Origin of the sequence: Embleya sp. NPDC050493 (assembly GCF_044458105.1) — a bacterium.
In the GTDB taxonomy this organism is placed as follows: domain Bacteria; phylum Actinomycetota; class Actinomycetes; order Streptomycetales; family Streptomycetaceae; genus Embleya.
Map to the genome: position 1 here is coordinate 133,587 of NZ_JBITHP010000009.1, position 113,732 is coordinate 247,318.

Sequence of the window (113,732 nt, forward strand, 5' to 3'; positions counted from 1 at the left end):
CGGGCGGACGGGCGCGGGGGGGGGGGGGGTGGGGCCGCCCTGCGTTACCGGTGTCTAAACCCCCCCCGCCGGGGCCCGGCCCCCCCGGGGGTGGGGGGGGGGGCCGGCGCGACGGTTTGCGGAAACGGATCCGGGGATCCGATCAGGCGGGCAGGACGACGACGCAGCGATTGGGCTCCTCGCCCTCCGACTCGCTGCGCAGTCCGGCCTCCGCGACGGTGTCGTGCACGACCTTGCGCTCGAACGGGGTCATCGGCTTCAGCTTGAGGGACGTACCCGCCGCCTTGACCTCTTCCACCGCCTCGGTGGCGATCTCCGCCAGGTTCGCCCGCTTGGCGGCACGGAAGCCGTCCACGTCGAGCATCAACCGGCTGCGCTCGCCGGTCTCGCGGTGCACGGCCAGCCGGGTCAGTTCCTGGAGGGCTTCCAGGACCTCGCCGTCGCGACCGACGAGCCGCTTGAGGTCGGCGCCGGAGGATTCGCTTTCGTCGCCGGCGATCACCGAGACCGACGCGCGTCCGCCTTCGACGTCCATGTCGATGTCGCCGTCGAGGTCGGCGATGTCGAGCAGGGCCTCCAGGTAGTCCGCGGCGATCTCGCCCTCCTGCTCCAGACGGCTGATCTCCTCCGCGGTGAGCGTGATCCGACGCGAGGCGGCGGGTGAGTCGACGGCGGGGGTCGTGCCTTCCGTCACAGGGGAACTCCTTTGTGGACGAGTGAGCGAGTCGGTGGAGAGGGCGGCCGCCCCGTCGAGGGCGGTCACTTCTTCCTCGGGTGGTGCTTCCGGCTCTGGGTCTGCTTGCGCGGGCCGGCGTTACGCGCACCGGAATGCGGTGTCCGCGCGGTCGAGCCCTTCACCGAGCCGTTCGAGCGGGCGGTGCCGGACGTGCCGTTGCTCGCCGCGGCACCGGCCTCCGAGCCCTCCTCGGCGTCCCTGGCGGCCGCGTCCGCGTCGTCCCGGGCACGGGCCTTGCGCTGCGACTTGGTGAGCCTGGTGGGCTGCTGGCGCCGGGCGGCCTGGGCCTTCAGCTCGGCCTGCTGGGCCTCGTACTCGGCGGTGTCCATCAGCTTGCCGTCGGGAAGCAGCACCTTGCCCTGCTTGCGCGCCTTCTCCGCGAGCTTCTCCTGCCGCACCTTGAACGCCGGGCTGCCGGGCGTGGGGTTGCGGTTGATCACGAACAGCTGCTGACCCATCGTCCACACGTTGGTGGTGAGCCAGTAGATGAGCACACCGACGGGGAAGTTGATGCCGAAGACCGCGAACATGATCGGGAACGCGTACATCATCAGCTTCTGCTGCTTCGCGAACGGGTTGCCCACGAGCGAAGCGGGGTCGGTGTTCTTCGTCATCAGCTGGCGCTGGGTGAAGAACTGCGACCCGGACATCAGCACGATCATCACGATGGTGACGATGCGCACGGTGGTCAGGTCGGCCCCGAGGCTGGCGATCTTGGCCGCCGAGTCGGTGAACTTGGCGGCGATCGGGGCGCCGAAGATGTGCGCCTGCTGGGCGCTGTTCACCAGGTCGCGGTCGATCACGCCGACCGTGCGGTTCTGCGAGACGCGCTGCAGCACGTGGAACAGGGCGAAGAAGAACGGCGACTGGACCAGGATCGGAAGGCAGCTCGAGAGCGGGTTGGTACCCGTCTCCTTGTAGAGCTTCATCATTTCCTGGGACTGACGCTCACGGTCGTCCTTGTACCGCTTCTGGACCTCCTTGATCCGCGGCTGCAGCGCCTGGAGACCACGGGTCGCCTTGATCTGCTTCACGAAGAGCGGGATCAGGCAGATCCGGATGACGACCACGAGGCAGACGATGGACAGGCCCCAGGACCAACCGCTGCTCTTGCCGAAGATCGGGCTGAACAACGAGTGGAACTGAACGATGATCCACGAGACGGCGGTATATAGGGGGTTAAGAATCCCCACGGTCAAGCTCCTCGGGCGGTGGTGTTCGCACCGGGCGCGGGCTCGGTACGGCCGGTGCTGGACGTCTGCTGCCGCTCGTGCGGCTCCGACTCCGAGCGCGACTTCCGCTCGGGGAGTCGCCACGGTCGGCGTGTGCGCGGCGGCACAGGATCGACACCGCCAGAGTTCCAGGGGTTGCAGCGCAGGATGCGCCACACGGTGAGGTAGGTGCCCTTGAAGGCGCCGTGCACGGACATCGCCTCGTACCCATAATGCGAGCACGACGGGTAGAAGCGACACACCGGCCCCAGCATCGGGCTGATCGTCCACTGATAGACCCGAATGAACCCCATGAACAGGTACTTCACGCCGTCGCTCCCGGCTTGGCCGCGGGCCCATCCGCTCGAACCGCGACAGGGCGCCCGGCCCGGCCCAGGAGCCGGTCGAACGCTGCGTCCAGATCCCGTGCCAGGGCGGAATGGTCCGCCTGGGCTGCGGGTGGCAATGCCCGTACCACGACCAGGCTACCTGCCGGGAGCAGGGCCATCCGATCGCGTATGAGGTGGCGTAGCCGACGCTTGACGACGTTACGGACTACCGCGGGGCCGACAGCCTTGCTCACGACGAAACCCGCACGCGGTGGTGGAGCGTGCTCCACATCCGCGTGCGGGTCCTCTGCCACAGATTGGCGCAGGGTGTCCGGCTCGGACGGCGGTGCGGTCGCCGGGGTGCGTTCGGACGTCACTGGTCCGCTCGTCTCCTGACGATGCAGGTGGACGACCAGATGGGGACGGCCGGCTCGACGCCCGCGGCGAACCGCGATCGCGAAGTCCTCGCGCCGCCTCAGCCGGTTATCGGCAGGCAGCACGGAGAGATCCGCGAACTCAGGCGGAAAGCTCCGCGCGGCCCTTGCGGCGGCGGGCAGCAAGGATGGCGCGACCGGCACGGGTGCGCATGCGCAGCCGGAACCCGTGGGTCTTCGCCCGGCGACGGTTGTTCGGCTGGAAGGTGCGCTTGCTCACTCGGGGGCTCCAGGATTTGAATCGTGGGCCGGCAGAAAAGACCGCCGGCCACCACCGTACGTCCGCATCGACATGATCTCGGACATGCGGCAGCGGTCGTCAGACAACTAGACCGGCCCACGGTACGTACCAACAGGCGACGGGGTCAAATGGGGGATCCGGGGCACGTCGCCCACCTGCGGAAACGTCGTACGGGGCAGGCTGTACACAGCCTGTGGACAACGGGTTGAGCAGGCTACCGGGCGCCACTACCGTGAACAGGTGGGTCGGACCGGAGCGCTCGCTCCCGGGGTCCGGGACACTGGGAGCCCTCCCGAGACCTGCGTCGATGCAATGAAAGAGCGTGCACTGTGGCTGACATCACCAGCGACCTCGCCGCAGTCTGGGCACGGTTCCTGGAACGACTGGCCACCGACGACTCGGTCACGGCCAAGGACAAAGGATGGCTCCAGCGGACACAGCCGCTGACCCTCTTCTCCGACACCGCGCTGCTCGCGGTGCCGAACGAGTTCGCCAAGGAAGTCCTGGAGACCCGGCTCCGCCAGGTGGTCACGGACGCGTTGAGCCACGGTTTCGGGCGGCCGATCCGGTTCGCGGTCAGCGTCGAGCCGGGTGCGGGCGAGCCGGAGCCGGTGCCCGAGCGGCACGACCGTTCGCCCCGGCACGACGACTACAACCCCGGCCCCTACGGTCGCTCCTCCTATGGCGGCGACCGCTACGGCCGCGACGGCTACCCGCAGGAGCCGTACGGACAGCAGCCGTACCGCCAGGACCGCGATCCCTACGCCGAGCCGCAGTATCAGCAGGACTACCCGCACGAGCGCTACGCGCCCGGACCGTACCGGGATCAGCGCGACCCGCGCGAGCAGCGCGACCCCAGGGACCCCCGGGATGCGCGCGACGCCCGGGAGCAGCGCGACCTGCGCGATCCGCGGGAGCCGCGCGAGTCCCGGGACGCTCGCGATCCCCGGGATCCACGGGATTCTCGCGATCAATACGGATACGGGGGCAATCCGAACGTTTCATCCGATCACCCGGGAATTCCGCCATCGGATGGAACCCTGTTTGCGGACCGCGAAGACCTGTTCGGGCCGCCCGGCTTTTCCACACCGTCCGTCCACAGCTTTGTGGATAATTCGACACATCAATCCGGCGACAGAGATCAGTCGCCGGGTGTCGCGCAACCGCCACAGCAGTCCCCTCCTCCCCACCAGTCCCCGCCCGTACCGCCGGCCGATGCGCCCGGCGGGCGACCGCTGCGGTTGGCTCGGCCGGGCACCGGGCGTGAACACGGCGTGGTCGAGCACGAGCCGGCCGCCAGGCTGAACCCGAAATACCTGTTCGAGACGTTCGTCATCGGCTCCAGCAACCGGTTCGCGCACGCGGCCGCGGTGGCGGTCGCCGAGGCGCCCGCGAAGGCGTACAACCCGCTGTTCATCTACGGCGAGTCGGGGCTGGGCAAGACGCACCTGCTGCACGCGATCGGGCACTACGCGAAGAGCCTGTATCCGGGTACCCGGGTGCGCTACGTGAGCTCGGAGGAGTTCACCAACGAATTCATCAACTCGATCCGCGACGGCAAGGCCGACGGCTTCCGTCGACGTTATCGAGACGTCGATGTCCTGCTCGTGGACGACATCCAGTTCCTGGAGACCAAGGAGCAGACCCAGGAGGAGTTCTTCCACACCTTCAATACGCTGCACAACGCGAACAAGCAGATCGTCATCTCCTCCGACCGGCCGCCCAAGCAGCTGGTGACGCTGGAGGACCGGCTGCGCAACCGATTCGAGTGGGGACTGTTGACCGACGTCCAGCCGCCCGAGTTGGAGACCCGGATCGCGATCCTGCGGAAGAAGGCGATCCAGGAGGGCCTCAACGCGCCGCCGGACGTGCTGGAGTACATCGCCAGCAAGATCTCCCGGAACATCCGCGAGCTGGAGGGCGCGCTGATCCGGGTGACCGCGTTCGCCAGCCTGAACCGCCAGCCGGTGGACCTGCAGCTCACCGAGATCGTGCTCAAGGACCTGATCCCGGACAGCGCGGGGCCCGAGATCACGGCGACCACGATCATGGCGCACACCGCCGCGTACTTCGGCCTGTCCGTCGAGGACCTGTGCGGCACCTCGCGCAGCCGGGTGCTGGTCACCGCGCGCCAGATCGCGATGTATCTGTGCCGTGAGCTGACCGATCTTTCGCTGCCCAAGATCGGCGCCCAGTTCGGCGGGCGCGACCACACGACGGTGATGCACGCGGACCGCAAGATCCGCTCGTTGATGGCCGAACGGCGCTCGATCTACAACCAGGTGACCGAGTTGACGAACCGCATCAAGAGCTGAAACGGCACCCGATCACCACCGAGAAGCGGCCGGCGTTCCCCTTTGGGGCCGCCGGCCTTCGCATGTGCGATGTGACCTTCGTCACATCGCCCGAAATGGGGCCGAGTTATCCACCGATCGGCGCCGACTCGGGCTTCCACACCATGGGGATGACGCATCCACCCCGGAGTTCCCCACAATGGCTGCGGGAACCTGGGGAAAAAGCCGGCGAGCCGGCAGGTCAGGTTCCTGTGGTGATGTGGAATGGATTCCTCCACAGACTGTGGATAACTTTTCCGCCGCAGACCGTCCACCGCCGTGTTGTCCGGTTGTCCACGTCCCGTCCACCGAAATTCCGCGCTTGTCCCCAGGTTGTCCACGGATCTGTCCACAGTCGGGTCGGTTTCACCCCTTACGGTGAATCCGAAGCCAACGGGCATCCGCAGAGGGTGGGGACAAGTGGCCCTCGACCTGGGGATTGTTTGGGGACAAGTACGGGTACGGCTGGGGACGGCCTGTGGAGCCAATTCGGGCATCCACAGACACAGGGGGTTTATCCACGGGTTCACCCACACCTCGAAGTGGACAAAAAACCGGCCCTGACCTGCGCGTATACCGGTTATCCACGGTATCCACACCCCCTACTACTACGACCACACGTAGTTCAAGAGAGATCCACGGAAAACGGTCGGGTCGGCCCGAATCTGTGGACTGCCGGTTTGCCGGGGGCTGCGCGGGCTGTCGGCGCGGTGCGTCAGACTGTGTGCCGGTGGTAGGCCCCGACGGCCTGCCACCGATGCCGAACGAACGAACGGCAGACACACGACAGACAGACGGCCGGTAACGGCAGGAGGCGGTGAACCGGTGAAGTTCCGGGTCGAGCGTGACGTTCTCGCTGATGCGGTGGCGTGGACCGCGCGGAGTCTCCCGGCGCGGCCGGCGGTTCCCGTCCTCGCCGGACTGCTCCTGGAAGCCGCGGACCAGCGACTGACGCTGTCCAGCTTCGACTACGAGGTCTCCGCCCGTGGCGGCGTCGAGGCCGAGATCGACGAGCCGGGCCGGGTGCTGGTGTCCGGGCGACTGCTCGCGGACATCTCCAAGAGCCTGCCGAACCGCCCCGTCGAGGTGTCCACCGACGGCGCCAAGGTGACCGTGGTCTGCGGCAGCGCACGGTTCACCCTGCCCACCCTCCCGGTGGAGGACTACCCGGCGCTGCCGGACATGCCCACCGCCGCGGGATCCGTCGAGGGCGATGTCTTCGCCGCCGCCGTGGCCCAGGTGGCCATCGCGGCCGGCCGCGACGACACGCTGCCGATGCTGACCGGCGTCCGGGTCGAGATCGAGGGCGACCTGGTCACCCTCGCCGCCACCGACCGATACCGGCTCGCGGTCCGCCAGTTCCACTGGAAGCCCGAGGCCGACGGCCTCTCCTCGGCGGTGGCCCTGGTGCCCGCCAAGACCCTCAACGACACCGCCAAGTCGCTGACCCAGGGCGACAGCGTGCAGATCGCGCTGTCCGGGGACAAGATCGGCGAGGGCATGATCGGCTTCGAGGGCGCCGGCCGGCGCACCACCACCCGCCTGCTCGAAGGCGAATTCCCCAAGTACCGCGCGCTGTTCCCGGAGCAGTCGGAGACCGTCGCGACGGTGGAGACCGCGCCGTTCGTGGACGCCGTCAAGCGCGTGTCCCTGGTCGCCGAGCGCAACACCCCGGTGCGGCTGTCCTTCTCCGACGGCCGACTGGTGCTCGAAGCCGGTTCCGGCGACGAGGCGCAGGCCTCCGAGGCGATCGACGCGACGCTGGAGGGCGAGGAGATCTCGATCGCCTTCAACCCGACGTTCCTGCTCGAAGGACTCAGCGCGATCGGTTCGCCGGTCGCCCAGATCTCCTTCACCACGTCCACGAAGCCGGCCGTGATGACCGGCAAGCCCGACGTCGAGGCCGAGGCCACCGACGAGTACCGCTACCTGATCATGCCGGTGCGCCTGTCCGGCTGACCGAGGGCCGCGGCTCAACCGGGCCGAACGGGCTCCGGGTTCGTACGGGTCCGCCGTGCATGACCCCGCAGCAGCACGGGCAACCGCTACCCGCGTACCGTCGACGCGGTGAAAAGCCCCCACAAGGGGTGCGGAAGCGGCCTCGGCGGTGCCCCACCCGGCATCGCAGCAGCGAACGAAGGATTTCAGGATGCAGCTCGGACTCGTCGGCCTCGGCAAGATGGGTGGCAACATGCGCGAGCGTCTGCGCCGCGCGGGCCACACGGTGGTGGGCTACGACCGCAACGCGGACATCGCGGATGTGCACAGCCTCAAGGAACTTGTGGACGCACTCCCGACGCCGCGCGTGGTGTGGGTGATGGTGCCCGCGGGAGCACCCACCCAGGCCACGGTCGACGAGCTCGGCGAACTGCTGTCCCCCGGTGACGTGCTCGTCGACGGCGGCAACTCGCGCTGGACGGACGACATCAAGCACGCCGAGGCGCTGGCCGCGAAGAACATCGGCTTCGTCGACTGCGGTGTCTCCGGCGGCGTTTGGGGCCGGGACAACGGCTATGCGCTGATGTGCGGCGGCGACGCCGCGAACATCGAGAAGGTCCAGCCGATCTTCGACGCACTCAAGCCCGAGGGCCCCGCGGGCTTCGTGCACGCGGGCAAGGTCGGCGCCGGGCACTTCGCGAAGATGGTGCACAACGGCATCGAGTACGCGCTGATGCAGGCCTACGCCGAGGGCTGGGAACTGCTGGAGGCCGCCGATGTGGTCACCGACGTGCGCGAGGTGTTCCGCAGCTGGCAGGAGGGCACCGTCATTCGCTCGTGGCTGCTCGACCTGGCCGTGCGGGCGATGGACGACGACGAGCACCTGGAGGGCCTGCGCGGCTACGCGGAGGACTCCGGCGAGGGCCGCTGGACCGTGGAGGCGGCGATCGACCACGCCGTCCCGCTGCCCGCGATCACCGCGTCGCTGTTCGCCCGATTCGCGTCCCGGCAGGACGACTCGCCGCAGATGAAGATGATCGCCGCGCTGCGCAATCAGTTCGGTGGGCACGCGGTCACCGCCGCGTCGACGCACAAGGGGGCCGACGCCCCGGGCGCCGACACCACGCCGCCGAAGGAGGCCGACGCAGGCTGAGCAATCGGCCCGCCCGCCCATGCATGTAGCGCACCTGTCACTCGTCGACTATCGGTCGTACGCCCGGATCGAGCTCCCCCTCGAACCGGGCGTGACCGCGTTCGTGGGACCCAACGGCCAGGGCAAGACCAACCTCGTCGAGGCGATCGGCTACCTGGCCACGCTCGGCAGCCACCGGGTCGCCTCGGACGCACCCCTGGTCCGGCTCGGCGCCGAGCGGGCGTACGTACGGGCGAGCATCGTCCGCGAGGACGGCCGCAGTGCGCTGGCCGAGTTGGAGATCAACCCCGGCAAGGCCAACCGGGCCCGGATCAACCGCTCGTCCGCGACCCGCCCGCGCGACCTGCTCGGCCTGCTGCGCACCGTGCTGTTCGCCCCGGAGGACCTGGCCCTGGTCAAGGGCGATCCGGGCGAACGCCGCAGGTTCCTCGACGAGTTGCTGACCGCGCGCACCCCGCGCCTGCTGGGGGTGCGGCAGGACTACGACCGGGTGCTCAAGCAGCGCAACACGCTGCTGCGCACCGCGGCCCTGGCCCGGCGGGCGGGCGGCGGGCGCAGCGGTGCGCTGAGCACGCTGGACGTGTGGGACGAGCACCTGGCCGCCACGGGCGCCGAACTCACCTTCGCCCGGCTCGATCTGGTCGCCGCGCTGCAACCGCTGGTGGACAAGGCCTACGACGCGTTGTCCACAGGCGGTGGACCGATCGTGCTGGACTACCGCAGTTCGATGTCGGAGGACCCGCTGCCCACCGACCGGGCCGGCATCCACGCGGTGCTCACGGCGGCGATCGCGGCCGGCCGGGCGGCCGAGGTCGAGCGCGGTCAGACGCTGATCGGCCCGCACCGCGACGATCTCGTGCTGCGGCTGGGCCCGCTGCCCGCCAAGGGCTACGCCAGCCACGGCGAGTCCTGGTCGTACGCGCTGGCCCTGCGGCTGGGCTCCTACGAGCTGCTGCGCGCGGACGGCGGCGAGCCGGTCCTGGTGCTCGACGACGTGTTCGCCGAACTGGACGTCACACGTCGGGCGCGGCTCGCCGAGATGGTCGCGCACGGTGAACAGGTGCTGGTCACGGCCGCGGTGGCCGAGGATGTGCCGCCCGCGCTCGCGGGTGCGCGCTACGACGTCGCCGCGGGTGAGGTGCGAAGGGTCGAGGTTGATGAGTGACGAGGCCCACATCCCGTCTCCCGGCGGCCCCGGGCGGGCCGAGCAGCCGGCCGCCGAGCCGATCCGCGGGATCGACCTGGCCCGCGCGGCGCTGACCCAGGCCCGCGCCCAGGCACGGACCCGACACGATCTTCGGCAGGACCGGAACCAGGCACGGCGTGGCTTGAAACGCAGTGGTTCGGGACCCGACGACCGCGACCCCCAGCCGCTGCGTCAGATCATGGGGCGCCTGGTCACCGAGCGCGGCTGGCAGACCCCGGCGGCGGTGCACGGCGTACTCCAGCGGTGGCCGGAAATCGTCGGTCCGGCGATGGCGGCCAACTGTCGCCCGGAGCGCTTCGAGGACGGCGAACTGGTGGTCCGCGCCGAATCCGACAACTACGCGACGCACGTGCGCTGGCTCGCGCCGAAACTGCTCGCCCGCCTCAATCAGGAGCTGGGCGACGGCACCGTCACCTTCATTCGGGTCCTCGGCCCGGCGCAGGAGCGCCGCCGGGGACAGTGGCGCGCACAGCCGTAGACGGTTTTCGGCCATGGGATGTACCGCCGGCGTGCACTCCCCGGTACGCATCCGCTCCGATCGGCCGGGTCGGCGGGGACGATGTGTCCGGTGTCATACCGGTCTGACACGCTGTTACCGTCCGAGTCGCTCGCGCCGCGTGGACAGCCATGAGAGCGATTCGGGACCCCGGGGCAAGTAGGGGGACATGCGACAGGGCACATCAGGGCGCCACACGCGGACACAGGGCCCTTGGGAACCCATCTTTGTGTCGCCCCGACCGGTAGACTGAACCAGCAATACCGCTCATGCGGATCCTGTTTCGACTTCCGCGGCTCCGTGCCCGGGGGCGTGTCGGGCCGGCTGCCTGCCGTCCGACCCTCCCTGCCGATCCTGCTCCCGGGCAGGGAGCCGTGCTGTGCCAGAAAGGGCGCTTCGTGGCCGATTCCGGCAACCCCAAGGAGAATGACGTGGCCGGCTCGCCGGAAACCTCTGCCGCGATCAACTCGCAGTCGTACGGCGCGAGTGACATCCAGGTCCTGGAGGGCCTCGACGCGGTCCGGAAGCGCCCGGGCATGTACATCGGTTCCACCGGTGAGCGCGGCCTGCACCACCTGGTCTACGAGGTGGTGGACAACTCGGTCGACGAGGCGCTCGCGGGCCACGCGACGCACATCGAGGCGACCATCCTCGCCGACGGCGGCGTGCGCGTGGTCGACAACGGGCGTGGCATCCCGGTCGACATGCACCCGGTGGAGAAGAAGCCCGCCGTCGAGGTCGTGCTGACCATCCTGCACGCGGGCGGCAAGTTCGGCGGCGGCGGCTACTCGGTCTCCGGTGGTCTGCACGGCGTCGGCGTCTCCGTGGTCAACGCGCTGTCCTCGCGCCTGGCGGTGGACATCCGCCGCGACGGCTACCGCTGGACGCAGGACTACAAGCTCGGCACGCCCACCGCGCCGCTGGAGCGGCACGAGGCGACCACCGAGACGGGCACCCAGGTCACCTTCTGGGCCGACGCGGACATCTTCGAGACCACGGTCTACTCGTTCGAGACGCTCTCCCGGCGCTTCCAGGAGATGGCCTTCCTCAACAAGGGCCTGACCATCTCGCTCACCGACGAGCGTCCGGACCACGTGGACGACAAGGGCGAGCAGCTCACGGTCACGTACCACTACGAGGGCGGCATCGCCGACTTCGTGCGCTACCTCAACTCGCGCAAGGGCGAGCTGGTCCACCCGTCGGTGATCGACATCGAGGCCGAGGACAAGGCCCGGACCATCTCGGTGGAAGTCGCGATGCAGTGGAACTCGCAGTACACCGAGGGTGTGCACAGCTTCGCCAACACGATCCACACGCACGGCGGCGGTACCCACGAAGAGGGCTTCCGGTCCGCGCTGACCGCGCTGATCAACCGCTACGCGCGCGAGAAGAAGCTGCTCAAGGAGAAGGACGAGAACCTCGCCGGCGAGGACATCCGCGAGGGTCTGACCGCGATCATCTCGGTCAAGCTCGGCGACCCGCAGTTCGAGGGCCAGACCAAGGACAAGCTGGGCAACACCGAGGCCAAGACCTTCGTGCAGCGGGTCGTGCACGAGCACCTCACCGACTGGCTCGACCGCAACCCCAGCGAGGCCGCGGACATCATCCGCAAGTCGATCCAGGCCGCGACCGCGCGGATGGCCGCCCGCAAGGCGCGCGACCTGACCCGGCGCAAGGGCCTCCTGGAGACCGCCTCGCTGCCGGGCAAGCTGAGCGACTGCCAGAGCAACGACCCGTCCAAGTGCGAGATCTTCATCGTCGAGGGCGACTCGGCCGGTGGTTCGGCCAAGTCCGGCCGTGACCCGATGTACCAGGCGATCCTGCCGATCCGCGGCAAGATCCTGAACGTCGAGAAGGCCAGGATCGACAAGATCCTGCAGAACACCGAGGTCCAGGCGCTCATCTCGGCCTTCGGCACCGGTGTGCACGAGGACTTCGACATCGAGAAGCTCCGCTATCACAAGATCATCCTGATGGCGGACGCCGACGTCGACGGCCAGCACATCAACACCCTGCTGCTGACCTTCCTGTTCCGCTTCATGCGTCCGCTGGTCGAGGCCGGTCACGTCTACTTGTCGCGGCCGCCGCTCTACAAGATCAAGTGGAGCCGGGACGACTTCGAGTACGCCTACTCCGACCGCGAGCGCGACGCGCTGCTCGAACTCGGCCGGCAGGCCGGCAAGCGCGCGAAGGACGACTCGATCCAGCGCTTCAAGGGTCTCGGCGAGATGAACGCCGAGGAGCTTCGGGTGACCACGATGGACATCGACCACCGGGTCCTGGGCCAGGTCACGCTCGACGACGCGGCCCAGGCCGACGAACTGTTCTCGGTGCTCATGGGCGAGGACGTCGAAGCCCGCCGCTCCTTCATCCAGCGCAACGCCAAGGACGTCAGGTTCCTGGACATCTGACCAGCCGGGGGGATCCGCGGCAGCGCGGATGTCCACCTCCGAGTCGGCCCCACGCCACACCTCGAAAGGACTTTGACCAGCAATGGCCGAAGAGAACACCCCGGCGCCCGAAGGCGACCCGGCGGACGCGGTGAACAGCACCGGCGGTCTGCGGATCGAGCCCGTCGGGCTCGAAACCGAGATGCAGCGCAGCTACCTCGACTACGCGATGAGCGTGATCGTCTCGCGCGCCCTGCCCGACGTGCGCGACGGTCTCAAGCCGGTGCACCGCCGCGTGCTCTACGCGATGTACGACGGCGGCTACCGGCCCGAGAAGGGCTTCTACAAGTGCGCCCGCGTCGTCGGCGACGTGATGGGCACCTACCACCCGCACGGCGACACCTCGATCTACGACGCGCTGGTCCGGCTGGCCCAGCCGTGGTCGATGCGGATGCCGCTGGTGGACAGCAACGGCAACTTCGGCTCGCCGGGCAACGACCCGGCCGCGGCCATGCGGTACACCGAGTGCAAGCTCAAGTGGCTGTCCATGGAGATGCTCCGGGACATCGACGAGGACACCGTCGATCTCCAGGACAACTACGACGGCCGCAACCAGGAGCCGACGGTCCTGCCGGCGCGCTTCCCGAACCTGCTCGTCAACGGCTCCGCGGGCATCGCGGTCGGCATGGCGACCAACATCCCGCCGCACAACCTGCGTGAGGTCGCGTCCGGCGCGCAGTGGTTCCTGCAGAACCCGGACGTCTCCGCGGAAGAGCTCCAGGACGCCCTGATCGAGCGGATCAAGGGTCCGGACTTCCCCAGCGGCGCGCTGGTCGTCGGCCGTCGCGGGATCGAGGACGCGTACCGCACCGGCCGCGGCTCGATCACCATGCGCGCGGTGGTCGAGGTCGAGGAGATCCAGAACCGGCAGTGCCTGGTGGTCACCGAGCTGCCCTACCAGGTCAACCCGGACAATCTCGCGCAGAAGATCGCCGACCTGGTCAAGGACGGCAAGATCGGCGGCATCGCCGACGTCCGCGACGAGACCTCCTCGCGTACCGGCCAGCGCCTGGTGATCGTGCTCAAGCGCGACGCGGTGGCCAAGGTCGTGCTGAACAACCTGTACAAGCACACCCAGCTGCAGGACACCTTCGGCGCGAACATGCTCGCGCTCGTGGACGGTGTCCCGCGCACGCTCTCGATCGACCTCTTCATCCGCAACTGGGTGGAGCACCAGATCGAGGTGATCGTCCGGCGGACCCGCTTCCGGCTGCGCAAGGCCGAGGAGCGCGCGCACATCCTGCGTGGTCTGCTCAAGGCCCTGGACGCGATCGAGGAGGTCATCGCGCTGATCCGGGCCTCGAACACGGTCGACGAGGCGCGTACGGGCCTGATCGGGCTCCTGGAGATCGACGAGATCCAGGCCAACGCGATCCTGGAGATGCAGCTTCGCCGGCTGGCCGCCCTGGAGCACCAGAAGATCACCGCCGAGCACGACGAGCTGATGGCGAAGATCACCGACTACCAGGCGATCCTGGCCTCGCCGGACCGGCAGCGGCAGATCATCAGCGAGGAACTGGCCGCGATCGTCGACAAGTTCGGCGACGACCGGCGCAGCGCGCTGGTGCCCTTCGACGGTGACATGTCCATCGAGGACCTGATCGCCGAAGAGGACATCGTCATCACGATCACGCGCGGCGGTTACGTCAAGCGCACCCGGACCGACCTGTACCGCTCGCAGAAGCGTGGCGGCAAGGGGGTGCGCGGCGCGCAGCTGAAGCAGGACGACATCGTCGACCACTTCTTCGTGACCACCACGCACCACTGGATCCTGTTCTTCACCAACAAGGGCCGGGTCTATCGGGCGAAGGCGTACGAGCTGCCGGACACCGGTCGCGACGCGCGTGGACAGCACGTGGCGAACCTGCTCGCGTTCCAGCCGGACGAGAAGATCGCCCAGGTGCTCGACCTGCGCGACTACGAGGTCGCGCCGTACCTGGTGCTGGCGACCAAGGCCGGTCTGGTGAAGAAGACCGCGCTCAAGGAGTACGACACCAACCGCGCGGCCGGTGTGATCGCGATCAACCTGCGCTCGGACGAGGCCGGTGACGACGACGAGGTGATCGGCGCCGAACTGGTCTCCGCGGACGACGACCTGCTGCTCGTGAGCAAGAAGGCACAGTCGATCCGGTTCACCGCCACGGACGAGACGCTGCGACCGATGGGTCGGGCGACATCCGGGGTGAAGGGGATGAGTTTCCGCGAAGGCGACGAACTGCTGTCGATGAATGTGGTGCGCGAGGGTACTTTCGTGTTCACCGCCACCGATGGCGGCTTCGCAAAGCGAACCAGTGTGGACGAGTATCGCGTCCAGGGACGTGGGGGCCTGGGTATCAAGGCCGCCAAGATCGTCGAGGACCGAGGTTCACTCGTCGGGGCGCTCGTCGTGGACGACACGGATGAAATCCTCGCCATCACGCTCGGCGGTGGAGTGATCCGCACCCGCGCCGCGGGTGTCCGGCACACCGGACGTGACACGATGGGTGTGCAGCTGATCAACCTGGGTAAGGGCGACGCCGTTGTCGGCATCGCACGTAACGCCGAACCTGAGCCCGAGGCCGAGATCGACCCTGAGGTCGACGGGGCCGAAGCCGGTGCGGCCGATGGCACGCACGAGCCGACCTCCACCGTCGAAGGGGAGGTCGCGCCCGGCGGGCAGGAAGGGTGACGCGTGAGCACAGACCGGAAGTCGGCCGGCGGGAGAGGCGAGCGCGCCGACCGGGGTCGGGCCGGCGGGCGCGCTGACAGCACGAGCCGCAACGAGGCGGCACCGCCTCCCACGGGACCGGTGCCGCCGAAGCCGGCAGCCCCACCCCCCGGGCACGGGGCCGGGCCCACCGGGGACGCGGCGGCTCGCCCGCCGCGTCCTTCGGCGCCCACCCCGTTCACGTCGCCGTTCCCGCCCGCGGCAGCGGCGGGCGAGGGCACGGAGCGGCCGCCGGCCGCGGTCAACGGCAGCAAGGCCGCCACCCGCCCGACGGGTGGCGGCACGATGACCTCGCCGCGCCCGACCCGGGGCACCCCGGCCGGCGGTGCCCCGTCGACCGCTCACCGAGTGGGGCAGCCCGTGGCGCAGCAAGGGCGGACCGGGCCGGAGGCGCAGGCCCGACCGATCGCGCGCACCCGGCGGGCCCGGCTGCGGGCGGCGCGGGTGGACCCGTGGTCGGTGATGAAGGTCGGTTTCCTGCTGTCCCTGGCACTGGGCGTGGTGCTGATGGTCGCGGTGACCGTGTTGTGGCTGGTCCTGGACGGCCTGGGGGTGTTCACCTCGGTCGGTGACACGGTCAAGGAAGCCACCCAGTCGGAGAACAACGCCGGCTTCGATCTCCAGCACTTCCTGTCCCTGAAGAACACCCTCTTCTTCAGCGGCGTCGTGGCCATCGTCGACGTCATCCTGGTGACGGCGCTGGCCACACTCGGAGCATTCCTCTACAACCTCACCGCGTCGTTCACGGGTGGCATCGAGGTCACGCTGGCCGAGGAGGACTAAGGATTTTGGAGGCGGGCAAGCGGTGCGGTACGCTCTCTGAGCACGCACGCGGGCCTATAGCTCAGACGGTTAGAGCGCTTCCCTGATAAGGAAGAGGCCACAGGTTCAAGTCCTGTTAGGCCCACTTTCGCGCAAGCAGTTCGAGGGCCCTTCCCCGTGATTCGGGGAAGGGCCCTCGATCGTTTCCGGGGTCGAGCGGGGATCTCCCGTGGTCGGCGGCCGTCGACCCGCGGTTCTCGTGGGGGGCTCGACTGGCGCCTGACCGGGTCTTTCGGTATTGGTCGGTGCCTTGATGCACCTGTTATTGTCGAGCCCAACCCGACCGCGGCGCCCCAGGCGTGCGGACAGGTGCACGAACGTCACTCGCAGGACGGAGAGGCCACGCTGATGAAGAAGCTGATCCTGGTGGCTTTGGCTGCTGTAGGTGGCCTGTTGGTCTACCGCCAGATCCAGGCGGATCGGGCCGAGCAGGATCTGTGGACCGAGGCGACGGACGCGGTTCCGGCGGGTACTGCCACCCGCTGAGTAGATCCTGTGGGAGACCCCGCAGAAGCTTGACCCACCCGGGGAAACGCACGTTTCACGTGAAACGCCCGTTTCCCCGGGTGAGGTATTGTCCAACGCCGACCGGGATTACCGGTAACCTGGTTCGGCACCGAGGGGCCTTAGCTCAGCTGGTAGAGCGCTGCCTTTGCAAGGCAGATGTCAGGGGTTCGACTCCCCTAGGCTCCACAGGGATCGGACCCCGCCGACCGCGACCACGCGGTCGGCGGGGTCTTTTTGATCGCATCGGGCGCGATCGAATCAGACGGGATTCAGCGTGAAGGCGCCGGCCCGGGTGGCCGACTGGACGATGTGGGATCGCTCGACGGTGTACTTGCCCGCCTCCGTCGTCAGCCACATGTCGGAGTGCTCGGCCTGTAGGGCGACCTTGCCGGTGGCGGCATCGCGGGAGAGCCAGAAAATCTGGTTCCCGTAGATCCAGCCGTTACAGTCGCCCTCGGTGACCCACGAGCCTTCGTCCAGGGACCACAGCGTGAGGCACTTGCCGTTGTGTCGGGACTTGAAGATGTACTGGGCCGTGTCGCCGGGCCAGTGGCAGACCCGCCACTGCTGGTTGTATCCACCCCAGTAGCGGTACTGCAGGACCGATCCTGCGTTGTCGGGGCCCAACGAGATGTCGAACACCATGCCGTTGGAGGTGCCGATCGTGTAGTAGCCGTCGCAGATCCAGCCGTCGTCGGTGGGATTGGGTGAGGCCGACGCGGGCAGGGCGGTCGACAGCATTGCGATGACGGCGATGAGAGCGGCGCCCAGAGCCCGCAGCGGGCGCCGTGCTCGGCGTCGGTTGCGGTGGGGAATCGTGGTCACGCTGTTTTCCTCTCGGATCGATTGCCGGGTCAGCAGGGACCCAGGCGGTCCTGGGCGGCGCGACGCACTGTGTTCACCGGTTCGGGGATGCAGTTCTTGACGACGGTGCCGATCTCGGGGGTCTCGAACGTGGTGTAGGTGCCGATACCGCCCCTGATCGCGTTGATCCAGATGCCGGTGGTCGGGCCGGTCTGGGCGCAGATGTACTTCACGAACCGGCCGTCGACCCGGCGGGTGCCGCGATAGAGGCCGTAGTAGCCCGTCTTGTTGAAGTTCCAGGTGTTGGTGATCGCATTCGTCCTGGTGGACGACTTGGTGTTCGAGACGGAGAAGCCGACCTTGAACGCGACCTTGGCGAAGACGGGGCCCACGGACGCGCTGAACTCCTCGCTGTTGTCGACCGTGGTCGCCACCGAGTCGACCTGGGTCAGGGTTTCGGTGCGCTGACCGGTGGTGCCCTCTGCGATGTAGACGGGGAGGAAGTCGGTGATCACCGGAGTGACGCGGGTGGTCACGTCGTAATAGACGGAGTCGACGGTCGGATTGCAACTGCTGGTGGCCGGGGGACGCGGAGGCGTGTCGGCGTGCGCTGTCCCGACGGTCGGCCCACCGAAGCCGGTGGCGACGACAACGGCGAGGACGGCGGGCACGGCACCGCGTCTGGCGGATATGGACATGCCGATTCCCTTTCGGGGATTGGGTGGTGCGGTGTCCCGGCCCCGGGAGCGGGGGCGGGCGGAGTGGTCTCTTCCCGCCCCGGGAGCGGGGGCAGGCGAAGACGTCTCCTGTGTGCTCTTTGTGCTGGGAGCGATTCAAGGGTCACGTGGTGTTACTCGGCATTCCAGTGCAAGGCTTGCCCTGGAACCGGGCCACCATCGATGCCCCGAGTGGCTGGTTGGTGACTTTCGGCAGTGATCGATGAGCGCCGAGAATGCGGCATGGACACCGAGATCGCGATCCGGGACTTCCTCATCTCCCGCCGGACGCAGCTGCGCCCCGAGGATCTGGGGCTGCCACGGCAGGGAATGCGCCGGGTGCGGGGGCTACGCCGGGAAGAGGTCGCCGCCCTCGCGAACGTCAGCGTCGACCAGTACATCCGCCTGGAGCGGGGACAGGCGTCCCGAGTGTCGGACGCGGTCGTCGACGCCGTCGCGCACGCATTGCGCCTGACCCCGGGCGAGTGCCGCTATCTGCGCAGCCTGGCCCGCCCGGCCGTCGCGTCCGCGGAGGCGGGCGCCGGCAGGCCGGTGCGGGAGAGTGTGCAGCGCTTCCTCGACTCGATGTGCGACACGCCCGCCTACCTCGTCGGCCGCGGCGGGGCGATCCTCGCCTGGAACCGCATGGCCGTGCTCGTCTTCGTCGACTTCGCGCGCGTGCCGACGGCTCGGCGCACCGTCGGTCGGCTCGTCTTCACTGACCCCCGGGCCCGCCTCCTCTACGTGGACTGGGAAGTAAAGGCACGGGAGGCGGTGGCCTACCTGCGGACCGAGTCGGGGAAACGGCCGCACGACGCGGCGCTGTCCCGGCAGATCGAGGAACTGGCCGAGGCCAGCGCGGATTTCCGGCGGCTGTGGGCGGCGCAGCTCGTGCTCGACCACACGCACGACATCACCCACCTCAACCGTCCACCCGTCGGAACGTTGGACCTGACCTGGGAGGCGTTCCAACCGAAGGGCGACCCGGACGAGTTGGTCATCGTCTACACCGCCGCGAACGCGCGAACCGCGGCGGCGCTGGGCCGGCTGACCTGACCGCCGGCCCGGCCCACGCGCACGACGCCGGCCGGGCCCACGCACCATTCCGCACCTAGGCCCCCGCCCGCGCACGCCGCAGGGCCCGCCGTACCGGATGGTGCGGCGGGCCCTGCAAAGCGGGTGTCGTGGCGTCAATCGTTCTTCGGGGTGGTCGAGCGGAACTCGTCCTCCGCGGGCTTGGCCTCGTTGTCGAGATTGTCGAGCGACTCGGCCGTCTTGGGCGTGGTCGCGGCGCCCTGGAGCGTGGGGTCGGGCTCGTCGGTCAGCCACTCGGGCTGCGCGTTGCGCCGACGCCACCACGTGAAGGCCAGGTAGCCGCCGCCCGCGACCGCGGTGATCAGCAGGAAGCGCCGGCCGCGTCCGCGACGCTGCTTCTTGCGGGCGACCTTCTCGATCTCCGCCGCGGTCACCTCGCCCTTGATCACCGAAAGCGCCGCGCCGGCCCTGGAGCGGGCCTCGTCGCGGACCGGCTCGGCGGCCACCCGGGCCTGGTCGACCGCCTGGTACACGCGCGGCACCACGTCGTGGCGGACCCGGTGCCGGGCCACCTCCACGGCGTGCTCCACACGGGGGGCGGCGCTGTCCTTGGCGTGCACCAGGGCGGGGACCACACGTTCGCGGGTGGTCTCGACCGCTCGGTCACGCGCCGCGCCCGCGTAGTGTGCCGCCGCGTCCTTCGCGTTGGCGGCGTGTGGGGCGAGCCGCTCCCTGGTCCTGCCGGTCGCCTCACGTACCGGATCCATGCGGGTCACGACATCCTCCTACTCGCCGGGTTCATCCGCTATCTGTTCCCGACGATCCCGGGATCATGCGCCACGCATCGGCCGGGGATCCGTACGGTGGAAAGGTGCCCGCGGTGGTCTCGTGGCAGGAGCCGACCGCGGCGTGCGAGGATTTCGAGGATTCAAGAAGACCGTCCGTGTAACCGTAGGGAAGGCGCACCAGTGGCCGAGGACCTTTTCGCCACCATCAAGACCAACCACGGGGACATCCGTATCCGGCTGTTCCCGAACCACGCGCCCAAGACGGTCGCGAACTTCGTGGAGCTCTCCCAGGGCCGGCGCGAGTGGGTCCACCCCGGCAAGGGGCAGAAGACCACCGACCGGTTGTACGACGGCACCGTCTTCCACCGCGTCATCGCCGACTTCATGATCCAGGGCGGCGACCCGCTGGGCACCGGCACCGGTGGACCGGGCTACCGCTTCGCCGACGAGTTCCACCCGGATCTGCAGTTCTCCAAGCCGTACCTGCTGGCGATGGCGAACGCGGGACCGGGCACCAACGGCTCCCAGTTCTTCATCACCGTGGGTGTCACGCCGCACCTGAACCACAAGCACACCATCTTCGGCGAGGTCGCCGACGTGGACAGCCGCAAGGTCGTCGACGCGATCGCCGGCACCGAGACCGACATGCGGGACCGTCCGACCTCCGACGTCGTGATCAACACCGTCGAGGTCGAGACCGTCACGTCCTGAACCCCGAGTACGCGGGCCGGGGCCTTCGGGTCCCGGCCCGCGTCACGTGCCCGAAGGTGAGCATGAGCTCCGACGAACAAAGACCGGGTACGGCCGGACCGGCCGGTCCGCCCGTGTGTTACCGGCACCCCGACCGCGAGACGAACATCCGCTGTACCCGCTGTGAGCGCCCGGTCTGCGGCGATTGCATGGTGAGCGCGTCGGTCGGTTTCCAGTGCCCGGACTGTGTACGGCAGGGCACCCGTCAGGTTCGCGAGGCGCGCACCGTGGCGGGCGGCCGGGTGGCGACCGCGACCGCGAACGCGATCGTGACCAAGACCCTGATCGGGCTCAACCTCGCGGTCTTCCTGCTGGTCCTGGTGGTCGGCGACAAGTTCGTCGACAGGATGATCCTGGTCGGCCGGTTCTTCGACGGCGGCGAGTGGCAGGGGGTCGCCGAGGGTCAGTGGTACCGCCTGCTCACCGCGGCGTTCCTGCATCAGCAGGTGTGGCACATCGGGTTGAACATGGTGGGCCTGTGGATGCTGGGGCCCCCGTTGGAGGCCGCGCTCGGCCGTACCCGGTTCGTCGCCCTCTATCTGGTCTCCGCGTTCGGCGGCACCGCGCTGTCGTACCTGATCGCCGATCCGCGGCAGGGCTCGCTGGGTGCTTCCGGGGCGCTGTTCGGGCTGTTCGGCGCGATGATCGTGCTCGGGCGCCGACTCCGGTACGACCTGCGACCGCTGGGCATCCTGCTCGCGCTCAACCTGATGATCACGTTTCTCAACATGGGCACGATCGACTGGCGTGCGCACATCGGCGGACTCGTCGCGGGCACGCTCGCGGCGATCGGCCTGGTCTACGCGCCGCAGCGCAATCGCACCCTGATCCAGGTGGGGACACTGCTCGCGGTGTCCGCGGTCATCGTGGTGATCGTGCTGGTCCGGACCGCGCAGATCGTCTGATCGAACGACGGGTCCCGGTTGCGCAGTGAATCATCTCAATGACCCGAAGTGATGAATCCGGGATGCGAGCCGTTGCCCGCATCCCGGTCGCTCGTTGGACCATGAAGGGTTATCCACAGGCTTTGCCGGGTTATCCCCACTGTGGATAACTCTGTGGAGTCTTCCGGGGAAAGCTCGCTGAGCTGCGCCGATGCGCTACTTCCACTGGGTGGACACACCGAAGCCGGCGGCGATGAAGCCGAAGCCGACGACGATGTTCCAGTTCTTCAGGGACTCGACCGGGAAGCGCATGTCGGTCACGTAGAAGACCACGATCCACAGCAGGCCGATCGCGAAGAGAGCCAGCATGAACGGCGCCACCCAGCGGCGCGAGTCCAGCTTTATGGTCGTCTTCTTGGGCGGCGGCGGGGTGAAGTCGTCCTTCTTACGGATCCGGGACTTCGGCACGAGAGTCTCTCCTGTCGATGTAGCCGGACGAGTGGGTGCGCAGCACACGCGACACGATCCGGTGATGTGTCGGTTAGCGTAGTCGCTGTCAGGTCCGGAAGGAGGGTACGGCGACGTGCGTATCTTCGCCATGCGGCCGTTCGGAACGACTTGGCGTGCGATCGTACCCCGGTTGTCCGCTCTTGTGGTGTTCGCCCTGGCCGGGCTGCTGTTCTGGATCAGTGCGGACACCTCGCACGGCACCAATCTGCGCAGCGACGCGCAGATGCTTCGGCTGTCCGATGTGATCCGGGACCAGGGCCGGCGCAACGAGAGCGCCCAGCAGGATCTGTCCGAGTTGCAGAAGGACGTGGACTCGCTGGTGCAGGAGCAGGCCAACGACCCGCAGGCACGCGGACGGATCGACGCGGTCGCGGACCCGGCCGGGGTCACCCCGGTGTCCGGCGAGGGGCTGACGGTGACCCTGACGGATGCCCCGCCGGACGCGAAGTCGCGCGTGCCCGGGGTGCGCGAGCCCACCGCGGACGACCTGGTGGTGCACCAGCAGGACATCCAGGGCGTGGTGAACGCGCTGTGGAGCGGCGGCGCCCGGGCGATCCAGATCATGGACCAGCGGATCGTGGCCACCTCCGCCGTGCGGTGTGTCGGCAACACGCTGATCCTGCACGGTCGGGTGTACTCGCCGCCGTACGTGATTTCGGCGGTGGGCGATACCGGAGCCCTGCGGCGCGCGTTGGACCAGAGCAAGAGCGTGTCCAACTACACCGACTACGTCGAGGCGTTCGGACTCGGCTGGAAGGTCGAGGACAGGAAGCGCCTGGACGCGCCGGGGTATACGGGCCCCCTCGGCCTGGAGTATGCGAAAGTCTCCGGGACGTGATCGGCAGCGGTGAACCGAGGGGAGTCTGACGACAGTGTTGCGGACCACGATGCGGGGCCTCGGGGAGGTCTTCATCACGCTGGGCGTCGTCATCCTGTTGTTCGTCGTCTATCAGCTCTACTGGACCGGCGTGCTGGCCGATCGGGCGCGGGCCGACGAGATGCACAGGCTCGACGAGGCGCGCAAGCGGATCGTGGCGGCGATGCCCAAGGACACACCGGTCGCGCAGACGCCCAAGCAGGCTCCGTACCAGGACGGCGAGCCGTTCGGCACCATGTACGTGCCGCGCTTCGGGAGCGACTGGTACAAGACGATCCGACCCGGCGTGACGCCCAAGGAACTGCAGAAGGGCCTGGGCTGGTACAAGGGCAGCGCGCAGGCGGGCGAGGACGGCAACTTCGCGATCGCCGGGCACCGCAAGACCTACGGCGACCCGTTCCTGAACGTGCCCAAGCTGCAGGTGGGCGACAAGATCGTGATCGAGGGCATCACCGAGTGGTTCGTCTACTCGATCGACAAGCCGGTCAGCCTCAGCGGTGACAAGGCGGTCCTGAAGACCATCCCCGAGGACGTGCACGTGCTCGACGCGGTCCCGGAGAAGGCCTATACGACTCCCGGGAAATACATCACCCTGACCACCTGCGAACCTGAGTTCGGCAGCACGCACCGGTTGATCGTCTGGGGCCACCTGGAGTCGCGTACTCCGTTGGCGGCGGGCAAGCCGGCGGCGTTGCAGGGATGAGCGAGTCGAGCCGCGCGGGCGGCGAGCGAGAGAGGGCCTGGGCCTGATGTACGGCTGGATCTGGCGCACTCTGCCGGGAAACGCGTGGGTGAAGCTGTTGATCTCCCTGCTCCTGGTGTTGGCGATCGTGTACGCGCTGTTCACGTGGGTCTTCCCGTGGGCGGAACCCCTGCTCCCGTTCAGCGATGTGACGGTCGATCAGGAGAACGTCACGAACACCACCGGCCCCGGCGGCGCACCGCGCCCGGCCGGTGCGACCGGTGGGACCTCCCCCACGGCGCTGCCGGGAGGGCTGCCCGGATGAGCGCGCGCATTCTCGTCGTGGACAACTACGACAGCTTCGTCTTCAACCTCGTGCAGTACCTGTACCAACTCGGCGCGACCTGTGAGGTCCGACGCAACGACGCGGTGACCGTCGAAGAGGCCGAGGAGTTCGACGGCGTACTGCTCTCGCCCGGCCCCGGGACGCCCGAGGGTGCCGGGATCTGCATGGAGATGGTCCGTCGCGAGGGCGGCCGGGTGCCGGTTTTCGGGGTGTGCCTGGGCATGCAGTCCATCGCGGCGGCGCACGGCGCTACCGTTGGCCGAGCCCCCGAGCTCCTGCACGGCAAGACCAGCCCTGTGGTGCATGAGGGGGCGGGCGTGTTCGCCGGCCTGCCGTCGCCGTTCACCGCGACGCGCTATCACTCGCTCGCGGTGGATCCGGACACGATTCCGGCCGAACTGGAGGTGACCGCATGGACCGGGACCGGCGTGATCATGGGCCTGCGGCACCGCGACCGACCGGTCGAAGGCGTGCAGTTCCACCCGGAGTCGGTGCTGACGGAGTACGGCCACCGGATGCTGGCGAACTGGCTGGTGACGTGCGGGGACCCGACGGCGCCGGCCCGGTCGGCGGGACTGGCTCCCGTCGTAGGGCGCACGCCGCTCCCGACCTGACCGAGGCCGCCCCGATACCCGAGAGCGGGTACGGATCCGGCGAGATCGCCCCGTACCCGGCCGGAGCGTACTCGGGCGACCTGGTCCAGCCAGGCTTCGCGGAACCGCCCACAACGGCCCTTCCCGCCGTTTCCGAGCCGATGCCCGGTGGTCGTGCGGCGCGGCGGCGGGCCGCGCAGAGCCGGGCGGCCGCGGCCGGGGCGCAGGCTCCGATCGGGACACCGCCGCACGCGCCGACGCAGTCGTTCCCCGCGACGCCGGGGGCGGCCGGGTTGCCGGCCGTTCGACCGGTGCCGGGAGTGCCCGCGGCTCGGCCGGCTCCGACCGAGCCGACGGACGGCCCCGATGCGTGGTTTCGGGTCGACGGGCAGGTACCGATCGGCGGGCCGGTGCTCGACCCGGTCGTCGAACCGGCGCTCGACCCGTCCCTCGCACCGGCCGTGCGGTCGAGTCCGACGACCGCGGCGTCGAGCACCCCCGGCGGGCGGGCGGCCCGGCGCAAGGCGCAACGGAGGAAGCCCGGTCGAACCGGTGGCCGGCCGCCCGCGGGCCCGGCGGTCGCCGAGGGGGCCGGTCGGGCCGCCCGACGCCGGGCCGCCAAACCGTCGATGGGTTCGCGGGTGTTGACCGCGGGTGCCCGATTCGTCGGCGAACTCGCCATGACGGTGGGCCTGCTGCTCGTGCTCTACGTGGTCTACCTGAAGTGGTGGACGAACATCGTGGCGGAGGAGAAGGCCCGGGACACGGCGCACAACATACAGCAGAGCTGGGGCGACCCGGCCGCGGTGGATCCCCGCAACCCCGGCCAATTCGTCGCGCCGAACAAGGGGTTCGCGCTGTTGTACATCCCCCGGATCGGGATGGAGAAGCAGGCGATAGCCGAGGGCACCGATCGGGCCAAGGTGCTCAACAACGGCCTGGTGGGCCACTACACGGACCCGCAGACGGCGATGCCGTGGGATGCCCAGGGCAACTTCGCGGTGGCCGCACACCGCAACGGGCACGGTGAGCCGTTCCGCTACATCAACAAGCTCAAGCCCGGCGACAAGCTGGTCGTGGAGACGGCCACCACGTACTTCACGTACACCGTCGACGCCGACCTGCCGCAGACCTCGCCGCAGCACATCGAGGTGATCGACCCGATCCCGGACCGGGGGCCGTACAAGAAGGCCGGCCGGTACATCACGCTCACCACGTGCACCCCCGACGGGGCGTCGACCTACCGGCTGATCGTCTGGGGACATCTGGAGGAGGAGCGTCCCCGGTCGCAGGGGAAACCGGACGCGCTGCTCGCCGCGGCCAAGTGAGGACGCATCACATTCCGGTCTCCGGGACCTGACCTAACTGCTTGTCTATGCCAAGCTGTCGGCTCATGGGCGTTGTACGCAAAACGATTCGCGTCGGGGCGGAACTCCTCCTGACACTCGGCCTGGTCGGTCTGCTGCTGTGTGTCCACCAGCTCTACTGGACCAACTTCGAGGCCCGGGCCGAGGCCCGCAGCGAAGTGGAGCACCTGCGCAAGAACTGGGCCAAGGCGCCCGCGCCGGCCCTCGCGCCGGACTCCGCGTCGAACTCCGCGCCGCCCGAGGCGCTGCCGCCGAGCGACATCGTGGACGGACCCACGGACGTCAGTGTCGACGGCGGCAAGGACGGCCAGCGGGTGCCCGGTTCGTACAGTATTCGCGGTGAGACGCTGGCCATCCTGTGGATTCCCAGACTCGGCTCGGACTGGGCCCAGCCGATCATCGAGGGCTCCAGCCTGGCATCGTTGTCGAAGGGCGTCGGCCACTACACCTATCCGCCCTACATCGGTCCCGGCGGCCCGGGCAACTTCGGGCTCGCGGGGCACCGCAACGGACACGGTGAGCCGTTCCGGTACCTCAACAAGCTCAGGGCGGGCGACAAGGTGGTCGTCGAGACCAAGAACCAGTGGTTCACCTACACGATCGTCAAGGGCCCGTTCATCACCAAGCCCTCCAACGGCTCGGTGCTCACCGCGCGACCGCCGGACCTGGGCGGCCCGGCCGGTCGTCGGCTGATCACCCTGACCACGTGCGATCCGGAGTTCACCTCCCGGAACCGGATGATCTACTGGGGCGAACTCACCGCCACCGACGCCAAACAGGGCAAATCCAAGCCGGCGGCGCTGCGCCACTGAGCGAGTCGCGCCGCCGAGCGGGACGGCTGCTCCTGCGCGGCCCCGCCGATCGCGCCGCCGAGGGACGTGCACGAAATCTTCCGCAACGAACAGGCCCGAGGCCCCGGAAGCAACGCTTCCGGGGCCTCGGGCCTTGATGCGCGGTGACCGCCCGGCTCAGTTGGGCCAGTTGCCGTGGCCGCCGCGGAGGTCGCCGCCCATGATCGGGTTGCCACCGCCGCGGTTGTCACCGGAGGGGGGCGGGGACGTGGTGCCGCCGGTGTTGCCGCCGGGGTTGCCCGTCGAGTTGGACGGCGGCGGCGATGTGGTGGCCGGCTGCGGGCCCTTGGACACCGTCAGGTTGACCGTGCTGCCCTCGTTGATCTTCGAGTTCGCGGTCTCGCTCTGCTTGATGACCTGGCCCACCGGCTTGTCCGCCGAGTACTGGTCGGGCGACTTGGTGACCTTGAACCCGAGGTTCTCGAGCTTGGCCTTGGCTTCCTCGTAGGAGAGCCCGACCACGCTCGGCACCTGTACCTGCTGCTTGCCGCTGAAGATCGTCAGGGTGACCTTGTCGCCCTCGTTCAGCTCGGTGCCGGAGTCGGGGTTGGTCGAGCACACCGTGTCACGCTGGCAGTTGGTCAGCGTCTGGCTGCGCGTCACCTCGGCCACCAGGTTCGCGGCCTTGAGCTTGGCCGTGGCCTCTTCCTCGGACAGACCCTTGAGGCCGGTGGGCACGGTGGTCTTCTTCGGGCCGCCGAAGGCCCACACCTGGATCGTGTCGCCCTTCTTGGCGCTCGTGCCGGCCTCGGGGGTCTGCTTGCAGATGTTCCCCTTCGTGCCGGTGGCGCCCGGTGGACACTTCGACGGATCGTCGTTCATGTTGATCTTGAACCCGGCGTTCTCCACCGCCGTCGTGGCCTCGACCAGGGTCTTCCCGACCAGCGTCGGCGTGCTCGCCGACTTGTCCTCGCCGTCGCCCATCAGGGTCTTGCCCACGAAGAACGCGGCGACCAGGACGGCGACGCAGGCCAGGGCGAGCAGGATCCACGCACCGCCGCGGGACTTCCGGGGCTCGTCCCGGTGGCGATCGTTGTCGTCGAGCTCGTACTGCCCGGTGTTCGGCCCGCGACCGTGCGCCGGGATGACCTGGGTCGCCCCGCCCGCGGTCGGCGGCAGGTACTGCGTCGCCGGGTCGGCCCCCATCGGCGCGGCCATCACGCTCGGCGCGCCCACCGGGAGCCCGTGCAGGGCCCGCTCGATGTCGGCTCGCATCTCGTCGGCGCTCTGGTACCGGTTGTCCGGGTTCTTCGCCAGCGACTTGAGCACGATCGAGTCGATCGTCGGCGAGACCTCCGGGTCGAAGGTGCTCGGCGGCAGCGGGTCCTCGCGGACGTGCTGATACGCCACCGCGACCGGCGAGTCGCCGATGAACGGCGGGCGTTCGGTGAGCAGCTCGTAGAGCAGGCAGCCGGTGGAGTACAGGTCGGTACGGGCGTCCACGGTCTCGCCGCGGGCCTGCTCCGGGGAGAGATACTGGGCGGTGCCGATCACGGCCGCGGTCTGGGTCATCGTCATGCCGTTGTCGGCCATGGACCGGGCGATGCCGAAGTCCATCACCTTGACCGTGCCCTGCCGCGTCAGCATGACGTTGGCGGGCTTGATGTCGCGGTGGATGATCCCGTTGCGGTGGCTGTACTCCAGGGCCTGGAGCACGCCGGCCGTCATCTCCAGCGCCCGTTCGGGCAGCAGCCGGCGACCGGAGTGCAACAGCTCGCGCAGCGTCGAGCCGTCCACGTACTCCATCACGATGTACGGGATCGAGATCCCGTCGATGTAGTCCTCGCCGGTGTCGTAGACCGCGACGATCGCCGGGTGGTTCAGCGAGGCGGCGGATTGCGCCTCGCGGCGGAACCGGGCCTGGAACGTAGGGTCACGGGCGAGATCGGCGCGCAGTGTCTTGACCGCCACACTGCGTCCCAGACGAATGTCACGGCCCATGTACACCTCGGCCATGCCACCACGGCCGAGGACCGCGCCGATCTCGTACCGGTCGCCGAGGCGACGCGGCTCTTCCATAACTTCCAGCCCTTCCCTTACCGGTCCACGGCCTTCGGTCTTCGGCCGGCCGGGACCGGGGCGGATGCCCGACCGGTCCGGCACGTTCTCCGACACGGTACCGGTGTGACGGCCCGGGTCGTCGTCACACCCGAGTCACGAGGACACGTCGGTATCTGATTGCAGTAGTGGTCGGAGTTGCTATCGGTGTGATCGCAGGCCATGGCTCACTTCTTGACCACGGCTTCCATCATTGCCTTGGCGATCGGAGCGGCGAGGCTGCTGCCGCTGACCTCGTTGCGCTCGGCGTCGCTGTCCTCCACCACGACCGCGACGGCGACCTTCTTGCCGTCGGCGCCCTTGGCGTAGGAGACGAACCACGCGTAGGGCGGCTCGCTGTTCTTGACCCCGCGCTGCGCCGTGCCGGTCTTGCCGCCGACGGTGACCCCGGGAATCCGGGCCGACTTGCCGGTGCCGTTCTCGACGACGCCCTTCATCATGTCCTGGAGCATCTGCGCGACCTCCGGCGTGATGGCCTGGTTCGCCACCTGCGGCTGGGTCTTCTCCAGCACCGAGAGGTTCTGCGCGCGCAACTCGTCGACGAGGTAGGGCTTCATCACCTTGCCGTTGTTGACGATCCCGGCGACGACCATGGCCATCTGCATCGGGGTCGAGGCCACGCTGTCCTGGCCGATCGACGAGCGCATCAGCTGGCCCTGGTCCAGCCCGGCGGGGAACACGCTGGGGGCGACCCGGCTCGGGATGTCCAGCGGGTTCTGGTTGGTGCCCTTGCCGAAGTTGTTGAAGCCGAAGGCGTCGGCCTGGGCCTTCACCTTCTCCTGCGACAACTGCTGACCGACGCTGGCGAACACGGTGTTGCAGGACAGTTCGAGCGCCTTCTGCAAGGTTGCGCCGGCGCACTCGGTGGGGTGCGAGTCCGGGAGGAACTGGGTCGAGTTCGGGTAGAACAGCTTGCCCCCCACGAGCGGGACGTTCGGCACGGTGTCCGGCTTGAAATCCCCCGAGGACAGCGCCGCCGCGGCGGTGACCAGCTTGAAGGTCGAGCCGGGTGCGTAGGTGTATCGGATCGCCCGGTTGTCCATCGGCTTCTTCGGGTCGAAGTTGGTATCCGGGGTCTTGCGCGTCTTGGACGTGTCCAGGGTGAGCCCGTCGTACGCCTTGGCGACCGCGTTGCGGTCGTTCTGGGCGAGCACGTTCGGGTCGTAGGACGGCGTGCTGGCCATGGCGAGCACCTTGCCGGTGTCGGGGTCGATCGCTACCGCGGCGCCGGTCTTGCCGTCGAGGCCGTTGAACGCGGCCTCCTGGGCCTTGGCGTTGATCGTCAGCGCGACGTTGCCGCCCCGGGTGCCCTTGTTCGTCACGGTGTCGAGCACCTTGCGGACGAACAGCCGGCTGTCCTTGCCGCTGAGGATGTCGTCCTCGATGCTCTCGAGGAGGTTGCTGCCGATGTAGGGCGAGATGTAGCCGGTGATCGGCGCGTACATCGGGCCGAACTCGTACTTGCGCAGGTACTCGTACTGCCGGTCGTCGGTCTTGACCGAGCTGGTGATCGGCTTGCCCTCGACCAGGAAGTCGCCGCGCGGGTGCGAGTACTTCTCGTACGCCGCGCGTCTGTTGTTCTTGTTGTCCGCGTAGTCGTCGGCTTTGACGACCTGGACCCAGTTGGCCCGCAGCATCAGCGCCGCGATCAGGATCAGGCAGAAGACGGAGACCCGCCTCAAAGGCTTGTTCACGGTATGTCCCTCCCCTGGGCGTGCGTTGCGGCGGCGGTCACGGGTTCTGCCCGCCGGTGCCGCTCTGGCCCGGTGGGCCGTATGGTGTTCCGCCGCCGGGGCTCGGCGGCGGAACGAATGGTCTGGCCGGCGTCGGGGATCCGCCCGAGGGTGCCGGTCCGCCGGGTGCGCTCGGCACCCCGCCCGCGACCGTCAGCGCCTCGGGGGAGGCGGAGCCTTCGGCCGGCGTCGAACTCGGCGGCGGCGGGGTGGAGCCGGCGGCGGGTGTGTCGCCCCGGCCCGAGGCATGCGAGCCGCGCCTGGGTGCGACGCCCTCGCTCGGGTCGAACGCGCCGGGCGGTGGCGCCGGTCGGCGGGCCGTATCGCTGATCCGGATCAGGACCGCCACCAGGGCCCAGTTGGTGATCACGGACGAACCACCCTGCGCCAGGAAGGGCATCGTCATACCGGTGAGCGGGATCAGTCCGGTGACACCGCCGGCCACGATGAAGACCTGGAGCGCGAGCGCGATCGACAGGCCCGCCGCGAGCAGTTTGCCGAACGGATCGCGAGCGGCCAACGCGGTACGCAGGCCGCGTTCGATCAGCAGGGCGTACACCATGAAGATGGCCATCATTCCGGCGAGACCCAGCTCTTCACCGACCGTGGTGAGGATGAAGTCGCTGCGCGCCGCGAAACCGATCTCGGTGGGGTGACCCTGGTTGAGACCGGTGCCGAGCAGGCCGCCGGTGCCGTAGCCGAACAGGGCTTGGGCCAGCTGCTGCGACTTGCCCGGGGCAGGGTTCGCGTACGCGTCCATCGGGTCCATCCAGGCCGCGACCCGGTCGTGCACGTGCGGTTCGAGCGTGCCGACCACCACCGCGCCGGCAACGGCCATCACGACACCGAACAGCAGCCAACTGGTGCGCTCCGTGGCGACGTAGAGCATCACCACGAAGACGCCGAAGAACAGCAGCGAGGTACCGAGGTCGCGTTCGAAGACCAGGATCAGGATGCTGAGCAACCAGACCACGATGATCGGGCCCATGTCCCGGCCACGCGGGAAGTACAGGCCCATCACCTTGCGGCTGGCCAGCGCCAGCGCGTCGCGCTTGGCCATCAGGTAGCCCGCGAAGAAGATGGTGATCACGATCTTGGTGAACTCGCCGGGCTGGATCGAGAACGGTCCGAGTCGGATCCAGATCTTGGCGCCGTACGTGTCACCCGGGAACGGGATGGGGGACACCAGCAGTACCAGGGCCAACGCCATGAACGTGTAGGTGTAGCGCTGCAGCAGACGGTGGTCGCGCAAGGCGACCACCACGACGGCGAACAGTGCGACGCCGATCGCCGAGTACATCAGCTGGGATCCGGCCGCCGCGGTGCCCTTGAGGTTGCCGGGGAGGCCGACCCCCTTGACGATGTCCAGGTCGAGCCGATTGATGAACATCAGGCCCATGCCGTTGAGGAAGGTGGCCAACGGCAGCAGCAGCGGGTCGGCGTACGGCGCGAACTTGCGCACCAACAGGTGCGCGAGGCCCGCGAAGACGCCGAGGCCGAGCCCGTACTTGACCAGGCTCCCCACCGGCAGTGACCCGTCCCCCGCCAGTCCCACGTTGGCATAAGCCAGCATCGGCACCAGAACCGCGAAGCCGAGCATCATCAACTCGGTGTTGCGGCGATTCGGTGCGGCTTGGGGGGTGATCGTCGTGTTGCTCACGGCGCTCCCCTCAGTTCGTTCCGGTGGTTCCGGGCAGTCGCGGATAGCACTGCTTGGCCAGGTCGGTCTCTTCGGCGGAGAGTCCCGATCCGGGCGCCTCCGGCACCGCGGCCGGCGGCGCCGAACTCGGTGGCGCCGAACTCGCCGGTGTGGTCGGGCTGGTCGCCGTGGCACCGCGGCCCTTGGATCCCGGGTCGGCCGTGGAGGAGCTTCGAGTGCTTCGCGATGCGGTGGTCGGGGTGTGCTTGGAGACCGGCGCGTTGGTCTGCAGCGCGGCCGGCAAGCCCGGGTTCTGCTGCGGGAACGTGTCCACGCTGCCCGCGGGTTGGGCGCCCGGGTTGCCCTCGACCGCCTTCTTCGCGTCGTCCGCCGCATACGCCCTGCGACACACGTCGGCCTGCCGCTTGAGCCGGTCGATGGTGTGCCGGGCCTCGGTCAGGCTGGCCGCGTCGAGCGTGCTGTTGACCGCGTCCCGGTTGGTCTGGCCGATCATCGTGAGCTTCAGCTCGTCGTAGCTCTGGTAGGTGCTCGCGAGGTTGAGGCCCAGGATCTTGGAGTCGATCCCCCGGTAGATCGCGACGTGGTCTCCTTTGTCGGCCACGAAGTACTGGGTCTGCGTCCAGTAGTACGCGCCGCCGAGTGCGGCCACGAGCACCGCGACCCCGCCCCAGATGGGCAGCGTCCGACGCAGTGTGGACTTCGGCTTGGGCTTGCGCCGACTGCCCGGCTCGGAGACCAGGGCCTCGGTCTCGTACTCGCCGGCGGTCAACTCGCGGGCCCGGGACGCGGGTGTGGTCGGCAGTGTCGTGGTGTCGTCCACGACGCTGGCCACCGCGCCGACCACGATCGGGCTGTCGGAGGGCTGATCGGCCGGGTCCACCACATCCGCGACGATGCAGGTGATGTTGTCGGGGCCGCCGCCGCGCAGCGCGAGCTGGATCAGCTCCTGCACCGCGTCGCCGGGGTTGGCGTAGGTCAGGAGGGTGGCCTCCATGGTCTCCCGGCTGACCACCCCCGACAGGCCGTCGCTGCAGATCAGATAACGATCGCCGGGGCGGGCCTCGCGCACCGACAGGTCCGGCTCGACGTGGCCGCGCCCGTCCAGGGCTCGCATCAACAGCGAGCGCTGCGGATGGTGGTCGGCTTCCTCCTCGGTGATGCGGCCCTCGTCGACCAGGCGCTGCACCCAGGTGTGGTCCTGGGTGATCTGTTCCAGGGCGCCGTCACGCAGGAGGTAGGCACGGGAGTCGCCGATGTGGGCGAGGCCGAGTCGGCTACCCGTCCACAGCAGCGCGGTCAACGTGGTCCCCATGCCTTCGAGCTGGGGGTCGTCGTCGACCATCACACGCAGTCGGTCGTTGGCGCGATCGACCGCCGAACGCAGCGCGTCCAGCAGATCGGCTCCGGGCACGTCCTCGTCGAGTTCGACGATGGTGGACAGGACTTCGGAGCTGGCGACTTCGCCCGCTGCCTGCCCGCCCATGCCGTCGGCGACCGCGAGCAGGCGAGGGCCGGCGTAGCCGGAGTCCTCGTTGCCTTCTCGGATCATGCCCTTGTGGGATCCGGCGGCGAAGCGGAGAGAGAGGCTCATTCAGGCTACCTGCGCAGCTCGATAACGGTCTTGCCGATACGGATCGGCGCTCCGAGCGGCACGGGGGTCGGACCGGTCAGGCGCGTACGGTCCAAGTAGGTACCGTTCGTCGACCCGAGGTCTTCGACCACCCAGCTGCCGTCGGGCGCAGGGTAGATGCGGGCGTGCCGACTCGACGCGTAGTCGTCGTCGAGCACGATGGTCGAGTCGTGCGCCCGGCCGATGGTGATCTGCTGATCCGTCAGATTTATCGTCGTGCCGGTCAGCGAGCCCTCGGTGATCACCAACTTGCTGGGATTGTTGCGCTGGCCGCGGCGGGGCCGGGCCTGCTGCCGCTGCGGGGGCGGGGCCTGCTGCGCCTGCTGAGGCGGAGCGGCACCTCCTCCACCGGCGGCGGGCGCGGCGGTTCTGCGCCGCGCGGGTCGTTGGGTCACGCGTGTGCCGAAGAGGTCGCTACGGATCACCTGTACGGCGACGATCACGAACAACCACAGCACAGCGAGGAAACCCAACCGCATAACGGTGAGGGTCAGCTCAGACATGCGCCCGTTGTCACCCCTCGGCTTGGCGGAACACGACAGTGGTGCTGCCGAGCACGATGCGCGATCCGTCCCGCAGACCGGCACGCTGACAGTGCTGGCCGTCGACGACGATCCCGTTGGTCGAACCGAGGTCCGTGATCGACGCCGGAGCGCCGATGCGGATCTCGGCGTGGTGCCGCGAGACGCTCGGATCGTCCACGCGAACTTCCACATCGGTGCTGCGGCCCAACTTCACGACCGGGGCAGTGAGCTCGTGACGTACCCCGTTGACCTCCAGCCAGGTACGCAGCCGTGGTGCAGGCTGCGCATTCTGGCCGTAGGCGGCCTGCTCCCCCGGCTGCGGCCGGGGAGGCGTCGGCGTTCCCGGGGTCCCGGGCGGACCGAAGGGCGGTGGTGCGGGCACCCCGGGCGGGGGTGGCCCGCCGGGTCGACCGTATCCGTAACCCTGTGGTGGCTGCTCCGGTTGCGGCCCCCCGCCCGGGAAGGGCGGTTGTTGTGGGGGCTGCTGTAGTTCGTGCGACTGACTGCCCGCGAGTGCCTGACTGCGCACACGGTACAGACCCGTGTCCAAGTCGTCGGCATGCTCGAAGTGGACCTCGACCGGACCGATGAAGGAATAGCGCTGTTGTTGCGCGTAGTCCCGCACCACGGTCGCCAGCTCGCCGCCGAGTTGCTGCACGTACGGGCTCAGGCGCTCATAGTCGTGTTGGCCGAGCTCGACGACGAAGTCGTTCGGGACCATGGTTCGGTCGCGGTTCCAGATCGTCGCGTTGTTGTCGCACTCGCGCTTGAGCGCGCTGGCGATCTCGACGGGCTGGACATCGGACTTGAACGCCTTGGCGAAGGCGCCGTTGACCAGGCCCTCAAGCCGTTGCTCGAACTTCTTCAGGGGACCCACGGGCACCTCCTTCCGTACGCGATCGGCCGGTCCGGTCCTACAGTCTGCTCACTGATCGTATCCACGCGTGGGAAACGGGCGCGGTTCCCTACCGTGGCCACTGTAAGGAGTGTTGGCTTTCACAGGGATTCCTACACCCTGTTGCCCCCTCCGTGGCTCGCTTGCAGTAGTTGTGCCGCGACCGTGTGCGTGGCCGGGGTCGAAGCCCGTTCACCGTACGGTGCAGGGCAAGCATGCCGGAGAGGCGGGGGTCGTGGGGATCCCGGTCCACAAAGATGAACCGTTGGTTGCTCTGGGTGTCCATACGGATGCTCATGGTGTGAGCGGTGGGGCCTGCGGGTATGGATTCGTATCGGGCCTGGAGCCCGTGCTAATCTTTGATTGCTCGCGCGGGTGGCGGAATAGGCAGACGCGCTGGATTCAGGTTCCAGTGCCCGAAAGGGCGTGGGGGTTCAACTCCCCCCTCGCGCACCGAGCAAAGGCCCCAGGTCATCGACCTGGGGCCTTTCTGTATCTCCGGCCGGGTGAGCCCGGCTGTGTGTCGGCGGTGGGCCGTGCGCTTGATCCGGGGAGGATCGGTAGATGTCGGGGACTTCGGTGGGGCGGGAATTCATCGTTCCGGGTTTTCGGGACAGGTCGGATGTGGCGTCGAAGGCGCTGGGCAAGGGGCTGCGCGAGCGGGTGTCGCGGGCCGCGCACGCGAGCTTCGAACCCGCGGTGGATCGGCCCGACGTGGTGGAGAGCGTCGAGCGGGCCAACCTCGGGCGGCTCGAACACCTGGTGCCGCTGCGGATCGGCCGCATGGCGGCCTCGCCGTTCGCATTCCTGCGCGGCTCGGCCGGGTTGATGGCGGCCGATCTCGCGGCGCAGCCGGTCACCGGGTTGACCGGGCAGATCTGCGGTGACGCGCACGCCGGGAACTTCGGGGTGTTCGGCACCGCCGAGGGCCGGTTGGTGATGGACCTCAACGACTTCGACGAGACCGTGCAGGGCCCGTGGGAGTGGGACCTGAAACGACTGACCGCCTCGCTCGTGGTGGCCGGGCGGGTGGGCGGTCTGGATGCGGACGCGTGTCACCGGGCGGCCTACGACGCCGCGGCCTCCTATCGCAAGACGATGAAGGTGCTGGCGAAGATGCCGGTGTTGCAGGCGTGGCACGCGATCGCGGACGAGTCGCTGGTGGCGCATGCGGACGCGGCCGAACTGTCCGGTCTGTTGGCCCAGGTCACCGCGAAGGCCCGGCGCAACACCAGCGCGCGGTTCGCGGCCAAGGCGACCCGGCGACGCTCCGACGGCACCTGGCACTTCGTGCCGGAGCCGCCGGTGCTCACCTCGGTGGACGACGCGCTCGCCCACGCGGTGGCGGCCGGCCTGGAGAGCTATGTGGACACGCTCTCCACCGAACGCCGGCCGCTGTTGGCCCGGTTCGCGATCGAGGACGTGGCGTTTCGGGTGGTGGGCACGGGCAGTGTCGGTACCCGGGCCTACGTGGTGCTGCTGCTGGGCAACGGCGACGAGCCGCTGGTGCTCCAGGTCAAGGAGGCCCGGCCCTCGGCGCTCGCGCCGTATCTGCCGCCCGCGCACGTCGAGCACGAGGGGCGCCGGGTCGTGGTGGGCCAGAAATGGATGCAGGCGGGTACCGACTCGCTGCTCGGGTGGACCTCGATCGACGGGCGCGCGTACATGGTGCGCCGGTTCCGCAACATGAAGGGGAGCATCGACCCGAGCGCGTTGGCCGCGCACGAGATAGACGACTACGCCCGGATGACCGGCGCGCTGCTGGCCCGCGCGCACAGCCACTCGGTGGACCCCAAGGTGCTCGCGGGCTACTGCGGCAAGAGCGATCGGCTGGACGACGCGTTCGCGCGGTTCGCGGTGCGCTACGCGGATCGCACCGAGGCCGACCACGAACAACTGCTCGCGGCCGTGCGATCGGGGCGGCTGCCGGCCGAGACCGGGGTCTGACCCCGGGTCACCGGCGGCCGGCGAACAGCCGTGCCGCCGGTGCGGGATCCCGCACCGGGTGCGGAGGCGGGTCGCGAAGGCACGGATACCGGCCGGGAAGTTCGGGGGCCGCCCGCCGGAGCTCCGGCGAGCCGGCCGGGCTCGTGCCACGGGCCGGCGGGGCCGCGTCCGGGGCGGGGTAGTGCGCCGTCGGGGATCGGCCGGCCGCGATGGTGCGGCGGTCCCCGATCGTGGGGCGCGGTGCACCGCCTCGTGCGCGTCGCCGCGCACGAGGGCTTCGTGGTCCACCCGCGCCACCGGGATCCCCGACGCGAGCGCGGCCGTTGCCTCGGGGACGAAGTGCGGGTCGATGCGACGGGGGTTCAGGGGATCCGCGGGGACGGGCAGGACCTCGGGTGCGCCTTCCCCGGGGGATGCGGTGCTGGGAAGGACGGTATTGCGTGGGCATGCCGGATGAAGGGTGGACCCTTCATCCGGCCGTGCGCCCTATGACTGCTTCATCGACGCGATGGACGCTCGCGTGAACTCGATGAGGTGCTTGCGCCGGTTCGCCCGGGCCTCCTCGGATTCCGAGTCGGCCCCCAGCAGTACCCGCGACATCTGCGGCATCGTCTGTTGCCAGGCGGCGACGCCGATGAGCGAGAAGAGCAGCTGGGCGACCTCCGGCGAGGGCTTCACGCCGAGATGATCGGCGAACTCCTGAAGTTTCGCGGCGTAGCTCGTGACTCGCCGCTCCTCGTCCGGAACCGGGTCGTGGCCGTAGTACAACGCCTCCCACACCAGCAACCGGAGCAGCTCCGGGCGGGCGCAGTAGAAGTCGTAGACCTGGGCGATGTACTCGGCCGGGTCGTCGTTGGGCATCGTGACGACCGTGTTGAGCTCCTGGAGCGACTCCGTCAGCACGTGCTGGAAGAGCTGCTCCTTGTTGCCGAAGTACGCGTAGATGCGCTCCTTGTTCACCCCGGCGCGCAGGGCGATGCGGTCGACGCGGGCGCCGGCGATGCCGTGCTCGGCGAACTCCGCGCGGGCGGCGTCGAGAAGTTTGGCTCGGGTGCGTGCGGTGTCGGGCGGCATGGCTGGATCTTATCCCCTCTAGCCAACTGCTTTGTTGGATCGACTGGCCAGGGACGGCCTGACCATGCTGCCCTACCACATAGGCTGCTGGGGGGTGTTGCGAGTGATTTGATCTTCAAAGTCCGGCAGACGCGCCCGCCGGCCGGTGTCGCGCGGGAACAGAACAGCACACAAGGGACGTGATGGACGAGGTCAGCGCGCCGACCCCCTGGTCGGACCCCGAAATCGCCGAGTTGGAACGACAGGTCGCCGCCGCGGAGACCGCGCTGCTCGACGACGAAGTGGATGTGACGACCCTTCAGGTCGAGCTGGACAACCTGGCGATCGTGCACCACCGCCGACTGGGGCCGCTGTACGAGCGACTCGACGAGCTGGACGCGCTGATCGCGGAGGCGATCGCGGCGCACACCGGCGATCCCACGGACATCCGGCGCGCGGTCGAATTGCGTGGTGTGGTCACGGATATGCCGGATCTGGACTCGCTGCTGGGCGCCCTCGACGGCGCGGGCGGGGGGTCGGGCGGGGCATCGGGCGGCGCGGGCGAGGCGGCCGACGAGCCGATGCCGGTGCCGGAGGTGCACCGGGTCAGCCCCGGTGCCGAGGCGCGCAAGCTCTTTCGCGAGCTGGCCCGGCGGGCCCACCCGGACCTGGTCCAGGATCCCGAGGAGAAGCAGCGCCGAGGCACCTTCATCGCCCGGGTGAACGCCGCCTACGCGCGCGGCGACGTGACCGAGCTGCTGGCTCTCGGTACGGAATGGGCCACCTCCCCGGAGGGTGCGATCGGTCCGGACGCGGAGAGTCGGGGGCAGTGGCTGCGCAGCCGGCTGGCCTGGCTCACCCACCGGCGGGCCGAGCTGGCGGGCCTGCGCGATCAGCTGATGGAGGGCGCGATGGGTCAGCTGCTCCAGCTCGCGCCGAACGACCCCGACGGGCTGCTGGAGCACCTGGCCGATCAGCTCCTGCACGACATCGCGGAGAAGGAGAAGGTGCTCGGCACACTGGTCGATCCCTGACCGCGGGCCCGGGCCCGTCCGGCGGCTCCCGGCGGGGCCGCGCCGAGTGGATCGCGGCGCGCCGGCGACCCTCCCGGGCCGGCCGGATGGGCGTCGGCCGGCCCGGGAGGATTGCGGCCATCGCCGCTCGCCCATCCTGCTCGCCCGGTGGCACACAGCCGTCATTTCGGCCGCGTGTCGTGCGCGTGGGCGGGGTGGTTCGCTCTTTCGAGGCACGTGTGCACGGCGCCGATGGCCGACAATGTGCGATGAGCGCGGCCGGACGGGTTCCGGACGCCTGACCTCCCGGAGATTCGATGCACCTGTCGCCCCCGCCGGCCGTGCCCGCCGCCGCGGTCCCTGACGACGCCTTCGTCCTGGACGTACGGGAGGTGCACGAATGGGACGCCGGTCATGTCGCCGGTGCCCGGCACCTCCCGATGAGCACGCTCCTGGAGCGGATCGACGAGGTGCCGCACGACACGCGTGTGTACGTGATGTGCCGCGTCGGCGGCCGGTCCGCCCAGGTCACCCACTATCTGGGACAGCAGGGCTGGGACGCGGTCAACGTCGACGGCGGCATGCTGGCGTGGGAGGCCGCCGGACGGCCCATGGTGAGCGAGACGCAGGCCGCCCCCGTGGTGGTGTGACTCCCGGACCGGCCGCAGGACCGGTCAGGACCGGCGTTCCGCGATGAACACCGCGGTCGCCTCGGCGGTCGGCTCGCCGTCGGCGCGGATCTCACCGGTCGCGAAGCTCTTGCGCCCTTCGCGACCGGTCCAGCGACCGGTCAGCTCCAGCGGCACGTCGTAGGGCGTGGCCCGGCGGTAGCGGATGTCCAGCCCGGCGGTCAGCCCGGGCGCCCCCGCCGCGGACGCGGCGACGCCCAGCAACTGGTCGAGCAGGACCGCCACGATCCCGCCGTGCGCCCGGGCGGGCGGCCCGCCGTGCGCCGCGGTCAGCGTGCAGTGCGCGCGGATCTCCACCGATTCCGGGTCGGCCGTGGGGTCCGGCCTCGGCTCGACCTCCTCGAAGATCAGCCTGGGCGCCTGCGGGTTGAGCCGACCCGAGCCCATCTGGGTCAGGTGCTCCAGCCGGCCGTTCGGATGTTGGATCAGCGACACCGCCTGCGAGCGCCGGGCGGCGTTCAGCAGCGCGGTCAGTTCGGCGACCCGACGGGCCGCGTCCGCGCGCACCGCCGCGTCCACGTCCGTCCACACCACCGCCTCGACCAGGTCGCGTACCCGGTCGGCGAGGTCCAGCGCCTCCGCGGTCACGTCGTCGGGGCCGGGCAGCGTGCCGGCCATCAGCTCGGCGAGCGCGGTGGCCGAGGCCGGCGGCAGCGGCCTGGTGTTCGAGTTCATACCCGTACCTCCGTGACACTTTTCTTGATCTTGCCAAGAATGCGGAAAGAATATGACGGTGCATCAGATCTAACGGTCTATCAGATCCGGCTCGACCGGATCTCGGTGAGGGAGTGCGGCATGGTGACGATCGCGGAACTCGTCCATCACCAGTGGGGCGACCAACGGACCGGGCTGTACTTCGAGGATCGGACCTGGACGCACCACGAACTCGCCCGAGCCGCCGCCGCCCGGGCGGCGCTGCTCACCGACCTGCTCCCGAGCGGGGCCGAGCCGCACGTGGGCGTCCTGCTCGACAACGTGCCCGAGTTCCCGCACTGGCTCTCCGGCGCGGCGGTGGCGGGCGCCACCCTCGTGGGGGTGAACTCCACGCGGCGCGGCGCGGAACTGGCGCGCGACATCACGCACGCCGAGTGCGGGGTGATCGTCACCGAGCGCGCCCACCTGCCCCTGCTCGAAGGGCTCGACCTGGGGATCCCGGCGGAGCGGATCCTGGTGGTCGACGATCCCGCGTACGACGACCTGCTGCGCCCGTACGAGGACGCCGCGCTGCCCGCCCTGGTCGCGGATCCCGCGGATCGCCTGCTGATCGTGTTCACCTCCGGGTCCACCGGCGCGCCCAAGGGCGTGGTCTGCTCGCAGGGCCGGTTGGCCGGCGCCGGGACCGTGTTGTCCGAGCAGTTCGGCTTCGGGCCGGACGACGTCAACTACATCTGCATGCCGATGTTCCACGGCAACGCGTTGATGGCCAACTGGTCGCCGGCGCTGCGGGCGGGCGGTGCGGTCGCTTTGCGCCGGCGGTTCTCGGCGTCCGCGTTCCTGCCCGATATCCGCCGCTACAACGCGTCCTACTTCACCTACGTGGGCCGGGCGATCTCCTATCTGCTGGCCACCCCGGAGCGGCCGGACGATCGGGACAATCCGCTGCGCGCCGGGTTCGGCACCGAGGCGGGTGCGGTGGACATGGCGCGCTTCGAGGCCCGGTTCGGGTGCGCGCTGACCGAGGGGTACGGCTCCTCGGAGGGCGGCATGAGCGTCAACTGGCGGCCTGGTACGCCCGCGGGTGCCGTCGGGCCGTGTCCCGAGCACGGCGCGGTGCTCGATCCGGCGACCGGCCTGGAGTGCGCCCGGGCCGAGTTCGACGCGGCGGGTCGACTCGTCAACGGGGACGCGGCGATCGGGGAACTGGTCAACACCGGGCGCAACGGGTTCGAGGGGTACTGGCGCAACGAGGAGGCCTCGGCGGCCCGGGCGCGCGACGGGCAGTACTGGACGGGCGACCACTTCTACCGGGACGCGGCCGGGTACCTCTACTTCGCCGCCCGCGCCGACGACAAGTTGCGGGTGGACGGCGAGAACCTGGCGGTGGCCGGTATCGAGGGCATCCTCGCCCGCTTCGCGCCGTTCGAGGTCGTGGTCGTGTACGGGGTTCCGGACCCGGTGACCGGGGACCAGGTGATGGCGTGCGTGCAGGTGCGCGAGGGCGCCGAGTTCGACCCGGGGGAGTTCGCCGCCTTCATGGCCGAGCAGCCGGACCTGGGCACCAAGATGACGCCGACGTTCGTGCGGGTGGTGGACGAGGTGCCGACCACCGCGACCAACAAGGTGCACAAGGTCGGCCTGCGGCGGGCGGGCTTCCGGGCGGCGGGGCAGGTGTGGTGGCGGCCCGAGCGGGGCGCGGCGTACCGGCTGCTCGACGACGCGGGGCGGGAGGAACTGCTCGGCCGCTACCGGGCGCACGACCGTGAGGGCGTGCTGGACCTGTGAGCCGGTGAGCCGATGAGTCGGCCGTGAGGGGTGCGACCCCGGCCCGGTATGCCCGCACCCCCGTGCCGGACATCGTGGTCGGGCCGGGGTCGCACCGGCGCCCAGAGTAGAACACGTTCTATGGTCACGGAAACCGTCTCTACCGAGTGGTTGGCAACGGTTTCGGTACGACCGGCGGATCGGACCCGGTAGCGTGCCGGCAGCACGGGTCCGGACCGGTGGGCCCATCGACCACGGGAGAGGCATGCAGTCGCCTGACGACGCGACGTCCGGGCAACCGGCGGATCGGTCGAAGCCCGGACTCGAGGCGGGTGCGGCGGCGGTGGGCACCTCGACCGCCGACACGACGGCGGACCGGGGCCCGGCGCCGGATCCGGACCGGCCGCCGGCTCGGATCCCGGCACAGGCGGGGGAACGCGCCCCCGTGGACACACCGATCGAGACGGCGGTGCCCTCGGACGAACAGCGCTCGACCGCGGTGCGTTCGATCTCCGCGCTGTTCGCCGTGCTCGCGATCCTGGTGACCCTGGTTCACGTGTTCTTCGTCTTCCTGCACGTCGCGCCGAGCAACACGCTGAGCCAGGAGTACCGCAAGCCGACCGGCACCTGGATCTACCCGTACTTCGAGCAGAACTGGGCGCTGTTCGCGCCCAATCCGATGTCGGAGAACTTCCGCCTCCAGGCCCAGTCGCGGATACGGGGCGCGGACGGCAGCGTCGTCGAGTCCGAGTGGTCCGACCTGACCGGGAACGACCTGGAGCACATCCGGGGCAACCCCTATCCCAGCAAGGCCGACCAGAACATGATCCGACGCGCGTGGTCGAGCTATGCCGACGCGCACGAGGCCAAGGACGAGTCGGCGATCGGCACGCGCGGCCCGCTGACCCAGCGCTACCTGCGCCGGATCGTGGTGCACCGCTTCCAGGACGCGGGAGCCGACCGCAGACTCGAATCCGTCCGGATCCGGGTCGCGACCACGCCGATCGGCAAGCCGGACGCGAAGGTCGGGCCGGAAACCTCGTACCGCACGCTCGGCTGGTGGGAGACGAAGCCCGATGACTTCCGCTGAGCCGCAGCCGCGCGGCGCGGCAAGTGCGTACCGCCGGGTCGAGGACGCCGTCGGCGGGTGGCTGGTGCACGCCCTCGACACCGTCAGCACCCGGACCTTCGCCGTGCACCAGGCGGCCCTGCTGCGGATCGGCTACGGCCTGGTCTTCCTGGTCGGCCTGATCCGCGAGTACTTCAACCGCCGGGAGATCTGGGGCGACCAGTCGGCCTGGTCGCCGGACATGGCCCGGGAGTTGCTGGGCGGCATCGGCGGGGTGAGCCTGCTCCTGGAGAGCGACTCGCGGATGTGGTTCGAAGGCGTCTACATCGCGGCGATCGTGATCAGCGCTCTGTTCGTGCTCGGATGGCACACCCGGGCGATGAGCATCCTGTTCGCGATCATGGTCGTGTCCTTCAACAGCCGGTCCATCCTGATGACCGACGGTGGCGACACCGTCCTGCTGCTGATGTCGATCTACCTCGCCTTCACCGCCTGCGGACGGGTCTGGTCGCTGGACGCGCGCCGGGCCAGGCGCACCGGGATCCGCCCCGGCACCGGACCCGGACACGAGATCGGCGTGCTGGTCGCGCTGATCGCGATGGTCGCGCTCGGCACCACCTGCCGAGGCGACTCGTGGGCCTTGGACCCGGAGTTCTCCTTCGCGTTCGTCTGTCGCTGGATCTGGATCCCCGGGATCGCGATCGCCTTCGGCGCGCTGTGGCGGCTGCCCCGCCAGGCCGAGCAGGTACGGGCCGGCCTGGTGACCGCCGTGCACAACTGCGCGCTGTTCGTGATCGCCGCCGAGGTCTGCTTCATCTACGGCGCGGCCGGGCTGTACAAGGTGCAGGGCTCGTACTGGCAGGACGGCACGGCGATGCACTACGTGCTCAACCTGGAGTACTTCGCGCCGTGGCCCGGGTTCAGCCACATGCTCGGCGAGAACGCCGAGATGGGCGTGCTGATCAGCTACCTCACGGTGTTCATCCAGGTCGGCTTCGTGTTCATGCTGTTCGCCAAGCGGGTCAAGTACGTCGCGATCGTGATCCTGCTCGGCATGCACTTCGGCATCGCGATCATGCTGGGCCTGCCCGCGTTCTCCGCGTCCATGTCCGTGGGCGACGCGCTGTTCCTGCCCACCGCGTTCCTGATCTGGACCCGATCGCGAGTGCTCACCCGGCTGACGGCTCGGCTGCGCCGCGGACCGGCCGCGGCGAAACCGGCGCCGGTGGTCGGCACGGAGCCGGCCGCGCCGGATACGTCCGACGGACTCGAAGGAGTGGCCTCGGCGTCGAGCCGGGCCTGATCCGAGCGTGCCCGGAGGGTCCCGGTGCCGAGTGGCGCACGCCGCCGCCGCGCGTCCGGGACCCGGTTCGACAGGTCCTACGCTGCTGTTATGAACCCCCAGGAGACGCAGACCCTCGCACTGTGGCGGGCCGCCTCGCCCGGGGCGGTGCTGCTCGACGGCTTCCACGCGGTCAAGCACGCGTTGCGGTTCGGCGCCGAGATCGAACTCGTGGTGACCACCGACCGGGCGGCCGTCGTCGCCCTGGCCGACGAACTCGCGGCCGACGTGGGCGACTACCTGGAGGAGACGGCGCACGAGGTGTCCGAGCCGTTCCTGCGCGATCTGGTCCCGCGCGGCAGCCCGACCGGGGTGGTGGCACTGGCCGGTCGCCCCGAGCCCGAGCCGGGACGGGTCCGCAGCGCGCCGATCGTGCTCCTGGAGAACCCGCGCAACCTGGGCAACGTCGGGGCGGTGGTGCGGCTGGCCGCCGGATTCGGCGTCGCCGCCGTGCTGACCACCGGCGACCTGGACCCGTGGCACCCCAACGTGGTCCGCGGCAGTGCGGGGCTGCACTTCGCGACCACGGTCGCCCGGGTGGCTTCCCCGCACGCGCTGCCGGCCGGACCGGTCTTCGTGCTCGATCCCGAGGGCGCGGACCTGCGCGACATCGAGATCCCGGACGACGCGATCCTGGCGTTCGGTACCGAGCGACACGGCGTCTCGGCGGCGCTGCGCGAGCGCGCCGACCGGCTCGTGGCCATCCCCATGCGGCCGAAGGTGTCCAGCTACAACCTCGCGACCAGCGTCGCCATGACGCTCTTCCGCTGGTCCGCGACCTCCGCGAACGCACCGACGTGAGCGGCTACGACGCGGTCGTCCTGGCCGGCGGCGCGGCCCGCCGGCTGGCCGGTGCCGACAAGCCGGGCCTGCTCGTGGCGGGCGTCTCGCTGCTCGACCGGGTGCTCACCGCGCTGGCCGGGGCGGAGCGGATCGTGGTCGCCGGGCCGCGCCGGGCCACCGCGCGCGAGGTGGTGTGGGTGCGCGAGGATCCGCCCGGCGGCGGCCCGGTGGCCGCGCTGGCCGCCGCACTGCCGCTGGTCCGGGCCGAGGTGGTCGTGCTGCTCGCCGCGGATCTGCCGTTCGTGCCCGCCGAGTTGATCGAGCGCCTGGTGGCCGCGCTGGACCGGGAGCCCGGTCGAGCCGGCGCGGTCGCGGTCGATGCCGACGGGCGCGATCAGATCCTGCTCGGCGCCTATCGCACCGCCGCGCTCCGGGCCGGCGTCGCGGCCCTGGCCGAACCGGCCGGGGCGGCGCTGCGCCGGGTGGTCGAGCCGCTCGCGCCGCGCCGGATCCGGGCCGACCCCGAAGCCGTGTTCGACTGCGACACCTGGACCGATGTGCGCGACGCGCGAGCACGGTCGGGGAGGATGGACACAGCCCCGAAGAGGAGAGACATGACTGGCTTGGAAGAGTGGACCGAAGCGGTCAAGCAGGAACTGGGCATCGAGCTGGACGTGGACATCGCGGCGCTGCTGGACATGACCCGGGTGGCGGCGCACAACGTACAGCGACCGGCCGCGCCGCTCACCTCCTTCCTGGTCGGTTACGCGGCGGCGAGTCGGGGCGGCGGCGCGGCGGCGGTGGCCGAGGCACTGCGCCAGGCACAGGACCTCGCCGAGCGTCGCGGCACGGGCTCCGAGCCGGGCGCCTGATGATCTCTCGGGAGAGTCGGACCATGGCGCGTTCCGAGCCGCACCCGCAGCAGGCACCGGGCTGGCCCGAGGCCCGGGCCACCGCCCGCGCGGCCGGACGACCGCTGCCTGCCGTCTCGCGCACGCTGCACCACGCGCGCGATCACGTACTGGCCCGGCCCATCGTCGCGCTCACCGATCTGCCCTCCTTCGACACCTCGGCGATGGACGGGTGGGCGGTCGCCGGCCCCGGGCCGTGGCGGGTGCGCGGGCGGTTGCTCGCGGGCGACGCGGGCGCGGAGATCGGCGTGATGCGCGACGGGGACGCGGTCGAGATCGCCACCGGCGCGCGGGTCCCGCACGGGGCCACCGCCGTGCTGCGCAGCGAACAGAGCCGGGTCGAGGGCCGCACGCTGTTCGCCGACGTGCACATCCAGCAGGGCACCGACATCCGCGCGTGCGGTCAGGAGTGCCGGCGCGGCGACGAATTGTTGCCGGCCGGCACCACGGTCACCCCCGGGGTCACCGGGCTGGCCGCCGCCTCCGGCTACGACGAACTCGTGGTGGTCGACCGGCCGCGGGTGGAACTCCTGGTGTTGGGCGACGAGTTGCTCGATGCCGGGCTGCCGAGGGACGGCCGGATCCGGGACGCGCTCGGCCCGCTGATCACGCCGTGGCTGCGCACCCTCGGCGCCGACCTGCTGCGGGTTCGCCGGGTCGGGGACAACCTGGACACGCTGCGCGGACACGTGAGCGCATCCCGCGCCGACGTGGTGATCACCACCGGCGGCACCGCCGACGGCCCGCGCGATCACGTGCACCGGCTGCTCGCCGATCTGGAGGCGGACATCCTGGTGGACGGCGTCGCGGTTCGGCCCGGGCATCCGATGTTGCTCGCCCACCTGCCCGGCGAGCGCCCCGGCGCGGGCCGCTATCTGGTCGGCCTGCCCGGCAACCCGCTGGCCGCGGTGGCCGGCATGCTCACCCTCGCGGTGCCGCTGCTGCGCCGGCTCTCCGGGCGCCCGGAACCGCGCCCGCGCCGGATCAGGCTCGGCGTCGACATCGCCGGCCACCCGTGCGACACCCGCCTGGTGCCGATGCGCGGGGATCGCCCGCTGGCCTTCTCCGGCCCGGCGATGTTGCGCGGACTCGCGCTCGCCGACGGCATCGCGGTGGTGCCGCCCGGCGGCGCGCGTGCGGGCGAGCGGGTCGAGGTGCTCGGGGCACCGCGATGAAGACCGTGCGCTTTCCCGACGACCGGCCGGCCGATCGCCGCGGGCCGCGCGGCGCGCTCGCCCGGCCGCTGCCGGCGCTGAAGAAGCGCACCGACGAACCGGCGGGCCTGGCCGGGCAGGCGGGCGCGACCGTACACATCCCCAAGGACCGTCCCGGTCCGCTGATGCAGGTGTTGCGCCGGTTCGGGATGGCGCTGCTGGTCCTGGCGGTCACCATCCTGGTGGTCTACCTCGATCGGGACGGCTACCGCGACGCCGTGGACGAGCGGGTCTCGCTGCTCGACGCGGTCTACTACGCGACGGTCACCCTGTCCACGACCGGCTACGGCGACGTCACCCCCGCCAGTGACGGCGCCCGTCTGGTGAACGTCGTCCTGATCACCCCGCTGCGGGTGATCTTCCTGATCATCCTGGTCGGCACGACCCTCGAGGTGCTCACCGAGCGCACGCGGGAGCAGTTGCGGCTCAACCGTTGGAGGTCCACGTTGCGCGACCACACGATCCTGGTCGGCTACGGCACGACCGGATACAGCGCGGTGCACACGCTGATGGCACAGGGGATCTCGCGGGAGAACATCGTCATCGTCGACTCCGACCCCGAGGCGGTCACCGAGGCGAGCGACGACGACAAGCTCGTGGTGGTCTCCGGCGACGCGACCCGGGCGGAGGTGCTGCGCCGGGCCGAGGTGGAACGGGCGCGGAACATCATCGTCTCGGTCAACCGGGACGACACCGCGGCCCTGGTCACGCTGACCGCGCGGCAGTTGAACCGGCGGGCCTGGATCGTGGTGGCGGTGCGCGAGGACGAGAACGCGCCGCTGATCCGGCAGAGCGGAGCCGACTCGGTGGTCACCACCGCGAGCGCGGCGGGCCGACTGCTCGGGGTCTCCCTGCTCAGCCCGAACGTCGGCGAGGTGATGGAGGACCTCATGCACTACGGCGAGGGCATGGACCTGGTCGAGCGGCCGATCGACAAGCGCGAGGCGGGCAAGTCGCCGGGCGAGTGCGGCGATCTGGTGGTGGCCGTGGTGCGCGGACACCGTACGTTGCGGCACGATGACCCCGAGGCGGCGGTGCTCGGGGCGGGCGACCGACTCGTGGTGATCAAAACACACAAACCGCAGCCGAAGACGGGCGACTCATAGGCTGGATGCCATGTACGCGATCACGATTGCCGAGCCGGGCGGACCCGAGGTACTGACCTGGACCGAGGTCCCGGACGAGAAACCCGAACCCGGCGAGGTGCTGGTGGAGGTGGCCGCGTCGGCGGTCAATCGGGCCGACCTGTTGCAGCGCCAGGGGTTCTACCATCCACCCGCGGGCGCGTCCGCCCATCCCGGTCTGGAGGCGTCCGGCCGGATCGTCGAGGTCGGCGCGGGGGTGTCCGGCTGGGCGGTCGGCGACGAGGTGTGTGCGCTGCTCGCGGGCGGCGGGTACGCCGAGCGGGTCCGGGTGCCCACCGGCCAACTGCTGCCCGTGCCCGAGGGGGTCGACCTGGTCTCGGCCGCGGCACTGCCCGAGGTGGTGTGCACGGTCTGGTCGAACGTGTTCATGGTCGCCCATCTGCGCAAGGGCGAGACCTTCCTGGTGCACGGCGGCTCCAGCGGCATCGGCACGATGGCGATCCAGTTGGCCTCGGCCGCGGGTGCCCGGGTGTTCGCCACCGCGGGATCGGCGGCCAAGTTGGCCCGCTGCCGCGAACTGGGCGCCGACGTCACGATCAACTACCGGGACGAGGACTTCGTCGCCCGGGTCCGCGAGGCCACCGACGGGGCCGGGGTGGACGTGATCCTGGACAACATGGGCGCCAAGTACCTCGATCGCAACGTGGACGCGCTCGCGGTCAACGGCCGGCTCGTGGTGATCGGTCTCCAGGGTGGTGCCCGCGGCGAACTGGACCTCAACAAGCTGCTGACGAAGCGGGCCGCGATCGCCGCGACCTCGCTGCGCGGCCGCCCGACGACGGAGAAGTCCGCGATCGTGGCGGCCGTACGCGAGCACGTGTGGCCGCTCCTGGACGCGGGCCGGATCCGGCCGATCATCGATCGGGTGCTGCCGGTGGCCGACGCGGCCGAGGCGCACCGCGTGGTCGAGGCGAGCGGGCACATCGGCAAGGTGCTGCTGAAGGTGCGCTGACCCGGCGGGCGCGGGCCCTCGGGGTGTCGCGGGCCGGGCGAGACGTTGCCGCCGGGTGGGTGCACGGTGCGGCGGTCGGGCCGGCCTGCCGCCGGACGAATGAAAATCGGATGACCATCCCGGTGCGGCGAATGTCGTTGAATGGGTCTTTTGTCGATTTTCCTTAGTCTGGCGGCATGCCTACCCCCGGCGGCTTCGCACGTCGATTGGCTGCCGGGTGCGTGCTCGCGGCGGCCCTCGCCCTTTCCGGTGCCCCGGCCCTGACCGATGCGCTCGCCGGCGCGCCGGCGCTTCCCGGTGCCGCGGCGCCGGCTGCCGTCCCGGTCCGCGCGAGCGCGGCGTCCGCTCCCCCGCCCGCCCCGATCGGCGGGTCGCCGCCGGCGAGCACCCCGACCGGCGACGCGGACTCGGCCGCCTCCCCACGCGGTCGGGCGCCGGCCGCGGCCGAACTGCACCCCGATCCACCGGTACACGGGCACGCGCCGGCCGAGCCCACCGGACCGCCGAAGCCGGCCCCGGTCACGGACCCGCCGACGCAACAGGAGTGGGATCGATTCCTGGACCGGCTGGCCGCACACGGCGCCCGTCCGCTGACCGACGAGTCGGGCCGGGCGGTGCTCGACGTCGAGCACGAACTCCTGCTCACCGGGGGCACCGACGGCCTGAACGAACTTCGCTCCTGGGGGGCGGAGATCACCGGGGACGATCGGCCCGGGGTGTACGCCGTGCGCTCCGGCGGGCGAGTCGTCGCGCGGTATCTGATCGAGTCCGACCCGAACGCCTCGACCGACGCCTCCGCTCCTGTCACCCCTCCGGCCTTCGATGCGCCGCCCACGCTGGCCAGAACCGGTCCATCCGTTGTGAATTTGACTCCGATCGCCCTCGGAGGAGCCGGTATCGTCTGCGCCGGTGGACTGCTTGTCCGGTGTTTTCCGGCATCGCGACAACGCTGAGAGTCGCGACGGGCGTCGGTCCCGCCGGGCAGACTGTGTGTCTGGCGCATCGCGGATGAAGGGTGCAGGCTCGTCGAGGATGCGGATCGTGATACGGCGGTACCTTCCGGAAACGTCCGACCGGTGGTGGGGGAAGGAGGCGTGATGTGGTCGATCGGCGGGTTTCACAGGCGGATACCGCTGGGCCCGACGATCATCGCGCTGACCCTCATCACGCTGCTCGTGCTCACGAACGTCTGCGGCTCCGGCCCCGGAATGCAGGCTCGCCACAACGGAGCCGGCCCCTCACCCGCGGACATCCCGCCGCAACTGCCCGCCCAGGACCAGAGCGTCGAGGCGACCCCCGTGCCCTCCGGCGCCGCGCCCACGTCCGGCGGATCGCCGACCGCGAACGGGCAGTCCGTCCCGGTGCCGACGGTCACCGTGACCGAGACGGTGACCGCACCGCCGGGGAACGCTCCGGCCTCGGGCGATCGGCCGGCAGACCCGCCCGCCACGCGGGCTCCCGGCGGGCAGCCCGGCGGCTCGGGTGGCACCACCACGACGGCCGGCCCCGGCGGCGCCTCGCCGACCACGCCGCCACCGCTGGGCCAGCGGTTCCGGGTGAGCGACCTGCGGCTCGGCGCCGACCGGGCGAACGGCTCCTGGGTGCGCTGCAACGGGATCGACCAGGTGGAGTTCCTCGGCACCGTGGTCGTGGACGGGCCGGGCCCCGGTGACGTGATCTTCCAGTGGGTGTCCGATGTGCCCTTCACGTTTCCGCCGGACATCCTGCACTTCACCGGTAGCGGCCCGCGTCAGCAGACCATTCCGCTCCCCTGGCCGATCCCGCCGCAACTCTTCGGCGAGGTGGGAGGGGTCGTGCAGCTGCTGATCCTCCAACCGGTCGCCAACGCACAGACCGAGCGGTACACGTTCAATTTCAACTGCCGCAACGGGATTTCCAACGACCATTGACGACTGGCCCGTTCGCCGGCTGATCCGGCTTCTTCCGTAGGTCCTTCCAACGCGTGCCGATCTGCCGAACCCGGCCCGGGCGCGTGTTGCCGGGTAGCCGGCCGCATGCCCCCGAACCGGTGATTCCGTGGTCGCGACCGGGCCTCGCGCCGATCGGGCCGCCGATCCTCGCGGCCCTGCTCGCGGCGCTTTTGACACGATCTCGCGCAGTGGTGCGCGGCAGGACGGCATAACCTCTCGGCGCTCCTAGGATGAGATGTATGGATACGCCGAACAACGAAGCGAATGGTGAGAACCCGCAGGTGGTGATCGTCGGGCCGGATGGCATGGCGCTCGGTGGCGGCCTCGGTGAAGAGGGCGGTGAACTCGCGGTGACCGACATGGTCGAACAGCCCGCGAAGGTCATGCGCATCGGCAGCATGATCAAGCAGCTGCTGGAGGAGGTGCGCGCGGCTCCTCTCGACGAGGCGAGCCGGGTGCGACTCAAGGAGATCCACGCCAGCTCGATCAAGGAACTGGAGAAGGGGCTCGCCCCGGAACTGGTCGAGGAACTGGAGCGGCTCTCGCTCCCGTTCACACACGACTCGGTGCCCAGCGAATCCGAACTGCGGATCGCGCAGGCGCAGCTGGTGGGCTGGCTGGAGGGCCTGTTCCACGGCATCCAGACCGCGTTGTTCGCGCAGCAGATGGCGGCGCGCGCACAGCTGGAGACGATGCGTCGGGCCCTTCCGCCCGGCGTGGTCCCCGGCGGGCAGGGCGAGCCGCCGCACACCCAGTCGGGTCCCTACCTCTAGCGTTCCGGTAGGGACGGTGCCGGTTGGCGCCGACCCGCTGCGCTCTCGTCGTGTCTCTGACAGGCTGTCGGCGATGCGACGGGAGCGCTTTCCGGTAGGTCGACGCGCACCGAGGTCGTGCGCGAGTGGTGCAGCGTGGAGGGCGGCCTGAGGGTGACCGTTTCGGGGGACCCGGCTCGGGCGAACGGGCGTGTCTTCGGCGGCGGGCGGTATCGCACCGGGCGCCGGATCGGCGGCGGTGGCATGGCCGTGGTGCACGAGGCGCACGACCTGATGCTCGACCGCATCGTCGCGGTCAAGCGGCTGCGCAGCGACCTGGCCGAGGACACCATCGCGCGTTCGCGGTTCGCCCGCGAGGCCGAGCACGCCGCCGCGCTGAACCACCCCACGATCGTCTCCGTGTTCGACACCGGTGCCGACCCCGGCGAGGACGGCGTGCTGGTGCCGTGGATCGTGATGGAGCTGATCCGGGGGCTGACCCTGCGCGACCTGCTGGAGGCACACGGCCCGGTGCCGTGGCCGCGTGCCCTGGCGATCACCGCGAAGGTGTTGGACGCGCTGGAGTACAGCCACGACCGCGGCCTGGTGCACCGCGACATCAAGCCGGTCAACGTGATGATCACGCCGAGCGGCGCGGTCAAGGTGATGGACTTCGGCATCGCCCGCGCGCTGTTCATCACCGACGGTGCGCTCACCGACCCCGGTCGGATCATGGGCACCCCGCAGTACTTCTCGCCGGAGCAGGCGTTCGGACACCCCGCGTCCACCCGCAGCGACCTGTACTCGGTGGGCTGCCTGCTGCACGAACTGCTGGTCGGCGTGCCGCCGTTCGACGGCGGTACGGCCGTGCACATCGCCTACCGGCACATGCGCGAGGAGCCGACCCCGCCGTCCGCGTACCGGCCCGACGTGCCCGCCGCGGTGGACGATCTGGTGCTGCACGCGTTGCGCAAGGATCCGCATCTGCGCTTCGACACCGCCGGGCGGATGCGCGAGTCGGTGCGCCGGATCCTGCCCGAGGACGTGTGGGACTCGGTCCTGTACGGCGCCGGCGTCCCGGCATCGCCGGCCGGACCGCCGGACCCGGCGATGGCGGTGGGGCCGATGGGACAGCCGGGACCGGTGGGCCGGCGTCCGCAGCGCCCGCCCGGTGGTGGTCCGCCGTGGGCGCGGGTGATGTCCGGGTTCGGGCCCAGGGCCCGCTCGGCGGGCGCACACAGCGCGCCGGGCGCGTACGGCCGCAGGAGCGGCGCGGGTGCGGCGTTCGCGGCGACGGTCCTGGGCGTCCTGGCCGTGCTCGCATCGATCCTGATGTTGCGCTGAACCGGATCCGCCGCGGACGGGCCGGCCGGATCTCGCGGTGTGTGCCGGTACGCCCGGGGAAGGCATCGGCCGGGGATCCGGAATCCCGTTACGATGGGCTCTTCACCCGGGAGTACCGCTGATCCCGGTATCGTTTCGGGACTTGAAGCGAGGATGCACCACATTTCATCTGCACTTCGGCGCGGGCTCACGCCCGGACGCCACGTGAGGGGACTGTCGAGGATGATCGCCGAGTCCCCGGCCACAACCCTGACGCCCGAATCGGCGTGCCTTTGTGGCCGGCTGATCGTTGGAACCGTCGTGCTCCCCCGCTCCCGTGGTGTTTTCCGCTCCGACCTGCTCGCGGCGGACTCCACCGCCCCAGTTCGGCGGCCCCGGGCGGGCCGCCCCGACGTGCAGGGCGAGGAGCGATGACCCCGCCGCAGGGACCGGACGACCGTGAGGCGTCCGGCACACAGGTGAAGACGGTCGGATCCGGCCGCTACGAGCTCGGTCGCCAGCTCGGTCGTGGCGGCATGGCCGAGGTGTTGATGGCCCACGACGTACGGCTGGGCCGTACCGTCGCGGTCAAGACGCTGCGCCCGGACCTCGCGCAGGACCCGGTGGCCCGCTCCCGGTTCGGCCGCGAGGCGCAGAACGCGGCATCGCTCAACCACCCCGCGATCGTGTCGGTCTACGACACGGGCGAGGACCGGGTCGGCGACGAGCTGGTGCCGTTCATCGTGATGGAGTGCGTCGAGGGTCGGACGGTGCGGGAACTGCTCGGCGAGGGCAACCCCATACCGCTGGAGCAGGCGCTTCGGGTCACCGAGGGGATCCTGGAGGCGCTGGAGTACAGCCACCGGCACGGCATCATCCACCGCGACATCAAGCCCGCGAACGTGATCATCACCAACTCGGGCGCGGTCAAGGTGATGGACTTCGGCATCGCCCGCGCGATGCACAGCGCGGCGACCACGATGACCCAGACCGGCATGGTCATGGGCACGCCGCAGTACCTGTCGCCGGAGCAGGCCCTGGGCCGGACCGTGGACGCGCGCAGCGACCTGTACTCCAGCGGTTGTCTGCTCTACGAACTGCTCGCGCTGCGTCCGCCGTTCAACGGTGACACGCCGCTGTCGGTGGTGTACCAGCACGTCCAGGACGACCCGCGGCCGCCGTCGATGATGGATCCGCGGGTGCCCCCGCACCTGGACGCGATCGCGTTGAAGGCGCTGGCGAAGAACCCCGACGACCGGTACCAGACCGCCGACGAGATGCGGATGGACATCCGCCGTGCGCTGGCCGGTCAGCCGGTCTCGGTCGCGGTTCCGCCGCGGGTGCCGACCCAGCAGGGGCAGCGGCCCGAGTTCGGTTCGTGGAGCCAGGTCGCCGCCGGTACGGCCGCGGCCTCGGCGCACACCGGCTCGGCCGAGGCCACCGCGGCGATGCCGCCGCTCGCGGGTGGCACCGGCACCGGGGCGGCGGTGCCCGGGCAGGGCGCCAACGACGGCGGCACCGGCCCGCTGCCGATCCTGCCGCAGGAGCAGCCGCACAAGCGCAGGGTGCCGCTCTACCTGATGGCCGCGATCGCGGTGATCCTGGTCGCGGTCGGGGCGGTGTTCCTGGTCAAGGGGATGCAGAAGGACGACGACAGTCCGACGACCACGGACAAGAAGAACACTGTCGTGACGCCGAGCAACGACGAGGTCGCACAGCCGGGGACGAGCAACCAGCCCAATCCGAGCGGCAAGGCGACGACGAGCACGATCCCGTCCAACCCGACGTCGACGTGGCGTGGGGCATCGGCGACCGCCAACACGCGGGACCCGGGCGGGACGAGTTCGGGCCAGTCGCACGCGCCCACCTCGCCCCCGCCGACCAAGCCGTCCGAGACGTCGCGAGCGACCAACCCGGCGACCACGCAGCCGGGTACGACCAAGGGCGGCGGCGAGACGAAGCCGCCGGACCCGGTCGGCGGCGGCGCGGGCAATCCGGGCGGCGGCAGCGGCACGACGCCCTGATCCGAGGACGCGGGAAACCCGCGTGCGCCACGATCCGTGGCGCACGCGGGTTTTCGCGTACGGGGGCCGGGTTCAGCCCAGGAACGCCTTCAGGACCTCGTCGTAGGCCATCGTCCACCACACGATCAGCGCGGCGGAGGCGGGGAACAGCGGGGCACACCGCGGGTCGTGTTCGAGGTAGTGCCGGGTGAGCATCCAGAAGTCGTTCAGCCGTTCCCACCACAGTCGGTGCACGGCGGCGGCGAGTTGGGTGGGTCCCGGGTCGACCACACCGCGGTACCCGGCCACGAAGCCGCGCACCCGATCGAGGTCGAGGGTGCCCGAGATCGGGTCGGTGAAGAAGATCAGGGCGGCCCGGACCAGTTCCTCGGTGTCGGGCAGTGCGGCGAGCCGGTCCCAGTCGATGATCGCCACCGGCTCGTTGCCCCGGTACAGCAGGTTCAGCGGGTGGAAGTCGCCGTGCACGTAGCCGGTCCGCGGCGCCTCGTGGTCGCGTGGTCGCCGGTGCGCGTGCCGCAGGAGCATCGCGCGTCGTTCGATCAGGCGCAGTTCGGCGAGCCGGTCGAACGCGTCGGTCTCGGGTCGGGCCCGGATCCGGGTGAGCAGGCGTTCGACGGTGGCCAACGATTCGTGCGGGTCGGCCGTGGGCACCAGCAGCGGCTGCTGCACGGGCGGGAGCAGCTTCGGCAACATCACGTGCACGCCGCCGAGCAGCGCGCCCACCCGGGCACAACCGCGCGGGTCGAGATCGGTGCCGCGTCGGTGGATGCCGTCCACCCAGGGGTACAGCGCGAACCAGCGGCCGCGCGAGGTGAACACGGTGCGCCCGCGCCGGTCCGCCACCGGCGGGATCGCGGGTATCCCGCAGCCGGCGAGCCGTTGGGTGATGTGGTGCTGGAAGCGGATGGTGTCGGGTCGTTGGTCCAGATAGTGCTTGAGAAACCAGCGTCCCCTGGTGGTGACGACCTCGTAACCTCGGTTGAGGAGGCCCTCGGCGATGGGCCGGAATGAGAGAGCCTTGCCGACCCGGTAGCGGTCGATCGTCACAGCCAGTGGGGACCCTGGCCGAGAGGGGGAGTACACGGCGTCAATCTATGTCACGTAAAGCAATAGAGTGACTACTCTGTGCAACCTTCACGCGTACGCGTGTCTTTGATGTCACGCGTTCGGGGAGGCGGCTGGTGCGTACACCGATACCGGCCGGTGCAGGCCCGGCTCAACCGAACAACTTTTCCAGCACTTGGGCGACGCCGTCCTCCTGATTGCTCCCGGTATGCCGGGCCACCGCGGCCAGCACATCGGGGTGCGCGTTGGCCACCGCGTACGCCTGTCCGGCCCAGGCCAACAGTGGCAGATCGTTGGGCATGTCGCCGAACGCCACCACGTCCTCGGTGCGGATGCCGCGCTGCGCGCAGAACCAGGCCAGGGTGCTGGCCTTGCTGATCCCCAGCGCGCTGATCTCCACCAGGGCGATCGCGGACGAGTGGGTGAACTCCGCGTACGCACCGGCCCGGTCGCGGGCCAGCGCGAGGAAGACGTCCGGGTCCAGGCTGTGGTGCCGGGCGAGCAGCTTGAGCACCGGACCAGTGAGCAGTTCCTCGACCGGACCGACCGCGTGCACGATCGACACGTCGCGCTCCAGCGCGGGGTAGTCCGGCTCGTGCATGAAGCCGGTCTCGGTCTCCACCGCGAAGGACACGTCCGGCACCGCCTCGCGGAGCAGCCGGGTGACCTTGCGGGCCGCGGTCACATCCATCGTGTGGGTGCCCACCACACGCTCGGCCCGCAGGTCGTACACGACCGCGCCGTTGCCGCAGATGGCCAGGCCGTGGTGGCCGGTGACCTCGGCGACGCGGCTCATCCAGCGCGGCGGCCGGCCGGTCACGAAGACCACCTCCGCGCCCGCCGCCTCGACGAGTTCCAGTGCGGCGAGGGTGCGTGCGGAGATGGACCCGTCGTCGCGCACGATGGTGCCGTCGAGGTCGGTGGCCACTAGGCGTGGGCGATTCGTGATCGTCACGGGTACATCCTCGCTCAGAAACGATCCGCCGAGTCCGCGGGGCCGGGCCGGGCGCTCGGACGGCCGGCGGGCCGGGCCGGATCGCTCAGTCGAGTTGGCGCAGCCCCTCGGTCGCGATGCGCTCGAAGACCGCCTGGTCGGCGGCGAAGACCGAATCGGGCACCGGCCAGTGCAGCACCAGTTCGGTGATGCCCAACTCGCGGTAGCGGCCCGCGTAGTCGACGAACGCGTCCAGCGAATCCAGCGGTCGCTCCGGGGTCGAGCCCTGGAGCAGGACCTTCGCCAACTCCTCGGGCTTGCGGCCCTCGGCCGCGCAGATGTCGGAGAGCCGTTCGAGCTGTTCGGCGATCACGGCCGGGCAGTCCCGGGCCGCGGTGGTCTTGGCATCGCGGGGGTCGCCGTAGGTGATCCAGCCCTCGCCGTGCCGTGCGGTCAGCCGCATGCCGCGGGGACCGGTGGCCGCGATGTACATCGGCACCCGGGGCCGCTGCCGGCCGCTCGGGATCATCCGCACGTCGTTCGCGGTGTAGTAGGTGCCCTCCTGGGTCACCGCCGGTTCGCTGAGCAACCGGTCCAGCAGCGGGACGAACTCGGCGAGCCGGTCGGCCCGCTCGCGCGGGGACCACGGCTGCCCGCCCAGGGCGGTGGCGTCGAAACCGGTGCCGCCGGCGCCGATGCCCGCGATCAACCGACCGCAGGAGATGTCGTCGATGGCGGCGAGGTCCTTGGCGAGGGTGACCGGGTGCCGGAAGTTGGGCGAGGTGACCATCGTGCCCAGGCGCAGCCGCTCGGTGGCCGTGGCGGCCGCGGTGAGGGTGGGCACCGCGCCGAACCACGGATGTTCGCGAAAGCTGCGCCAGGACAGGTGGTCGTAGGTGTACGCGGCGTGAAAGCCGAGGTCTTCGGCGCGACGCCACACCTTCCGGCCCTCGGTCCAGCGGTGGATCGGGAGGATCACAGTGCTCAAACGCATCAGTCGACCATACGTGCCCGGCACGGCGCTCCCGCGGACGGTCCGGCACGGCTCGGTCAGCGCACGTACGCCCCGGCCCGGGCCGCCGCGGCGGCGGCCGTCGCGGCGCGCTCCGCGCTCGCCTCGTCCAGCGGATCGCCGCTCGCCAGCAGTCGGTAGTACAGCGGCGCCGACACCGCCCGGATCACCTCGTGCGGGTCCGTTCCCGCGGGCACCTCGCCGCGGGCGATCGCGGCCTCCACGCACGGTGCCCACTCCTTGATCCGGGTCGCGTAGAACGTGTGCAGCGCGGCGGAGGTACGGGGGTCGCAGGTCGCGGCCGCGATCACCGCCTTGAACAGCGCGCCCTGCCGCTCGTCGGTGAGCGTGCGGCGCACCAGGTGTGCGTTGGCCCGCAGATCGCCGAGCAGCGATCCGGTCTCGGTGCGCGACACCGAACTCTCGGCCATGTCCGCCAGCAGGTCGGCGACGAGTGCGGTGGTGCTGCCCCAGCGCCGGTAGACGGTGGTCTTGCCGACCTCGGCGCGCTGCGCGACCTCGGCCAGGTCCAGGCCGGCGAAGCCGTGCCGGGCGAGCGCGTCCCCGGCCGCGCGCAGCACCGCGTCGCGGACCCGGGCGGTGCGCCCGCCGGGGCGGACCGTGCCGGGGTCGGCCGGGCCGTCGACCGGCTCCGGGGCGTGCGCGGGGGTGTGCTTCGCGATGTGCTCGGCGGGGCCGGGAGCGGGATCGCCGGCGGGACCGTCCGAAATCATAACGGGACTCCTGTTCCATTAAGTCGATCCAGCGTGTTACCTTCGAGCATCTTAACGGGAAAGCAGACCCGTTAGAGCATCTCGGGAGATTCAGATGTCCACGCTCGAGCACGGCACCCGCCCCCTCGCGTCCCCACCCGCCGCTCCGCCCGCCGCCCCGTCCCTGCCGACCGGGCATCGCATGACCGGTCGGCAGAAGCTGATCCTCACCCTCCTCCTGGGCGCCCAGTTCATGATCGCGGTGGACTTCTCGATTCTGAACGTCGCACTGCCCGTGGTCGGCGAGGGCCTCGGCTTCTCGCTGAACAACCTGCAGTGGGTGGCCACCGCCTTCGCGCTCACCGCCGCCGGCTTCACCCTGCTCTTCGGCCGGATCGCGGACCTGTTCGGCCGCAAGCGGCTGTTCCTGGGCGGCATGGCCCTGCTCGGCGCCTCCTCCGCGCTCGGCGGCTTCGCCACGTCGCCCGAGATGTTGCTGACCGCCCGGGTGCTCCAGGGGCTGGCCACCGCGGCGGTGACCCCGGCCGGCCTGTCGCTGCTGACCACCGCGTTCAAGGAGGGCCCGCTGCGGGACAGGGCGCTGGGCCTGAACGGCGCGCTGATGTCGGCCGGCTTCACCGCGGGCGCGGTGCTGGGCGGCCTGCTCACCGACATGTTGTCCTGGCGCTGGGCCTTCTTCGTCAACGTGCCCGTGGCCGCACTGGTGCTGATCCTGGCGCCGTCCGTGATCACCGACGCCCGGCCGGCCCAGCGGCCCCGGCTCGACGTGCCCGGTGCGGTCGCGGTCACCGGCGGCCTGCTGGCCCTGGTCTTCGGCCTGACCCGGGCCGGCGCCGAGGGCTGGGGCGAACCCGCCACCCTCGGCGCGCTGGTCGCCGGCGCCGTGCTCCTGGTCGCCTTCTGGTTCATCGAGCAGCGCTCCGCGTCGCCGCTGGTCCCGGTCGGCATCATGAAGCGCCGCTCGGTGCTCTGGGGCAACGTGTCCGGCCTGATCGCGTTCGTCACCGAGACCTCGCTGGTCTTCCTGCTCACGCTCTACCTCCAGGAGGTCCTGGACTACTCGCCGCTGGCCACGGGGCTCGCGTTCGGCGTGCTGGGCATCGGCACGGTCCTCGGCGGCACCCTCGGCGGCCGGGCGGTGAGCCGGTTCGGCACCCGCACCACGATCGTCGCGGGCGGTGTCGTCCAGGCCCTGGCCACCCTGTCGCTGGTCGCCCTCGGCAGCTCCGGCGGCTGGATTTGGCTGTTGCTCGCGGCGACCTTCGTCGGCGGTGTGGGCAACATGCTGATGATCGTGGGCTTCATGGTCACCGCGACCTCCGGCCTGCCGGACGCCGAGCAGGGGCTGGCCACCGGTCTGGCCACGATGACCCAGCAGGTGGGCATCACGATGGGCATCCCGATCATGAGCGCGATCGCCACCGCGCGGATGAGCTCGCTCGGCAGCACCGGGCCCGACGCGGTCCTGTCCGGAGTCGCCGTGGCGATCCTGGTCGACTCGGCCCTGGTCCTGCTCGGCGCGCTGCTGGCGGGTCTGTTCCTGGCCCCGCGGCGGACCGGGCGGACGACGACCTGAGCGCCGCCCGACGGCGGCTGCCGGCGGGCCGCCGACAGCCCGGCGGGCGACGGCCCGGCCGCCTCGATCCCCGGCCTCGCCATGCTCGCGCCGGAGTTGCCCGAGCCGGCCGGGCCGCGCCGAGCCGCCGCCACCCGTGCCGTGCCGAGCCACCGCGCCGCCCAGGCCGTGCCGAGCCACCACGAGCAGCCCGAGCCGCCCGCAATCGACCGACGACGAGCAGAACGAGGAGATCCGTCATGACCACGACCGACACCACCTTCGACACCCTGCCGCCTTCGATCACCATTCCCGGTGCCGACTACGACGTCCCGGTCCGGATCTTCGCGGGCGGCCCCGGCTCGGCCGGCCTCCTGGTCTGGGCGCACGGCGGGAGTTGGCACTCGGGGGCCACCGCGGGCTGGGCGCCGGCGCTGACCCACCTGGCCCGGATCGGCTCGACCACCGTGGTCGGCGTCGACTACCGGTTGGCCCCTGAACACCCGCACCCCGCGGCCCTGCTCGACGTGCTCACCGTGCTGGACTGGGCCCGGGACCGGGCCGGCGCCGAGCCGATCTCGGTCGGCGGGGACAGCGCGGGCGCCACGATCGCCGCGTCCGCCGCCCTGGCCCGGCGCGACCCGGACCGCCCGCTCACCGCGCAGGTGCTCGCCTATCCGCCGATCGACCCCGACCGCCGGGCCGAGTCCTACCACGGCCGACCGGGGGCCTTCCCGTCCCGGGCCGCGCTGGGCTCGGCCTGGCGGGCGTACCGGGGGCAGGCGCCGATCCACCCGGCCGCCGTCGGTGCCCGCCCCCTGTACAGCACCCCGCACGAGGCCGCCGACCTCACCGGAGCCGCCCCCGCGATCGTCGCGGTCGGCTCGCTCGACCCGGTCGTGGACGACGTCCGCGCCTACGCCGGGCGGCTGCGCGCCGCCGGTGTCCCGGTCGACTGGCACGAACCCGCCGGCACCGGGCACGGCGCCTTCCTGACCGACCCGACCTTCCGGTACCGGCTGGGCACCGCGTACGCGGCGGCCCGGCGCGGTGCCCGACCCACCCGGAGGATGCGATGAGCACCAACGCCCTGCTTCGACACTTCGCCGACCTGCGCGACGGCACCCACGGCGACGCGGTCTCCCGACCGGACCGGGAAGAGCTGTTCCGCACGGCCGTCGTGCTGCTCGACCCGTACGCCCACCGGGCGCTCGCGGACCTGGACACCGATCTGCTGCTGGGCACCGGCGAATACACCGCCACCGGCGTGCGACGCACCCGGGACGGCGGTCTGGAGGCGGTCTGGACGCTGTCCTGGCCGCAGCAGCGGGCGGCCGGGCTCGCGCCGATCATCCTGCGGGCGACCTACGGCGCCGGCTTCCACCACCCGCACCTGCGCGGCGGAACGGTCGGCGAATGGCCGCTGAACGTGTTCACCCCCGAGCAGGCCGCCGAGGAATTGCCCACGCTGCGCGCGATCGCCGCCGCCGACCTGCACAACCTGGTCTTCCTGCGGGACTTCCGGATCGTTCCGGCGACGACGGCGCCGCGGCCGAGAGCGGGGTGAACAGCCCGGCGAGGGGCTGCGGGTGCCGGGGTGTCCGCAGCCCATCGCGTGCATTGTGCAGCTACTTGTAGGATGACTGGGCAACCCCACGAATTCGGGAGAGTCCATGTCGCTCCAGGCAGCCGGTAGACGTTCCCTCGTCGACGATGCGATCGATCAGCTTCGCACCCAACTGACCGCCGGCACCTGGCCGATCGGTGCCCGCATTCCCAGTGAGAGCGTGATCGCCGAACGGCTCCGGGTCGGCCGGAACACCGTGCGCGAGGCCATCCGCGTGCTCGTGCACGCCGGGATGCTGGAGTCGCGCCAGGGCGACGGGACCTACGTACGCTCCATCACCGACCCCGGCGACCTGGTGCGCCGGATCGAGCACGCCGACCTGCGGGACATCTTCGAGATGCGCCGCGCACTGGACGTGGAGGCCGCCCGGCTCGCCGCCCAGCGCCGCGACGCCGAGGACCTGGACCGGATCCGCCGCGCGCTGATCCGCCGCGGCGCGGCCGACGGCAGCGCGGACAGCCCCGAGCCGCACCACTTCGACCGGGGCGAGCCGGCCGAGGGCGAGCTGGACGACCTGGTCGAACAGGACGTGGCCTTCCACACCGCGATCGCCATCGCGTCGCACAACTCGGCGATGGTCTCCACCTACCGCTGGTTCAGCGACTCGTTGTGGCGCAGCATCCGCACGGTGGTCGGCGACGGCACCCTCCCGGACGCGTCACACGCCCTGCACGTGGCGCTGGCCGACGCGATCGAGGCGGGCGATCCGGACGCGGCCGAGCGGGCCGTGCGACGAATCCTCGAACCGGCCGTGATCGCCCTCGACGCGCTGCTGCACGACCCGACGGAGCACGGCCCCTCGAAGCACCGGCCGACGGAGCACCACCCGACGGAGCACGAACCGATGGAGCACGACGCATGAGCACGACCGAGCTGCGCATATCCCCGACCGGCGGGACGGCCCGCAGCACCGCGCGGGCGACCGGCGGCGCGCTGCTGCTCGCCGGCATCGTGCTGATCGCGCTCAACATGCGGGCCGGACTCTCCAGCGTGTCCCCGCTCGTGGGCGAACTGCGCGGCGTGTTCCACCTGTCCGCGACCACCGGCAGCCTGATCACCGCGATACCGGTGCTGTTCCTGGGGCTGATCTCGCCGCTCGCGCCGATCGCGGCACGCCGGCACGGCACCGAACTCGTGCTGCTCGGCGCGCTGATCGTGATCGGCGTCGGGATCCTGCTGCGGACGATTGCGGACCTGACCGCGTTGTTCGCGGGCGGCGCGCTGGTCGGTGCCGGGATCGCGGTGCTGAACGTGCTGATGCCGGGCGTGGTCAAGCGCGAGTTCCCGCACCGGGCGGCGGCGATGATCGGCGTGTACAGCGCCGCCATGGTGTTCGGCGCCGCGGTCTCGGCGGGCGCGACGGTGCCGCTGGAGAACGCGATGGGGCACGGCTGGCAGCCGGCGCTCGGCATCTGGGCGCTGCTCGCGTTCGCGGCGGTGGCGGTCTGGCTGCCGCACGTGCGCCGTCGCCGGGGGACCGTCGCGGCGGCGATGCCGCACGTGCCCGGCCTGTGGAAGTCGCCGTTGGCCTGGCTGGTCACCGGGTTCATGGGCCTGCAGTCGCTGCTGTTCTACGTACTGCTCGCCTGGATGCCGACCATCCTCACCGACAACGGGATGAGCAAGGGCACCGCGGCGACGATCTTCGCGTTCAACACGTTCGTCCAGATCCCGGCCTCGCTCGCGGGGTCGATCATCGCCGGCCGGATGCGGAACCAGAGCCCGCTGGTGTTCGGCTCGGTCGGCCTGGTCGCGGCCGGCTACGTGGGGCTGATGGTGGCGCCCACGGGCGGGGCGTGGGTGTGGGCGGTGCTCCTGGGGCTCGGACAGGGCGGCGCGGTGTCGCTCGCGCTGACCCTGATCGTGCTGCGCTCGCCGGATCCGAACACGGCCGCGCAGTTGTCCGGGATGGCGCAGGCGGTCGGTTACGTGTTCGCCGCGTTCGGGCCATTGGCCGCCGGCGCGCTCCACCAGGCCACGGACGGGTGGACGGTGCCGATCGTGCTGATGCTGGTGTTGTCCGCCTGTGCGCTCGCCTGCGGGGTGGGTGCGTCGCGGCCGGTGCACGTACGCGTGGCGCGGGAGGTTGTTGCGCCCGCCCGCCCACCCGTTACGTGAGGTGGGGTTGCTGCGGATTCGGGCATCGGGGTGGGTGATCGGGGCCTCGCGGCCAGGCGACGGGCACGGGTTGTGCGGCCGGCGCCGACGTCCGGTTCGGATCTCCGGTTCGGTTTTCGGTCCGGATCTCCGGTTCAGATGTCGGGGAACAGGCGTTCCAGGACCACCGCGACGCCGTCGTCCATGTTGGACAGGGTCACCTCGTCAGCGACGGCGAGCAGTTCGGCGTGCGCGTTGGCCATGGCCACGCCGTGGGCGGCCCACTTGAACATGGTGACGTCGTTGGGCATGTCGCCGAACGCGATGGTGTCGGCGGCCTTGACGCCCAACTTGCGCGCGGCCAGGGACAGGCCGATCGCCTTGCTCAGGCCCGGCGGCAGCAACTCGACGATGCCCGTCCCGGCATGCGTGACGTCCACCAGACCGGTGCAGATCTTGCGCGCGCACGCGGTCAGCCGGTCGTCGTCGTAGTCGGCGTGGTACAGGTAGAGCTTGAGGATCGGCTCCGACCACAGCTCGTCGCGGTCCTGGACCACGTGTACCGGCAACACCGACTCGTACCGGTAGCCGCGCTCCACGACGACCTCGCCGGCCAGCCCGTCCCGGCTGACCGCGAACCGTACGTCGCCCAGTTCCTCGGTCAGCCGCTCGGTGGCCAGCCTGGCCAACCCTCGGTCCAGCGTGACCGACGTCAGCAGCCGCTGCTCGCCCGCGTGGTAGACCTGCGCGCCCTGTCCGCACACCGCGAGCCCCCGGTAGCCGAGCGCCTCGAACACCGGACGCGTCCAGGCCACCGCGCGACCGGTCACTATCACGTGCTTCGCACCGGCCGCGGTGACCCGGGCCAGCGCCGCGCGGTTGCGCGCCGAGATGGTGTGGTCCGCGCGCAGGAGCGTGCCGTCCAGGTCGGTGGCGACCAGGGAGAAGGTCACGCCTGCACCGGTTCCAGCACCTCACGGCCACCGAGGAAGGGACGCAGCGCCTGCGGGACGACCACCGAGCCGTCCGACTGCTGGTGGTTCTCCAGGATCGCCACGATCGTGCGCGGCACCGCGCACAGCGTGCCGTTGAGCGTGGCCAGCGGACGGGTGCCCTGCTCGTCGCGCATCCGCACGTGGAGCCGGCGGGCCTGGAACTCGGTGCAGTTCGAGGTCGAGGTGACCTCGCGGTACTTGCCCTGCGTCGGGATCCACGCCTCGATGTCGAACTTGCGCGCGGCCGAGGCGCCCAGGTCGCCGGAGGCGACGTCGATCACCCGGTAGGGAAGTTCGAGCCGGTTCAGGAACTCCTTCTCCCACGCCACCAGGCGCCGGTGCTCGGCCTCGGCCTCCTCCGGCGCGACGAAGCAGAACATCTCCACCTTGTCGAACTGGTGCACGCGGATGATGCCGCGCGTGTCCTTGCCGTACGTGCCCGCCTCGCGGCGGAAACACGGCGAGAAGCCGGCGTAGCGCAGCGGCAGTTCGGCGGCCGGGATGATCTCGTCCATGTGGTACGCCGCGAGCGGGACCTCGGCCGTGCCCACGAGGTAGTAGTCGTCCGCTTCGAGGTGGAACACGTTCTCCGCGGCCTGACCGAGGAAGCCGGTGCCCTCCATCGCGTGCGGGCGCACCAGGGCGGGCGTCAACATCGGCGTGAAGCCGGCCTCGGTCGCCTGCGCGATCGCCATGTTGACCAGCGCGAGTTCGAGCAGCGCACCGATGCCGGTCAGGTAGTAGAAGCGCGATCCGGACACCTTCGCGGCCCGCTCGACGTCGATCGCCTTGAGCATCCGGCCCAGCTCGACGTGGTCGCGCGGCTCGAAGCCCTCGGCCGCGAAGTCGCGCGGGGTGCCGATCTCCTCGAGTGTGACGAAGTCCTCTTCGCCACCCACCGGCGCGTCCGGGTCGATCAGGTTGGCCAGCGCCTTGAGCAGCCGATCGGTCTCGGCCTTGGCCTCGGCCTGCTCGGCGTCGGCGGTCTTGACCTCGGCGGCCAGCGTCTGGGCCCGGGTCAGCAGTTCCTGTCGCTCGTCGCCCTTGGCCTTGGAGACCTGCTTGCCGATCGACTTCTGCTCGTTGCGCAGCGCGTCGAACCGGGAGCCGGACGAGCGGCGGAGCTCGTCCGCCGCGAGCAGCGCATCGACGATGGTCTCGTCCTCGCCGCGGGCGCGCTGCGAAGCGCGGACACGGTCGGGATCCTCACGGAGCAGTCGCAGGTCGATCACGACCAAAGACTACCGGGGCCCCGCCAACCAATTTCGCGAGTGCGGCGAACCCGACGGCACGCAATCGGATGTGCCGGCCGGAATCCGGGCTATGAATGAGAGATGACCTCCACTCCCACCTGGACCAGGAAGCGCCTCGACCCGGACCGGCGATTCGGCCTCAGGATGACCCTGGTCGCGCTTGCGCTGCTGGTGGGCGCCCTTCCGTTCGGACTGCTCGCGCTGTTGGTGGAGACCAAGTGGTCGCCGCTGCTCGACCTGGACAAGGACGTGGCGACCGGACTCAACGACTGGGTCCGCGAGCACCCCGGGTGGCAACACGCGCTGCGGATTCTCAGCGACTGGATCTGGGATCCGAACATGTACCGCCTCCTGGTGGCGATCATGTGCGGATGGCTCTGGTGGCGCGGTGCCCGCCGACTGGTGGTGTGGGCGGTGGTCACCGTGGTGGTCGGTGGCCTGCTCGGCGCGGGATTCAAGCTCGTGTTCACCCGGTCCCGGCCGAATCTGCCCAATCCGGTCGACCACGCCGGCGGCTGGTCCTTCCCGTCCGGCCACGCGCTGATGGGTGTGATCGGCCCGGGTGTGCTGCTGCTGGCGCTGTTGCCGCTGATACCGCGGGTGTGGCGGCCGCTCGCCTGGGTGGTCGCGATCGTCTCGGCGGTCGGCGTCGGGTTCACCCGGGTCGCGCTCGGCGTGCATTACGTCACGGACGTGGTCGGCGGCTGGGTGCTCGGCCTGATAGTGCTCGCCGCGACCTCGGCGGTCTTCGAATGGTGGCGCCGTGACGCCGGACTGCGGGACGTGGACGCGACCGAGGAGGGCCTCGAACCGGAGATCGAAGGGCACGATCGGGATCCGGAGATTTCGCACATTCGACCCGCAACCGACGGGGACTCCTCGGATCGGCGGAACTGAAGGATCGGCGGCCGGGTAAGAATGTCGGTCATGCTGACCGAAGCAGGACGGTTCCTGCGCCGTATCGTCCTGCCCCTTGCCATATTGACCTTCGTCATGGTCGGCCTCGGTCTGCTGATCACCAAGTCCCTCGACGGTGTCTGGCCGTTCACGATCGAGGACGACCTGGACCGCACCTTCGCCGACCATCGCTCGGGCGGCTGGAACGACGTCACCGACGTGTTCTCCACGCTGGCCGACACCCGTGTGATCATCGCCACCACGCTGCTCGCGGCCGTGGTGGCCCGGATCGTCGGCCACTCCTGGCGCGGTCCGATGTTCCTGGCCTGCGCCGTGGCCGGCCAGGCGCTGGTGTTCTTCCTCGTGCAACTCTTCGTCTCGCGCGATCGCCCGGACGTCCCGCGCCTGGACCCGGCGGCCGCGACGTCGAGCTTCCCGTCCGGGCACACCGGCGCCGCGTTCGCGCTGTACGGCGGGCTGGCGGTGCTGCTCACGGTCCGGCTGCGCGGGCGCTGGCCGGCCGTCCTGGTGTGGGTGCTGCTGGGCGCGATACCGCTCGCGGTGGCCGGGAGCCGGATGTACCGCGGCATGCACCACCCCAGCGACGTGCTGATGTCGATGTTGTACGCGAGTGTCGTGCTCGTGGTGATGAACCGCGCACTGCTGTCCCCGAAGTCGGTCTGGGGGTACGGGTTCCGGCGGCGCGAGGCGCCGCAGGGGGCCGACGGCGGGTTGCCGCGCGCGGCACTGGTGGTCAACCCGATCAAGCTCGACGTCGCCGAGTCGCGCACCCGAATCGACCGGATCATGCACGACGCCGGGTGGGCCCCGCCACTGTGGCTGGAGACGACGGTGCTCGATCCGGGCGCCGGGGTGACCGCGAAGGCACTGGCCGAGGGCGTCGACCTGGTCATAGCGGCGGGCGGCGACGGCACGATCCGTGAGTGCGCGGGCGCACTGGCCGGTACGGACACCCCGCTCGCGGTGATCCCGGCGGGCACCGGCAACCTGCTCGCGCGCAACCTCGGTCTGCCGATCGACATCGCCGACGCGTTGCACGTGGCGATGCACGGGCGGGACCGGCGGATCGACCTGGGCACGGTGGACCCGGACGACGAACTCGCCGCCACGGCGGGCGCCGAACCGCGCTGCTTCACCGCGATGGCCGGCATCGGCCTGGACGCGGCGATGGTCGCGGACGCGCCGGACGCGCTGAAGAAGAAGGTCGGATGGCCCGCGTACGTGGTCTCCGCTGCCCGCCACCTGCGCGACCGACGGATGCAGGTGACGCTGACCGTGGACGACGGCGAGCCGATCCGGCGCCGGGCCCGGATGGTGCTGGTGGGCAACGTCGGCGCGCTCCAGGCCGGCATGCAGTTGTTGCCGGGAGCGGTGCCGGACGACGGGCTGCTGGATGTGGTGGTGTTCGCGCCGTACGGGATGACCGGTTGGGCGCACGCCACGGTCCGGGTGATAGGCCGGCGCCGCGATCAGGAGCCGGCCGTGGTGCCGGTCAAGCAGCAACGGCTGCGCCCGATCGAGCACTTCACCGGCCGACGGGTGCTGATCGAGACCGATCGGCCGGAGCCGCGCGAGTTGGACGGCGATCCGATCGGACCCGGCACGCGGCTCGCGGTGCGGATCCGACCGGGCTCGCTCACGGTGCGTGTGCCCTGAGGGCTCGCGCGGGGCGGGCCCGGAGGCTCACGGTGGGTCCGGTCGGGGGCTGCCGGTGGGTGGGTGCCGAAGACTCGTGGTGCGGGTGCCTTCGGGAGTCGCCGGCGCCGTGCCGACTCAGAGGCCGCCGCGTGCGCGGGCCAGCCATTCGCTCGCGTTGGCGAATTCGGCGTCCGAGGTGCCGCGGCGCAGTTGCGGGCGGACCCGGTCGGCGCGCGGATAGGACCCCAGGAAGCGCACCGCCGCGCACACCCGCCGCAGCCCCATCAGCGCCTCGCCGACCCGGGCGTCGGCGACATGGCCCTCGGCGTCGATCGAGAAGAAGTAGTGCCCGAGCCCGTCCCCGGTCGGCCGCGACTCGATCCGGGTCAGGTTGACGCCGCGAACCGCGAACTCCTGGAGGATCTCCAGAAGCGCGCCCGGGTGGTCGTCGACGATGTACGCCACCACGGTGGTGCGGTCGGCGCCGGTGGGCGTGGTGGGGCGGTCCGGGCGCTCGACCAGGACGAAGCGGGTGACCGCGCCCTCGACGTCGTGGATGTCGGTGACCAGCGGCACCAGGCCGTACGGCCCGGCCGCGAACTCGCCGGCCAGGGCCGCGTCGTAGCGACCCTCCTGGACCAGGCGGGCGGCGTCGGCGTTGGACGCGGACGAGAACCAGTGCGCGTCGGGCAGGTTGGTCGAGAGCCAGTTGCGCACCTGCGGCTGCGCGTGCGAGTGGCTGGAGATGGTCTTGATGTCCGCCAGGGTCACCCCGGGACGCACCAGCAGCGCGAACGCGATCGGCAGCAGGACCTCGGCGGTGATCACGAGCGGGGCACCCGTGGCCAGTTCGTCCAGCGTGATGGACACGGCACCTTCGACCGAGTTCTCCAGCGCGACCACCGCGCCGTCGGCGTCGCCGCGGCGGACCGCGTCCAAGGCGGCGGGCACCGACTCCATCGGGGTGACCTCGGCGTGCTCCGCGCCGGGCAGTATGCGCAGGGCGGCCTCGGTGAAGGTGCCCGGGGGGCCGAGGTAGGTCCAGCGGGGCGCGGCGGCGGGCGTGCGGGCGTCGGACATGTCGTCACTGTACTGAGCCGGCCGGCGTGCTTGGGTCGTATTCCTTGCTGTGGACGGTCGCGGTGCGCGGTACCGCCGGGAGGGTGAGGCTGGGCCTGTGGAAAACGCCGCGACGCTGCTGCCGGTGACCCCCACCCTGGGGATTGTCGCCGTGCTGCTCCTGCTTGCCGCGACGGCGGTCGCGGGCGCGGCGAGACTGGGCCACGGCCGGGCGGTCGTGGTGTCCGGGCTCCGGGCGGCGGGACAGTTGCTCGCCGTGTCGTTCGTCATCACACACGTGGTGGATCGGCTCGGCTTCGCAGCGCTGTTCGTGGTGATGATGTACACCGTTGCGGCCCTGACGGCGGCCGGACGGGTGACCGCGAACCGACGGTTGTTCTGGCCCGCGGTGCCGATCGTGACGGCGACGGGGCCGACCCTGGGGCTGCTGTGGGCGACGGGTCTGCTGCCGGCCAAAGGCATCGTGCTGATCCCGATCGCGGGCATCCTGATCGGCGGCGCGATGACCGCGACGGTGCTGGCGGGACGGCGGGCGCTGGAGGAGTTGACACAGCGCCGTGGCGAGGTCGAAGCCGCTCTGACCTTGGGTTTCACCGATCGCGACGCGGCGATGGAGATCTGCCGGCCGGCCGCGTCCGGGGCGATGATCCCGGCCCTGGACCAGACCAGGACGGTCGGGTTGGTGACCCTGCCGGGGGCCTTCGTGGGCATGCTGCTCGGCGGGGCGACACCGCTGCAGGCGGGGGCGGTGCAGCTGTTCGTGTTGATCGCGCTGCTTCAGGTCCAGGCGGTTGCGGTGGCCCTGACCATCGAGTTGGCGGCGCGGGGGCGACTGGTGCGGACGGAGCCGGGTCAGGGGCGCACGGGCGGCTCGGGCACGTAGCGGTAGGTCTGGCCGCGCACCGCCGAGCGCATGGTCGAGTCGCTCACGCCGTGCTCGCGGGCGAGCCGGTACACGGACACCCCGTCCCGGGCCCGACGCCGACACGCGGCCACGACCTCGGGGGTGAGCCGACGTCGATCACCGGCTGTGGGTTGATCCACCGGCCTGTGGATAACCCTGTGGAAATCGCTGTGGAGAACTTGGCCGGGGCTGTGGGTTTCCGAGGTGGGAGGGGTTGTGTGAGGAGTATCTGTGGACAACGGGCCGCCCGCCGACTCGAACCGGCCGGTGAGACGGGCGACGGCCATGGTGTTGATCTCGACGGCCTTGGTGAGGTCCCCGGTGCGGGCGGCGAGATCGGTGATCGACCCGATCGCACGGGACAGCAGCGCATCCATGTTTTCGCTGGTGGCGGGGGTGTAGCGGCCGGTGCGGCGGATGGTGGGGAGGACGTCGTGGGTGACCCAGCGGCGGAAGGGTTTGGCCTCGGGCTTGTTGCTGCGCAGGATCAATGTGTAGAGACCCGACTCACTGACGAAGGTCATGTTCGGATTGCCCCGATTAATTCCGTAAGGTTTTCTTACGCTATTCGCCTGACCTGCGGTTTTGCTGACAACAACCGTCATCTTCTCGTCCGGGTCGAGCACGCTGACCGCTACGCGCGAGTTGCTGTGCTCCAAGACCTCACACACGTCGATCGCGCAGAACCACGGATCGCCGGCGACCGTCACGACGCGCACCTGGCTGCTGCCGGCGAACGTGAAGATCTCAACGGAGTCGTCGGTACTCATCCCCACCCCTTGTGCATCTTGAATGCATCATCTGAATTGCCCGAATAATTCCGTGTCGAATTGCCACGGTATTCGCCTGACCTGCGGTTTTGCGGGCGGTTGTTGACCCCGGCGATGCGTGCCGGTCGCTGCGGTGCCGCTGCTTCGAGGGTCTCGCGTGTCCCCCGAACGGCATATCGCGTTCGCCCATACGTATGAACGAGTGGGAGGCTGCCGGGTTACGCCCCGGTTGGTGGGTCTGTTCGCCCTTGGGGGATTCGCGAGGTCGGGCGGCCATGTGCTGGTTTTCGGTGGGTATCGTTTGATTCCAGTACGTGATCAAACGGCCACGGGGAGGGATCTTGGCTGGTGGTGGCGGTGCCGATGGGGGTGGCTCGGCGGGGGTTCGGGTCGAGACGGGAGCGTTGCGGCAGGGGGCGGCGGCGGCTCGTGAGGTGGCGGGGGCACTTCGGCAGGCGGCGGGGAAGCCGAGTGCCGCGGTCGTCGGGTGTCCGGGGTTCGCGGTTGCGGCGGCGGCCGGTGCGGTGGCGGCGGCGTGGGCGGATCACCTGCGGGCGCTCGGAGACGGGTACGACGCGGCCGGCGATGTGCTGTGGACGAACGCCGACGCGCACGATCGCACCGATCAGGCGGCGGCGGGGGCGTTCGCCGGGGCTCGGCCCTGATGGTGACGCTGACGCAGCTGCGCGACGCCGCGTTGGGTGGGCTGGATCGGGCGGTGGCCGAGTGGACCGACCTGGCGGGCGCGCTGGACGGGTTGGTCGGGCGGGCGACGACCGGTGTGGGCGGGCCGCTGCGGGCCTCGCACTGGGACGGCGCGGATGCGGATGCGGCGGAGCGGGCTTTGGCCGCGCGGGGTGAGCAGGTCAGGGTCGCGGCGCAGGAGGCCCGGTGCGTGCTGACGGTGCTGGATGCGGCGGCCGACCAACTCCGCAGTGCCCGGCACGATTTGCTGGCGGGATTGGCGGAGGCCGCGGCCGCGGGGTTCACCGTGTTCGAGGACGGGCGGATGGAGCCGGCCGATCCGACGCGCGGCGTCGACGCGGCGATGGTCTCGCGGCGACACGAGTTGGAGCAGCGGTTGGCCGTGCCGGTCCGGAAGGCGACCGAGGTCGACACGCACTGTGCGGAGGCGCTGGCCCGGCTGTATCCGACGGCGGCGGCCGATTGGGCGGACACCGCCGCCGACGGCGCGTGCGTGATGGCGTTGGCGGGCTTGGACCTCGCCACCATCCCGAAGGGCGATCCGGTCGCGGCGGCCAAGTGGTGGGCGGGGCTGAATCCGTCGGAGCAGGCGATGTATCTGGCCGGCTATCCGGCGGTGCTGGGGGCGATGGACGGGTTGCCGACGGAGGTCCGGGACCGCGCCAATCGGGTCGCGCTGGCCGAGACGAAGGTCGCGCTGCTTGCGGAGTTGGCCGCCGCGCGGGCCAAGCGGGATGCGGCGGGGCGCACCGACGACGCGAAGTGGCGATTCCGCGTCACGGCGCTCAAGGAACGCCTGGCGGCGATCGAGGGCTTGGAGGCGACACTGCGCTCCGGCGACGACCTGTACCTGATGGGCTTCAGCGCCAAGGACGACGGCCGCGCAATCGTCGCCATCGGCAACCCGGACAAGGCCGCCCACACGGCGGTCTATGTGCCGGGGACGGGGGCGGGATTGGCGAGAATCGGTGCGGATGTCAGCAGGATGCGGAGTCTATGGCTGGCTACTCAGCAGATAAACGACCCAGGAGAGGTATCGACCATCACGTGGGTGGGGTACGACGCTCCAGACACACTGACGCATGCCATGAGTACGTCGTATGCGGATGATGCGGCCCCAGCCTTCGTGAAATTTTTGAGAGGTATTGGAGTTTCTCAAGGTATCGACTCGAACAATCACGTGACAGTAATTGGTCATAGCTATGGGTCAGTCGTTTTGGGGCAAGCGGCACACCAAAGTGGAGGACTTGTCGCGAAAGATATCATCGTGGCCGGAAGTCCGGGGATGCATGTAACTCGGGCGACCGACCTTAATTGTCATCCACGCCATGTCTGGGTTGCGGCGGCGGAGAATGACATCGTTACTGGGATGGGTTCGGGCGCACATGCCCCAGCTGTGGATGACGGGAGGAGGCCGCGGCGAGTTACTCCGGATGATTCCGAGTTTGGCGCAAATCGTTTTACGACTGATGGCGCTAACGGACACAGTGAGTACTGGTCGTCGCGTCATTCGGCCAGTCTGGATAATCAGGCAGCGATTGTTTCCGGAAACTACGAGGACGTGCGCCTTCTATGGGGAGAACGCCCGTGAAACTTTTCCTCTATGTTCTTTCGCTCGTTGGATTCCTCGCTGGATGCGGCGGAGGTGGCGTAGACAGTATTGCTGACGGCGATCCTTCATATGTAAAGGTTAGAGAGTCGCTGCGAGAGGCGTCGAGCAGGGTTTTGGATGGGCTGAGGATTCGCGGGAGTTATCAGGCTGAGGACGTATTTCATGTATCTGGCTGTGAATCTGATTCAAAGGAGGGAGGCGGGAAGCTGTGGGAAGCTGCGCACTTTTGGCAGATCGACGAGGTCAATTCAGGGGAGGTTCAATCATCCATCGACCGTCTTCGTGACAGCCTGGAGGCCCAAGGTTGGACTATCGTCGACTTCGCCCGCCCTCCGCAGGTAAAGAATACGGTTGTCAGGGCCCAGGATCCCAAGGCCGGATATGTGGTTCGGGTTATCGGCGTGCAGGAAAAGAGTCGCGTTGCGGTTCGTGTTTCCGCGCCGTGTTTCAGAGCATCTGGGGATTCCTAGGGGGCCGGAGGCGGAAGATGGCCCAGAAGGTGAGGGACGCGAGTGCGGCGGTGGTGAAGAGGATGGTGGAGCGGAGCCACATGGCTCGGGTGATGCCGTCGGCGGCGCCCGTCGGGTCGAGGAGGGCCAGGATGAACAGGAACACGGCCAGGGCGTAGATGGCCGCCCAGGCCCAGCGGTTCCATTGCCACAGGGCGTGGCCGTCCATGAACCGCATCGGCAGCAGGCCGAAGACCAGGCCCACCACCGCGGCCACGAAGCACTGGGTGAGCACGTCCTCGGCGAAGACCCAGCCGAAGGGGGCGCCGTCGGACTCGTTCAGGACGTGGGTCACCGGGATGCGCCACACCCACGCGACCACCGCGAGGCCCGCCAGGGACCACGAGCCGAGGGCGATCGCGCGGCCCTCGTCGGCCGGCGACATCCGCCGCAGCCCGGCCGAGGTGAAAGCCAGGAACAGGCCGTACACGTAGCCGGGCGTCAGATGCAGCATGCGCGAGGCCGCGGCCAGGACCAGGGCGACGCCGAGTGCCCCGGGCAGCAGTCGAGGCAGCGCGCGGATGCGCGAGACGCGGCGTCGGTAGGCCTCCGCCGAGCCTTCGTACACCAGCACGCCCAGCGGGACCGCCGCCACCAGGGCCAGGGCGAGTGCGGCCGTGCCCGCGTTCCAGCCGGTACCCGGTTCGACCGCGACGCAGAACGCGGCCGAGAGCAGCACGAAGGTCAGCACCTGCAACTCGGGTAGCCGGGGTTGCGATCGAGGCCGCGCCGCTCCCGGGCGCAGCCTGCGCCGGATCCGCAGGTGGTTCTGCTCCCAGGTCTTGTTGAACAGTTCGGCCGAGAAGCCCAGTACGGGCAGTGCCACCACCGCCGTTGCGCCGGCCAGCAGCACCGGCCGGGGCTCGTCGAACAGCGCGTTCGGGCTCGGCAGGTTCACCGCCGCCTCGGACCGGTCCGTCGCCGGCGCCGCGGTTCGGGCCGCGCCGAGCACCGCGACCCGTACCGAGAAGTCGCCGTCGTACCCCGGGCCCGTCGCGCACGCGACCGTCAACGTCCCGTCTCCGCCCGGAAGTTCACGCGGGACTCGGAGTTCGCCCGCGAACCGCCCGTCGCCGGCCACCGGCACGGTCCCCAGCACAGTGGTGCCATGACGTACCGTCAGCGAGCCGGCCCCGCCGTCGACCGGTCGGCCGCACGCGACGAATCCACTGCCCGCGATCCGCAACGGTCGTCCGGCGGTCGGCTGCGTGGGGGTCAGCGTCAACTCCGGTTGGGCGACCCGGAAGTCGGTGCGCAGCGTGACCCCGTTGTCGGGCATCCCGGCCCCCTGGGCGAAGCAGCTCACGGTGACCGGCTGTGGGCCGCGATCGGGTCCGTCCGGCACGGTGAAGCGGTAGGACTCGCCGCTGCTCCCGGTGCTCTGCACGCTGAGCTTGGTCAGGTCCCGCCCACCCCAGGTCACCCGCGCGTCGTCGCTCGCGTTCGCGTCTCCGCAGTGCAGGTCGGTCCACAGCGTGACCTCGGTGCCCGGTGCTCCGGCGGCCGGCTCCAGGATCAGCCGCTTCGCGGACAGGTCGGCCGGCTGCTTCCGGGTCTCCTGGGGTCGAAACGAGTCGATCTCGATCGGGGTCTGCGCGAGGGCGCGTTCCTCCTCGCCGTTGCACCGCACGGCGATCCGGTTCACCGGCCCGGGGATGTTGCCCTCCGCGTTCGAGCTGTAGACCGGGGCCGGAATCTCGTGCCGGAACGCGATCGAGTTGCCGTGCGCGGTGTCCACCGGCAGGTCGGCCGCGAGCAGATCCTGGTACTCCCCGGAACTGCCCCCGTTGGCCGACAGCAGGTACACGTCCACCTTGTTCAACGCGCAGCCGGTCAGCCCGGAGCCCCGGATCGCCACCACGTCCCCGGGCTTGGCCGTTCCGGGCGTCACGGTCACCGTGGGACCGCTTGCCCCCGTCGCCGGAGCCGCGAGCGCGATGGGCGCCAGCGTGAGCGCCACCGCCCCGATCCCCGTCCCGAACGCGACCCGCACCCGCGTCTGCGTCCGTCCCGACGTCCGCCCCCGCGTCTGCGTTCGTGCTCTCGTCCGTGCCCGCGTCCGCAGCAGTTTTCCGTACATGGTCCCCGTTCCCCGTAGCCGAGCACCGAAGATGATGCCGGCCGGTTCCGCTTCCGGGGGCCTTGTCCGTCGAATCCGACATCCGGCGTGACCGGGCGTCAGGTTCGGCGGTCGATGAACGTCTCCAGGCCGTCGAGCAGGCGTTGCAGGCCGAACTCGAACGCTGCCTCGCCGTCCTGGGTGAAGCTGTCCTCGGCGAGCGCGGCCAGTTTCGGGTAGCGCCCGCTCGCCATCGCCGCGTTCAGCAGTGGGGCCTGGGCGGCCCAGAACTGCTCGTCGCTGACGCCGGTGCGCTGCGCCGCGCGCACGGTGTTGAAGTGGGTGCGCGCCATACCGCTGACGTAGCCGCCGTCGATGATCGACAGGACCGTCAGCTTCTCCCGGTCCGACAACCTCGCGTCCCCGATCGCGGCCAACGTGAACTCCAGGGCCTGCAACGAGTTGGGGCCCAGGACCGGTCGGGCCTGATCGACGCCGAGCAACCACGGGTGGCGGTTGTACATCCGCCAGATACCGCGAGCGACCTGCTCCAGCGCGCCACGCCAGCCGAGTCCGGGGGAAACTTCGGCGCCGTCGCCGGGCGCGTTGACCCTGTCGACCATCAGGTCGATCAACTCGGCCTTGCCCGGGACGTAGCGATAGAGGGACATCGTGCCGGAGCCGATCTCGGCGGCCACGCGACGCATCGAGACCGCGTCCAGTCCCTCTGCGTCGGCGACGGCGATCGCGGCCGTGACGATTCCGTCCAGGGTCAGCGCCGGCTTGGGGCCTCGGGCCGGTTTCCGGTCCACGCCCCACAGCAGTTCGAGGCTGCGGGCGAGGTCGCCGCTGCCGGTGTGGTCGGTGCTCGTCATGGTGTCCCCATCGTAGGAGCCCGGTTCGGTTGCCCGAGGACGGTGCCTCGACGCCTCGCGGCCCCGGCGCACCGGCGCCGACCCGTCGGCCCGAACTGGGTACGCCGTACGCGCAATCGGGTACGGTGTACTCGGTTTGGTGGAGGTCGAGAAGGAGACCGATGGGAACGTCGATGCGAGCGCCGATGGAAACGTCACCGGAAACCACGAGCCACGCGGTCCTCGCGCAGGGCCTGACCAAGCGCTACGGCACGACCCGCGCACTCGACGATTTCGACCTGACCGTGCCGCGCGGCACCGTACAGGGACTGCTCGGCCCCAACGGGGCGGGCAAGACCACGGCGGTCCGGATCCTGTCCACACTGCTGCGCCCGGATGGCGGCCGGGCCCTGGTCGCCGGCCACGACGTGGCCGGAGATCCCCGGCGGGTGCGCCGACACATCGGACTGGTCGGCCAACACCCGGCCGTCGACGAAGTGGTGACGGGGCGGCGCAACCTGATCCTGTTCGGACGCCTGTTCCATCTGGATCGACGCCGGGCGGCACGCCGAGCCGACGAACTGCTGGAGCAGTTCGGCCTGGTCGAGGTCGCGGACCGGGGGGTCCGGCAGTACAGCGGCGGCATGCGCCGGCGGCTCGACCTGGCCGTGAGCATGATCCTCGCTCCGGACGTGCTCTTCCTGGACGAGCCGACCACCGGCCTCGATCCGCGCGGGCGCAACGAGGTCTGGGAAGCCGTGCGTTCGTTGCTCGCGGGCGGCACCGCGGTGTTGCTGACCACGCAATACCTGGACGAGGCGGACAAGTTGGCGGACCGGATCGCGGTGCTCGATCGTGGCCGCAAGATCGCCGACGACACCCCGGATCGGCTCAAGCGCGAACTGGGCGGCGATCGCATCGAGATCGTCGTACGCGATGTGGTCGACCTGCCGCGCGTGGTCGAGGTGCCGGCCCGGGTGGCCGACTCGGCCGGCGAGCCGGTGCTCGACCGCGAGGAACGACGGGTGACCGCGCCGGTCGACGATCGGGTCGCGGCGCTCACCAACGTTGCCCGGACCTGTCAGGACGAGGGGATCGCGATCGAGGACATCGGGGTGCGCCGGCCGACCCTGGACGAGGTCTTCCTGCGGCTGACCGGCCGAAGTGCCCGGGAGCCGAACCGACCGGGGGCCGGCTCCGACCGCCCGCACCCGTCGAGCCGGCCGTCGGCCGCATCCGTCGAGGAGGGGATCCGTCCGTGAGCGCGACCACCGTGCCCCCCGCCGAGGTGCCCGAGCGCCGGTTGTACTGGGCGATTGCGGACTGTCTGACCGTCGTGCGCAACGAACTGGTGCACATCGCCCGACAACCGAGCGCCCTGGCCTGGCAGTTGGGCTTCCCGATCGTGTCCGTACTGCTGTTCGTGTACGTCTTCGGCAGCGCGATGGATGTGGGCGGCTCGGTCGATTACCGGGACTACGCGCTGCCCGGGATGTTCGCGATGACCATGGCGCAGGGGTTCATGAGCACCGCGACGATCGTCGCGTCCACCCGCCGGCTCGGCGTGATGGACCGCTACCGCTCGATGCCGATGGCGCCCTCGGCGGTGGTCACCGGGCGCGGGGTCGCCGACGTGCTCGGCGCGAGCGTCGACCTCGCCGTGCTCGCGGCGATCGCGCTCGTCGTCGGATGGCGCCCGGACGGCACCCTGCCCGAAGCCCTGGCCGCCTTCGGGTTGTTGCTGCTGTTGCGCTTCTCGCTGACCTGGGTCGGCGTGTACCTGGGGCTGCTGGTGCCCGACGCGGAGACGGCGGGCAGCCTGTTCGCCGTGGCCTTCCCGTTCGGCATCGTCTCCAGCGTCTTCACGCCGCCGTCGATGATGCCGCAGTGGCTGGGCGCGGTGGCGATGTGGAATCCGGTCTCGTCCACCGCGAACGCGATCCGCGACCTGTTCGGCAATCCGGCTCCGCACGGGGACGGCTGGATCGAGGAGCACGCGTTGGCGATGGCGATGGTTTGGCCGGTGCTGATCACCGCGCTCTTCCTGCCGCTCGCGGTGCGGCGCTTCCGGGCACTCGGCCGCTGATCGATGCTCGACCGGTCACGGATGAGGCCGAGGCGGCGACCCGGGCGGCCATAGATCCGCTACGGAACAATCTATTGGCTTACCTATCTTGTTACGCTGCCGGTATGACTACCGAGAGCCTGGCCCCGACCGTCCTGGACATGACCGGCATGTTCGTGCACGCCGGGCACGTGATGAACACCCGGATGGCGGCCGCACTCGCCGCGATCGACGTCACGCCGCGCAGCTACTGCGTGCTTGCGCACGCGGTCGATCAGGACCTGACCCAGGCCCAGGTGGCCGAGCTGGCCGATCTGGACAAGACCACGATGGTGGTCACCATGGACGAGCTGGAGCAGGCCGGGCTGGCCGAGCGGCGGCCCGCGCCGACCGACCGGCGGGCGCGGATCATCGTGGTGACCGACGCCGGACGCGACCTGATCCGAGCCGGACGCGGGATCGTCGACGGCGTGCATCGCGAGGTGCTGGAGGCGCTGCCCGAGGACGAGCGCACGGTGTTCATGTCCGCGCTGACCCGCCTGGTCGGCGGAGTGCTCGCGAAGCCGGTCGAGTCCGAGGTGACGGTACGGCGGGCCAGGACGCCGAAGCGGTAGGCCTCTCCGGCGGTCGGGCCCTCGGGCGGCCGGCCCCGCGCGAGGGCGTGCCCGCGCGCGAGGGTGTGCCTGCGAGCCACGGAGGGATCCGGCGAAGAAGAGTCCGTAGAAGAATGGTCCATAGAAGACGAGTCTGAAAGAGATCGTCTACAACAAAACTATCTGCTAACGTCTCTCCTGTGAGTCGGTCGTCCAGGGGAGATGAGCAGATATGTCACGCATGGCTGTATCGACGGACAGGTCACGCTGGTCGGCGCTCGCGGTGCTGTGTGCCGGGGTGTTGATGGTGGTCCTCGACGGCACGATCGTCACCGTGGCGCTGCCCGCCATCCAGAGCGACCTGGGCTTCTCCCAGTCGGGCCTGGCCTGGGTGGTCAACGCGTACGGGATCGCCTTCGGCGGCCTGCTGCTCCTCGCCGGTCGGCTCGGCGACCTGATCGGGCGGCGCCGGATGTTCATCGCCGGCATGGTCGTCTTCACCGCCGCGTCGCTGCTGTGCGGTGTGGCGACCGGGCCCGAACTGCTGATCGCCGCCCGCTTCCTCCAGGGCATCGGCGGCGCGATGTCGTCGGCGGTGGCGATCGGGATGATCGTCACGCTGTTCCCGGATCCGCGCGAGCGGGCCAAGGCGATCGGCGCGTTCAGCTTCGTCGGCGCGGCGGGTGCCTCGATCGGCCTCGTGCTCGGCGGGCTGCTCACCGAGACCTTCACGTGGCACTGGATCTTCTTCGTCAACGTGCCGATCGGCGTCGTGGCCACCGTGCTCGCCTTCCGCCTGCTGGTCGCCGACCGGGGGCTCGGGCGGTCCGCGGGCGCGGATCTGTGGGGCGCGCTGCTGATCACGTCCGGTCTGATGGTGCTCGTCTACACGATCGTGGAGGCCGACGCGCAGGGATGGGCCTCGGCACGCACGCTCGGCATGGGTGCGGTCTCGCTGCTGCTGATCCTCGGCTTCGTGGTCCGCCAGGGCAGGGCGCGGACGCCGTTGTTGCCGCTGCGGGTGTTCCGGTCGGCGCGGGTGTCGGGAGCGAACGCGATCCAGATGCTGATGGTCGGCGCGCTGTTCGCCTTCCAGTTGATGATCGCGCTGTACCTCCAGCACGTGCTTGGCTACGGCGCGGCCCGCACGGGCGTTGCGATGTTGCCGTCGGCGGTCGTCATCGGCATCGTCACGCTCGGCTTCTCGGCCCGGATCAACGCCCGCTTCGGCGAGCGCAACGTCGTGATCGCCGGCCTGGCCCTGCTCCTGGTCGGGCTGCTGTTCCTGGCCCGGGTGCCGGCCGACGGCGACTACGTCACCGACGTGCTGCCCGCGATGTTGCTGCTGACCGGCTTCGGTCTGGCCATCCCCGCGCTCACCACGCTGGGCATGTCCGGGGCCACCACCGAGGACGCCGGAGTGGTCGGCGGTCTGTTCAACACCACCCAGCAGGTCGGCGGCGCACTCGGGCTGGCCGTCCTGAACACGCTCGCCGGCGCCAAGGCGGAACGGTTGCTCGCCGAGGGCAGGTCCACTGCCGACGCGCTGACCGGCGGCTACACGCTCGCCTTCGGCATCGGAGCCGGCCTGATCGCCGCCGCGATCGTCCTCACCCTGCTGGTGCTGCGCTCCCCGAACCGGGACGGGGAGTCGACCGTGATCGCGGACAACACGGAGGAAGACACCAAGGCGGCGACCGAGTCGCCGGCCCACGCCCTCTGATCGTCGACCACCCCGAGGCCCTTGTCGCACCTGCGACGGGGGCCTTCGGTATTCGCCCGGATCGCCCGAGCGGCCGGGAACTCACCGGACAGGTGCGCGAGTTGGGGTATTTAGACCCGTTCGGGTGAATCCTGCGGGAATTTGGATCTTCCGGGGGATCGGTCACCCTAGGCTCACGCTACGTAAGAAGCTTGCCAGGCCGATTTCGGCCCCAGCGCGGTGTGCAACCACCGCACCAGGGGCCTACCGATACGAGATAGAAGCGAATCCCGTATGGATGTCCTCCACCGTACCCAAAACCCTTACGCCGCAAGGCCCAACCGCGCATATCCCACCCCTTCGGGTGCGGCCCGATGACCATCGTCCGGGCCGAGCACAAGCGCGACTTCGTTCAGGTGAGCAACTCCCTCGCCCGCGACGACCGGTTGGAGTACGGCGCTCGCGGACTGGCCGAGGAGCTGCTCTCCCGGCGGCATGTCGCCACCTACGACTCGCGCGCGATCGCCGCCAAGTGCCGTCGTGAAGGCCGGAGTACCATCCGCCGCTACTTCGCCCAGCTCCAAGAGCACGGCTACCTGCGTCGGCGGACCGTCCGGGACGAGCGCGGGCGACTGATCACTCAGACCGTGCTGTGCGAGGACCCCAACGCCGCCGACCCCTTCGCCGAACTCGACGCCACCGCGCGGGAAGGGGAGAAATGCCTGGTCGCACCGACGGCCAGGGTCCCGGCGACCGGCCGGCCGACGGCCCCGCGGTCGGTCGGTAAACCCCCCGATACGAACAAGACGAATACGTGTGGGGGATCCCTTCCCACCCCCCACCCCACGACCGAGACGTGCGCGCGCGAAACGCGTGCACGCGCGTCCCCGGCCGGCCACGATTCGCTCGACTCGTTCGTATTTCCCGAACACATCGAGCAGGCCGAACAGTTGCTGGTCGAACTCCGCCTCGATGCCCCTCGCCTGACCCTGGGCACACGCGAGATCGATTTCCTCACACCCCTGGCCGGGCAGTGGCTCGCACGCGGAGTCCCCTACCACCGGGTCCTGTTCGCCCTCACCTGCGGCCTGCCCGATCGGATCGCCGCCCCCGCGCGGTTGGTCGAGCATCGGCTGCGGAGCAAGATGCCGCCGGCGGACCCCGGCTACATCCCGCCGTGGCCGCTCGCGCCCGCGCCGTCCCCGAGGCTTCGCACCCGCGCACCGCTTCCGAGGATTCCCGCGCAAGCCCCGGCACCGCCGTCCGAACGCCTCGACGCGCGGTGCGGAACGTGCGCAGGCGACGCGCCCGGCGGGGCCCCGGGTACGCCCGGCGACCGGATGATCTGCGTCGACTGCCAAAGCGACAGCTATGCCCACACGGCCGACACCGGCGTGGCCAAGCTCCGAGCGGCGCTTCGCGAAGCGCGTGACCGGCGCTGATCCGCGCGGAACCCGTCCTGACCCGTGCGGGACCCGCGCCCGCGTCGACTCGTGCCGGGTTCGTCAGACCGCGGCCGTTCGGGTCGCCGCTGCTTCCTCGTAGGCCAGTTGTGCTGCTGCGATTTCCTCGATGTGGCTTTCCGACCAGACCCGGATCGCCTCCATCAGGCCGCTCACGCTGTCGCCGAGTTCGGTCAGCGAGTACTCGACCTGGGGCGGCACGGTCGGATGGACGGTGCGCCGGACCAGGCCGTTGCGTTCCAGGTCGCGCAGGGTCTGGGTGAGCATCTTCTTGGTGATGCCGCCCAGTCGGCGGCGCAGTTCCGCGTACCGCAGCGTGCCCGGGTGCAGCGCCCCGACGACGAGGGCCACCCACTTGTTCGCGATCAGGTGCAGCACGGCCCGGGACGCGCAGTCGCTGAGATATACGTCGGCGCCGCCGAAAGGACGCAGGTCGGGAGGGGTATGCATGAGGTACCCAGGTACCAGGAAAGTGCCTTCTTCACAAATACATACCGGAACGCCGAAGCTTGCCCGCATGACGACGAACACGCAGACGAACCCGCAGACGGACTCGCACACGAACATGATCACCGTGCATCAGGACAGGCTCGGCGGCCCGGAGGTTCTCCGGCTGATCGAGACCGCGATACCCACGCCAGGACCCGGCGAGGTACTGGTCGAAGTGCGCGCCGCGGGGGTCAACCCGATCGACACCAAGATCCGGGCCGGCGGGATGTGGCTGGTGCCGCCGTTCACCCTCGGCTGGGACGTCTCCGGCGTCGTGGCCGGGGTCGGCGAGGGGGTGCGGCGCTTCGCCGTCGGCGACGAGGTGTACGGCATTCCGGACTTCCCGCACCTGGCGGGTGGCTACGCGGAGTTCGTGGTGGCCTCGGAGTCGTCGTTCGCGCCGAAGCCGACCTCCCTCGACCACGTGCACGCCGCGGCGCTGCCGCTGTCCGCGTCCATCGCGTGGCAGGCCCTGGTCGAGGGCGCCGGGGTGGGGCCCGGCCAACGGGTGCTGATCCACGCGGCGGCGGGCGGCGTCGGACACCTGGCGGTGCAGATCGCCAAGTCCCGGGGAGCGTACGTGATCGGCACGGCGAGCGCGGCCAAGCACGAACTGCTGCGCGAGCTGGGAGCGGACGAGATCGTGGACTACACGACCACCGACTTCGGCACGGCGGTCCGCGACGTGGACGTCGTCCTCGACCTGATCGGCGGCGACTACGAGGACCGCTCGCTGCCCACGCTCCGGCCCGGCGGCATCCTGCTCAACATCACCAACCCGCCCGCCGCCGATGCCACCGCGGCCAAGGCCGAGGCGGCGGGCCGGCGCGGGCTCACGTTCGACCTGGACCCCAATCCCGAGCGCCTGGCCCTGATCGGCGAGTTGGCGGACGCCGGCAAGCTGCGCCCGATCGTCAGCGAGACCTTCCCGCTGGCCGAGGTGGTCAAGGCACACGAGACGGCCGAGGCGAACCGCACCACCGGCAAGATCGTGCTGATCCCCTGAGCCCGGCGAGGAAGCCGCAAGCCCGGTCCGCAGGCACCGCACGCACCACCCGCACCACACGCACCGAAACGTGTGGTCCTGGCCCGACGAAGCCCGGTACTCCCGCCGCAGCCGGCCGGAGTGCCGGGCTTCGACCACACGCGTCCCGCCCGGTCGCGCCCGACGCCACCCCGCCGCACGGCACCCAGCCCGTGCCGCCCTACTCGGTGATCTCGATCGTGCCCGCCATCCCGGTGCCCACGTGATACATGCAGTTGAACGTGTAGGAACCCGGTCGGCCGAAACTCAGCTTGATGTCCTGGGACTTGCCGCCCTCGGACGGCCCGACCGGCGCACCGCCGGGCAGGATCATCTGGTGCGGCGTGATCCCGGTGTCCGCCAAAGTGATCACCAGCGGGCCGGTCCGGGCGCGGATCACCGACGGCGAGAAGCGCAGCTTGTCGTCCACCCGCAACTCGATCCGTTGCACCCCGTCGGTGCCCAGTGCCGCGACGCCCTCGGATGCCGCGGCGGTCGCCTCGGCCTCGCCCATGTACGAACCGGGGCCGCCCTCCGCCCCCCAACTCCCGCAGCCGGTGAGCAGCAGCGGCAGGGCCAGTGCCCCGACCAACCATCGACGCCGCATGGGACTCAGCCCTCCAGCAGGGATTGACCGACATACCCGCCCGGGGCGCACCCCGGCGGAATCACGAACAGCGCGCTCGCCTCGTGCCGCAGGAACGGGGAGAGCGCGTCGCCGCGGGCCAGCTTGCGCTGGATCGGCACGAAGCCGTCGTCGGGATCGTGCTGCCACGCGACGAACAGCAGCCCGGCGTCCGGCGCGCCGTCCGTGCCGAACCCGTCGTGGTAGGAGTAGCCGCGCCGCAACATCGTCGCCCCCCGGTTGAACTCCGGTGCCGCGACCCGCATGTGGGCGTTCGCGGTGATCACCAGTTCGCCGTCGGGACCGCGCTTGCCGAAGTCGGCGGCGCTGTGCTCGCCGCCGCCGGTCAGCGGTGCGCCGGTGTCCTTGCTCCGGCCGATCACCCGCTCCTGGTGGCCCTTGTCGAGGCCGTCCCAGGCGTCGAGCAACATCCGGATCCGGCGGAAGACCACGTACGTGCCGCCGGTCGTCCAGGCCTGTTCGGGACCCGCGGCCGTGGTGACGAAGATCTTCTCGTCGAACTTGGGGTCGGCCGGCTTCGGATTGTTGCTGCCGTCGATCTGGCCCATCAGGTTCCGATGCGTCATCGGCTTGGCCGTGGCGCCCGGTGAGCGGGCGAAGCCGTTCATCTGCCAGCGGATCCGGGCCACCCCCTTGGCCAGCTTCTGCAACGCGCGGACCGCGCCGAAGGCGACCAGACCGTCGTCCGCGCACACCTGGACGAACAGGTCGCCGTCGCTGCGGGCGGGGTCGAGTGCGTCGTCCGGGAACGGCGGAAGCGGCTTGAGTGCGGCGGGCCGCTTCGCGGCGAGCCCCACCTTGTCGAACAGGGCGGCGCCGAAGCCGAAGGTGACCGTCAACGAGCAGGCCCCGGCGTCCGCCGCGACCTGGTCGTCGCCCGCCACCGGTCGGCCCGAGGTCAGCTGCGCGGCCGCGTCCGACCAGCGCCGCATCAGCGCGGCGACCGCGGCCCGGTCCGCACCGGGCTCCAGGTCCCAGCCCAGGAAGACGCCCTTGGCCTGGGCCGGCGTGGTGATGCCGGCCTGATGTTTCCCGTGAAACGGCACGCTGGTCGCGCCGACGCGGGTCAGCGCCGGGCCGCCCTCGCCGTCGGACTCGCCCGCGAACGCGACCGCGCCGCCGGTGGCACCGACCACCAGGCCGCCCGCCCCGGCCGCGCCCGCGACACCGACGAAGCGGCGGCGCGAGACGGCCGAACCGCTGCTCGCTCGATCGGGGGATTCCGGGCTGCTCATCACGTCGTCCTTCGCAGGTTCCAGCGGCTCGCGGGCGCCCTCGGCGCCGCGCTCACCGTCCATCACATTCGGCATGTCGACCGGGTCCACCGCGTCGGCCGCCACCGCCGGCGACGGCCCTCGGCGCACCACCACGACCAGCGCGAGCGCCGTACCCAGGCCCGCACCGAGCACCAGCACGGTCAGCGCCCGGTCCGGCACCAGCCCGCCCACGAACGGCGACGACGAGCGCCACAACACCGGCAGGTCGTAGCCGGCCACCCGCAGCGCCAGCACACCGAGCGCCGGCGCGGCCAACCACGCGCCGCCCACCCGACCCCGGACCAGCAGCACCGCGCCCGCGAACGCGACCGCCGCGGACAACAGTTGCAGCAGATTGCCGGCCAGGAACGCGCCCGCCCAGGCACCGAGACCGCCGGCCCGGGCCGCCGCGACCAGGGCCAGGTGCAGCACGCTCGCCGCCGCGACCACGCCCGCGAGTACGCCGTACCCGCGCAGGGCGCGACGGCGGACCGGCGGCAACCACACCGCGGCGAGCACCACCGACGCGAGTGCGATCGATCCGGCGATGCCCGGCCACGGGCTGGGCCCGGGCACCCAGCGCAGTTCGCCGGTGGCGGCCAGTTCACGGTCGCCGACGCGCATCGGCACGGTCCAGGTGGAGATCCGCTGCGCGCGGTCGGGATCGGCCATCACCCTCGGTGGCAGCCGTTGTTGCACGATCCAGTGCACCCGCTGGTCGTACCAGCGGGCCACCGGCTCGGTGGAGATCCGGTGCCACTGCGGGGCGCCGGTCGGTTGCAGGTTCGACTTCTCGTCGACCGAGCCCCATCGCTCGCTGCTGAGTTGTACGGCGGGCGACTGACGGTTCTCGAACACCCCGCCCCGGCCGATCCGCAGGAACGGCTCGCTCATGTACCCGAGCACGATCACGTCCTGCGGGCCGGTGTTGCGCAGTTCCATCCGCGCGCCGTTCTCGATCACCTTGACCGTCAGGCCCGGGTCGAGCCTGCTCGGCGAGGTCATCACGGTGTGGAAGTTGCTCGGCCCCTGACCGGACAACTCCTGCGCGAACGCGCTGTTCGTCGGGGTCAGGCAGGCCAGCACCGCGACGAACAGCACCACGAGGCGACGTACGTGCCTCACTTGACCTCCACGGGCACCGTCACGGTGACGCGATCGACGTCGGAGGTACGGATCGCGAAGGACAACTCCCAGCGCCCCGCCATCGGCATCGACAGATCGCCGAGCCAGTGTCCGGGACCACCCCGGCGCACCTGCACGTCCGCGCCGTCGATGCCCTTGCCCGGGAGCGCCATCGACACGGTCAGCTCCTCCACCTCACGGATCTGCCCGATCGGATCGGAGAGGTAGAGGTGCAGTTCGTTGGGCCCCACCCGGGCCGGGTCGACCGTGACGTCGAGCCTGCCCTTGCCCGCCGCGCCACCGGCGTCGAACGGGATGGTGCGACTGAACGGCCCCGCCGCCTCGGCCTGCTTGCGCTCGTGCGCGGTGCGGCCGGGTTCGGTGTCGGTGAGCACCGTGGTGACCCCCAGCACCGCGATCGCCAGGGCGGCCTCGATCGCGACCGCCTTGCGCAGCACGGCCCATCTCGGGCCGCCCGCCGTGCTCTTGCCGACCGTGCCCTTTCCGAGCGGGGCCTTGCCGGTCGCCTCCAATTGCCGCATCAGCCAGCGCCGGGAGACCCACGCACCGGCCAGCATCAGCAGCACCAAGTCGACCTTGAAGACCAGCAGCAGGCCGAACGTGGTGTCGAACAGCGCCGCGAAGGAACCCACCTGCCGCCAGGCCGCGTACAACCCGGTCGCCACCAGCACGCACACCGAGGCGAACGCGGTCCGGGAGAAGATCCGCACCGTCGGCACGTCCAGGCCCGCCTCCGGCGCCGGGTCGCCCGGGCGCAGGATCAGCGTGACCACGATCGCGAGCCCGCCGAGCCACGTCGACATCGCGAGCAGGTGCAGCGTGTCCGCGGCCATCGCCAGTTCGACCTGTCGGCCCACCGACGCATGGTCGGCGATCGGCCAGGTGACGGCGATCGCGGTGCACAGCACGGCCCAGACGCCGGCCAGGATGTGCCGGGTACGGTCGGCCGCGTGGGCGAGCGAGGCGATCAGCCAGCCGAGCAGTGCGCCGGCCGCGCCGAGCAGCAGCACCCGCACCGCGATCGCCTTGCCCAGCTTGGTGTCCAGCGTCGCGCGCAGCACTTCCGCGTCGAACGCCGAGGACAGGCCCAGGCCGGAGGCGTTCGGACCGTGCAACATCAGCACCGCGAGCGAGGCCAGCAGCAGCCCGCCCCACGCACCGGACAGCAGCAGCCAGACCCGGAATCGGCCGACCGCGGCCGGCCGGGCGATCAGCAGGAACAGCACCGCGCCGCCGAGCACCGCGAAGGACAGATAGGCGACCCCGGTGGCGGCCTGCTCCGACACGTCGGTCGCGGTGGAACCCTGGTCGGTCAGGTCGGAGACCCGCACACCGCCGGAGGCCTGGCCGATGTTGAAGGTGAACGCGCCCGAGATCGGGTGCGAGTCGGCCGAGACCGCACGCCAGGCGACCGTGTAGGTACCGGTGGGCAGGCCACCGCGCAGCGGGGTGACCACGCTGGTGTCGCCGTCCGGCCCGTGCTTGGTCTGGTTGTTGTCGACCCGGGTGCCGGCCGGGTCGAAGACCTTCACTCCGCCGAGGCCGATCTCCACACCCTCGCTGAACCTCAGCGTGACCGTCGCGGGCGCGGTCGACAGGGTCGAACCGGATGCCGGGTTGGACGACTCCAGGACGGCATGCGCCGACGCCGCCCCGGCCCCGCCGAGCACGAGCGCGGCGAGCAGCAGGGGCAGCGCGAGCAGCCACGCGAGCGCACGGTGGCCGGCCCCGCGAACGGCGCGGGCCGCGGCCGGGGGCGGCGCCGAGGCGGCCGCCGGGTCAGTGACCCGCATGGCCCGTGTGGTCCGCGGCGGGGGCGGCCGACGAGGTTTCCGAGCCCGGCGCGGCTGTACCCGGTGCGGTCGCCGCGGGCGAGCCCGCGGTCGGTGCGTCTCCCGGGCGTTCGGTCACCCCGAGCACGGGCACCTGTACGGTGACCGGCCCGGTGTGCTGGAAGGTCAGCGTCAGCGGCACGGTGTCCCCCTTCTTCACGGCCTTGTTCGGGTTCATGAACATGATGTGGTTGCCGCCGCGGGCCAGCACGCCCTTGCCGTGTGCGGGCACGTCCAGACCCGGGATGTGCTGCATCGAGTTGCCGGCGGTCCGGTGCAGCATCACCTCGCCGGACAGCGGGCTGGTCACCGAGAGCAGCCGGTCGGCGGTGTCGCCGTCGTTCTGCACGATCAGGTAGCCCGCCGCGACGTCCGCCGACGAGGGCTGCGGGATGTACGGGTCGACGATGCGCAGTTGCGGGACGCCCTGGGCGGCGCCCGCGTTCGCCGGCGCGGCGGCCCTGCGGTCGCCGGCGTCGGAGGAGCCGGAGTCGGCGCATGCCACCAGCACGCCGCCGATCCCGAGCGCCAGCACGCCGCCGACGGCGAGTGGTACGGCCTTGCGGGGGAGGGGGAAGAGCTTCACTTCTTGGCGTCCTCGGGGTGGATCAGCAGCGGCAGGTCATGGGCGAAGTCGTCGGAGGAGTTCCCGTTCGGGGTGCCGTCCGGCAGCAGTCCGCTGCTCGCGCTGTACATGACCGGTCCCTCGTTGTTGGGGGCGAAGGCGATCACCTGGGTGCCGTGGGTGCTCACGACCTTGCCGTCCGGGCCGGTGGTCGGCGGCTCGATGGAGACCCCGACCTGGCGCGCGGCGGCCTGGATCCGGTCGAACGGGCCGGTCAGTCCGACGAAGGACTTGTCCAGCGAGTCCAGCCACTCGCGCAGCGCCGCCTGGGTGTCGCGCTCGGGGTCGGTGGTCACGAAGACCACGTCCACGGTGGCCCGGTCCTGCGCGGGCAGCTTGCCGAGCGCCCGGACGATGTCGCCCATGACCGTGGGGCACGCGTCCGGGCAGTGGGTGTAGCCGAAGTACAACAGCGTGGTGCGCCCGGCCGTCTTGGCCCGGAAGTCGTACGGCTGCCCGGAGGTGTCGGTCAGGGTCAGTTCCGGCTTGCTCCACGGCGGGTCGACGGCGATGCCCTTGTACTTGGAGTTCGCCTCGCGCACCTTCACCGGCGAGCCGTTGTCGGACTTGTCGGAGTCACCGCACCCGGTGGCCACGAGCAGCCCGGCCGCGACCAGCGCGGCGAGGCGAAGGCCGGTGCGGCGGGTCCGGCCGAGGGACTGCGTTGCGTTGCTCATCGTTCTCCAGGTCGTTGCTGCCGAGGGCTCGTACCCGACGCGTTCGGCGTCGGCGCGGGCCCGGTGGCCCGGGTGCGGGCACCGATGGGATCGGTGCGCGCACCCGGGCCGGGAAGTTCGCGCCCGGAGCCGGGGTGAGGGCCCCGGCCCGAAGCGGGACACGAGGATCAGGCGGAGGTGCCCCGACGCGACGCGCGCAGGACGGCGAACACGCCGGCGCCCAGGCCCAGTACGCCGACCACGATGCCGACCACGCCGAGCGTGCGGGCGGTCGAGTCGTCGCTCTTGTCCTCGGCGACCGCGGCGACGGACGCCTTGGCGTCGGTCGAGGGCTTGGCCGACGCGGCGGTCGGCGTCGTGCCGGCGCCCGCCTTGGCGGTGAGCTTGAGGGTCGGCGCCGGGTACTGCGGCTCCTTGCCGTCCGGACCGGCCAGGTCGATCCAGCGCACGACCTCGCCGCTGTCGTAGGTCTGCACGGCCTTGAAGACGAGCTTGTCGGTGTCGGTGGGCAGCTTGCCCATGGACACCTCGAAGTCCTCGAACGTGCCCGGGTTCACCCGGGTGCCGGCGTCCGCGGTCCAGGTGATCTTGGAGACCACCTCGGTGAGCGGCTTGCCGTGGTTGTCGATCGGCGTGGCCAGCTTGGTCTTCTCGACCTCCGCCTTCCAGCCCGGCATCGCCCGGGTCTGCACCGACGTGAGCGGCTTGTCGGCGGGCAGGGTGATCTCGAGCTTGGTGGTCCCCGCGTCGTCGCGCTCGTTGGGGACCCGGAAGGCGACCTTGGCGTAGGAGCCCTGGTCGGCGGTGCCCGGCTGCACGCTCACGTGCGCGGAGGCCGAGCCCGCGAAGAAGAGGATGCCGGCGCCGGCCGAGGCGGCTGCCACGGACAGCCGGCGGCGCGTGGTGGACAGGGTCATGGGGTGTCTGCTCCATGGGTGATCCGGCCGAGGGCACACTGGGTCGGCCTCGGTCCGGGAGGGGACGGCAGGAGGGCGGACACGCGCCACCGCCGATCCGGCACCCGGTCGAGCGGGATCATCCGGGATCAGCAGGCGAGCGCGTACTCCACCGGCGGGCCGCGCCGGGTCACCGCATGCCGAAGCAGCGTCTGATGGGTGGTCAGGTCCGGCTCCGCGCCGGTCCGCCGGGCCCGGCCCGCCGGCTCGGCGACCGGGACCACCACGCCGCACAACACCGCGAGCACCACGCGCAGCGGTGCCGAGGCCAGTTCGATCAGGGCGAACAGCGCGGCTTCGCCGCGCCGCAGCCACCAGCCGGTGAGCAGGGCCGCCACCAGGTGCGCGCACACCATCGCGGTGCCGCCGTCCAGCAGCATCGGCCCGGAGCCGGACATGTGGTGATGCCCGCTCGGCGCCGGAGCCGGGAACAGCGCGGGGTCCACCCGCGCGCTGCGCACGATCTGCTCGGACGTCCAGCCCGGAGGCAGCAGGATGTGCCCGGCCGAGTCGCGCGGGCCGCACAACAGTCGGTCCAGCAGGGTGCTCGCCCCCGAGCCGCCGGGGCGGGCCGAGCCGGTGGGCGCGGCGGCGCTCGCGGCCGTGGCGAACAGGGAGTGCAGCGCGAGTTGGCCCATCGCGAGCAGCGCGGTGATCGAGCCGAGGGAGCGCTGCCGACCGGCGCCGGCGAAGGCCGAGACGAACACCACACCGAAGCCGGCGACGGGCGCCCACAACGGCAGCGGCGCGCTCGACATCCACGCGTGACCGCATGCCGCGAGCGCGGCGCAGACCGCCGCGAACACGGCGGCGCGCACAGCGCGGAAAGGTACGGACACGGCCTGCATGACGCCCCATCGTCTCATCGCACGACGGCCCCCTGTGCCCGGGGCCGGCAATTCCCGCTCGCCGTTCGTCGTCGCCGCCCGCCGGCGTTCCGACACCGCGGGGCGGGCAGGTGGTGTCCCCGGGATGCGGCCGAACGAATCGTCTTCACGGACTATTGACGACCGATCAAGTGATGTGCGCATACCGAGACCGACCGGCGGCAATAAAACCAGGTGTGTCTCCCCGCCAATGGGGAGAGACCGCCGGATAGAGCCGGACTCCCAGAGAAGTCGAAAGGCCGCTCATGGACATGAGGTGGACTGTCCACCTGCCACGGGATACGGCGAGCGTACCGATGGCGCGCAGGCTTTTGGTCGGCGCCATGGAGACCGCGGGGGTGGATCGAGAGATCGCGATGGAGATCGGCCTCGCGCTGTCCGAGGCGTGCGCGAATGTGGTGGAGCACGCCCGGGGCGGGCCGTATTCCGAATATCAGATTCGTGCCGGTATTACCGGTGATTGTTGTCGGGTCGAGATCATCGACGGCGGCCCGGGTTTTCCCCCCGATCGGCTGCGCGGATCGGCGGTCGCGGTCGGTCCGGGTGCGGAGAACGGCCGAGGATTGATGCTGATCCGGGCGATGACCGACCACGTGCAGCTCAGCAACCATCCCAGGCGCGGTGCGGTGCTGCGCTTCGAGAAGACGCTGCGCTGGCGCAAGGACGCGCTGGTCCCGGTGTCGTAGCCGGGGCGCGAGGGTCCCGGCCGGGGTGCCGGCCGGGACCGGGCCCGACCCGAACGGCCGTGCCGGACGGGCTCGTTCCGGCGTAAGGCTACGATCGGAGCAGTGGACCGGGCCGAGGTACGGGAATTGCTCGACCGCGTGGCCGCCGGCGAGGCGGGCGTGGCCGAGGCGCTCGACGCCCTCGTCCGCGGGCCCGCGGCGGGCTTCGCGGACCTGGGATTCGCCCGGGTGGACACCCATCGGGAACTGCGCACCGGAGATCCCGAGGTGGTCTTCGCGGCCGGCAAGACCCCCGAACAGACCGTCGCGCTCTTTCGTCGATTGCGCGAGACGAGTCGCCGGCCCGCACTCGCCACCCGGGCCTCGGCGGCCGTGGTCGAGGCGGTGTACGCGGCGTTTCCCGGCGAGGCCTACACCGACGACGGCGGCACGTGCGTTGCGGTGGGCGCGCCGCCGGCGACCCGCGGCCTGGTCCGGGTGGTCTCCGCGGGCACCTCGGACGTGGCGGTGGCGGGAGAGGCCGCGTTCACCGCGCGTCTGTTCGGCGCCCGGGTGGAGCGGATCGAGGACGTGGGCGTGGCCGGCATCCACCGGCTGCTCGCGGTGCACGCCGAACTCGACGCGGCGGACTGTCTGATCGTGGTCGCCGGCATGGAGGGCGCACTGCCCAGTGTCGTGGCGGGCCTGGTGTCGGTGCCGGTGCTCGCGGTGCCCACCAGCGTGGGCTACGGCGCGTCCTTCGGCGGCCTCGCGGCGCTGCTGGCGATGCTCAACTCGTGCGCGCCCGGAGTCGCGGTGTGCAACATCGACAACGGCTTCGGGGCGGGCGTGTTCGCGGCCCGAGTGGCGCGACGCGCCCGGTCGGACCGGACCGACGCGACGCCCGATGCCGTAACGCCCGACTCCGCAACGCCTTAACCGACCGAGCGCCGAAGCACGGGAACAGCCAAACGCAAGAATGCGGTCGGTTTCGGTCGCTTCGTCGGTTTCCCGGCAGGACCCCCCGTCGGCTGCGACAGTGGCCGCGAGGGGAGGTATCCGCTTGGCCATCGCATGGTTCCAGTGCCAGGCCGGTGCGAGCGGCGACATGCTGCTCGGGGCCCTGATCGACGCCGGCGCCCCGCTGGAGGCCGTCCAGCAAGCCGTCGACGCGGTGAGCGTCGAACCGATTCCGATCACCGTCGAACGCACCGACCGACACGGGATCGCCGCGACCCGTGCCATCGTCAAGACCGTGCCCAGCCATGTGCATCGCACCTGGCACGACGTCCGCGACCTGCTCGACCGGGCCGATCTGCCCGAACCCGTGCATGCCCGGGCGCACGACGTGTTCGGCCGACTCGCGCACGCCGAGGCCCGCGCGCACGGATGTCCGCCCGAGGAGGTGCACTTCCACGAGGTCGGCGCGCTGGACGCGATCGCCGACGTGGTCGGCACCTGCACGGCGCTGCACGCACTGGGCATCGAGGAGGCGGTCGGCTCGCCGGTCGCGCTGGGCAGCGGCAGCGTCCGGGCCGCGCACGGTGTGTTGCCGGTGCCGGTGCCGGCCGTGCTCGAACTGATGCGGGTGGCCGCCGCCCCGGTGTACGCGGGCCCGGCCCCGTACGAGATGTGCACGCCCACCGGTGCGGCCCTGCTCACCTCGGTGTGCCGGACCTGGGGGCCGATGCCGGCCCTGCGGATCACCGCGGACGGGGCCGGCGCGGGCAGCCGTCGGGTCGAGGAGGTGCCCAACATCCTGCGGGTCGTGCTCGGCGAGCCGTGCGAGGCGCAGCGGATCCAACCGACCGGCGAGGACGTGCTGATCGAGACCAACGTGGACGACCTCGACCCGCGTCTGTGGCCGGCGGTGCTGGGCAAACTGCTCGCGATCGGCGCGGGCGACGCGTGGTTGGTGCCGATCCTGATGAAGAAGGGCCGCCCGGCCCACACGCTGTGCGTGCTGGTCCCGGCGGACCGGGTGGACGCCGCGCTGCACACGGTGTTCGTGGAGACCTCGACGATAGGGGCGCGGATCGTGCCGGTGGCCAAACGCGCGCTGGCCCGCGAGTTCGGCACGGTACGGGTGGAGGGTCTGCCGGTGCGGGTCAAGACCGCGATGTTCGACGGCAGGGTGGTCAACGCCCAGCCGGAGTACGAGGACGTGGCCGCCGTGGCCACGTCGCTGGGCCGACCGGTGAAGGTGGTGATGGGCGCGGCGACCGCGGCGGCGTACGCGGCCGGATTGCTGCCCTGAACATGGCAGCTCGGCGCGCCGCATAGCCTGGGGCGATCATTCGTCCCCGTGTTGGCCGCGTACGTCGAGGAGCAGGCACCCGTGATCGCTCGTCCCCTCCGGTTGCTGCTCGCGCTGCTCACGGCCGTGGTCGCGGTGTCGGCGCTGCCCGGGTCGGCCGGCGCCGCGCCCGCCCGCGCCGCCGCCGCCGACCATGTCGTGCTGCTCGGGATCCCGGGCCTGACCTGGGCCGATATCGATGCCAAGGGAACTCCGGGCCTGGCCGCGCTGGCCGGGCACGCGACCTCGGCCGCGATGTCGGTGCGCACCGTGCATGCGCGTGCGTGTCCCGTCGACGGGTGGCTCACCACGGGCGCGGGCGCCCGCTCGACGGATTCCCGGACCGGTGCGCGGAGCGCCGAGCCGTGCGCCGAGCCGGTGCCGCCGACCCTGGCCCCGGACGGCTCGGCGACGGTGCCGAACATGCGCGCGATCGTCGAGCGCAACGAGGACTTCGGCTACAACCCCAGGTACGGGCAACTGGCCGGCTCGGTCGCCGAGCACGGCGGGGCGGTCACCTCGGTCGGCCCCGGCGCGGCCTACGCGAGCGCCGACCCGAGCGGTCGGGTGCGCGGTGCCTACCTGCCGGATCCGGCCGCCGTGGACACCGCGCTGATCGAGCGTTCCGCCCTGACCCTGGTCGACCTCGGCGGGCTGACCGGCCCCGGCGTCGACCGCGCCGACCGGCTGCGGGTGGTGGACGCGCAGGTGGCCCGGATCGCCGCCGCGCTGCCGCCGCGCACCCAACTCGTGGTGGCCGGCCTCGCCGATGACACCGGCACCCCGCACCTGCGCGCGCTCCTGGTGAGCGGCCCCGGCACCGCGCCCGGCACGACCTTCGGCTCCGGCTACCTGACCGCCACCTCGACGCGCAACGACGGCCTGGTCCAGCTCACCGACCTGGCCCCGAGCCTGCTTGCGCCGCTGGGCATCGACGCGCCGAGCGCGCTGGTCGGCGCGGTGTACACCCGGGCGGCGGGCCCCTTCGGCGGCGCCGCGATCGACGAGCTGCGCCTGTTCGACGCGGGCGCCCAGGCGTCGCGCACGGTGCGCGAGGCCTGGTACTTCTTCACCTGGGTCACCCTGTTGCCGATCGTCTGCGCGGCGATCGCGCTGTGGCTCGCCGTGCGGTTCGCGCGTGGCGGCCGGACCCGGGCCCGGCGCACGGTGATACGCACCGCGACCGTGATCGGGGTGTTCTTCGGGGCGGTCCCCGGCGGGTCCTTCCTGGTCGGCCTGGTGCCGTGGGAGCAGGCCGGCGACCCGGCCTGGACGCTGCTCGGACTCACCGTCGCGTTCGCCGCCGTGCTCGCGGCCCTCGCCCTGCTCGGCCCCTGGCGCAGGCACCCGTACGGCCCGGCGGGCGTGGTCGCCGCGGCCACCGCGGTGATCCTGGCCGGCGACGTGATGGTCGGCTCACCGCTCCAGATGAACACCCTGTTCGGCCTGTCCCCGCTGGTCGCGGGCCGGTTCTACGGCTTCGGCAACGTCGCCTGGACGATCTTCGCGATGGCCGTGCTGCTCGCCGTCGGGTGGCCGGTGGGCCGGCTGCTCGCCGCCGATCGCCGGCGGGCGGCGATCGTGGTGCTCTCGGCGGTGGGCGCGGTCGCGGTGGTGGCCGACGGATGGCCGGCCTTCGGCAGCGACTTCGGTGGCGTACTGGCGCTGATCCCGGGCCTGGCGGTGCTCGGTCTGCTCCTGACCGGCACCCGGATCTCGTGGGCCAAGGTCGGCCTGGTCGGCCTGGGCGCGGTCGTGGTGATCGGCACCATCGCCGTCCTGGACTGGCGCCGCCCGGCGGCGAGCCGCTCGCACCTGGGCCGGTTCGTCCAGGAGATCCTCGACGGCGACGCGGGCGACACGCTGCACCGCAAGATCATGGGCAACCTGCACTCGTTCACCACGCCGTTCACGCTGATCATCCCGGTCGTGTTCGTGCTGCTCATCCTCGCCGTGCGCGATCCGTCGAAGTGGCGGGCGCCGGCCCTGGCCCGGTCCTTCGAGGCGGTGCCGTGGCTGCGCTCGACGCTGATCGCGTGCTGGCTGACCGCGGTGGTCGGCTACGCGGTGAACGACTCCGGCATCCAGATCCCGGCGGTCGCGCTCACGATTGCGGCGCCGCTGGCCATCGCGGTGATCGCAGCCGTGGCGGCGCCGCGGCCTATCCGGCGGGGGTTCGAGAGCCCGCCCCGGGCGGCCCGCCCGCGCGCCGACTGACCAGCACCACCGCGACCAGGATCGCCGCGCCCGCCCACGGGCCGACGGTGCCGCGCAGGGTGCGCTGGAGGGTGTCCACCGCGTCCGGCAGCGGGACGACCCGGCCGGGGACGTACGCGCACACCAGGAGCGTGCTGCGGGCCAGCAGCAGCCCGTCGAGCGCGGACGGCGCGAGCAGCACGAGCGGCGCCCAGGCCGCGACGTCGTACCAGGGCAGGCTGTACGGCGTGGTCAGCAGCCAGGCCAGGGACAACAGCGCGGCCGCCGCGGCGCTGTCGCGCAGTACGTGTGCCATCGCCGGAGGCCGGGCCCGGGCGGCGGTCCGGGCCAGCAGCCACACCACCAGCGCGGCCAGAATCCAGCCGAGCAGGCCGATCAGCGAGCGTGCCCCGTCGTGCCCGGCGGCCGACTCCAGCGGACCCAGCACCAGCCGCAGCGGCACCGCGAGCGAGACCAGCCTGGCGTTCTCCCGGAGCTGATCGAACGCGCCGAAGCCGACCGGCAGATAGGCCGCGACGCCGACCACGAGCCCCGCCCCGAGCATCGCGCCGAGCGCGCGCGGCCGCCCGCGCAGGCCCCATGCCAGGGCCAGGACGTACAGCCCGAGGGAGACCTTCGCCGCGCAGGCCAGACCGACCAGGACACCCGCGAGCACGGGGGAGCGGCGCACCGCGACCAGCGCGCCCACCGCGAACACCAGCGCGAACGCGTCCAGATGGCCGGCGCCCACCGCCACGAACAGCAGCAGCGGATTGAGCGACCACAGGATCGCCACCCGGGCCCGGGCGACCCGATCCGGGCCGGCCGCACGCTGGAGCAGCAGCCCGGTGAGTACGAACGCGGCCGCTCCGAGCAGGGTCAGCACCAGCACGATCTGGTGCACCGAGGTGCCGCCGATCCGGGCCGCGAGCCACTGCTCCGCGGTGGCCACCGGTCCGTACACCGACGGTACGTCGGTCCACGGCGCCTCGACCGCGATGCCGACCGGATCCCCGTCCCGCACCAGGGTCGCGGCGGTGTCCCGGTAGGGGTCGCCGCCGGTGGCCGCCAGACGCCCGTAGGCGGCGTAGACGAGGTGGTCGGCCGAGCCCATCGGCGGCACGCACACCACCGCGAGCGCGGCGAGCGCGCCGCCGAGGGTGAGCCGACCCGGGTCCGGGGCCCAGCCTCGACCCAGTTCGCGCAGCGCCAGCGCGATGCCGATCACGCCCACCAGGGCCGCCGCGAGCAGCAGGCCGGTCACCAACCCCGCGGCGGGGTGGGCCGTGAAGCGGTACGGCGGCAGCCAGGACGGCCCGCCCGGCAGCGGCGGCTGTGCGGCCGAGGGCCCGAGCAGGCCGGTCAGCACGACCAGGGCGATCGCCAGCGCGCACAGGCCGAGCGCGAGCGTCCCAAACGCATGTTCCACGTGAAACATCGACGGGCGACGCGCCGCGGCGGGCCGGACCGCCACCGGTTCAGCCACGCCCACGAATCGCCCCGGGCAGCGCCCCGGCCGCGCCTCGCTCGGCCAGGGCCCGGGCCACATGCGCGTACTGCCGGGCCCGATGACGCTGCGCGGCGAAGTCCGTGCCGGTCACCCGGTGGTGCAGTGCGACCTCGACCTCCTCGACCGGGAAACCCTGGCGGACCAGGTCGATGGTCAGCCCGGTCTCGACGCCGAAGCCGGCCGCGAGCGGCAGTGCCGCCTCGAACGCGGCGCGGGTCAGACAGCGCTGGCCGGAAAGCGGCTGCGTCGCGGTGAAGCCGGAGGCCCGGGCGATGCCGTCCCGGGCGGCCCGGACCACGAACCCGTGTCCGCCACCGGCACGCAGCTGGGGCGGCAACACCGCGATGGTCATCGCCGCCGTCCCGGACCGTACCGGGTCGATCAGCGGCGCCGCGGCGGTGGCGGTGTGCTCCAGGTCGGCGTCCAGGAACAGCAGGTGGCGCGGTTGTTCCCGGCCCTCGCGCAGGTCGATCGCGGCGACCACGGCGGCGCCGGTCTCCATCGCGCCGGCCTTGCCGCGATTGCGCCCGTGGCGCACCGGCACCGCACCCGCCGCCCTTGCCGCGGCGGCGGTGTCGTCCCGCGAACCGTCGTCCACCACCACCACGAGGTCCACACCGGCGATCGATCGCGCCGCCTCGACCGTGGCCGAAATTCGTTGTGCCTCGTCGTATGCCGGGATCACCACGGCCGTGTCGCCGGTCGGTGTGCCGGTCGTGTGCTCCGCCATGGCGTGATCCTACGAGCCGATCGAGGTGCCTCGAATGCCGCCGGGTTCCACCCGTCCTGCCCAACGGCGCGGCGCGGCGGCGTGAAGGTCACCGGCGTTGGGGGTACAACGGAAGGGAGCCACATCGCGGGTATGCTCCAGGATCCTGTGATCGCGGTCTCGTGAGATCTGCGGAACCTCCGAGGGCCGGCCGTTCGTCGTCCTCGGTGAGGAGTGCTGGAATAGGCGCGGCGTCGCATCGGCGCGGTGTCGCCCCAGGCAGAGACCAACAGACCCAACCGCAGCGCAAACCGCAGCAATGGATGGCACAACGGTCCGCTCGGGAGCCCCCATCTCCCGCCCGAGGCCCGATTCGCGAGGGCAACACCCGTACCGGGCGCCGTAATTCGCCACCCCTGCGCCACCTCGCGCCATGTGCCGCCAAGCGGCCTCGTCATGGTCGGCTGCGGAGTACCTGAGTATCACGCATAGTGCTTCCACGTTCACGGAAAGGAACGAGCGCATGCTGCGCGAGATCCTCGGAAGACGACGGAGGGAACGCACCGCATTGATGTCGGCCGTGCTGACGTGTGCGAGATGGCGCTGGCCGGTGGTTCCCGGCGTCGGATACGACCGCTGGTCGGGCGTGTGTCGTTGTGGTGCTACCGAATGTCGCGTGCCGGGCGCCCATCCGGGTGAACCTCCCCTGCTCGCGGCCACATGTGACGAACGCATGGCGCGCTGGTGGTGGCAACAGACCCCCGACGCGTCGGTGATCCTGGCGACGGGTGGGCGGGTGGCGGCATTGAGCGTGCCGTCGGAAGCCGGTGCCCGCTCGCTGGACCAACTCGCCCGGCTCGGTGTGCGTACCGGTCCGGTCGTCGCCGCGCCGGGCCGCTACGCGTTCCTGGTCGAGCCATACGAGTTGGGCGAACTGGGTGAGTTGCTGGACCGATACGGCCTCGATCGGTACGGCACGGTGCCCTCGACCCTGCGCTTCCACGGCGACGGCGGCTATCTCGCGCTGCCGCCGTCCCGGGTGCAGGGTGGCCTGCTGCGCTGGGCCAGGCCACCGGCGCCCTCCGGGGATCCGACGGCCGGCGGGCCGTGGTTGCCGGGCGTGGCCGACCTGGTCCGCACGCTCGTGGACACCTGCCAACACGCCGAGCCCAGAGCCTGATCGAGGCGCGCCGTCACGCGATGGAGTGATCGTTGTGGCGTAACCGCAACATGTGGTGATCGCTGCACGTAGTGGCGGCGCGATAGGCTCGGCGAGCCGATCATTCCGGCCCCGTTCCGCACCCGAATCCCGCCCGTCGGGACGCGTGTGGAAGGGGGCTTCGCGCGCTAGGAGACACCATGCAGCGCCCACGCACGGGTCACGTCCGCACGGTGGCTCTGGGCGCGGTCGTGGGTCTGTGCCTGATCGTTCCGCTCGCCGCCGCCTCCGCGGACTCGGCGGGTTCGGACAAGGGCCGCCACACCGCCGACTCGGGGCCGACCACCCGCCCGAGCGCCGCCAAGGCGGCCGAGTTCGGAAACGGTGTGGGCGACGGCGATCGGGCGGATTCGGCCAAGCTGCTCGAACTGATCGGCGGCAAGCCCGCCGCGAAGTCCTCGGCGGGGAGCGCCACTTCGCCGGCCGCGGGCACGGAGAGCGTGTGCGGCAAGGCGATCGACGGCCCCAAGGGGGTCCGGGCGCAGACCTGTGTCGAGCGCGACGGTTCGGAGGTCTGGGGCCGCGTCTACTACCGAAACCCCACGCCCGAGCCGCTGTTGCTGGTGATGAGCGTGCTGCAGCCCGGCGGCGGCACGCTGCGGGTGAACTGCTCGGTCGAGCCCAAGGAGACCGAGGGCCGCTGCGACACCCCGCGGGTGCGGGCGCCCAAGGGTCTCGACGGCTGGTCCGCGGTGGCCGAGCTGGCCTCCAAGGACGGTCTGACCAAGCTGCTCCGGTCCGGGTCGGCGACCGCTCAGCGCTGAGCCCGCACCCCCGAGGCGCGCGCGAACCCGGGTCGACACACCGGCCGGCGAATGCGGCGAATTCTCGTCGAACCCGTCGAGGAATCGCGGTGTCGGCGACCCGGAAAGAGCACGGGACAAATTCGGGAAAAGACCCCGGAAAAGTGAAGGGCCCGGCCGCTGAAGACGGGGGATGCATCAGCGACCGAGCTGGGTCAAAGGTAACAACAAGCCGGCGGATCTCCAATCCGGGTCCGGTTGTCGACCGATCACGACCGTTCACGACCGCTCCCGCACGCCCGTAGCCGGGCGCGCGGGCGATCGTCGTCCGTACGACCTCGTGTCCCGTATGCCTACCGGCTGGGCGTCAGCACCTTCTCCGGGGTGCCCTCGGCGGGGCCGGCCGGGTCGTCGGCGGGCCGGTCGGGCGGGTCCACCGCCAGGTGCGGCAGCACCCTGTCGAGCCACGCGGGCAACCACCAGTTGGCGCGTCCGAGGAGGTGCATCATGGCGGGAACGAGCAGCATGCGCAGGATGAACGCGTCCAACGCGACCGCGCCCGCCAGGCCGAGGCCGGCCATCATCGCGCCGCGGTCGCCGCTGAGGACGAACGAGGCGAACACGAAGATCATGATGAGCGCGGCCGAGTTGATCACGCGCCCGGTCCCGGCCTGACCCACGCGCACCGCACGGGCGTTGTCGCCGGTGCGCAGCCATTCCTCGTGCATGCGGCTGACCAGGAAGACCTGGTAGTCCATCGAGAGCCCGAACAGCAGCGGCAGCATGATGACCGGCAGGAAGGAGATGATCGGCCCCTCCTTGCCCAGCCCCAGCAGGTCCATGCCCCAGCCCCACTGGAAGATCGCGACCAGCATGCCGAACGACGCGCACGCGGCGATCAGGTTCATCAGCGCGGCGGTCAGCGGTACCAGCAGGCTGCGGAACGCGACCAGCATGAGCAGCGCGCCCAGCCCCACGATGAGGGCGATGAAGCCCGGCATACGATCGCCGACCACGGCCGCGAAGTCCTTCTGCAGCGCGGTCTCGCCGCCGATGTGGACCTTCAGCGTGCTGCCCTCGGCGGCGGCGGGCACGATCTCGTCACGCAGCGTGTCGATCAGCCGGTCGGTGGCCGCGGCCTGCGGGGACGTCGTGGGTACGACCTGGACGACCCGGGTGCCGGCGGCGAGTCCGCGGGCGTCGGCGGGCACCGGAGCCTCGACCACGCGCACGACACCGGGAGTGCGGCGCAATTCGGTGATCAGGGAGTCCAGCGCCTGCCGGTCCTGCGGACCGTCGAGTTCGGCGACCATGAGCAACGGGCCGTTGAAGCCCGGGCCGAAGCCCTCGGCGAGCAGGTCGTACGCCTGCCGGACGGTCTGCGAAGTCGGCTGATTCCCCTGGTCGTTGGCGCCCAGGCGAAGCGAGAGGGTCGGCACGGACAGGGCCGCCATGACGACAAGTGCGACCAGGCCGAGGGTTCGGGGCCGGCGTTGCACCAGGCGCGCCCAGCGCATGGCGGCGCTCCCGGCCTCCGCGCTCTGCGGGGCGGCGCCCGCGGCTGACTGTGCGGCCAGTGCCCGGCGTTCGCGACGGCTGAGCGCGCGCATGCCGAGCATGCCGAGCAGTGCGGGCAGCAGGGTGGCGGAGGCAAACACGCTCAGTACCACGACGAGTGTGGTGCTGATCGCGATCCCGTCGAACAGGGCGATGTCGACGGTGAACAGCGCCAGCAGCGCGACGCACACCGTGCCGCCGGCGAACACGACGGCCCGGCCGGAGGTGTTCAGGGCCCGTACCGCCGCCTCTTCGGGGGTGAGCCCGGCCCTGAGGCCGTTGCGGTGCCGCGTCACGATGAACAGGGCGTAGTCGATGCCCACGCCGAGCCCGATCAGGCTGCCCAGCAGCGTCGCGGTCTCGGGGATGTCGGTGACGTGGCTGAGCAGGATGACCGCCGAGATGCCGGTGCCGACCGCGAACACCCCGCTGACCAGCGGGAGCAGCATCGCGAACAACGATCCGAAGGCCAGGAAGAGGATGATGCCCGCCGCGACGATGCCCACGCCCTCGGCGAGCCCCGCCGGGGGTTCCTGGGCGGCCTCGATCGCGGGTCCGCCGAGTTCGACGTGCAGTCCGGGCGCACGTGCCTCCTCGGCGCGCTCGATCAGCTCCTCGAGATCCTCGGTGTCCAGCTCGAACTGCTGCTTGACGAAGGTCACCTGGGCGAACGCGATGCGACCGTCCGCGCTGACCTGCGCGGCGCCGTCCGGGCCGTACGGGCCGACCACGCGGCCGACGTCGGGCATGCGCGCGATGTCGGCGAGCAGCGCGGCCATCCGGTCGCGTACCGCGGGGTCGTGCACGGTGCCGTGCTCGGTCCGCCACACCACGTTGTCCACATCGCCGGCCGTGTCGGGGAAGGCCTTCTCCAGGCGTTCGTACGCGGTCGACGACTCGGTGCCGGGGATCTTGAACACGTTGGAGTACGCGCTGCCCAGCGTCACGCTCGCCGCGACGGTTCCGAACAGCGCGGCCACCCAGAGCAGGAGCACCGCCAACCGATGATCGAGACACCAGCGCGCCCAGGCCGCCATAGCCGTTTCCTTCCTCGTGCGGGCCTCGCGGCCCGGTTGTGCTTGCTCGGGCCAGATTCGGTCGATCCGGTGGCGGCACGGCCGGCCGGCGGCCAACTCACAGGAAGCTCACAATCAGTCCCCCGAAGTTCCGCAAACTTCGGCCGGATACTGGGGGCATGAGCAGCAGTCAGCCGCGTGCGGGCGCCAAGGTCCTGGTGGTCGAGGACGAGCCGAGCATCACCGACGTCCTCGCCATCACCCTGCGTTTCCACGGTTTCGAGGTGGTCACGGCGGACGGGGTGCATGCGGCGCTCGCCGTCGCGCGCAGGGAGCGGCCGGACGTGGTGCTCCTCGACATCACCCTCCCGGACGGCGACGGACGCCAGGTGTGCCGGGTGCTGCGGGCCGAACGCCCGGACATCGCGGTCGTGTTCCTCACCGCCCGCGATGCCCCCGCGGACGTCGTCAAGGGACTTACCCTCGGCGGCGACGACTACATCACCAAGCCGTTCAATGTGGACGAGTTGGTCGCGCGTACCCGCGCGGTGCTGCGGCGCACCCGGCCGATGCCGGACGAGAGCGCCCAGCCGGTCCCGCGTCCGCCCGTACTGCGGCACGGCGACCTGGAGTTGGACGAGGCGACGTACACCGCGCGCCGGGGCGGACGCGGCGTGGAACTGACCCCGACCGAGTTCGCGCTCCTGCGCCACCTGATCCGACACGGCGACCGGATCGTGCCGAAGGAGCAACTGCTGCGCGAGGTGTGGCAGTACGAGCACGTCGTGGAGTCGACGGTGGTCGAGACGTACATCAGCTACCTGCGCCGCAAGCTCGATCCGCTGGCGCCGGACGGGCCGCCGCTGATCACCACGCGGCGAGGCGTGGGGTACGGACTGCGACCGGCGGACTTCGGCGCATGACCGGCGAGTTCGAGGAGCGCGGTGACACGGGCGACGGGGTGGACGGGCGACCGGGCAAACGATTGGGCAAACGACCGGGCGGGCCACCGCGTCTGCGCCGGGGCGGGAAGGCGGGCGGGTCCGGGGGCGGCGGCGACAGCGCGCGGGCGGGGCGGGTCCGCCCGGGGATCGTGCTGCGGCGGGTGCGGAAGCGTCCGCACATCGTCGCCATGCGGGCGACGCTGGCACTGAGCAGCATCGCGGTGCTCGCGATCGGGCTGGCACTGCTGATCGGGTTCAGCATGATGGGGGTTCGGCACTATCTGGAGTCGGGTGTCGACGAGGACCTGGCCACGGGCCGGGCGGGCATCGAGCGGACCGGCATCACCCGGGCGCAGTTGTCCGAACCGGGCCCGACCGCGGGCCTGCGCGACGTACTGATGTCGGCCGGGCTGCACGGCAAGGTCTTCGTGCTGGTCGACGAGTTCGGCACGGCCATGCCGATCGCCGACCGGGCACCCGACGCCCTGCAACGTGCTCTGGCGGCGCAGTTCCGGGACCCGCGCGGCATGGCGCCGCACGCCGAGCCGCGTGGCATCTCCCTCGCGGGAGAGGACTACCGGGCGGCGGCGGTGCGCCTGGGCGACGGCCATTACATCCTGCTCGCCCGCTCGACCCAGGACATCGCCGGTGTGGTCGACCGGGTCGTGCACTTCGAACTGTTGGTCGGCGGAGCCCTGCTGGTGCTGCTGGGCGGGTCCATCTACTTCGTCGCATGGTGGCGGTTGCGACCCTTGGAGGACATGGTCGAGACGGCGTCGGGCATCGCCGAGGGCGGTCCGGACCGACCCGATCTGTCCGCGCGGGTGGCGCCGCGCAAGCGGTCGTTCAGCGAGGTCGAGCAGTTGCGGACCGCGTTGAACGCGATGTTGCAGCAGGTCGAGTCGGCGTTCGAGATCCGCGAACACGCGGCGACCCACCTCAAGCGGTTCGTGGCCGACGCGTCGCACGAGCTGCGGACGCCGTTGGCGGCGATTCGCGGCTATCTGCAGTTGTACGAGAAGGGAATGCTGGCGTCGGAGGACGAGCGCATCCGAGCGCTGGACCGGATGGGTGTCGAGGCCGAGCGGATGGACCGGCTGGTCGACGAGTTGTTGGCGCTGGCGCGGCTGGACCAGCGTCCGCAGTTGCGGCCGCGTCCCATCGACCTGGTGTGCGTGGTGCGCGGGGCGGTCGCCGACCTGGGTGCCCAGCAGCCGGCTCGGCGGGTGCATACGGACGTGCCGGATACCTGCGTGGTGCTGGCCGACGGGGCGACGCTGAGCCAGATCGTCGGCAATCTGCTGACCAATGTGCGGGCGCACACGCCGGTGTCCGCGGATGTGCACGTGTCGGTGTCCGAGGCTGCGGGCGACGACGGGGAGCGGCGGGCCGTGTTGCGCGTGCGCGACGAGGGCCCGGGCATGCGACCGCAGGATGCCGAGCGCATCTTCGACCGCTTCTTCCGGGCCGCGCGCGAACGCGGCGGGAACGGGGCGGCGGGCGCCGACTCGGGGAGCGGGCTGGGCATGGCCATCGTGTGGGCCGGAGTGGCCGCGAACCGGGGCACCGTGCGGGTCGAGACCGAACCGGGGGCGGGCCTGACCGTCATCGTCGAACTGCCGGCCGCGGCCGAGGATACCGACGCACTCCGGCACGACGACGCGGCGTTGCCGGCCGGGGCGGCGGAAGCCGACGCACCTCGGCAGGACGGTGCGACGGACGGGACGAAGAGCCGGGCCCCCGGCCCGCAACCGCCGGCACTCGTGTCGCCGACCGCGGAATCCCACCGGGTCCCGTCCGGCGGACCGGCCATGGTCCACCGGACGGGGTCGGGCCCTGGTTCGGCGTGATCCCGATTGTCGGTTCGACGTGATCCGACGGTCGGTTCAGTGTGATCCGACGGTCAGTTCAGTGTGATCTGACGGTTCAGCAGACCGTTGCGGGCGCTGCGCTGACGCGGCGTCAGCGGGCTGGTGTCCGCCATCGCGGCGGCGAGGCGCTCACCGAATTCGCGGGCCGGCTTCTCCACGTCCTCGGCGGTCATCGTGGTCGGCAGATCCCACACCGGGACGAGCAGCCCGTGCGCGCGGAACGAGCCGACGAAGCGGGTGCCCTCGCCCAGGCTCGACTCGCCGGCCGCGTGCAGCCGCGCGATGGCGTCGAGCAGTTCCTCCTCCGCGTGCGGCATGACCCAGCGCAGGTGGTTCTTCTCGGTGGTGCCGCACCAGTAGGCGGCGTCCACCGAGGACAGCCGAACGGTCGGCATGGCCGCCGCGTTCGCCCGCTCCAGCGATGCGCTCACCTCGGCGTTCATCGCGGCCGGATCGTCCACCCAGAAGTCGAAGCCCGGGTGCACGGTGATCTCCAGCGGCTTGGACAGGTCGAGCAGGTCCTGCAACCGGTCGCCGGACTCGGGCAGCGGGCCGGGGGCGACCGACGTGCCGTCCTCCTGGGCGAGCGCGCGCTCCAGGGCGTGCGCGAGGTCCCGGCTGACGTCGCCCGAGCTGGTGTGGGTCTGCAGACCCACCAGGATCGCGCCGTCGGCGCGCCGCAGTGCGGGCCAGGCCATCGGCAACACGGTCGCGAGGGTGACCACCTGGTCGGCGTGCTCGCCGGTCAGGGTCAACCGCGCGGTCGCGGCCGGGACCAGTTCGCGCAGCGCGATCCAGTCGCACTCGTTCGGCAGCCCCTGGAAGGGACGCAGGACGAGCGTCTCGGCGGCGGAGGCCGCCTCGCGCCCGTGACATGCCTTGTACCGGCGGCCCGAGTTGCACGGGCACGGTTCGCGACCGCCGACGACCGGGACGGATCCCGTGGCGGCTGCGGTCTGGGTCTTGTTGCCGGTGTGGCCCTTCAGCGCGGCCTTCTTGCCCATGCTGCGGTCTCTCCGCCTCGGTGTCGGGGGGATGGTGGTCGACGACTCACCAGGTCCGAGGGTACTGAGTTCCGCGGGCATGGGTTGACGCTCGAACGCGTGCGCGACGTGCGGGCGGCGGGGTGCGGCGGGGGTGCGGCGCGGTGGTCGGCCGGGTGGGGCGGGCAACGCGTGCGGCGACGGGCCGGTCCGCAGGGTGGGCGGGAAGGTGGTGTGGGTTCGGCTCTGTCGGGCGTCGCCAGGGCGCGGGTGTCGCCGGTGCGTGGTGCGCGGCCGAGGGCCGAGGTCAGGGTTGGCCCGGGGTCAGGACCCGGGGGCAGAGCCGGGGCCAGGTCCCGGAGTCAGGGCCGGGGGTCGGAGCCCGGGGTCAGGTCCCGGGGTCAGGTCCCGGGGTCGGAGCCCGGGGTCAGAGCCCGGGTTTCAGTCGAGCGGCTCCACTGCGTCGACATCGAATTCGTCCCACAGGCGGTCGGCGGTCCGGGCCCGGACCGGGACCAGCGCCCACACGGTGACCTCGTCCGGCGTGCCGCGCACGCCCCAGTCGGCCGCGAGCGTGCCGATGATGGACAGGCCACGACCCCCGTGTGCGCTCAGTGACGGGCTGGCCTGCCGGGGACGGGTGGAACTGCCGCCGTCGGTGACCTCGATCGCCAGCAGTCCGTCGGGACGCACCCACCAGGCGGCGCGGACGTTCCCGGACGGCAGGGCTCGGGCGTGGCGTAGCGCGTTGCTCAACAGTTCGGACAGGATCAGCACCGCGTCGTCCACGACGTCCCCGGCGATGCCGCGTTTGTCGAGATCGGTGGCCAGGCGGTGCCGAGCCGCGGACACACCGACCGGAGCGTGCGGTACCAACACCGCCGCGGAATCGGGCACCCCACGGGCCACGACCATTGCCACCCCCGGCCTCCTCAGTGCACTCACACGCCTGCCTCGCACGCATGTCTCGCGCGTCGGGCTTGAGATGCCCGATGCCGGCGGACGGGAAACGGCGGGGCGCCGCGCGCTCCGACTCGCCCAGGGGCGTATAGGGGTATGCGATCCTGCCAAGACGGATATAACGCCCCGAAAGGCTACCAGCGTACGCCCCCTAATCGGGGCTAACCGGACACTTGGGCCAGTACCTGTCGTGGCCGATTCGTGATGATGGCATCCACGCCGAGCCGCAGGCACAACTCGACGTCCTCGGGGGTGTCCACGGTCCACACGTGCACCCGGTGCCCGGCCCGATGCAGGCGGGCGACGTAGCGCGGGTGGGCCCGCACGATGTCGATGCTGGGGCCGGCGATGCGCACGTCCCGGGGCAGCGTGCCGTCCCGGAACAGCAGCGGCACGTGCTCCATCAGGAACACGGTGGGCAACTCGGGTGCCATCAGTCGCATCCGACGCAGGGACAACTGGGAGAAGCTCATCACCCGGATCGGCGACGGGTCCTCGGCGGCCGGCCGGGTAAGCCCGAACCGCTCCAGCAGATCGACGAGGCGACGCTCGACCAGTCCCGCGTACCGGGTGGGGTGCTTGGTCTCGATGGCCAGGCGCACCGGGCGGGGCGCGTCCACGACCAGTTCGAGCAGGCGTTCCAGGGTGAGCACCGAGCGGCGGTCCCAGTCGGGGGCCTCGGGTTCCTCGGGGCGTTCGCGTTCGACGCCGGATTCCTTCCAGGAGCCGAAGTCGAGCGCGGACAGGTCCGCGAGCTCCAGCGTCGAGACGATGCCGCTGCCGTTGGAGGTGCGGTCGACCTTGCGGTCGTGCACGCACACCAGATGGCCGTCGGCGGTCAGGCGGACATCGCATTCCAGGGCATCGGCGCCGTCCTCGATGGCCTGGAGATAGGCCGCGAGCGTGTGCTCGGGGACGGTGTCGGACGCACCGCGGTGGGCGACGACCTGCACGTTGGCGCGCAGCGGGCGCGCCCCGATGGTTGACACGGACCAATCGTGCCATCCCGAGGTGAGCGCTCGGTGACGGGCAGGTGTCGGGCGGCGGTGTCCCGGTTCGGTACGGGAGTTGTGTGCCGATGTGTACCGGTATGCGCATGCGTGCGTCGGCGTGCGTCGGCGTGCGTCGGCGTGTGTGGACGTGTGTGGGTGTGTGGGGCGATTGCGCGTTGTGTACCGGCCGGGGTTGGCGGGTCTGCGGGTCGGCGGGTCGGCGGGTCGGCGGAGGTGAGCGCGAGTTGCGAACGGCCGGGCGGCGGGGCCGGGGCCGGCGGGGGGTGGGGATACGGCTTCGCCGAGGTCGCGGTGGGCGAGCGATGGCGTCTGCGGGGCCTCGTGGGTCGGGTCGCGGGGCGTTTTCGGGGCCGATCTTCGGTGATTCCTCCGAGATTTACACCCCTGTGCGACCGGCTCCACCTGCGCGGATAACCCCGGGATAAGAGGGACGAGCGGTCGGGACGTCCGGCGCTTACGGTGTTCAGACAGGGCGTCGGGAAGTCTGTGGGCATCAAACATTCCGAATGTGTGTGGGAGGAAGACCGTGAGCGACGACCGCGACGTGACCGGCGGCGAAGTCGGTTCACCGGTGCCAGGGGAGGGCCACGGATCGTCCTCCGCCACACCACTGCCGGCGGAGCCGGGGATCGGGTCCGCGGCGGCGGAGCCGGAGTTCCGCTCCGAGGTGCCGGCCAAGCCGGTCGGGGCGCCCACCGTGGGGCAGCCGCACGGGGAGGCCGGGCCGTCCACCGCGGCGCTGCCGCCGGTGGGTGAGCCGACGGCCGAGGTGCCCGCCGCGTTCGCCGCCGCACCCGCAGCGGGTGCGGCGGGCGGCGCGGGGGTTCCGCCATTCGGGACGACCGGTGCCTACCCCGGCTACCCGGGCTACCCCGGTTTCGGCGCACCGCCCAAGCCCAAGCGCCGGCCGTCCGGGATCCTGGTCGCCGCCGTGGTGGCCGCGCTGCTCGCCGGCGGTGTCGGCGGCGGGGTGGGCGCGTGGATCGCGGAGCGGGACGACAAGCCGGCCGCGGCGGGCGTCGGCCCGTCCTCCTCGCCGGTGGACCCGGCCTCGCTGAACCGCTCGCCCACGAGCGTGGCGGGCATCGCCAAGCAGGCGGTGCCGAGCACGGTGACGATCAAGACCAAGGGCAAGGTGTCCGGCCAGGGCACCGAGAGCGGCACCGGCGCGGGCTTCGTGTACGACAAGCAGGGCCACATCCTGACCAACAACCACGTGGTGTCGCTGGCCGCCGCCGGTGGCGAGCTGAGCGTGACCTTCTCCGACGGCACCACCAAGCCGGCGAAGATCGTCGGCCGCGCCGAGGGGTACGACCTCGCGGTGATCAAGGTCGACGACATGCCCACCAACATCCAGCCGCTGCCGCTGGGCGACAACGACAAGGTCGCGGTCGGCGACCCGGTGATCGCGATCGGCGCACCGTTCACCCTCTCCAACACCGTGACCACGGGCATCGTGAGCGCCAAGGACCGCCCGGTCGCCTCCGGCGACCAGCAAAAGGTCTCGTACATGAACGCGATCCAGACCGACGCGGCGATCAACCCCGGCAACTCCGGCGGTCCGCTCCTGAACGCGGCCGGCGAGGTGATCGGAATCAACTCGGCGATCCGCTCGACCGGCGGCGGCGGGCAGTCCCCGTTCGGCCAGCAGCAGGAATCCGGCAGCATCGGCCTGGGCTTCGCGATCCCGATCAACCAGGCCCGGTGGGTCGCGGACACCCTGATCCAGGGCAACAAGCCGGTCTACGCCCAGATGGGCATCCTGCCCGACTCGCGCTACACCGGCACCGGCGCGCAGATCGTGGCGCAGAGCACCAACGGCCAGGACCCGGTCACCGCGAACGGCCCGGCGGCAAAGGCCGGCTTGAAGGCCGGCGACGTGATCACCAGGCTCAACAACCGGGCGATCGGCTCCTACGAGGACCTGTTCAGCGAGATCTGGAGCCACCGCCCGGGCGACAAGGTCAAGGTCACCTACCAGCGCGACGGCAAGGAAGCCACCACCGAGGTCACCCTGGGCCAGCGCGTGGGCGACAACTGACCCCCGCCCCCGGCCACCCATGGGCCCGCCCGGAATCCCCAGTGATCCGAGCCATCGCTCATGAGAGACTGATCCCGCCCGCACCCCCACCAGGTCGCGGCGCTGGAGGACTCGCCTAGTGGCCGATGGCGGCAGTCTTGAAAACTGCTAGCAGGGGTGACCTTGCTCGTGGGTTCGAATCCCACGTCCTCCGCAGGAAGCCGCGGGATGGCGGAAACGCGCAGGTCGGCGGCACTTTCGAGGAGACTCGAACGAGTGCCGCCGACCTTTGTGTGTGACCGGTGAAGGCTGGGGCGACGGGCGGCTGCGGTGTATGCGCGGTTGAGGCCCGGTGGGTTTCGGGGTGTGCTTCGCGGTCGGGGCCCGGGGGTGGCCTTGCTTGCGTTGCTCGGGAGCCGGTGTGGGATCGGGCGGCGGGGTGTGGGTTCTCGGGCTTCTTCGCCCGGCTCAGGTCAGTTCCGCCTCGAAGCCCTGGCGCCAGGACGGGTAGC

Annotated in this window: 100 protein-coding genes, 4 tRNA genes and 1 pseudogene (1 of these 105 only partly in view); 63 read left to right on the forward strand and 42 right to left on the reverse strand. The window is 70.9% G+C overall.

Features of this window, described 5'->3' with window-relative positions; translation table 11 throughout:
- Nucleotides 1–142 precede the first annotated feature (142 nt).
- From ACIBM5_RS19635 to rpmH, 5 genes are all read right to left on the reverse strand, one after another.
- The gene (locus ACIBM5_RS19635; protein WP_391587261.1) at nt 143–694 is read right to left on the reverse strand and encodes a protein jag; all 552 of its coding nucleotides are present in this window, start codon (nt 692–694) and stop codon (nt 143–145) included.
- A 65-nt stretch (nt 695–759) separates the two neighbouring features.
- Entirely contained in the window at nt 760–1,929 is a 1,170-nt protein-coding gene (gene yidC, locus ACIBM5_RS19640; RefSeq protein ID WP_396008034.1) for a membrane protein insertase YidC, read from the reverse strand.
- Nucleotides 1,930–1,931: 2 nt separating this feature from the next.
- Nucleotides 1,932–2,276 (reverse strand): membrane protein insertion efficiency factor YidD, encoded by a 345-nt coding sequence (gene yidD / locus ACIBM5_RS19645; RefSeq protein ID WP_020557146.1) that lies wholly within the window; start codon nt 2,274–2,276, stop codon nt 1,932–1,934.
- Complete coding sequence (rnpA, locus tag ACIBM5_RS19650; protein WP_391587263.1) at nt 2,273–2,776, reverse strand: ribonuclease P protein component; 504 nt, start codon at nt 2,774–2,776, stop codon at nt 2,273–2,275. The genes yidD and rnpA overlap by 4 nt, the downstream gene beginning before the upstream one ends.
- 16 nt (nt 2,777–2,792) lie before the next feature.
- Nucleotides 2,793–2,930 carry a 50S ribosomal protein L34 gene (gene rpmH, locus ACIBM5_RS19655; protein WP_010849920.1) on the reverse strand — a complete coding sequence of 46 codons (138 nt, stop codon included), beginning with the start codon at nt 2,928–2,930 and terminating at the stop codon, nt 2,793–2,795.
- A 350-nt stretch (nt 2,931–3,280) separates the two neighbouring features.
- Here rpmH and dnaA point away from each other — a divergent pair, with 350 nt between their 5' ends.
- From dnaA to ACIBM5_RS19710, 11 genes are all read left to right on the forward strand, one after another.
- The gene (gene dnaA, locus ACIBM5_RS19660; RefSeq protein WP_396008038.1) at nt 3,281–5,266 is read left to right on the forward strand and encodes a chromosomal replication initiator protein DnaA; all 1,986 of its coding nucleotides are present in this window, start codon (nt 3,281–3,283) and stop codon (nt 5,264–5,266) included.
- A gap of 843 nt (nt 5,267–6,109) precedes the next feature.
- Entirely contained in the window at nt 6,110–7,243 is a 1,134-nt protein-coding gene (gene dnaN, locus ACIBM5_RS19665) for a DNA polymerase III subunit beta (protein ID WP_360311326.1), read from the forward strand.
- Nucleotides 7,244–7,433: 190 nt separating this feature from the next.
- Complete coding sequence (gene gnd / locus ACIBM5_RS19670) at nt 7,434–8,375, forward strand: phosphogluconate dehydrogenase (NAD(+)-dependent, decarboxylating) (RefSeq protein WP_391587265.1); 942 nt, start codon at nt 7,434–7,436, stop codon at nt 8,373–8,375.
- 19 nt (nt 8,376–8,394) lie between these two features.
- Nucleotides 8,395–9,540: a DNA replication/repair protein RecF gene (gene recF / locus ACIBM5_RS19675; protein WP_396008040.1), complete on the forward strand. Its 1,146-nt coding sequence runs from the start codon at nt 8,395–8,397 to the stop codon at nt 9,538–9,540.
- Nucleotides 9,533–10,060: a DUF721 domain-containing protein gene (locus ACIBM5_RS19680; protein WP_396008041.1), complete on the forward strand. Its 528-nt coding sequence runs from the start codon at nt 9,533–9,535 to the stop codon at nt 10,058–10,060. The genes recF and ACIBM5_RS19680 overlap by 8 nt, the downstream gene beginning before the upstream one ends.
- A gap of 392 nt (nt 10,061–10,452) precedes the next feature.
- Entirely contained in the window at nt 10,453–12,489 is a 2,037-nt protein-coding gene (gene gyrB / locus ACIBM5_RS19685; protein WP_391587268.1) for a DNA topoisomerase (ATP-hydrolyzing) subunit B, read from the forward strand.
- Nucleotides 12,490–12,571: 82 nt separating this feature from the next.
- A complete protein-coding gene (gene gyrA / locus ACIBM5_RS19690; protein WP_391587269.1) occupies nt 12,572–15,196 on the forward strand; it encodes a DNA gyrase subunit A in 2,625 nt (874 codons plus the stop codon).
- Between the two features lie 399 nt (nt 15,197–15,595).
- Entirely contained in the window at nt 15,596–16,018 is a 423-nt protein-coding gene (locus ACIBM5_RS19695) for a DUF3566 domain-containing protein (protein WP_391587270.1), read from the forward strand.
- Between the two features lie 50 nt (nt 16,019–16,068).
- A tRNA-Ile gene (locus tag ACIBM5_RS19700) sits at nt 16,069–16,142 on the forward strand.
- A 263-nt stretch (nt 16,143–16,405) separates the two neighbouring features.
- Complete coding sequence (locus ACIBM5_RS19705) at nt 16,406–16,543, forward strand: DLW-39 family protein (protein ID WP_020557117.1); 138 nt, start codon at nt 16,406–16,408, stop codon at nt 16,541–16,543.
- Nucleotides 16,544–16,677: 134 nt separating this feature from the next.
- Nucleotides 16,678–16,750, forward strand: a tRNA-Ala gene (locus ACIBM5_RS19710).
- A gap of 72 nt (nt 16,751–16,822) precedes the next feature.
- On the opposite strand, the gene ACIBM5_RS19715 is transcribed toward ACIBM5_RS19710, so the two are convergent.
- Nucleotides 16,823–17,389: an RICIN domain-containing protein gene (locus ACIBM5_RS19715; RefSeq protein ID WP_396008042.1), complete on the reverse strand. Its 567-nt coding sequence runs from the start codon at nt 17,387–17,389 to the stop codon at nt 16,823–16,825.
- Nucleotides 17,390–17,418: 29 nt separating this feature from the next.
- Nucleotides 17,419–18,066 carry a hypothetical protein gene (locus ACIBM5_RS19720; protein WP_396008043.1) on the reverse strand — a complete coding sequence of 216 codons (648 nt, stop codon included), beginning with the start codon at nt 18,064–18,066 and terminating at the stop codon, nt 17,419–17,421.
- Between the two features lie 261 nt (nt 18,067–18,327).
- Here ACIBM5_RS19720 and ACIBM5_RS19725 point away from each other — a divergent pair, with 261 nt between their 5' ends.
- Entirely contained in the window at nt 18,328–19,140 is an 813-nt protein-coding gene (locus ACIBM5_RS19725; RefSeq protein WP_396008044.1) for a helix-turn-helix domain-containing protein, read from the forward strand.
- Nucleotides 19,141–19,274: 134 nt separating this feature from the next.
- Here ACIBM5_RS19725 and ACIBM5_RS19730 read toward each other — a convergent pair whose 3' ends face one another.
- Nucleotides 19,275–19,886: a DUF5324 family protein gene (locus tag ACIBM5_RS19730; protein ID WP_396008161.1), complete on the reverse strand. Its 612-nt coding sequence runs from the start codon at nt 19,884–19,886 to the stop codon at nt 19,275–19,277.
- Nucleotides 19,887–20,087: 201 nt separating this feature from the next.
- On the opposite strand from ACIBM5_RS19730, the gene ACIBM5_RS19735 reads away from it, so the two are divergent.
- Entirely contained in the window at nt 20,088–20,618 is a 531-nt protein-coding gene (locus tag ACIBM5_RS19735) for a peptidylprolyl isomerase (protein WP_396008045.1), read from the forward strand.
- 62 nt (nt 20,619–20,680) lie between these two features.
- Nucleotides 20,681–21,562, forward strand: a complete 882-nt coding sequence (locus ACIBM5_RS19740) for a rhomboid family intramembrane serine protease (RefSeq protein ID WP_396008046.1) — start codon at nt 20,681–20,683, stop codon at nt 21,560–21,562.
- A 195-nt stretch (nt 21,563–21,757) separates the two neighbouring features.
- Here ACIBM5_RS19740 and crgA read toward each other — a convergent pair whose 3' ends face one another.
- Complete coding sequence (gene crgA / locus ACIBM5_RS19745) at nt 21,758–22,009, reverse strand: cell division protein CrgA (RefSeq protein WP_020557121.1); 252 nt, start codon at nt 22,007–22,009, stop codon at nt 21,758–21,760.
- Nucleotides 22,010–22,139: 130 nt separating this feature from the next.
- Here crgA and ACIBM5_RS19750 point away from each other — a divergent pair, with 130 nt between their 5' ends.
- From ACIBM5_RS19750 to ACIBM5_RS19775, 6 genes are all read left to right on the forward strand, one after another.
- Entirely contained in the window at nt 22,140–22,889 is a 750-nt protein-coding gene (locus tag ACIBM5_RS19750) for a DUF881 domain-containing protein (protein WP_396008162.1), read from the forward strand.
- A gap of 49 nt (nt 22,890–22,938) precedes the next feature.
- Nucleotides 22,939–23,631 (forward strand): class E sortase, encoded by a 693-nt coding sequence (locus tag ACIBM5_RS19755; protein WP_396008047.1) that lies wholly within the window; start codon nt 22,939–22,941, stop codon nt 23,629–23,631.
- Nucleotides 23,632–23,677: 46 nt separating this feature from the next.
- On the forward strand, nt 23,678–23,935 hold the full coding sequence (locus ACIBM5_RS19760) for a hypothetical protein (protein ID WP_396008165.1): 258 nt from the start codon (nt 23,678–23,680) through the stop codon (nt 23,933–23,935).
- Nucleotides 23,932–24,570 carry an aminodeoxychorismate/anthranilate synthase component II gene (locus ACIBM5_RS19765; RefSeq protein ID WP_396008048.1) on the forward strand — a complete coding sequence of 213 codons (639 nt, stop codon included), beginning with the start codon at nt 23,932–23,934 and terminating at the stop codon, nt 24,568–24,570. Before ACIBM5_RS19760 ends, ACIBM5_RS19765 begins: the two co-directional genes overlap by 4 nt.
- A 608-nt stretch (nt 24,571–25,178) precedes the next feature.
- Nucleotides 25,179–25,877 (forward strand): class E sortase, encoded by a 699-nt coding sequence (locus ACIBM5_RS19770; protein ID WP_391587278.1) that lies wholly within the window; start codon nt 25,179–25,181, stop codon nt 25,875–25,877.
- A gap of 65 nt (nt 25,878–25,942) precedes the next feature.
- Nucleotides 25,943–26,728 carry a class E sortase gene (locus ACIBM5_RS19775; protein ID WP_396008049.1) on the forward strand — a complete coding sequence of 262 codons (786 nt, stop codon included), beginning with the start codon at nt 25,943–25,945 and terminating at the stop codon, nt 26,726–26,728.
- 156 nt (nt 26,729–26,884) lie between these two features.
- On the opposite strand, the gene pknB is transcribed toward ACIBM5_RS19775, so the two are convergent.
- The 6 genes and pseudogenes from pknB to ACIBM5_RS19805 all read right to left on the reverse strand — a co-directional run bounded on the left by pknB (nt 26,885) and on the right by ACIBM5_RS19805 (nt 35,249).
- Nucleotides 26,885–28,786, reverse strand: coding sequence for a Stk1 family PASTA domain-containing Ser/Thr kinase (gene pknB, locus ACIBM5_RS19780; RefSeq protein WP_396008050.1), 1,902 nt, complete (start codon nt 28,784–28,786; stop codon nt 26,885–26,887).
- 206 nt (nt 28,787–28,992) lie between these two features.
- Nucleotides 28,993–30,519 carry a peptidoglycan D,D-transpeptidase FtsI family protein gene (locus ACIBM5_RS19785; protein ID WP_396008051.1) on the reverse strand — a complete coding sequence of 509 codons (1,527 nt, stop codon included), beginning with the start codon at nt 30,517–30,519 and terminating at the stop codon, nt 28,993–28,995.
- A 313-nt stretch (nt 30,520–30,832) separates the two neighbouring features.
- Nucleotides 30,833–32,263, reverse strand: a pseudogene (locus tag ACIBM5_RS19790) (FtsW/RodA/SpoVE family cell cycle protein); the annotation flags it as partial.
- The gene (locus ACIBM5_RS19795) at nt 32,229–33,809 is read right to left on the reverse strand and encodes a PP2C family protein-serine/threonine phosphatase (protein WP_396008052.1); all 1,581 of its coding nucleotides are present in this window, start codon (nt 33,807–33,809) and stop codon (nt 32,229–32,231) included. The gene ACIBM5_RS19795 and the pseudogene ACIBM5_RS19790, both read right to left, overlap by 35 nt.
- Before the next feature lie 5 nt (nt 33,810–33,814).
- Nucleotides 33,815–34,351: an FHA domain-containing protein gene (locus ACIBM5_RS19800; protein WP_391587283.1), complete on the reverse strand. Its 537-nt coding sequence runs from the start codon at nt 34,349–34,351 to the stop codon at nt 33,815–33,817.
- A 10-nt stretch (nt 34,352–34,361) separates the two neighbouring features.
- Entirely contained in the window at nt 34,362–35,249 is an 888-nt protein-coding gene (locus ACIBM5_RS19805; protein WP_391587284.1) for an FhaA domain-containing protein, read from the reverse strand.
- Between the two features lie 387 nt (nt 35,250–35,636).
- Between ACIBM5_RS19805 and ACIBM5_RS19810 the strand changes: the two genes are divergently transcribed.
- Nucleotides 35,637–35,720, forward strand: a tRNA-Leu gene (locus tag ACIBM5_RS19810).
- Between the two features lie 111 nt (nt 35,721–35,831).
- A complete protein-coding gene (locus ACIBM5_RS19815) occupies nt 35,832–37,214 on the forward strand; it encodes a DUF2252 domain-containing protein (protein ID WP_396008053.1) in 1,383 nt (460 codons plus the stop codon).
- A gap of 486 nt (nt 37,215–37,700) precedes the next feature.
- On the opposite strand, the gene ACIBM5_RS19820 is transcribed toward ACIBM5_RS19815, so the two are convergent.
- Nucleotides 37,701–38,288: a TetR/AcrR family transcriptional regulator gene (locus ACIBM5_RS19820; protein WP_391587286.1), complete on the reverse strand. Its 588-nt coding sequence runs from the start codon at nt 38,286–38,288 to the stop codon at nt 37,701–37,703.
- A 182-nt stretch (nt 38,289–38,470) separates the two neighbouring features.
- Between ACIBM5_RS19820 and ACIBM5_RS19825 the strand changes: the two genes are divergently transcribed.
- Entirely contained in the window at nt 38,471–39,301 is an 831-nt protein-coding gene (locus ACIBM5_RS19825) for a hypothetical protein (RefSeq protein ID WP_396008054.1), read from the forward strand.
- Nucleotides 39,302–39,597: 296 nt separating this feature from the next.
- Complete coding sequence (locus ACIBM5_RS19830) at nt 39,598–39,930, forward strand: rhodanese-like domain-containing protein (protein ID WP_391587288.1); 333 nt, start codon at nt 39,598–39,600, stop codon at nt 39,928–39,930.
- Between the two features lie 24 nt (nt 39,931–39,954).
- Here ACIBM5_RS19830 and ACIBM5_RS19835 read toward each other — a convergent pair whose 3' ends face one another.
- Nucleotides 39,955–40,644: a PaaI family thioesterase gene (locus ACIBM5_RS19835; protein ID WP_396008055.1), complete on the reverse strand. Its 690-nt coding sequence runs from the start codon at nt 40,642–40,644 to the stop codon at nt 39,955–39,957.
- Between the two features lie 120 nt (nt 40,645–40,764).
- Between ACIBM5_RS19835 and ACIBM5_RS19840 the strand changes: the two genes are divergently transcribed.
- From ACIBM5_RS19840 to ACIBM5_RS19900, 13 genes are all read left to right on the forward strand, one after another.
- On the forward strand, nt 40,765–42,411 hold the full coding sequence (locus tag ACIBM5_RS19840; protein WP_396008056.1) for an AMP-binding protein: 1,647 nt from the start codon (nt 40,765–40,767) through the stop codon (nt 42,409–42,411).
- 244 nt (nt 42,412–42,655) lie between these two features.
- Nucleotides 42,656–43,480: a DUF5819 family protein gene (locus tag ACIBM5_RS19845; RefSeq protein WP_396008057.1), complete on the forward strand. Its 825-nt coding sequence runs from the start codon at nt 42,656–42,658 to the stop codon at nt 43,478–43,480.
- Nucleotides 43,467–44,762, forward strand: coding sequence for an HTTM domain-containing protein (locus ACIBM5_RS19850; RefSeq protein ID WP_396008058.1), 1,296 nt, complete (start codon nt 43,467–43,469; stop codon nt 44,760–44,762). The genes ACIBM5_RS19845 and ACIBM5_RS19850 overlap by 14 nt, the downstream gene beginning before the upstream one ends.
- 90 nt (nt 44,763–44,852) lie before the next feature.
- On the forward strand, nt 44,853–45,602 hold the full coding sequence (locus ACIBM5_RS19855) for a TrmH family RNA methyltransferase (protein ID WP_396008059.1): 750 nt from the start codon (nt 44,853–44,855) through the stop codon (nt 45,600–45,602).
- Complete coding sequence (locus ACIBM5_RS19860; protein WP_396008060.1) at nt 45,599–46,456, forward strand: NTP transferase domain-containing protein; 858 nt, start codon at nt 45,599–45,601, stop codon at nt 46,454–46,456. Before ACIBM5_RS19855 ends, ACIBM5_RS19860 begins: the two co-directional genes overlap by 4 nt.
- A gap of 23 nt (nt 46,457–46,479) precedes the next feature.
- Nucleotides 46,480–47,670 (forward strand): molybdopterin molybdotransferase MoeA, encoded by a 1,191-nt coding sequence (locus ACIBM5_RS19865; protein ID WP_396008061.1) that lies wholly within the window; start codon nt 46,480–46,482, stop codon nt 47,668–47,670.
- Nucleotides 47,667–48,815 (forward strand): potassium channel family protein, encoded by a 1,149-nt coding sequence (locus tag ACIBM5_RS19870; RefSeq protein ID WP_391587296.1) that lies wholly within the window; start codon nt 47,667–47,669, stop codon nt 48,813–48,815. The genes ACIBM5_RS19865 and ACIBM5_RS19870 overlap by 4 nt, the downstream gene beginning before the upstream one ends.
- Before the next feature lie 10 nt (nt 48,816–48,825).
- Complete coding sequence (locus ACIBM5_RS19875; RefSeq protein WP_391587297.1) at nt 48,826–49,806, forward strand: NAD(P)H-quinone oxidoreductase; 981 nt, start codon at nt 48,826–48,828, stop codon at nt 49,804–49,806.
- Between the two features lie 176 nt (nt 49,807–49,982).
- Entirely contained in the window at nt 49,983–50,759 is a 777-nt protein-coding gene (locus ACIBM5_RS19880) for a hypothetical protein (RefSeq protein ID WP_396008062.1), read from the forward strand.
- 144 nt (nt 50,760–50,903) lie between these two features.
- The gene (locus ACIBM5_RS19885; protein WP_396008063.1) at nt 50,904–51,716 is read left to right on the forward strand and encodes a hypothetical protein; all 813 of its coding nucleotides are present in this window, start codon (nt 50,904–50,906) and stop codon (nt 51,714–51,716) included.
- Between the two features lie 260 nt (nt 51,717–51,976).
- Entirely contained in the window at nt 51,977–52,510 is a 534-nt protein-coding gene (locus tag ACIBM5_RS19890; RefSeq protein WP_026219578.1) for a bacterial proteasome activator family protein, read from the forward strand.
- 153 nt (nt 52,511–52,663) lie between these two features.
- Complete coding sequence (locus tag ACIBM5_RS19895) at nt 52,664–53,833, forward strand: protein kinase (protein WP_396008064.1); 1,170 nt, start codon at nt 52,664–52,666, stop codon at nt 53,831–53,833.
- Between the two features lie 410 nt (nt 53,834–54,243).
- Nucleotides 54,244–55,836, forward strand: coding sequence for a protein kinase (locus tag ACIBM5_RS19900; RefSeq protein WP_396008065.1), 1,593 nt, complete (start codon nt 54,244–54,246; stop codon nt 55,834–55,836).
- A 72-nt stretch (nt 55,837–55,908) separates the two neighbouring features.
- Here ACIBM5_RS19900 and ACIBM5_RS19905 read toward each other — a convergent pair whose 3' ends face one another.
- From ACIBM5_RS19905 to ACIBM5_RS19920, 4 genes are all read right to left on the reverse strand, one after another.
- Complete coding sequence (locus tag ACIBM5_RS19905; RefSeq protein WP_396008066.1) at nt 55,909–56,883, reverse strand: phosphotransferase; 975 nt, start codon at nt 56,881–56,883, stop codon at nt 55,909–55,911.
- A gap of 169 nt (nt 56,884–57,052) precedes the next feature.
- A complete protein-coding gene (locus ACIBM5_RS19910; protein WP_391587304.1) occupies nt 57,053–57,856 on the reverse strand; it encodes an HAD family hydrolase in 804 nt (267 codons plus the stop codon).
- An 85-nt stretch (nt 57,857–57,941) separates the two neighbouring features.
- Nucleotides 57,942–58,829, reverse strand: coding sequence for an LLM class flavin-dependent oxidoreductase (locus ACIBM5_RS19915; RefSeq protein ID WP_396008067.1), 888 nt, complete (start codon nt 58,827–58,829; stop codon nt 57,942–57,944).
- Nucleotides 58,830–58,885: 56 nt separating this feature from the next.
- On the reverse strand, nt 58,886–59,581 hold the full coding sequence (locus ACIBM5_RS19920; RefSeq protein ID WP_396008068.1) for a TetR/AcrR family transcriptional regulator: 696 nt from the start codon (nt 59,579–59,581) through the stop codon (nt 58,886–58,888).
- Between the two features lie 181 nt (nt 59,582–59,762).
- Here ACIBM5_RS19920 and ACIBM5_RS19925 point away from each other — a divergent pair, with 181 nt between their 5' ends.
- The 5 genes from ACIBM5_RS19925 (at nt 59,763) to ACIBM5_RS19945 (ending at nt 64,881) form a co-directional block, all read left to right on the forward strand.
- A complete protein-coding gene (locus ACIBM5_RS19925) occupies nt 59,763–61,157 on the forward strand; it encodes an MFS transporter (RefSeq protein WP_396008163.1) in 1,395 nt (464 codons plus the stop codon).
- A 239-nt stretch (nt 61,158–61,396) separates the two neighbouring features.
- Nucleotides 61,397–62,215, forward strand: coding sequence for an alpha/beta hydrolase fold domain-containing protein (locus ACIBM5_RS19930; RefSeq protein WP_396008069.1), 819 nt, complete (start codon nt 61,397–61,399; stop codon nt 62,213–62,215).
- Nucleotides 62,212–62,703 carry a hypothetical protein gene (locus tag ACIBM5_RS19935; protein WP_396008070.1) on the forward strand — a complete coding sequence of 164 codons (492 nt, stop codon included), beginning with the start codon at nt 62,212–62,214 and terminating at the stop codon, nt 62,701–62,703. Before ACIBM5_RS19930 ends, ACIBM5_RS19935 begins: the two co-directional genes overlap by 4 nt.
- Before the next feature lie 106 nt (nt 62,704–62,809).
- On the forward strand, nt 62,810–63,625 hold the full coding sequence (locus ACIBM5_RS19940; RefSeq protein ID WP_396008071.1) for a FadR/GntR family transcriptional regulator: 816 nt from the start codon (nt 62,810–62,812) through the stop codon (nt 63,623–63,625).
- Entirely contained in the window at nt 63,622–64,881 is a 1,260-nt protein-coding gene (locus ACIBM5_RS19945) for a CynX/NimT family MFS transporter (RefSeq protein ID WP_396008072.1), read from the forward strand. The genes ACIBM5_RS19940 and ACIBM5_RS19945 overlap by 4 nt, the downstream gene beginning before the upstream one ends.
- A 134-nt stretch (nt 64,882–65,015) precedes the next feature.
- Here ACIBM5_RS19945 and ACIBM5_RS19950 read toward each other — a convergent pair whose 3' ends face one another.
- Entirely contained in the window at nt 65,016–65,813 is a 798-nt protein-coding gene (locus ACIBM5_RS19950) for a Cof-type HAD-IIB family hydrolase (RefSeq protein WP_396008073.1), read from the reverse strand.
- Nucleotides 65,810–67,087, reverse strand: a complete 1,278-nt coding sequence (gene serS, locus ACIBM5_RS19955) for a serine--tRNA ligase (RefSeq protein WP_396008074.1) — start codon at nt 67,085–67,087, stop codon at nt 65,810–65,812. The genes ACIBM5_RS19950 and serS overlap by 4 nt, the downstream gene beginning before the upstream one ends.
- 102 nt (nt 67,088–67,189) lie before the next feature.
- Between serS and ACIBM5_RS19960 the strand changes: the two genes are divergently transcribed.
- Complete coding sequence (locus ACIBM5_RS19960; RefSeq protein WP_396008075.1) at nt 67,190–68,005, forward strand: phosphatase PAP2 family protein; 816 nt, start codon at nt 67,190–67,192, stop codon at nt 68,003–68,005.
- A gap of 30 nt (nt 68,006–68,035) precedes the next feature.
- Nucleotides 68,036–69,682, forward strand: coding sequence for a diacylglycerol kinase family protein (locus ACIBM5_RS19965; protein ID WP_396008076.1), 1,647 nt, complete (start codon nt 68,036–68,038; stop codon nt 69,680–69,682).
- Between the two features lie 117 nt (nt 69,683–69,799).
- Here ACIBM5_RS19965 and pheA read toward each other — a convergent pair whose 3' ends face one another.
- The gene (pheA, locus tag ACIBM5_RS19970; RefSeq protein WP_396008077.1) at nt 69,800–70,744 is read right to left on the reverse strand and encodes a prephenate dehydratase; all 945 of its coding nucleotides are present in this window, start codon (nt 70,742–70,744) and stop codon (nt 69,800–69,802) included.
- A gap of 97 nt (nt 70,745–70,841) precedes the next feature.
- Between pheA and ACIBM5_RS19975 the strand changes: the two genes are divergently transcribed.
- Nucleotides 70,842–71,627 (forward strand): ABC transporter permease, encoded by a 786-nt coding sequence (locus tag ACIBM5_RS19975; RefSeq protein WP_396008078.1) that lies wholly within the window; start codon nt 70,842–70,844, stop codon nt 71,625–71,627.
- Here ACIBM5_RS19975 and ACIBM5_RS19980 read toward each other — a convergent pair.
- Nucleotides 71,597–72,418: a BRO family protein gene (locus ACIBM5_RS19980; protein WP_396008079.1), complete on the reverse strand. Its 822-nt coding sequence runs from the start codon at nt 72,416–72,418 to the stop codon at nt 71,597–71,599. The genes ACIBM5_RS19975 and ACIBM5_RS19980 overlap by 31 nt on opposite strands.
- A gap of 664 nt (nt 72,419–73,082) precedes the next feature.
- On the opposite strand from ACIBM5_RS19980, the gene ACIBM5_RS19985 reads away from it, so the two are divergent.
- Nucleotides 73,083–74,714, forward strand: a complete 1,632-nt coding sequence (locus ACIBM5_RS19985) for an alpha/beta hydrolase (RefSeq protein ID WP_396008080.1) — start codon at nt 73,083–73,085, stop codon at nt 74,712–74,714.
- On the forward strand, nt 74,711–75,205 hold the full coding sequence (locus ACIBM5_RS19990; RefSeq protein ID WP_396008081.1) for a hypothetical protein: 495 nt from the start codon (nt 74,711–74,713) through the stop codon (nt 75,203–75,205). Before ACIBM5_RS19985 ends, ACIBM5_RS19990 begins: the two co-directional genes overlap by 4 nt.
- On the opposite strand, the gene ACIBM5_RS19995 is transcribed toward ACIBM5_RS19990, so the two are convergent.
- Nucleotides 75,183–77,204, reverse strand: coding sequence for an FGLLP motif-containing membrane protein (locus ACIBM5_RS19995; RefSeq protein ID WP_396008082.1), 2,022 nt, complete (start codon nt 77,202–77,204; stop codon nt 75,183–75,185). The genes ACIBM5_RS19990 and ACIBM5_RS19995 overlap by 23 nt on opposite strands.
- A gap of 218 nt (nt 77,205–77,422) precedes the next feature.
- Complete coding sequence (locus ACIBM5_RS20000; protein WP_396008083.1) at nt 77,423–78,178, reverse strand: TetR/AcrR family transcriptional regulator; 756 nt, start codon at nt 78,176–78,178, stop codon at nt 77,423–77,425.
- Nucleotides 78,179–78,339: 161 nt separating this feature from the next.
- Here ACIBM5_RS20000 and ACIBM5_RS20005 point away from each other — a divergent pair, with 161 nt between their 5' ends.
- The 5 genes from ACIBM5_RS20005 (at nt 78,340) to ACIBM5_RS20025 (ending at nt 83,959) form a co-directional block, all read left to right on the forward strand.
- Nucleotides 78,340–79,419: an ATP-binding cassette domain-containing protein gene (locus tag ACIBM5_RS20005; protein ID WP_396008084.1), complete on the forward strand. Its 1,080-nt coding sequence runs from the start codon at nt 78,340–78,342 to the stop codon at nt 79,417–79,419.
- Nucleotides 79,416–80,243 (forward strand): ABC transporter permease, encoded by an 828-nt coding sequence (locus tag ACIBM5_RS20010; protein ID WP_396008085.1) that lies wholly within the window; start codon nt 79,416–79,418, stop codon nt 80,241–80,243. The genes ACIBM5_RS20005 and ACIBM5_RS20010 overlap by 4 nt, the downstream gene beginning before the upstream one ends.
- A 104-nt stretch (nt 80,244–80,347) precedes the next feature.
- Entirely contained in the window at nt 80,348–80,836 is a 489-nt protein-coding gene (locus ACIBM5_RS20015; RefSeq protein ID WP_396008086.1) for a MarR family winged helix-turn-helix transcriptional regulator, read from the forward strand.
- Between the two features lie 220 nt (nt 80,837–81,056).
- Entirely contained in the window at nt 81,057–82,538 is a 1,482-nt protein-coding gene (locus ACIBM5_RS20020) for a DHA2 family efflux MFS transporter permease subunit (protein ID WP_396008087.1), read from the forward strand.
- A 353-nt stretch (nt 82,539–82,891) separates the two neighbouring features.
- Nucleotides 82,892–83,959, forward strand: a complete 1,068-nt coding sequence (locus ACIBM5_RS20025) for a hypothetical protein (RefSeq protein ID WP_396008088.1) — start codon at nt 82,892–82,894, stop codon at nt 83,957–83,959.
- 63 nt (nt 83,960–84,022) lie between these two features.
- Here the strand turns inward: ACIBM5_RS20025 and ACIBM5_RS20030 are convergent, their stop codons facing one another.
- Nucleotides 84,023–84,430, reverse strand: a complete 408-nt coding sequence (locus ACIBM5_RS20030; protein WP_396008089.1) for a winged helix-turn-helix transcriptional regulator — start codon at nt 84,428–84,430, stop codon at nt 84,023–84,025.
- Between the two features lie 67 nt (nt 84,431–84,497).
- On the opposite strand from ACIBM5_RS20030, the gene ACIBM5_RS20035 reads away from it, so the two are divergent.
- Nucleotides 84,498–85,475, forward strand: a complete 978-nt coding sequence (locus ACIBM5_RS20035) for an NADP-dependent oxidoreductase (RefSeq protein WP_396008090.1) — start codon at nt 84,498–84,500, stop codon at nt 85,473–85,475.
- A gap of 199 nt (nt 85,476–85,674) precedes the next feature.
- Here the strand turns inward: ACIBM5_RS20035 and ACIBM5_RS20040 are convergent, their stop codons facing one another.
- The 7 genes from ACIBM5_RS20040 to ACIBM5_RS20070 all read right to left on the reverse strand — a co-directional run bounded on the left by ACIBM5_RS20040 (nt 85,675) and on the right by ACIBM5_RS20070 (nt 93,449).
- Nucleotides 85,675–86,100 (reverse strand): hypothetical protein, encoded by a 426-nt coding sequence (locus ACIBM5_RS20040; protein WP_396008091.1) that lies wholly within the window; start codon nt 86,098–86,100, stop codon nt 85,675–85,677.
- A 5-nt stretch (nt 86,101–86,105) separates the two neighbouring features.
- Nucleotides 86,106–87,374, reverse strand: a complete 1,269-nt coding sequence (gene efeB, locus ACIBM5_RS20045) for an iron uptake transporter deferrochelatase/peroxidase subunit (protein ID WP_391587410.1) — start codon at nt 87,372–87,374, stop codon at nt 86,106–86,108.
- A gap of 1,142 nt (nt 87,375–88,516) precedes the next feature.
- Entirely contained in the window at nt 88,517–90,334 is a 1,818-nt protein-coding gene (locus ACIBM5_RS20050; protein WP_396008092.1) for a copper resistance protein CopC, read from the reverse strand.
- Entirely contained in the window at nt 90,321–90,959 is a 639-nt protein-coding gene (locus tag ACIBM5_RS20055; protein WP_396008093.1) for a copper chaperone PCu(A)C, read from the reverse strand. The genes ACIBM5_RS20050 and ACIBM5_RS20055 overlap by 14 nt, the downstream gene beginning before the upstream one ends.
- Entirely contained in the window at nt 90,956–91,675 is a 720-nt protein-coding gene (locus tag ACIBM5_RS20060; protein WP_391587332.1) for an SCO family protein, read from the reverse strand. The genes ACIBM5_RS20055 and ACIBM5_RS20060 overlap by 4 nt, the downstream gene beginning before the upstream one ends.
- A 167-nt stretch (nt 91,676–91,842) precedes the next feature.
- A complete protein-coding gene (locus ACIBM5_RS20065; RefSeq protein ID WP_396008094.1) occupies nt 91,843–92,592 on the reverse strand; it encodes a YcnI family protein in 750 nt (249 codons plus the stop codon).
- Between the two features lie 128 nt (nt 92,593–92,720).
- Nucleotides 92,721–93,449, reverse strand: a complete 729-nt coding sequence (locus ACIBM5_RS20070; RefSeq protein WP_396008095.1) for a hypothetical protein — start codon at nt 93,447–93,449, stop codon at nt 92,721–92,723.
- Nucleotides 93,450–93,763: 314 nt separating this feature from the next.
- Between ACIBM5_RS20070 and ACIBM5_RS20075 the strand changes: the two genes are divergently transcribed.
- From ACIBM5_RS20075 to ACIBM5_RS20090, 4 genes are all read left to right on the forward strand, one after another.
- Nucleotides 93,764–94,204 (forward strand): ATP-binding protein, encoded by a 441-nt coding sequence (locus tag ACIBM5_RS20075; protein WP_391587335.1) that lies wholly within the window; start codon nt 93,764–93,766, stop codon nt 94,202–94,204.
- A gap of 102 nt (nt 94,205–94,306) precedes the next feature.
- A complete protein-coding gene (gene larB, locus ACIBM5_RS20080; protein ID WP_396008096.1) occupies nt 94,307–95,122 on the forward strand; it encodes a nickel pincer cofactor biosynthesis protein LarB in 816 nt (271 codons plus the stop codon).
- Nucleotides 95,123–95,246: 124 nt separating this feature from the next.
- Entirely contained in the window at nt 95,247–96,440 is a 1,194-nt protein-coding gene (gene larC / locus ACIBM5_RS20085) for a nickel pincer cofactor biosynthesis protein LarC (protein WP_396008097.1), read from the forward strand.
- An 81-nt stretch (nt 96,441–96,521) separates the two neighbouring features.
- Nucleotides 96,522–98,696: a hypothetical protein gene (locus ACIBM5_RS20090; protein WP_396008098.1), complete on the forward strand. Its 2,175-nt coding sequence runs from the start codon at nt 96,522–96,524 to the stop codon at nt 98,694–98,696.
- Here the strand turns inward: ACIBM5_RS20090 and ACIBM5_RS20095 are convergent.
- Both ACIBM5_RS20095 and ACIBM5_RS20100 read right to left on the reverse strand, forming a co-directional pair.
- The gene (locus tag ACIBM5_RS20095; RefSeq protein ID WP_396008099.1) at nt 98,641–100,104 is read right to left on the reverse strand and encodes a hypothetical protein; all 1,464 of its coding nucleotides are present in this window, start codon (nt 100,102–100,104) and stop codon (nt 98,641–98,643) included. The genes ACIBM5_RS20090 and ACIBM5_RS20095 overlap by 56 nt on opposite strands.
- Nucleotides 100,105–100,153: 49 nt before the next feature.
- Nucleotides 100,154–100,915 (reverse strand): glycosyltransferase family 2 protein, encoded by a 762-nt coding sequence (locus ACIBM5_RS20100; protein ID WP_391587339.1) that lies wholly within the window; start codon nt 100,913–100,915, stop codon nt 100,154–100,156.
- Between the two features lie 550 nt (nt 100,916–101,465).
- Between ACIBM5_RS20100 and ACIBM5_RS20105 the strand changes: the two genes are divergently transcribed.
- Together ACIBM5_RS20105 and ACIBM5_RS20110 are read left to right on the forward strand one after the other, a co-directional pair.
- Nucleotides 101,466–102,074 carry a bifunctional DNA primase/polymerase gene (locus ACIBM5_RS20105; protein ID WP_391587412.1) on the forward strand — a complete coding sequence of 203 codons (609 nt, stop codon included), beginning with the start codon at nt 101,466–101,468 and terminating at the stop codon, nt 102,072–102,074.
- 179 nt (nt 102,075–102,253) lie between these two features.
- Nucleotides 102,254–102,877, forward strand: a complete 624-nt coding sequence (locus ACIBM5_RS20110) for a hypothetical protein (RefSeq protein ID WP_396008100.1) — start codon at nt 102,254–102,256, stop codon at nt 102,875–102,877.
- Nucleotides 102,878–103,209: 332 nt separating this feature from the next.
- Here the strand turns inward: ACIBM5_RS20110 and ACIBM5_RS20115 are convergent, their stop codons facing one another.
- Complete coding sequence (locus ACIBM5_RS20115; RefSeq protein WP_396008101.1) at nt 103,210–105,450, reverse strand: MMPL family transporter; 2,241 nt, start codon at nt 105,448–105,450, stop codon at nt 103,210–103,212.
- Between the two features lie 158 nt (nt 105,451–105,608).
- On the opposite strand from ACIBM5_RS20115, the gene ACIBM5_RS20120 reads away from it, so the two are divergent.
- Both ACIBM5_RS20120 and ACIBM5_RS20125 read left to right on the forward strand, forming a co-directional pair.
- Nucleotides 105,609–106,352: a response regulator transcription factor gene (locus ACIBM5_RS20120; protein WP_396008102.1), complete on the forward strand. Its 744-nt coding sequence runs from the start codon at nt 105,609–105,611 to the stop codon at nt 106,350–106,352.
- Nucleotides 106,349–108,223 carry a sensor histidine kinase gene (locus ACIBM5_RS20125; RefSeq protein WP_396008103.1) on the forward strand — a complete coding sequence of 625 codons (1,875 nt, stop codon included), beginning with the start codon at nt 106,349–106,351 and terminating at the stop codon, nt 108,221–108,223. The genes ACIBM5_RS20120 and ACIBM5_RS20125 overlap by 4 nt, the downstream gene beginning before the upstream one ends.
- 53 nt (nt 108,224–108,276) lie before the next feature.
- Here ACIBM5_RS20125 and ACIBM5_RS20130 read toward each other — a convergent pair whose 3' ends face one another.
- The 3 genes from ACIBM5_RS20130 to ACIBM5_RS20140 form a co-directional block, all read right to left on the reverse strand.
- Nucleotides 108,277–109,248: a DUF5926 family protein gene (locus ACIBM5_RS20130; RefSeq protein WP_391587344.1), complete on the reverse strand. Its 972-nt coding sequence runs from the start codon at nt 109,246–109,248 to the stop codon at nt 108,277–108,279.
- 420 nt (nt 109,249–109,668) lie between these two features.
- Nucleotides 109,669–110,142 (reverse strand): ATP-binding protein, encoded by a 474-nt coding sequence (locus ACIBM5_RS20135; protein ID WP_391587413.1) that lies wholly within the window; start codon nt 110,140–110,142, stop codon nt 109,669–109,671.
- Between the two features lie 206 nt (nt 110,143–110,348).
- The gene (locus tag ACIBM5_RS20140; protein WP_391587345.1) at nt 110,349–111,176 is read right to left on the reverse strand and encodes a glycerophosphodiester phosphodiesterase; all 828 of its coding nucleotides are present in this window, start codon (nt 111,174–111,176) and stop codon (nt 110,349–110,351) included.
- A 550-nt stretch (nt 111,177–111,726) separates the two neighbouring features.
- On the opposite strand from ACIBM5_RS20140, the gene ACIBM5_RS20145 reads away from it, so the two are divergent.
- Both ACIBM5_RS20145 and ACIBM5_RS20150 read left to right on the forward strand, forming a co-directional pair.
- Nucleotides 111,727–113,241: a trypsin-like peptidase domain-containing protein gene (locus tag ACIBM5_RS20145; protein ID WP_396008104.1), complete on the forward strand. Its 1,515-nt coding sequence runs from the start codon at nt 111,727–111,729 to the stop codon at nt 113,239–113,241.
- A 104-nt stretch (nt 113,242–113,345) separates the two neighbouring features.
- Nucleotides 113,346–113,434: transfer RNA gene (locus ACIBM5_RS20150), tRNA-Ser, on the forward strand.
- A gap of 254 nt (nt 113,435–113,688) precedes the next feature.
- Here the strand turns inward: ACIBM5_RS20150 and ACIBM5_RS20155 are convergent.
- A protein-coding gene (locus tag ACIBM5_RS20155; protein WP_396008105.1) for an NAD-dependent epimerase/dehydratase family protein crosses the window boundary here: on the reverse strand, nt 113,689–113,732 show its end. It continues 895 nt past the right edge of the window; only the last 44 of its 939 coding nucleotides appear in the window; its start codon lies beyond the right edge, outside the window — the gene reads right to left on this strand; it ends in the stop codon at nt 113,689–113,691.

Excerpts from the sequence above, each read along its gene's own strand:
- ACIBM5_RS19900 (WP_396008065.1), top strand. The coding sequence starts at position 54,244 with ATGACCCCGCCGCAGGGACCGGACGACCGTGAGGCGTCCGGCACACAG.
- ACIBM5_RS19930 (WP_396008069.1), top strand. The coding sequence starts at position 61,397 with ATGACCACGACCGACACCACCTTCGACACCCTGCCGCCTTCGATCACC.
- ACIBM5_RS19855 (WP_396008059.1), top strand. The coding sequence starts at position 44,853 with ATGAACCCCCAGGAGACGCAGACCCTCGCACTGTGGCGGGCCGCCTCG.
- ACIBM5_RS20060 (WP_391587332.1), bottom strand. The coding sequence starts at position 91,675 with ATGAGCAACGCAACGCAGTCCCTCGGCCGGACCCGCCGCACCGGCCTT.
- ACIBM5_RS19680 (WP_396008041.1), top strand. The coding sequence starts at position 9,533 with ATGAGTGACGAGGCCCACATCCCGTCTCCCGGCGGCCCCGGGCGGGCC.
- ACIBM5_RS19880 (WP_396008062.1), top strand. The coding sequence starts at position 49,983 with ATGCCTACCCCCGGCGGCTTCGCACGTCGATTGGCTGCCGGGTGCGTG.
- ACIBM5_RS19885 (WP_396008063.1), top strand. The coding sequence starts at position 50,904 with ATGTGGTCGATCGGCGGGTTTCACAGGCGGATACCGCTGGGCCCGACG.
- ACIBM5_RS19960 (WP_396008075.1), top strand. The coding sequence starts at position 67,190 with ATGACCTCCACTCCCACCTGGACCAGGAAGCGCCTCGACCCGGACCGG.
- ACIBM5_RS19825 (WP_396008054.1), top strand. The coding sequence starts at position 38,471 with ATGGACGAGGTCAGCGCGCCGACCCCCTGGTCGGACCCCGAAATCGCC.
- ACIBM5_RS19750 (WP_396008162.1), top strand. The coding sequence starts at position 22,140 with ATGCGGCCGTTCGGAACGACTTGGCGTGCGATCGTACCCCGGTTGTCC.
- ACIBM5_RS20105 (WP_391587412.1), top strand. The coding sequence starts at position 101,466 with ATGTCGGCCGTGCTGACGTGTGCGAGATGGCGCTGGCCGGTGGTTCCC.
- ACIBM5_RS19815 (WP_396008053.1), top strand. The coding sequence starts at position 35,832 with ATGTCGGGGACTTCGGTGGGGCGGGAATTCATCGTTCCGGGTTTTCGG.
- ACIBM5_RS20135 (WP_391587413.1), bottom strand. The coding sequence starts at position 110,142 with ATGGTCGTGGCCCGTGGGGTGCCCGATTCCGCGGCGGTGTTGGTACCG.
- ACIBM5_RS19740 (WP_396008046.1), top strand. The coding sequence starts at position 20,681 with ATGAGCTCCGACGAACAAAGACCGGGTACGGCCGGACCGGCCGGTCCG.
- ACIBM5_RS19720 (WP_396008043.1), bottom strand. The coding sequence starts at position 18,066 with ATGTCCATATCCGCCAGACGCGGTGCCGTGCCCGCCGTCCTCGCCGTT.
- pknB (WP_396008050.1), bottom strand. The coding sequence starts at position 28,786 with ATGGAAGAGCCGCGTCGCCTCGGCGACCGGTACGAGATCGGCGCGGTC.
- ACIBM5_RS19775 (WP_396008049.1), top strand. The coding sequence starts at position 25,943 with ATGGGCGTTGTACGCAAAACGATTCGCGTCGGGGCGGAACTCCTCCTG.
- ACIBM5_RS20075 (WP_391587335.1), top strand. The coding sequence starts at position 93,764 with ATGGACATGAGGTGGACTGTCCACCTGCCACGGGATACGGCGAGCGTA.
- ACIBM5_RS19725 (WP_396008044.1), top strand. The coding sequence starts at position 18,328 with ATGGACACCGAGATCGCGATCCGGGACTTCCTCATCTCCCGCCGGACG.
- gnd (WP_391587265.1), top strand. The coding sequence starts at position 7,434 with ATGCAGCTCGGACTCGTCGGCCTCGGCAAGATGGGTGGCAACATGCGC.
- ACIBM5_RS20035 (WP_396008090.1), top strand. The coding sequence starts at position 84,498 with ATGACGACGAACACGCAGACGAACCCGCAGACGGACTCGCACACGAAC.
- ACIBM5_RS19845 (WP_396008057.1), top strand. The coding sequence starts at position 42,656 with ATGCAGTCGCCTGACGACGCGACGTCCGGGCAACCGGCGGATCGGTCG.
- ACIBM5_RS19840 (WP_396008056.1), top strand. The coding sequence starts at position 40,765 with ATGGTGACGATCGCGGAACTCGTCCATCACCAGTGGGGCGACCAACGG.
- ACIBM5_RS19925 (WP_396008163.1), top strand. The coding sequence starts at position 59,763 with ATGACCGGTCGGCAGAAGCTGATCCTCACCCTCCTCCTGGGCGCCCAG.
- ACIBM5_RS19875 (WP_391587297.1), top strand. The coding sequence starts at position 48,826 with ATGTACGCGATCACGATTGCCGAGCCGGGCGGACCCGAGGTACTGACC.
- ACIBM5_RS20020 (WP_396008087.1), top strand. The coding sequence starts at position 81,057 with ATGGCTGTATCGACGGACAGGTCACGCTGGTCGGCGCTCGCGGTGCTG.
- ACIBM5_RS19730 (WP_396008161.1), bottom strand. The coding sequence starts at position 19,886 with ATGGATCCGGTACGTGAGGCGACCGGCAGGACCAGGGAGCGGCTCGCC.
- ACIBM5_RS19985 (WP_396008080.1), top strand. The coding sequence starts at position 73,083 with ATGGTGACGCTGACGCAGCTGCGCGACGCCGCGTTGGGTGGGCTGGAT.
- ACIBM5_RS20115 (WP_396008101.1), bottom strand. The coding sequence starts at position 105,450 with ATGGCGGCCTGGGCGCGCTGGTGTCTCGATCATCGGTTGGCGGTGCTC.
- ACIBM5_RS19705 (WP_020557117.1), top strand. The coding sequence starts at position 16,406 with ATGAAGAAGCTGATCCTGGTGGCTTTGGCTGCTGTAGGTGGCCTGTTG.
- ACIBM5_RS19940 (WP_396008071.1), top strand. The coding sequence starts at position 62,810 with ATGTCGCTCCAGGCAGCCGGTAGACGTTCCCTCGTCGACGATGCGATC.
- ACIBM5_RS19870 (WP_391587296.1), top strand. The coding sequence starts at position 47,667 with ATGAAGACCGTGCGCTTTCCCGACGACCGGCCGGCCGATCGCCGCGGG.
- ACIBM5_RS20065 (WP_396008094.1), bottom strand. The coding sequence starts at position 92,592 with ATGACCCTGTCCACCACGCGCCGCCGGCTGTCCGTGGCAGCCGCCTCG.
- ACIBM5_RS19800 (WP_391587283.1), bottom strand. The coding sequence starts at position 34,351 with ATGTCTGAGCTGACCCTCACCGTTATGCGGTTGGGTTTCCTCGCTGTG.
- ACIBM5_RS20050 (WP_396008092.1), bottom strand. The coding sequence starts at position 90,334 with ATGCGGGTCACTGACCCGGCGGCCGCCTCGGCGCCGCCCCCGGCCGCG.
- ACIBM5_RS19965 (WP_396008076.1), top strand. The coding sequence starts at position 68,036 with ATGCTGACCGAAGCAGGACGGTTCCTGCGCCGTATCGTCCTGCCCCTT.
- ACIBM5_RS19795 (WP_396008052.1), bottom strand. The coding sequence starts at position 33,809 with ATGAGCCTCTCTCTCCGCTTCGCCGCCGGATCCCACAAGGGCATGATC.
- ACIBM5_RS19915 (WP_396008067.1), bottom strand. The coding sequence starts at position 58,829 with ATGCGTTTGAGCACTGTGATCCTCCCGATCCACCGCTGGACCGAGGGC.
- ACIBM5_RS20110 (WP_396008100.1), top strand. The coding sequence starts at position 102,254 with ATGCAGCGCCCACGCACGGGTCACGTCCGCACGGTGGCTCTGGGCGCG.
- ACIBM5_RS19765 (WP_396008048.1), top strand. The coding sequence starts at position 23,932 with ATGAGCGCGCGCATTCTCGTCGTGGACAACTACGACAGCTTCGTCTTC.
- gyrA (WP_391587269.1), top strand. The coding sequence starts at position 12,572 with ATGGCCGAAGAGAACACCCCGGCGCCCGAAGGCGACCCGGCGGACGCG.
- ACIBM5_RS20005 (WP_396008084.1), top strand. The coding sequence starts at position 78,340 with ATGGGAACGTCGATGCGAGCGCCGATGGAAACGTCACCGGAAACCACG.
- pheA (WP_396008077.1), bottom strand. The coding sequence starts at position 70,744 with ATGTCCGACGCCCGCACGCCCGCCGCCGCGCCCCGCTGGACCTACCTC.
- ACIBM5_RS19865 (WP_396008061.1), top strand. The coding sequence starts at position 46,480 with ATGGCGCGTTCCGAGCCGCACCCGCAGCAGGCACCGGGCTGGCCCGAG.
- ACIBM5_RS20000 (WP_396008083.1), bottom strand. The coding sequence starts at position 78,178 with ATGACGAGCACCGACCACACCGGCAGCGGCGACCTCGCCCGCAGCCTC.
- ACIBM5_RS19920 (WP_396008068.1), bottom strand. The coding sequence starts at position 59,581 with ATGATTTCGGACGGTCCCGCCGGCGATCCCGCTCCCGGCCCCGCCGAG.
- ACIBM5_RS19890 (WP_026219578.1), top strand. The coding sequence starts at position 51,977 with ATGGATACGCCGAACAACGAAGCGAATGGTGAGAACCCGCAGGTGGTG.
- ACIBM5_RS20015 (WP_396008086.1), top strand. The coding sequence starts at position 80,348 with ATGACTACCGAGAGCCTGGCCCCGACCGTCCTGGACATGACCGGCATG.
- efeB (WP_391587410.1), bottom strand. The coding sequence starts at position 87,374 with ATGAGCAGCCCGGAATCCCCCGATCGAGCGAGCAGCGGTTCGGCCGTC.
- ACIBM5_RS19980 (WP_396008079.1), bottom strand. The coding sequence starts at position 72,418 with ATGAGTACCGACGACTCCGTTGAGATCTTCACGTTCGCCGGCAGCAGC.
- ACIBM5_RS19945 (WP_396008072.1), top strand. The coding sequence starts at position 63,622 with ATGAGCACGACCGAGCTGCGCATATCCCCGACCGGCGGGACGGCCCGC.
- ACIBM5_RS19820 (WP_391587286.1), bottom strand. The coding sequence starts at position 38,288 with ATGCCGCCCGACACCGCACGCACCCGAGCCAAACTTCTCGACGCCGCC.
- ACIBM5_RS20040 (WP_396008091.1), bottom strand. The coding sequence starts at position 86,100 with ATGCGGCGTCGATGGTTGGTCGGGGCACTGGCCCTGCCGCTGCTGCTC.
- ACIBM5_RS19830 (WP_391587288.1), top strand. The coding sequence starts at position 39,598 with ATGCACCTGTCGCCCCCGCCGGCCGTGCCCGCCGCCGCGGTCCCTGAC.
- ACIBM5_RS19770 (WP_391587278.1), top strand. The coding sequence starts at position 25,179 with ATGGGTTCGCGGGTGTTGACCGCGGGTGCCCGATTCGTCGGCGAACTC.
- ACIBM5_RS20125 (WP_396008103.1), top strand. The coding sequence starts at position 106,349 with ATGACCGGCGAGTTCGAGGAGCGCGGTGACACGGGCGACGGGGTGGAC.
- recF (WP_396008040.1), top strand. The coding sequence starts at position 8,395 with ATGCATGTAGCGCACCTGTCACTCGTCGACTATCGGTCGTACGCCCGG.
- ACIBM5_RS19755 (WP_396008047.1), top strand. The coding sequence starts at position 22,939 with ATGCGGGGCCTCGGGGAGGTCTTCATCACGCTGGGCGTCGTCATCCTG.
- ACIBM5_RS20130 (WP_391587344.1), bottom strand. The coding sequence starts at position 109,248 with ATGGGCAAGAAGGCCGCGCTGAAGGGCCACACCGGCAACAAGACCCAG.
- ACIBM5_RS20025 (WP_396008088.1), top strand. The coding sequence starts at position 82,892 with ATGACCATCGTCCGGGCCGAGCACAAGCGCGACTTCGTTCAGGTGAGC.
- ACIBM5_RS20030 (WP_396008089.1), bottom strand. The coding sequence starts at position 84,430 with ATGCATACCCCTCCCGACCTGCGTCCTTTCGGCGGCGCCGACGTATAT.
- ACIBM5_RS19835 (WP_396008055.1), bottom strand. The coding sequence starts at position 40,644 with ATGAACTCGAACACCAGGCCGCTGCCGCCGGCCTCGGCCACCGCGCTC.
- ACIBM5_RS19935 (WP_396008070.1), top strand. The coding sequence starts at position 62,212 with ATGAGCACCAACGCCCTGCTTCGACACTTCGCCGACCTGCGCGACGGC.
- ACIBM5_RS19850 (WP_396008058.1), top strand. The coding sequence starts at position 43,467 with ATGACTTCCGCTGAGCCGCAGCCGCGCGGCGCGGCAAGTGCGTACCGC.
- ACIBM5_RS20120 (WP_396008102.1), top strand. The coding sequence starts at position 105,609 with ATGAGCAGCAGTCAGCCGCGTGCGGGCGCCAAGGTCCTGGTGGTCGAG.
- ACIBM5_RS19760 (WP_396008165.1), top strand. The coding sequence starts at position 23,678 with ATGTACGGCTGGATCTGGCGCACTCTGCCGGGAAACGCGTGGGTGAAG.
- ACIBM5_RS20100 (WP_391587339.1), bottom strand. The coding sequence starts at position 100,915 with ATGGCGGAGCACACGACCGGCACACCGACCGGCGACACGGCCGTGGTG.